Source organism: Gordonia sp. NB41Y (assembly GCF_030718915.1).
GTDB classification, from domain to species: domain Bacteria; phylum Actinomycetota; class Actinomycetes; order Mycobacteriales; family Mycobacteriaceae; genus Gordonia; species Gordonia desulfuricans.
In genome coordinates this window covers 5,411,556-5,525,862 of sequence record NZ_CP132196.1, presented here as the reverse complement: position 1 = coordinate 5,525,862, position 114,307 = coordinate 5,411,556, and the positions used below count along the sequence as shown (strand labels likewise).

Here is a 114,307-nt window from a genome sequence, read left to right as displayed (position 1 = left end):
GCTTCAGCGGCGAGAACCAGAGACCGTCGTAGATCAGCTCGGCCCACTTCTGGTCGGTGTGGCGCTTGTAGCGGCCCAGCTCACGCTCGAGGGTGACGTGCTCGAGCTCGGAGTGGGCGGTGATCAGCACCATCGCGCCCGGGGCCTCGTAGACCTCGCGGCTCTTGATGCCCACCAGTCGGTCCTCGACGACGTCGAGACGGCCGACACCCTGGGCGCCGGCGCGACGGTTGAGCTCCTCGATGGCCTGCAGCATGCTGACCGGACGGCCGTCGATCGCCACCGGGCGTCCCTTGTCGAAGGAGATGATCACCTCGTCGGGCGCCTGCCAGTTGATCGTCGGGTCCTCGGTGTAGGAGTAGACGTCCTTGGTGGGGGCGTTCCACAGATCCTCGAGGAAACCGGTCTCCACCGCGCGGCCCCACACGTTCTGGTCGATCGAGAACGGGGACTTCTTGGTGACGTTGATCGGGATGTCGTTCTGCTCGGCGAAGGAGATCGCCTTCTCGCGGGTCCATGCGTAGTCGCGGACCGGCGCGATGACCTCGAGATCGGGGGCGAGGGAGGCGAAGCCGACCTCGAAGCGAACCTGGTCGTTGCCCTTGCCGGTGCAGCCGTGGGCGACGACGGTGCCGCCGTGGTCGCGGGCGGCGGTGACCAGGTGCTTGGCGATCAGCGGTCGCGACAGTGCCGACACCAGCGGGTAACGGTCCATGTAGAGGGCGTTGGCGGTGATGGCGGGCAGGCAGTAGTCGTCGGCGAACTCGTCGCGGGCGTCGACCAGCACGGCCTCGACCGCGCCGCAGTCGAGAGCACGCTGACGCACGACCTCCATGTCCTCGCCGCCCTGACCCAGGTCGAGGGCCACGGCGACGACCTCCTTGCCGGTCTCCTTGCCGATCCAGCTGATGGCGACCGAGGTGTCCAGTCCGCCGGAGTATGCGAGTACGACGCGCTCGGCCATGGTGATGATCTCCTTGTTTCTCTTCGGTGAGTTCTGTGGTGACGTCCGGATGGTGGACGTCGCGCCCGGGTGCGCGGGCGGTGGGCTGATGATGTTCTTCGTCGGGTGTTGATTATCGGCCGCGGGGGCGGGCGCCCTCGCCACCGGGGTGCGCGTCGGGTCTCGGTGTCGGCGGTGTCACACGAGACCCTCGATTCGTCGGGCCAGTTCGGCGCCGTCGACGGGTTCGCGGGCGCACACGAAGATCGTGTCGTCGCCGGCGATCGTGCCGACCACATCCGGCAGGCTGGCGCGGTCGATCGCGCTGGCCAGATAGTGCGCGGCCCCCGGCGGGGTACGCAGCACGGCGAGGTTGCCGCTGGCGTCGGTCGACACCAGCAGCTCGCCCAGCAGCCGGGACAGCCGGTCGGTCCCGCCGGACACGCCACGGACCGGGGAGCCGTCCTCGGGCACGACGTAGACGCCGGCCCCGCCGTCGGCGGCGCGCAGCTTGACCGCGCCGAGTTCGTCGAGATCGCGCGAGATGGTCGCCTGGGTGGCGTCCACGCCGTGCGAGGCGAGCAGGACCTGCAGCTCGGACTGGCTACGGACCTGGTGGTTGGCCAGGATGTCGACGATCAGCGCGTGCCGTCCGGCGCGGGTGGTCGCCAGCCGGGACACCGGGTGTCCGGCCGCGCCCACCTGCTTGTCCGGGAGACTCACTGGTGCTCCAGCAGCCAGATCAGCAGCGCCTTCTGCGCGTGCAGACGGTTCTCGGCCTCGTCGAACACCGCACTCGCCGGACCGTCGATCACCTCGTCGGTGATCTCGTCCCCGCGGTGCGCGGGAAGGCAGTGCAGCACGAGCGCGTCGTCGGCGGCGATCGCGTACAGCTCGGCGTTGATCTGGTACGGCCGGAACGGCGCCTTGCGGTCCTTGCCGTCGTCCTCCTGCCCCATCGACACCCAGGTGTCGGTGACCAGGACGTCGGCCCCGGTGGATGCCGCGACCGGGTCGCCGACCACGGCCACCGAGCCGCCGGTCAGTGCCGCACGTGCCTCGACGTCGGCGATGACCCGCGGGTCGGGTCGGAAACCCTCGGGGGCGCTGATCGTCACGTGCATCCCGGCGGTGACGCCGCCGAGTGCCAGCGAATGCGCCATGTTGTTGCCGCCGTCACCGAGGTAGGTCATCCGCAGTCCGGCGGTCGACCCCTTCCGCTCGATGATGGTCTGCAGGTCGGCGAGCACCTGGCACGGGTGGAAGGTGTCCGACAACGCATTGACCACCGGGATGGTCGCGGTGGACGCGATCGTCTCGAGCCGGTCCTGGCCGAAGGTGCGCCACACCAGCGCGTCGACGAACCTCGACAGCACGCGCCCGGTGTCCTCGAGGGTCTCGTCGCGGCCGAGCTGCGTGCTGCGGCCGTCGACGACCACAGCGTGCCCGCCGAGCTGGGCGATACCCATCTCGAAGGAGAACCGGGTGCGGGTGGAGTTCTTGTCGAAGATCACGCCCACCCCGCGCGGGCCCTCCAGCGGACGGTGCGCGAACGGGTTGCGCTTGACCTCGGCGGCGAGGGCGAGCACCTCGGCCTGTTCGGCCGGGGTGAGGTCGTCGTCGCGCAGGAAGTGCCGGGTCATGACTGCTCCTCGGTCTGCGCTGCCGCGTCCAGGAACCCGGGCAGTGCCGCGACGAAGTCGCCGGCCTGTTCCTCGGTGAGGATCAGCGGCGGGGCCAGCCGGATCACGTCGGGTGCCGGTGCGTTGATGAGGAAGCCGCCGGCCCGGGCGGCACCCTCCACCGCGGCTGAGCGCGGTGCGGAGAGCACGATGCCGAGCAGCAGGCCCGAGCCCCGCACGGTGGAGACCAGCGGGTGTCCGAGGTCTTCGATCCCGGCGGCGAGGGTCTTGCCCACCGACGCCACGTGTTCGACGAGGTTGTGCTGGTCGATCTCGGCGAGCACGGCGAGGGCCGCGGCGGCACTGACCGGATTGCCGCCGAAGGTGGTGCCGTGCTGTCCGGGGGTGAACAGTTCGGCGGCCGGGCCGGTGGCCAGACATGCACCGATCGGCAGCCCACCGCCGAGACCCTTGGCCAGGGTCATCACGTCGGGCACCACGCCTGCGGCCTGGTGGGCGAAGAACGACCCGGTCCGGGCGACGCCGGTCTGCACCTCGTCGAGGATCAGCAGGGCACCGCGCTCGGCGGTGATCCGCCGAGCCTGCGCCAGGTAGTCGACGGGGGGCACGATCACGCCGGCCTCACCCTGGATCGGTTCGAGGATGACCGCGGCGGTCTGCTCGCCGACGGCGGCGTCGAGTGCCGCGACATCGCCGTAGGGCACGAAGTCGACACCGGCGGGCATCGGTTCGAACGGCGCCCGCTTGGCCGGCTGGCCGGTCATGGCCAGCGCGCCCATGGTCCGGCCGTGGAAGGCCTTCTCGGCGGCGATGATCTGCGGCCGGCCGGTGCGCCGCGCGAGCTTGAACGCGGCCTCGTTGGCCTCGGTGCCGGAGTTGCAGAAGAACGCGCGGCCGGGGTGACCGAACTTGTCGAGCAACCGCTCGGCGAGTTCGACGACCGGCGGGCTGATGTAGAGGTTCGAGACGTGTCCGAGTGTCTGCAGCTGCGCGGTCACGGCCTCGACGATCGCCGGGTGGGCGTGGCCGAGCGCGTTCACCGCGATCCCGCCGAGCAGGTCGAGATAGCGGTTGCCCTCGGCATCCCACACGTAGGCGCCCTCGCCCTTCGCCAGGGCGACGGCCGGGGTGCCGTAGTTGTTCATCAGCGCGGACGACCACCGCTGCTGCCAGGGTGCGGTCATGAGGTTGCCTTCGGATCTGATTCCGTGGAATCGGTTGTGGACGTGATGTTCTCGGGGCTGACGACGGTGGTGCCGACGCGCGAGGAGGTGAGCAGTTGGCCGAGCACCGCGTGTGGGACACGCCCGTCGATCACGTGGGCACGTGACACTCCCCCGGTGACCGCACGCAGGCAGGCCTCCATCTTGGGGACCATGCCCGAATCCAGCTTCGGCAGAAGAGCTTCCAGCGCGTCGGTACTGATCTGGGAGGCCAGCGAGGAGCGGTCGGGCCAGTCGGTGTACAGCCCCTCGACGTCGGTCAGCATCACCAGCCGGGACGCGCCGAGCGCCTCGGCGAGGGCACCTGCAGCGGTGTCGGCGTTGATGTTGTGCACCACACCGTCGCGGTCGGGGGCGATCGTGGAGATCACCGGAATCCGGCCTGCGGCAAGCAGATCGGCGACGACGGTGGTGTTCACCGAGGTGATGTCGCCGACCAGTCCGATGTCGGTGGCCACGCCGTCGACCAGCACGGTGCGCCGGGTGGCGGTGAACAGGTGGGCGTCCTCGCCGGTGAGTCCGACGGCATAGGGACCGTAGGCGTTGATCAGCCCCACGAGTTCGCGGCCGACCTGGCCGAAGAGCACCATGCGGGCCACGTCCATCACCTCGGGGGTGGTGACCCGGAAGCCGCCGCGGAACTCACCGGACAGGCCCAGCCGGCCGAGCATCGCCGAGATCTGCGGTCCGCCGCCGTGCACCACGACCGGGTGCATGCCGCAGGCGCGCAGATAGACGATGTCGGCGGCGAAGGCCCGCTTCAGCTCGTCGTCGACCATCGCATTGCCGCCGTACTTGACCACGACCGTCGCACCGTGCAGGGCCTGCAGCGCGGGCAGGGTCGACGCGAGCACCGCCGCGGCATCGACAGCGGTGGCGTCAGGGGCCGTGGTGTCGGGAGCCGTGGTGTCAGAGGCCGTGGCGTCGGGGTTGCTCATGACGAGTACGCCGAGTTCTCTTCGACATAGGCATGCGAGAGGTCGGTGGTGCGGACCATGCCGGACGCATCGCCGAGCCCGAGGTCGACGACGACTGCGATGTCGGTGCCGGACAGGTCGACGTCACGGGCACCGGACACCCCGGTGCCGTCGACGCAGACCGCACTCCCGTTGAACGACACCGCGATCCGGTCGGCCTCGATGGTGACCGGGGAGATCCCGACCGCGGCCAGCACGCGACCCCAGTTGGGGTCCGAACCGAACAGCGCGGTCTTGACGAGTGAGTCGCGGGCGACGGTGCGGGCCACCGCGATCGCGTCGTCCTCGGTGCGGGCGCCGTTGACGGTGATGGTCACGCGCTTGGTGACGCCCTCGGCGTCGGCCATCATCTGGGCGGCGAGGTCGTCGCACACCGCGAGTACCGCGGCGTCGAGGTCGGCCTGCTCCACCGGGATCTGACTGGCGCCCGAACTCAGCAGCAGCACGGTGTCGTTGGTGGAGGTGGAGCCGTCGATGTCGAGCCGGTCGAAAGTCCTCACCGTGGCCCGCCGCAGTGCGGTGTCGAGCTGTTCGGGGGTGGCGCGCGCATCGGTGGTGAGCACCACCAGCATGGTGGCCAGCGACGGCGCCATCATGCCGGCGCCCTTGCCCATGCCGCCGACGTTCCAGCCCTGCGGATGATGCAGCGCAGCCTGTTTCGGCACGGTGTCGGTGGTCATGATGGCGTGTGCCGCGTCGAGCCCACCGGACAGTCCGCCGGCCATCTCGTGGACGATCTCGGTGACGCCGGCGAGAACCTTGTCCATCGGCAGCCGGTCACCGATCAGGCCCGTCGAGCACACGGCGACCTCGACGGCACCGGTCTCGGTGCCCCAGTTGCTCAGCGCCTCGGCGACGGCCTCGGCGGTGGCGTGTGCGTCCTGGAATCCGCCCGGTCCGGTGCAGGCGTTGGCACCGCCGGAGTTCAGGATCACCGCACGCAGCCGACCGGTGGTGAGCACCTGCTGCGACCACAGCACGGGTGCGGCCTTGACCTGGTTGCGGGTGAAGACACCGGCGGCGGCATAGTCGGGCCCCTCGTTGAAGACGAGGGCGAGGTCGGGCTTGCCGGAGACCTTGATCCCGGCGGTGATGCCGGCTCCACGGAAGCCGAGCGGGCCGGTCACGCCCTGGTTGCGGACCAGTCGCGGCGCGTCCAGCGGGGCGCCGCCGACGATGCGGTCGTCCCCGGAATCGGTGCTCTGGTTGCCGGTCATCTGTCCGTCCTGTGCAGTCACGGAGCCACTCCCACGGTACTCAGTCCTTCTGCCTCGTCCCAGCCCAACGCCAGGTTCATCGATTGCACTGCCGCCCCACCGGTGCCCTTGGTGAGGTTGTCGATCGCGCCGACGGCCACCAGCGTCCCGGCCCGCTCGTCGACTGTCACCGCGATCTGCACCGCATTGGAGCCGATCACCGAGCCGGTCGCCGGCAGGGATCCGGCCGGGAGCAGGTGGACGAATTGCTCGTCGCCGTAAGCCTTTTCATACACGGCATGCACCTCGTCGGCCGACGCCGACGTGCGGGCGGTGCAGGTGGCGAGGATGCCGCGCGACATCGGGACCAGGACCGGTGTGAACGACACCGACACCGGAAGATCGGCCGCCGCCGAGAGTGCCTGCGCGATCTCGGGGGTGTGCCGGTGTACGCCGCCGACGCCGTAGGCGCGGGCCGAGCCGATCACCTCGGAGGCCAGCAGATCGACCTTGGGGGCGCGGCCGGCCCCGGAGGTGCCGCTGACCGCGACCACGGTCACCGTCGGCTCCACCAGGCCCGCGGCCACGGCCGGGAGCAGCGACAGGATCGAGACCGTCGGATAGCAACCCGGTACCGCGATGCGGCTCGCATCCTTGAGCACCTCCCGGTTGCCCGGGAGCTCGGGCAGCCCGTAGGGCCAGGTCCCGGCGTGGGCACCGCCGTAGTAGGCGGTCCAGTCGGCGGGATCCTTGAGCCGGAAGTCGGCGCCGCAGTCGATGATCAGCGTGGTCGGCGGGAGGGCGTCGGCGATCACCGCGGAGGTCCCGTGCGGCAGTCCCAGGAACACCACGTCATGACCGGCCAGGATCTCCGGGGTGGTCTCCTCGAGGATCCGATCGGCGAGCGGCAGCAGATGCGGATGCAGCGATCCGAGGGGACTGCCGGCGTTGCCGCCGGCGGTCAGCGCCCCGATCTCGAGCTCCCCCGATCGCAGTCGTGGATGTCCGCACAACAGACGCAGGATCTCTCCACCTGCGTAGCCACTGGCTCCGGCGACTGCAACCTTGATCGTCATAGGAACATTATGCACTCCTATGCAAATACATTCATCCACCGGGTCGATCGGGGTGGATGCCCACCCCGATCGTCATGCCGGGATCAGCCGCGCCGGGAGCGGTGACCCGCGAGATCGGCGGCCGCCGGGATCAGCGCAGGCGCGCACCCACCCGCTCACCCGCGACCTCGACCGCCGCGAGCTTCGCCGCGTTGGCCTCGTCCTCGGTGAGGGTGCGGTCGTCGGCGCGGAACCGCAGCGCGAAGGTCAGCGACTTGCGTCCCTCACCGACCTGGCTGCCGGTGAACACGTCGAACAGCTCGATCGCCTCGAGCAGCTCACCGGCGCCGTCACGCAGTGCGTGCTCGACGTCGGCGGCGGGCACGTCGGCGGCGACGACCACCGCGACGTCCTGCAGCACCGCCGGGAAGACGCTGACGTCGGGTGCGGGCAGCATCGTGGTGAGCGGCAGGGCGTCGATGTCGACCTCGACCGCGCACAGCCGCTTGGGCAGTCCGGCCTTCTCCAGGACCGCCGGATGCAGCTCACCGGCATATCCGACGGTGATCCCGTCGACGCTGATGCGGGCACAACGGCCCGGATGCCACGGCTTCTCCTGGGCCGCCGACAGCTCGACGGACACCCCGGCGGCCCGGCCGATGCTGCGTGCGGCCTCGAAGGCGTCGAGGTGATCGGCCACCCGGCCCGGACCCCACGGGCCCGCCGGGTCGTGCAGGCCGGTCAGCACCACCGCGACGTGCAGCGGCTGGTGCGGCAACGAGGCGTCGAGGGCGGCGATCTCCTCGTCGGTGGGCCGGCGGGTGACGTCGAGGGCACCCACGGAGGTGACATTCGCCCCGGCGATCACCACCTGGCCGATGGTGAACAGGGACAGGTCGCGCTGCCCGCGGGCGATGTTGCGGGCGGCCATCTCCAGCAGCCCGGGCAGCAACGTCGTGTTGAGCTCGGGGCGCTCCGACTCGAGCGGGTTGAGCACCTTGACGGTCTTGCGGCGCTCGTCGTCGGCGGGCAGATCCCACTGGTCGAAGACCCCGGCGGGCATGAACGGATACGGCAGCACCTCGACGTATCCGTCGAGCGCCAGGGTGCGGCCGATGCTGCGGCGCCGCCGCTGTTGCGCGGTCAGGCCGGTGCCGCCGGGGGCGGTGGGCAGCACCGCCGGGATGTCCTCGAGACCCTCCAGGCGCAGCACCTCCTCGACCAGGTCGGCGCGCTGACGCAGGTCCGGGCGCCACGACGGCGGGGTGACCTCGAGCGGATCGGTGCCGGTGACGGTGCAACCGACCTCGACCAGCCGCGCGGCGGTGGTCCCGGCCGGGTAGGTGACACCCGCGGTGCGATCGGGTTCGTCGGCGGCAATCGTGATCGGGGCGACCGACGGCAGTTCGATGCGCGCCTCCGACAGCGGCGAGGCGACGGTACCGCCGGCGATCTCCACGATCAGTCCGGCCGCACGATCGGAAGCCGCGACGGTGATCTCGGGGTCGACGATGCGCTCGAACCGCTTGCTGGCCTCGGAGGTCAGCTTGTGGCGCTTACCGGTGCGGAAGACGCGCACCGGGTCGAAGGTGGCCGACTCCAGCAGCACACGCGTGGTCTCGGGGCCCACCTCGGTCGCGCCGCCGCCCATCACACCCGCGAGGGCGATCGGGCCGCTGTCGTCGGCGATCACGACGTCCTCGGGATCGAGTTCGCGGACAACGTCGTCGAGCGTGGTGAGCTTCTCCCCCGGTGCCGCATTGCGCACGGTGACGGTGCCGGTGATCTTGTCGGCATCGAAGGCGTGCAGCGGCTGACCGAGTTCGATCATCACGTAGTTGGTGACGTCGACGATCGCCGAGATCGGCCGGATACCGGCCACCAGCAGTCGCTTCTGCATCCACCACGGCGAGATCGCGCCGGCGTCGACACCCTCGAGGATGCGGGCGGTGTACCGCGTGGCGGCCGACGCCGGGTCGATCGCGACCGGCCAGGCCTCGCCGCCGTCGACGGTGATCTCCTCGACCGACTGTCCGGGGTCGACGAAGGGCACCGAGAAGCTGCTCGCGAGTTCACGGCCGAGACCGCGCACCGAGAAGGCGTAGCCGCGGTCGGGGGTGACGTTCACGTCGATCGCGACGTCGTCGAGACCGAGGACCTCGCGCGCGTCGGCACCGGGCTCGGCGGTACCGGGGGCCAGCACCAGGATGCCGCTGTGGTCGGTGCCGATACCCAGCTCGGACACCGAGCAGATCATGCCGTTGGAGACATGGCCGTAGGTCTTGCGGGCGGCGATCTCGAAGCCGCCGGGCAGCACCACGCCGGGCAGCGAGGCGACGATCAGATCACCTTCGGCGAAATTCCTTGCACCGCAGACGATCCCGGTTGGCTCATCGGCGCCCACATCCACCATGCAGTAGCGGATGGGCTTTTTGAACTCGGTGAGTTCGGTGATGGTCTCGACCCGGCCGACCACCAGCGGGCCGGTAATCTCGGGGAAGGCGTCGATGTCCTCGATCTCGAAGCCCACGCGGACGAAGCCGGCGTCGACCTCCTCGACCGATGCCGACCAGGTCGGATCTCCCGCTCGAAGCACCTCGGTGTACCAGGACTGTGGGGCACGCACGTCAATCAGCTACTTTCGTCGATCGTCTGACGGTATCCGGGCGGGTCAGACCGCGGGTCCGAACGGCAGGGAGAAGCGGATGTCGCCCTCGACCATGTCGCGCATGTCGGTGATGTCATTGCGGAACTGCAGGGTGCGTTCCAAGCCCATTCCGAAGGCGAACCCGGAGTAGACGTCGGGGTCGATTCCGCAGGCACGCAACACATTCGGATTCACCATGCCGCAGCCGCCCCACTCCACCCAGCCGGGGCCGCCCTTCTTGGCCGGGAACCACACGTCGACCTCGGCGGACGGTTCGGTGAACGGGAAGTAGCTCGCCCGCATGCGGGTGGTGGTCTCCGGCCCGAACAGGGCGCGCGCAAAGGTCTCCAGCGTTCCGCGCAGGTTGGCCAGGGTCAGCCCCTTGTCCACGGCCAGGCCCTCGATCTGGTGGAACACCGGGGTGTGGGTGGCGTCGAGCTCGTCGGTACGGAAGGTGCGTCCGGGGCAGGCGACGTAGATCGGGACGTCACGCTTGAGCATCGACCGCACCTGCACCGGCGAGGTGTGCGTCCGCAGCACCTGCCGCGACCCCTCGGGGGCGATGTAGAAGGTGTCCTGCATGGAGCGGGCCGGATGGTCGGGCAGGAAGTTGAGCGCGTCGAAGTTGTGATGCTCGGTCTCCACCTCGGGACCCTCGGCGATCTCCCAGCCCATCCCGACGAAGACGTCGGCGACCTGTTCGGCGATCACCGTGATCGGGTGGCGGGCACCGGCCGGACGGCGTCGCGACGGGAGGGTGACGTCCACTGATTCGGCGACGAGCACCGCGGCGTCACGCTGCGCCTCGAGCACCTCGGTGCGGGCGGCGAGCGCTGCCGACACCCGGCCACGGACCTCGTTGACCAGCTTTCCGGCCGAGGACCGCTGGTCCTTGGGCAGGGCGCCGAGGGCGCGGCGCGCCAGCGCGATCGGCGAGCGGTCGCCGAGGTGCTCGGTCTTCACCGTGGCCAGCGCGTCGAGGTCACCCGCCGACTCGAAGGCCTCCACCGCGGCCTGTGCTGCGGCGTCGAGTTCCTGTGGTTCGGGGAACCGGAGATCCTGCGATCCCCGGTCGTCGGCGGAAGGGGCCACGGTCGGCGAACTCCTCTTATCACGTGTCTGATGCGGAACGTCGAAGGTCATGGGCGACCGGAACGGAGCACCGATCCGACCGACGATCGACCCATTCGAGGGTAGTCGACGGCGCAAACGCGTTGACCTGCAGGGAGGCGAGTGCCGACGTCCCCGCATGTTTACCCTCGCCGCGTGTTCTGCGCGTGTGGGTGTTCTGCGCGTGTGGGTGTTCGGTGTCTGTCGGTGTTCGTTGCCTGTGGGTGTTCAGCGCCGCCGGGCGATCAGGGTCGCCTCGGGAAAGCGGCGATGGGCGTCCGGACGGACGACCGTTCGTGAGTGCTCGTCGAATCCGGCGCGGCCCAGCGCCTCCGACATCGCGTCCGGATGCCATCGCCAGGCGCGCGCGACCCGATGGTCGAACTCCACCACCTCGCCGACGACGTCACTCGACTGGCCGGCGACGCAGACCATCGCACCGGACGGCATACGCGCGGCCCAGCCGGTGAGGATCTCGGGGATGTCGGACGGCGATACGTGGATCAGGCTGTAGCGGGCCAGGATCGCGGCAATCGGGATCTCGCGTAGTCCCTCGGCGCACAGGTGCGCGTCGTCGGCGAGGTGGCGGACGTGCGGGTGCAGCCGACGGGCGTGCCGGAGCATCTCGGTGCTGGGGTCGACGCCGATCGCGTCGAGCCCTGACGCCACGAGGTGGGCGGTGACCTGGCCGGGTCCGCATCCGACGTCGACCACCGTGCCCGCGAGCCCGCTCTCGACGACGAGACCGGCGAAGGCCTCGATGATCTCGCGGTCGGCGGGTGTCGGGTACGGCGACCCGAAGGTCTGCACGTACAGGTCGGCGAGTGCGTCGTACCCGGGTCGGCTCATCGGCCGCGAGCGTGGATGCGGGCGCTCTCGTACAGGCAGATCGACGCCGCCGCAGCCAGATTCAGGCTCTCGGCGCGACCACGGATCGGGATCGAGACGCGATGGTCGGCGGCCGTGGCGATCGTCGCAGGCAATCCGTGCGCCTCGTTGCCGAACAGCCAGGCGGTGGGCCGGGCGAGCACGTCGTCGGCGTGGTCCAGATCGAGTTCTCCGTCGGCTGCGGTCGCGAGGACGACGATCCCGTTCTCCTGCAACCGGGCCAGTGTGGCGTCGACGTCGCGATGACGGACGATCGGCAGGTGGAACACGCTGCCCGCGCTGGCCCGCACACACTTTCCGTTGTGCGGGTCGACGGCGTCGCCGAGGATCAGCACCGCATCGGCACCCATCGCGTCGGCGGTGCGGATCAGCGTCCCGGCGTTGCCCGGTTCGCGTGGTTCCACGGCCACCGCGAGCAGACGCGGACCGTCGGCCAGCACCGTCGCCAGGTCGGCGTCGAGCAGCCGGCAGACCGCGAAGATCCCCGGCGCGGTGGTGGCCTCCGACAACTTCTCGGTGGCACGCGCCGACAACCCGAACACCGGCAGTCCGACAGCCGCCGCAGCCGCCAGGATCTCGGCGTGGCGTTCGGTCTCGTCCTCACGCACGAGCACCGTCTCGGCGCGGCGGGTGTCGAGCGCCGCGGTCACCGAGTTGGCCCCCTCGACCAGGAACCGGCCCTCGGCGCGGCGGACGGACGCGCGGTGCAGCTTGGCCAACGACACGACCCGCGAGGATCGTTCGGACAGGATCTCCATCAGATCGTTCCGTCGATCACTCGCGGGTCGTGGTGTGCTCGATGAGCGCTCAGGCGGCCGGCGCATTCACATCGGCGGGCAGCGCCTTGCGGGCGACCTCGACCAGACCGGTGAAGGCCTCCGGGTCGGTCACGGCGATGTCGGCGAGCACCTTGCGGTCCACCTCGAGGCCGGCGGCCTTCAGGCCCTGGATGAAGCGGTTGTAGGTGATGTCGTTGGCGCGGGCCGCAGCGTTGATACGCGCGATCCACAGCTTGCGGAACTCACCCTTGCGGGCGCGACGGTCCCGGTAGGCGTAGGTCAGCGAGTGGAGCTGCTGCTCCTTGGCCTTGCGGTACAGGCGCGACCGCTGGCCGCGGTAGCCCTTCGACGCCTCGAGGGTCGTCCGACGCTTCTTCTGGGCGTTGACCGCCCTTTTCACGCGTGCCATGTGTCAAATCCTCTTTCAGTACAGGTGATGCTCGAGAAAACCGGACCGGGTCAGCGGTTCAGCAGGCGCTTGATGCGCGGTGCGTCGTTCTCGCTGACGACGGCGGTGCCGTCGAGACGACGGGTCCGGCGGGACGACTTGTGCTCCAGCAGGTGGCGACGGTTGGCCTTCTGGCGCACGATCTTGCCGCTACCGGTCACCTTGAAGCGCTTCGCGGTGCCCTTGTGGGTCTTGCTCTTCGGCATGTTCTTCCTTCATTCGAGCGAACGAGAGCCACGCCCGCGGGTGACGGGCGTGGTTCGTCCGCAGTGCTCTGTGGTGTCGCGGCGATCCCCCGATCGTCGACGACCCCGTGGTGACTAGCCCTGGGCGTCGCCCTGCGCCGGCTTGGTGGCCGGGCTCTGCGACTGCTCCTGCGCCTTCTGGCGGGTCTTCGCACCCTTGTGCGGGGCCAGGACCATCGTCATGTTCCGTCCGTCCTGCTTGGCGGAGGTCTCGATGAACCCGAACTCGGCGACGTCGTTGCCGAGTCGCTGCAGGAGCCGGAAACCCAGCTCGGGTCGAGACTGCTCACGTCCGCGGAACATGATGGTGACCTTCACCTTGGACCCGTCCTTCAAGAACCGGACGACGTGACCCTTCTTGGTCTCGTAGTCGTGGTCGTCGATCTTCGGGCGGAGCTTCTGCTCCTTGATGACGGTCATCTGCTGATTGCGACGCGCTTCACGCTGCTTCTGGGCGGCTTCGTACTTGAACTTGCCGTAATCCATGATCTTGCACACCGGCGGACGGGCGTCCGGCGCAACCTCGACCAGGTCCAGATCGGCCTCGTATGCCAAGCGCAGCGCATCTTCAACACGCACGATGCCCACCTGCTCCGAGTTGGGTCCGACAAGTCGGACCTCGGGGACGCGGATGCGCTCGTTGATGCGGGTCTCAGTGCTGATGGGGCCTCCTTGATAATTCCGAACAGGTCGGCCGCCGCGATGAGAGTCGGGTACAGGCGGATATCCGGGGCCCAGCAAAAGAGCCCCGCGATGAGAATCGCAGGGCTCCGTCACCGACCGATCCTGACGATGTCACCATCGTCTCGACCCGGGACCGCGCGCAGCGGTCGACAACGAGTCGAACGGACCGGGACCGTCCAACTGCGTTCGAGACGCGTCGTGACGGTGGGAGCGGAACTCCACTTGCTACCCCGGCGGTAACCGGGGCGGTCGTGCTATGGAAGTCTAACAGCCATGACCGGAAATGCCTATTCGCCCTCCGACGACGCCGCTGGTAGCGGAGCTGTCGACGATCGAACGGGTGCCGGTGCAGCCGATTCGACGACTTCCGAAGCCGCTGATGACAACGTCCGCGAGCTCGCGACCATTCCCGCGATCGAGGTGATCACCCGGGCCGCGTTGATGCTGATGAGCGCCGCCGCGGAGAAGGTCGGCCCCGAGGCGGGCGGCGACGCGCAGTACCAGGACATGCCGGAGGCACGGGCCCTGATCAACGCACTCGCCGGCCTGGTCAAGGCCGCCGAGGGTGACCTCGGTCTGCACCGCAAACCCCTGACCGACGGCCTGAAGGCGTTGCAGCTCGCCTTCCGCGATGCGAGCGCCTACCCGGATGCGCCCGGCGAGGGTCCGGGCGATAAGTACACCGGACCGGTGCGCGACCGCCGCCCCTGAGCGGCCGGTCTCCGGCGTCGACCGACCCACGGCCGACCCGGGTGCCGACCGACTGTGCCGCGCGGGCAGGACATGGCTCCGCCCGGCCTGACCCGCGAACACCTCGCGGGGCGGCGCACCCGGCCTCGGTCGGCCCCTACGCGGCCTAGCATTGGGTCATGACGACGCCCGATGCCCCCGAACCGACGCCGTACGATCCGAGCGCATCCACCGGCCAGATCATCGACGGCGAGGTCGTGCCGGCCGATCCGGTGATCGGTTCGGTACCCGACCCCGACTACACCGAGGGCGGGGTCCCGACGTTCGACTTCGTCCGCGACAAGATCGAGAACCGGATCGCCACCGCGATCGGCTCGCAGGAGCTCGCCGAGTCCACCCCGGAAGGACAGTCGGTGGACGAGATGATGCGCGCACGCGACGAAGCCGCCAAGAAACGCCTCGAGGAGATCCGCAAGTCCATGGGCCGGTAGCCGGCCCCGGACCTGCGGATCACCCCGATCTCCAAACTCTGCAATCTCCGGGTGTTGCGGTCTCCGGGTGTCGCGGGTCTAGCTGTTGAGGATCTCGGCGAGGAACTTGCCGGTGTGGCTGGCCGGGGTGTCGGCGATCTCCTCCGGAGTCCCCTCGCCGACGACGGTGCCACCGCCGACGCCGCCTTCGGGACCCATGTCGACGACCCAGTCGGCGGTCTTGATCACGTCGAGGTTGTGCTCGATCACGATCACCGTGTTGCCCTTGTCGACCAGTCCGTTGATCACCACGAGGAGCTTCTTGATGTCCTCGAAGTGCAGGCCCGTGGTGGGCTCGTCGAGGATGTACACCGTCCGGCCGGCCGACCGCTTCTGCAGTTCGGCGGCCAGCTTCACACGCTGGGCCTCGCCACCGGACAGCGTCGGTGCGGGCTGCCCGAGCCGCACATAGCCGAGGCCGACGTCGACCAGCGTCTTGAGGTACCGGTGGATCGAGGTGACCGGTTCGAAGAACTCGGCGGCCTCGTCGATCGGCATGTCCAGGACCTCGGAGATGGTCTTGCCCTTGTAGTGCACCTCCAGGGTCTCGCGGTTGTACCGCGCGCCGTGGCACACCTCGCACGGCACGTACACGTCCGGCAGGAAGTTCATCTCGATCTTGATGGTGCCCTCACCGGTGCACGCCTCGCACCGGCCGCCCTTGACGTTGAACGAGAACCGGCCCGGCTGGTAGCCGCGGACCTTGGCCTCGGTGGTGGCGGCGAACAGCGTCCGGATCTTGTCGAAGACGCCGGTGTAGGTGGCCGGATTCGACCGCGGGGTCCGTCCGATCGGCGACTGGTCCACCTGGACGAGCTTGTCGAGGTTGCCCAGCCCGTTCACCCGGGTGTGCCGACCGGGGACCTGCCGTGCGCCGTTGAGCTTGTTCGCCAGCACCGTGGCCAGGATGTCGTTGACCAGGGTGGACTTCCCGGAGCCGGACACCCCGGTGACCGCGGTGAGCACCCCCAGCGGGAACGAGACGTCGATGCCCTTCAGGTTGTGTTCCCGGGCACCGACCACGGTGAGCTGACGGTTCTTGGTGATCGGCCGGCGGATCTCGGGCACCGGCAACGTGTCACGACCGGACAGGTAGGCACCGGTCAGCGACTTGCGGTTCTTCAGCAGGTCCTTGTAGCTGCCGCTGTGCACCACCTCGCCGCCGTGCTCACCGGCGCGGGGACCGATGTCGACGATCCAGTCGGCCGACTTGATGGTGTCCTCGTCGTGTTCGACGACGATCAGGGTGTTGCCGAGGTCGCGCAGCCGGGTGAGGGTGTCGATCAGGCGACGGTTGTCGCGCTGGTGCAGTCCGATCGACGGCTCGTCGAGCACGTACAGCACGCCGGCCAGTCCCGAACCGATCTGCGTGGCCAGGCGGATGCGCTGGGCCTCACCGCCGGACAGCGATCCCGCCGCCCGTTCGAGTGACAGGTATTCGAGTCCGACGTCGAGCAGGAACCGGATGCGTGCCTGGACCTCTTTCAGCACCCGACCGGCGATCGCGGCCTGACGGGCGTCGAGCGTCAGGCCGTCGAGGTACTCCGAGCACTCGGCGATCGACAGGGCACAGACCTGTGCGATCGACATGTCGCCGTGGGTCGGGTGGTCGAGGGTGACCGACAGGATCTCCGGACGCAGCCGCGCACCGTTGCACGCCGGGCACGGCACGTCCCGCATGTAGCCCTCGTAGCGTTCCTTCATCTGCTCGGACTCGGTCTGGTCCATCCGCCGGTTGAGGAAGGCCATCACGCCCTCGAACTCGGTGTAGTACGAGCGGGTGCGGCCGTAGCGGTTGCGGAACTTCACGTGCACCTGGTGCTCGCTGCCGTTGAGCAACGCATTGCGCGCCTTGGCGGGCAGCTTCTTCCACGGCGTGTCGACGTCGAAGTCCATCTGGTCGGCCAGGCCCGACACCAGGCGCAGGAAGTAGTCGGCATTGTGGCCGCTCGACCACGGCGCGATGGCACCCTCGGTCAGCGACAGGTCCGGGTCGGGGACGACGAGATCCTCGTCGATCTCCTTGCGGACACCGAGTCCGTCGCACTCGGGGCAGGCGCCGTAGGGCGAGTTGAACGAGAACGACCGCGGCTCGAGCTCGTCGATCGCGATCGGATGGCCGTTGGGGCAGGCCATCCGCTCGGAGAAACGACGCTCGCGCTTGGGGTCGTTCTCCTCCAGGTCGACGAAGTCGAGCACGATGATGCCGTCGGCGAGGCGCAGGGCGGTCTCCACCGAATCGGTGAGACGCTGCTTGGCACTCGACTTGACGGCAAGACGGTCGACGACCACCTCGATGTCGTGCTTCTCCTGCTTCTTGAGCTTGGGCGGATCGCTCAGCTGGTGCACCACGCCGTCGATCCGGGCGCGCGAGAAGCCCTGGGTCTGCAGTTCGGCGAACAGGTCGACGAACTCGCCCTTCCGGGTGCGGACCACCGGGGCCAGCACCTGGAACCGGGTGCCCGCCTCCATCTCGAGCACCTGGTCGACGATCTGCTGCGGGGTCTGCTTGGCGATCGCCGCACCACAGGTCGGGCAGTGCGGCTTGCCCGCGCGCGCGTAGAGCAGGCGGAGGTAGTCGTAGACCTCGGTGATGGTGCCGACCGTCGACCGCGGGTTGCGGTTGGTGGACTTCTGGTCGATCGACACCGCCGGCGACAGCCCCTCGATGAAGTCGACGTCGGGCTTGTCCATCTGGCCGAGGAACTGCCGGGCGTACGCCGACAGCGATTCGACATAGCGCCGCTGGCCCTCGGCGAAGATCGTGTCGAAGGCCAACGACGACTTGCCCGACCCGGACAGACCGGTGAAGACGATCAGACTGTCGCGTGGGAGGTCCACGTCGACGCCCCGCAGGTTGTGCTCACGGGCTCCGCGGACGATCAGGCGATCAACCACTGCTTTCCTATCTACGACTTGGTCTCGGGCGAGACACGTGCCAGGGCACGGGCGTCCCGCACGTCGACCGTAACGACGGCCACCGACACAATGGTGTCGAGCATGCTCGTGCGACGGGTCCAGGCCGTCGCATCACGCATCCACGATACGCGTCTGGACTGCGCGGATGCCTCGGCTGTGACGTCGGTGACGACTAGGCTCGATGACCATGACCGCAGCCGACCTGACCATCTCCGACGACTACACCGGCAATCTGTCCGACGACGGCCCCACGGGCTCACGCCCCCAGCGCCGAACCCTCTCCAACGCCACCATCGTCAAACTGTCCGTCGGTCCGATGGACAACGACGTCTACGTGGTGACCTCGCGCGCCACCGGCGATCAGCTGATCATCGACGCCGCCAACGACGCGGACTCCATCCTCGCGGTGCTCGAACAGCTCGGCGGCACCCCGAAACTCCTCTTCACCACCCATCAGCATCCCGACCACTGGCAGGCGCTCGAGCAGGTCACCGCCGCACTCGGCGTCCCCACGGCGGCCGGCCGCTTCGACGCCGAACCGCTCCCGGTCACCCCCGACACCCTCGTCGACGACGGCGACACGGTGACCGTCGGCGACCTGACCTTCGATGCGATCCACCTGGTCGGGCACACCCCCGGCTCGATCGCCCTGGCGCTGACCGATCCCGCCGACGGCGTCGTACACCTGTTCACCGGTGATTCACTGTTCCCCGGCGGCGTGGGCAAGACGTGGCAGCCGGGTGACTTCGACACCCTGATCGACGACGTCTCGACCAAGATCTTCGACCGCTACGCCGATTCCACCGTCGTCTACCCGGGGCATGGCCTCGACACGACCGTGGGTGCCGAGCGGCCGTCACTGCCCGAGTGGCGCGCGCGGGGGTGGTGAGGCACGTCGACACCGGACCTCTTCCGGCCGCGGCGGGTAGCCTCGATTGGGCGCCGATTGCCAGCCGATCAACGAAGGGCAGTGTCACCGATGATTCTTCGCCGTATCGCCCGTCCGATGCTCTCCTCGATCTTCATCATCTCCGGATTCGACGCGGTCCGTCAGCCGACCGGCCGCGCCGACATGGCGGGTGACTTCATCGAGAGTTCGCTCAACGCCCTGCCGCCGACCGTGTCGGGGGTGCTGCCGAGCGATCCCGCCACCCTGGTCCGGATCAACGGTGCCGCCCAGGTCCTGGGTGGCCTGATGCTCGCCACCGGCCGCTACCCGCGTCTGGCCGCGACCGGCCTCGCCGGCTCGCTGGTGGTGACGACCTTCGCCGGACATCCGTTCTGGCAGGAGACCGACCCGGCCAAGCGGGCCGCACAGAAGGCCAACTTCCTCAAGAACGTGAGCCTCACCGGCGGCCTGCTGATCGCGGCCGCCGACACCGAGGGCAAGCCGTCGCTGGCATGGCGCGGACGCCGTCGGGCCGAGGCCGCGCAGGCGGCGCTGGCGGCTGCGCTGCCGGTGGCCGCGAAGACCGCGCCGACGGCCTGGGACAGCCTCGTCGAACGCACCCAGGAGGGTGCTGCGGCGCTGGCCGAGCGGTCGGAGGATGCGGCGGGCATCCTGCGCGAGCGGGCTCCCGAACTCGCCGAGGCCGCCCGCGAACGTTCGGCCGAGATCGCCGAGAAGGTGCGTGACCGCGCTCCGGAGATCGCCGAGAAGGTACGCGACCGCGCTCCCGAGATCGCCGAGGCCGCCCGGGAGCGGTCGGCCGAGATCGCCGAGCTGATCGGTGAACGCGCACCCGAGATCGCCGAAGCGGGTCGCCGACGCTGGCGCAAGGTGGCGTCCTGACCCTGCTCCCCCCTGATCGTTACCCCTGGTGGGAGGCGTCGGCCCAATCGGCCGTGCGCGGACAGGTCACGCCCCCACCGGGGTCGACGTTGGTGGTAGCCGTCGGCTCCAATGCCTCGATCTCGGTGCTGCGCCGCAAGTTCGGTGACGCCGGACTCGACGTCGCCGACCTCGACGACCGGCTGGTGTCGGTCGAGATGCACGCGGTGGCAGTAGGATATTCCGGGCATGTCGCACGACGCGGGTACATCCCGGCCGCCCCGTACCGGGCTCCGGGAGCCGTGTTGTCGACCGTCGCGGCGTGGTTCGACCCGCGCCACCTCGACGTTCTCGACGCCACCGAACCGAACTATCATCGAATGACCGTGAGCCACACCAGCCATCCCCTTCACCTGCCCGGGCACCGCCTGCCCGTCGACCACCCGTACTGCGTCTACGTGTCGCGGCACGGGGTACTCGGCGACTCCCCGACCACTCGACTCGACTTCGGCTCACAGCAGCACGTGCTCGACTGGCTCGGGCGACGTGTCGACACCGGGCTGCCCGGTGCGGCCGCCGACGCCTGCGCACTGTTGACCGACCCGACCGCCGCCTCGACGCTCGGCGCCGCGATACGCGGCGCCGGCCTCGTACATGACGCCGGATTCACCGTGGAGTACCTCCGATGAGCACGCCCGACACCCACCCGGTCGACACCGCCGACCCCCGCGTCACCGAGGAACAGGATCACCTCGCCGAGGTCTACGCACGGCTGGACCGGATGCGCGCCACCACACGCCGCCGGCTGTCGGCGACCCTGCGGGAGTCCGCGGGTACCCCGCAGGCGCAGTCCGAGCGTGAGTCCTATGAGCGGATGTACGTCGAGGATCTCGCGAAGTTCGATGCGGCAGAACACAATCTGTACTTCGGTCGGCTCGATCTGGAGGACGGCGAGACCCGCCGGATCGGTCGTATCGGCATCCTGAACGACGATGCCGCCGACACCACCCTGCTACTGGACTGGCGGGCGCCGCTGTCCCGGGCGTTCTATCTCGCGACCCCGGCCGCACCCGAGGACGTGGTGCGCCGCAGACACATCCGCACCCGCAACCGTCAGGTCCGGACGGTCAACGACGAGTTGCTGACCGGCGACGGGGCATCGCTCGACGATCTCGGCCACGGTGACGTCGTCAACGAGTCGGCATTGGTCGCCGCGATGAACACCGCCCGCACCGGCGAGATGACCGACATCGTCGAGACCATCCAGCGCGAGCAGGACCTGATCATCCGCTCACCCCATCGTGGCGTGACGGTCATCCAGGGCGGTCCCGGTACCGGTAAGACCGCGGTGGCGCTGCACCGCGCCGCCTATCTGCTCTACACCCATCGTGAGATCCTCTCGCGGAGCGGGATTCTGATCATCGGGCCGAACAGTGACTTCCTGGACTACATCGGACAGGTGTTGCCGTCGCTGGGTGAGTCCGGGGTGCTGCTGGCCACCATCGGCGAGATGTTCCCCGGTGTCCACGCCACCGCCGAGGAGGCGCGCGAGACCCGTGAGGTCAAGGGACGCCTGGCCATGGTCGACGTGCTCAAGCGTGCCGTCCGGGCACAGGAGTCGTTGCCCCGCAAGCCCATCCCGGTGTCCTTCGAGGGGTATACGGTCGAGGTCGACAGCGAGCTGATCAAGGTCGCGCGCGGCAAGGCCCGATCCTCACGCAAGGCGCACAACCAGGCGCAGACAGTGTTCCTGCGGTCCGCGCTCGACGGGTTGGCGGCCCGCCACGCGAAGGCGATCGGATCGAGCCTGCTCGACGGCTCGCAGTTGCTCAGTTCGGCCGACATCGCCGACATCCGCTCGGACATGAGCCGCGACCCCGACATCCGGGAAGTGTTACTGGAGTTCTGGCCGACCCTCACACCGCAGGACCTGTTGCGAGACCTGTTCGCCGACAAGGCCGGTCTGCGCAAGTGCACGCCGGGCTGGTCGGATGCCGAGCGGGTCACGCTGCATCGGGACGGTTCCGACGACGACCACGATCTGGCCCCGGCCGACGTTCCGCTGCTCGACGAGCTCGCCGAGCTCATCGGGTTCGGGACCGCCGAGGCCGAGGCCGCCGAGCGGGAGCAGTGGCGCCGGCAGCTCGCCGAGGCACAGGACGCACTGGACATCCTGACCGGTTCGGCACCACAGGATCTCGAGGACGAGCTCGACCCGGAGATCCTGATGGCCTATGACCTGATCGATGCCGAGCAGCTCGCATCGCGACAGACGCAGACCACGCGCGCCACCACCGCCGAACGCGCCTACGGTGACCGTACCTGGACCTTCGGGCACGTCATCGTCGACGAGGCGCAGGAGTTGTCGGCGATGGCGTGGCGAATGGTGATGCGCCGCATCCCGAATCGGTGGATGACGATCATCGGCGACACCGCCCAGACCGGCGACCTGGCCGGCACCACATCGTGGGGTCAGGTACTCGAACCGTACGTCGCCAAACGCTGGCAGCTGCGGGAGCTGACCGTCAACTACCGCACGCCCAGCGAGATCATGACCTACGCAGCGCGGGTGCTGAAGACGGTGAGTCCGTCGATGTCGGCGCCGACGTCACTACGGTCCAACGGGATCGAACCGGTCGCCGTGCAGGTGCGGGTCGAGAACATGGTGGCGACCGCCGTCCGGGAGGCCACCAGCACGGAACTGACAGGTCTGACCGGCATCGTCGTCCCGGACACTCTGTTGCGCGAGACGTCGGCGGCCGTCGCCGCACTCGATGTCGACGACGACGCCCGGCCGCGGGTACACACCGTGACGACGTGCAAGGGCCTCGAGTTCGACACCACGGTGGTCGTCGAACCGTCGGCGCTGGTCGGGCAGTCCCCACGTGGCCACAGCGACCTGTACGTGGCGCTCACCCGCAGTACCCAACGGCTCGTCGTCGTTCATGCCACCGCCCTGCCACCCGAACTCGCCGACATGCCCGCGCGCGACTGACGCACGTCAACCGGCTGATCAGGATCCGGTGCGTCGGGGGCGGTGGCCCAGCTCAGAGGCAGTCACCACCCGACGTCGGCCCACCGAGGTTCCCCGTTTAATGGTCGAGCCGGGACCGAGCCCGAAGGGCGAGGACCCGTGTCGAGACCCCGTGAGCCGACAACGTCGGCAACCACCTCTGAGGTGGTCACCACCCGACGCCACCTCACCGAGGTTTCGACACGCCTCGTCGCTCCGCTCCTCATCGGCTCAACCACCGTAAAACGCACGCAACCACTTTGGATGGTCGAGCCGGGACCGAGCCCGAAGGGCGAGGACCCGTGTCGAGACCCCGTGAGCCGACAACGTCGGCAACCACCTCTGAGGTGGTCACCACCCGACGCCACCTCACCGAGGTTTCGACACGCCTCGTCGCTCCGCTCCTCATCGGCTCAACCACCGTAAAACGCACGCAACCACTTTGGATGGTCGAGCCGGGACCGAGCCCCCAAGGCGAGGACCCGAGTCGAGACCCCGTGAGCCGACAACGTCCGCTACCACCTCTGAGGTGGTCACCACCCGACGCCACCTCACCGAGGTTTCGACACGCCTCGTCGCTCCGCTCCTCATCGGCTCAACCACCGTAAAACGCACGCAACCACTTTGGATGGTCGAGCCGGGACCGAGCCCGAAGGGCGAGGACCCGTGTCGAGACCCCGTGAGCCGACAACGTCCGCTACCAACCTCAGAGGTGCCCACCATGGATGGTCGAGCCGGGACCGAGCCCCAAGGGCGATAAGCCGTGTCGAGACCCCCGCACGCCGACAAAGTCGGCAACCAACCTCAGAGCTGGTCACCACCCGACGTCGGCCCACCAAGGTTTCGACACGCCTCGTCGCTCGGCGGATTCAAGGGGTCAACCACCGTAAAACGCACGCAACCACTTTGGATGGTCGAGCCGGGACCGAGCCCCCAAGGCGAGGACCCGAGTCGAGACCCCGCACGCCGACAATGTCGGCAACCACCTCAGAAGTGGTCACCACCCGAACTCGGCTCACCGAGGTTTCGACACGCCTCGTCGCTCCGCTCCTCATCGGCTCAACCACCGTAAACCGCACGCAACCACCATGGATGGTCGAGCCGGGACCGAGCCCCCAAGGCGAGGACCCGAGTCGAGACCCCGCACGCCGACAAAGTCCGCAACCACCTCAGAAGTGGTCACCACCCGAACTCGGCTCACCGAGGTTTCGACACGCCTCGTCGCTCCGCTCCTCATCGGCTCAACCACCGTTACCCACTAGCCGATTGAACAGGACCCGTGTCGAAATCCGGTACGACGAGAGCGTCGGTGACCCACCTCCGAGGTGGTCGAGAACCTATGTCGTGTGGACGATCAGCACGTCCGAAGTGGACTTACGAGCGGCGTCGGCGGGCACGGACCCGAGGAGACGACCGGCGATGGAGTTGAGGCCCCGGTTACCGATGACGAGGAGGTCGGCCTGCGTGTCGGTGACCAGCTGCAGCAGGGCGTCGACGGGTGCGCCCTTGATGGCCCGCTGGACGACGAGCTTGGCCCCCGCGGACAGTGCGCGCTCCTTGGCGGTGCGCAGGATCTCTTCGGTCGGTGACGAGCCGGTCACCTGGTAGGCCTCGTCCTTGAGGACGTCGGCGACCTCACCGGGGGCCCGGTCGTTGGGAAAGTATGCGCATGCGATGACGAGTGTGGTCGACTCCCCCGCCAACGCGCCGGCACGATCCACCGCCTTCATCGACGACTCCGAGCCGTCGGTTCCGACGACGATCGTGGTGTATGCGCTCATTCCTGACCTCCATAGTTGATCCGGGCCCGCCGGGCGACGGGCACACAACCATCCCCCACACTCCAGGGTGCCGTGAATCCGCAGGTTAGTGTGCCAGGCGCGATTTGTCCCCCGATCGCCGGGATCGGCGATCTGCTGGACGATCGTCCCAGTTCACTTCACTTGATCCCGGCGGCGTCCATACCGCGGAGCTCCTTCTTCAGGTCGGCGATCTCGTCGCGGAGCCGGCCGGCGAGCTCGAACTGGAGGTCGCGGGCCGCCGACATCATCTGGTCGGTGAGCTTGGCGACCAGGTCGGCCAGTTCGGCGCGCGGCATGGTCGACACGTCACGGTTCTCGATCACCCCGGCACTGACCGCCTTGCCCTGCACCTCCCCCTGCGCGCGCCGGCCACGGCTGGCACTGCGACCCGATCCGACGACATTGGCGGGCGTGTCCTCGGCCTCCCGATACACCTGGTCGAGGATGTCGGCGATCTTCTTGCGCAGCGGCTGCGGGTCGATACCGTGCTCTTTGTTGTAGGCGATCTGCTTCTCGCGACGCCGTTCGGTCTCCTCGATCGCATTGCGCATCGAGTCGGTGACGGTGTCGGCGTACATGTGCACCTGCCCCGACACGTTGCGCGCGGCACGGCCGATGGTCTGGATCAGTGAGGTGGTGGAACGGAGGAACCCCTCCTTGTCGGCGTCGAGGATCGCGACCAGCGACACCTCGGGCAGGTCGAGGCCCTCACGCAGCAGGTTGATGCCGACGAGGACGTCGTAGTCGCCGGATCGGAGCTGTCGGAGCAGTTCGACGCGCCGCAGGGTGTCGACCTCGGAGTGCAGGTAGCGGACCCGGATGCCGAGCTCGAGGAGATAGTCGGTGAGATCCTCGGACATCTTCTTGGTCAGCGTGGTGACCAGGACACGCTCGTCGCGTTCGGTGCGCTCGCGGATCTCGTGTACGAGGTCGTCGATCTGCCCCTTGGTGGGTTTGACGACGATCTCGGGGTCGAGCAGTCCGGTCGGCCGGATCACCTGTTCGACGAACTCGCCGTTGGACTGGCCGAGCTCGTAGGAGCCCGGGGTCGCCGACAGATACACGGTCTGCCCGATCCGGTCGACGAACTCGTCCCAGGTGAGCGGACGGTTGTCGACCGCCGACGGCAACCGGAAGCCGTACTCGACGAGGTTGCGCTTGCGGGACATGTCGCCCTCGTACATACCGCCGATCTGCGGCACGGTGACATGCGACTCGTCGATCACCAGCAGGAAGTCTTCCGGGAAGTAGTCGATCAGGGTGGCCGGGGCGGTGCCGGCCGCACGCCCGTCGATGTGGCGTGAGTAGTTCTCGATGCCGGAGCAGAACCCGACCTGCCGCATCATCTCCAGGTCGTAGGTGGTGCGCATCCGCAACCGCTGCGCCTCGAGCAGTTTGCCCTTGCGTTCGAGGTCGGCGAGGCGCTCCTCGAGTTCGTCCTCGATGGACTTCATCGCCTTCTCCATCCGGTCCGGCCCGGCGACGTAGTGGGTGGCCGGGAAGATCCGGAGCGAATCGACCTGCCGCACCACGTCTCCGGTGAGCGGATGCAGGTAGTAGAGCGCCTCGACCTCGTCGCCGAAGAACTCGATCCGTACGGCGAGTTCCTCATAGGACGGGATGATCTCGACGGTGTCCCCGCGCACCCGGAAGGTGCCACGGGTGAAGGCGGTGTCGTTGCGGGCGTACTGGACATCGACGAGCAGGCGCAGCAGCGCGTCGCGGTCGATCTCCTCGCCCACCGCCACCTCCACCGACCGGTCGAGGTAGGACTGCGGAGTACCCAGGCCGTAGATGCAGGAGACCGAGGCCACCACCACGACGTCGCGCCGCGACAACAGACTCGACGTGGCCGAGTGCCGCAGCCGCTCGACGTCGTCGTTGATCGACGAGTCCTTCTCGATGTAGGTGTCGGTCTGGGCGATGTATGCCTCGGGTTGGTAGTAGTCGTAGTACGAGACGAAGTACTCGACGGCATTGTTGGGCAGCATCTCGCGCAGTTCGTTGGCCAGCTGCGCGGCGAGGGTCTTGTTGGGGGCCATCACCAGCGTGGGCCGCTGCACCTTCTCGATCAGCCAGGCCGTCGTGGCCGACTTGCCGGTACCGGTGGCACCGAGCAGGACGATGTCCTTCTCCCCGGCGCCGATCCTCCGTTCCAGGTCGGCGATCGCCGTGGGCTGGTCACCCGACGGCTCGTACTCGCTGACCACCTCGAAGTGGCCCTCGACGCGCTCGATCTCGCCGATCGGGCGGTACTCGGAATGCGCGATCACCGGTCGCTCTGCTGCAAAGGCCATGATTCGAGGGTAAACGCGGGGACCGACACGAGTGTTCCCGTGCAGGTGACCGCACCGACACCGGTACCGCGCCGGGCGTCAGCCCTGCACGGGTGCGGGGTCGCGCCACGACACCGACCCGCCGGCTGCGGCCTCCAGCCAGGCCTGCACGTCGTGGCCGTGCTCGGCGGCACCGACCAGCGTGCGGGTCGCGATCGCGACGGCCTCGGTGCACTCGGCGGTGTCGAGCAGACCGGCGGTATGGGCCTCGAACAGCTCGTCGACGTCGACCAGCTCCAGCGGGGTCCCCGGTACGTCGACGAGGTCGAGGTACCAGTCCTCGGCATGCCATCGTCCGTCGGCGTCGGGTCCGCCGAACCGCCCGACATCGAGGTAGAGCCGCTGACCGGAACGGTGCCCATCGACGAAGTGGAAGATGTTGGCACGCAGTCCCAGTGCCGGCAGCAACCATGTCTCGAGGTGATGGAACCGCGGGTGGTCGGCGGTCCGGGACATGTACAGGCCGAAGTCGGTGACCTCGTACCGCTCCACCGGCCGCACGAAACCCTTGTTGTCGGTGTTGGTCATCGCCGGCACATCGAACACCTCGCGCTTGGGTGGATGGATGTGGTTGTGCTCGGACATCGTTCGACCCTATCGGTTGTCGCCGCGGCCGGCCTTCCATGCCGCGATCCGACGGTAGGCCTGGTCGAACCACGGTTCCTTGCCCGCGACATAGCGGTCGGCGTCGCCGTCGGCGGTGTCGAGGGCCTGCCGTTTGAGCGCGGCGTACTCGTCGCGGGCGGCGGCGTCGTCGCGCAACCAGTCGCGGAAGTCGACGGCGAACCGGCCGCCCGGCGATCCGGCGGCCCGCAGGTGGACGTTGACCGCGCGGCCCGGGTCGGCGGAGGCGTGCAGGCGTTTGCCCCACAGTCCGGCGCCGACCGAGCCGGTCGCGGGATCCGGTTTGGGATTGTCGCCCTCGACCCCGGGAACCCTCGGGAACCCGCCGTCGGCAAGGGTGTCGGTGAGCGCATCGGCCACCGACAGGTCGGCGACGCTCACCTGGATGTCGATGGTCGGCTCGGCGATCAGTCCGGGGACCGCGGTGGATCCGATGTGGTCGATCGCCGATGCCTTGTCCCCCACCACCGCCCAGAGCCGGTTCACCAGCCGGGTACCGGCCGCCGCCCACTCCGGATCGGCGTCGGCGAGGGTCAGGGGCCCGCGGACCGGGGTACGCGACCGGATGTTGGCCTCGAACGGCACCAGTCGTTCGGCCCACACGGCCGCGGCCGCGACGGCGAGCTGCTCGGGGGTGCCGGAGTTGTCCAGCCAGACGTCGGCGACGGCGCGACGCTGTTCATCGGTGGCCTGGGCCGCGATCCGCGCGCGGGCGTCGGCCTCGGGCATCCCGCGGAACTCGGTGAGCCGGCGGACCCGTTCCTCGGCATCGACGTGCACGATCACGACGAGGTGGAAGAACGGCGCGGTGTGGTTCTCCACCAGCAGCGGGATGTCCTGGATGATGATCGCGTCCTCGGGCGCGGCGTCGAGGAGTTCCTGGGTGCGCGCCCCGATCAGCGGGTGGGTGATGGCGTTGAGTTTCTGCCTGCTCTCGTCGTCGACGAAGGCCTTGGCCGCCAGTGCGGGGCGGTCGAGTGTGCCGTCGTCGGCGAGGATCTCCGCACCGAAGGCCTCGGCGAGGGCGGCCAGTCCCGGTGTCCCCGGTTCGACCACCTCGCGGGCGATCTTGTCGGCGTCGACGTGGTAGCCGCCGCGATCGATGAAAGTCTTGGCGACGGTCGATTTCCCGGCACCGATGCCGCCGGTCAGGCCCACTCTGATCACGGCTCCCAGTGTGGCAAACGGGTGTGACGGTCGCGACACCACCCGTCTGCCACACTGTCGATCGGTCTTGGCCGATCCGGATCAGCCGGTGACGCCGGTCAGTTCGATGGTCTCCTTGGGCAGGGTCGCCTTCTGCGACACCTCACCGCTGTCGAGGTCCACCCGGACCAGGCTGCGGGTGGCCGGATCGGTCACGTACGCCTCGTCGTCGAGCACGAACAGGTTCGGCATCGCCTCCTGCCATTCGGCGGGCTCGGTCCAGGCACCGATCACCGGGATGGTGCGGGTCTGCGTCCCGGTCTCGGGATCGAAGATGTGCAGGGCCCCGTCGGTGCCGAGGATCAGCGCCTGACCGCCGGGGCCGCGCTTGATACCGCGGAAGCTGTAGCTGGCGTCGAAGGGCACGATCTTCAGCTGAGCGGTGCGAGTGTCGGTGAGGGTGAAGCGATTCGGGTGTTCGGTCTCGGCGTCGGCGTCGGTCTTGTAGTCGCCCAACACGATCGGCGAATCCGCGCTGCCGGCCTGGTTTCCGATGCGGCCGTACGGATCCGGGGAGTCGACCTTGCGGATCTCGTTGCCGCGCACGATCAGGATGCCGTCCTGGCAGCCGAAGGTCAGCACACCGTCGGCGGCCGCGGCCTCACCGTGGATCCCGGGACACTGGTCGAAGCGGGTGATCTCGTGACGTTCCTTGTCCAGGATGGCGATCCCCGAGCGACTCTCCTCGTTGCCGATCGTGACCACCAGCGAGCCGTCACCGCGGGCCACCGCCACGCCGTGGTGCGCCTCGGGAACGGTGTACGAGGTGGACTTGGCGTTCCCCTGGGCCAGTTCGACGGGTTCGACGACGGTGACCTCGCCGGTGCCGTCGCTGAACAGGGTCAGCCGGTCGTCGAAGGACACGACATGGCCGGGTTTGGTTCCGCCGAAACGCATCTCGGTCATCTGCGGCTGGGTGGTGTAGTGGTGACCGTGGTCGCCGTGCCGCCGGGTCCAGGTGCCCATGTCGAGGACGTGGAATCCGTCCGGCTCGCTGACGAAGACGTCACGGCCGTTGTCGGCGGAGTTGAGGCGCAGGAAGCCCTCGACGGGGATGTCGGCGACCTGCTCGAGGGTGTCGGCGTCGTAGACCAGCACGCCGCCGTCGTAGCTCAGCGCCAGACGCGGTGTGGCGCTCTGCTGTTCGGCCTCGTGGCCGCCGGCGGCCGAGGAGCTCGACGCGGCCGGGTCCGAGCCGTCGGACCCGCACGCGGCGAGGGCGAAGGCGCCCACCACGGCCAGTGCGAGTGAATGTGTCAGTTTTGTCCGGTGTTTCAGCACGCCAGACAGTCAAGCCCTTGTTGAAAATTATTGTCAAAGAGCTATCTGTGCATACATCCGGAGACCACTGTGGCCCCTCCCCGGAAAACCGGGAAGGGGCCACAGGTGAGAACTCAGCTCAGGCGATCAGCCTCGGATCAGGCGTTGCCCGACAGCTTCTCGCGCAGGGCGGCGAGCTGCTCGTCGCTGGCGAGCGAGCCGCCACCGGTCGACGAGGAGCTGCGGGTCTCCGACGATGCAGACGAGTAGTCCGTCGGGGCCTTCTCGGCCTCGGCCGCGGCAGCGGCGAACTTCTCGATCTGAGCGGTGTGCATCTTGTGACGACGCTCCGCCTCGGCGTAGCGGGCCTCCCACTCCTTCTGCTGCTTCTCGAAGCCCTCGAGCCATTCGTTGGTCTCGGGATCGAAGCCCTCGGGGAAGATGTAGTTGCCCTGCTCGTCGTAGCTGTCGGCCATGCCGTACTTCGACGGGTCGAACTCCTCGGTGTAGTCCTCGTTGGCCTGCTTGAGGCTCAGCGAGATCCGGCGACGCTCCAGGTCGATGTCGATGACCTTGACCATCGCGTCGTCGCCGACGGAGACGACCTGGTCCGGGACCTCGACGTGGCGCTCGGCCAGCTCGGAGATGTGGACCAGACCCTCGATGCCCTCGTCGACGCGGACGAATGCACCGAACGGCACCAGCTTGGTGACCTTGCCCGGCACGATCTGACCGATCGCGTGGGTGCGGGCGAACTGACGCCACGGGTCTTCCTGGGTGGCCTTCAGCGACAGCGACACGCGCTCGCGGTCCAGATCGACGTCGAGGACCTCGACGGTGACCTCGTCACCCACGGTGACGACCTCGGACGGGTGATCGATGTGCTTCCAGGACAGCTCGGAGACGTGGACCAGACCGTCGACGCCGCCGAGATCGACGAACGCACCGAAGTTGACGATCGAGGACACGACGCCCTTGCGGACCTGGCCCTTCTGCAGCTGGTGCAGGAACTCGCTGCGGACCTCGGACTGGGTCTGCTCCAGCCAGGCGCGACGCGAGAGCACGACGTTGTTGCGGTTCTTGTCGAGCTCGATGATCTTGGCCTCGATCTCCTTGCCGATGTACGGCTGCAGATCGCGGACACGGCGCATCTCCACCAGCGAAGCGGGGAGGAAGCCGCGCAGACCGATGTCGAGGATCAGGCCGCCCTTGACGACCTCGATGACGGTGCCCTTGACGGCCTCGTCCTTCTCCTTGAGCTCCTCGATCGTGCCCCAGGCGCGCTCGTACTGAGCACGCTTCTTGGACAGGATCAGCCGGCCTTCCTTGTCCTCCTTGGTGAGGACCAGGGCCTCGACCTCGTCGCCGACGTTGACGACCTCGTTCGGGTCGACGTCGTGCTTGATCGAGAGTTCGCGCGAAGGGATCACGCCTTCGGTCTTGTAACCGATGTCGAGCAGAACCTCGTCACGATCTACCTTGACGATGGTTCCCTCGACGATGTCGCCGTCGTTGAAGTACTTGATCGTGGAGTCGATGGCGGCGAGAAAGTCCTCAGCCGAGCCGATGTCGTTGACGGCTACTTGCGGCGAGGTGATGGTGGAGGACGGCATGTGGTGAGTTGCTCCGGACAGGTGTGTAGTAGGTACAGTTCGTGGTGTCGGCACGGCCCCTCGAACTGCTGAGGATCGCCCACTGACGTGGGCGTTCGACCAGCGTGCCACGCGTCGTCGATCTCTCGATGACGCCCGGGTGAGGCAATGGCGAACCGCGCGCGAACAGTGCATACGCGCGACGATCAGCCTACTCCAGTGGCATTGTGCTGGGCAAATACCACTTTCGTCCGCCGTCGGTGCCACCCGGCGCGGTCACCGCGACAGGAGCTGCAACGTTGACGCATTCGGTGGAATTCCTCCTCGACGATTCCTCTGACCAGCAGATTCGTTCACAGTGGGCGGCATTGACCGCCGCCGGGCTCCCCAGCGGGGAGCGCATCCGCTCGGCCACCAACCGACCGCACATCACCGCGATGGCCGCCACCGGCATCTCCCCGGAGGTCGACGGCGAGCTGGCGGTGGTCGCGATGCACGTGCCGTTCCCGATCACCCTCGGTGCCGTCGTCGTCTTCGGCCACGGCTCCCATCGCGTGCTCGCACGCCTGGTCGTGCCGTCGTCGGAGTTGCTGTCGGTGCACGCGACCATCGTGCGGATGGGCGCCGAGCACGCCGTCGACGACACCGGCGTACCCGCCCTGTTCGCCCACTCCCGGCCCGGGGCGTGGACACCTCATGTCACCCTGGCCCGCCGGGTGCGGATCGATCAGATCCCCGCGGCGCTCGAGGTCCTCGGCACCGACCCGATCGAGGGATCGGTGCAGGCCCTGCGCCGCTGGGACGGTGACGCGCACACCGAACACGTCATCGGCGGCATCTGAACGGCCGCCCCTCCGCTCGGCGTCCCGACGGTCACGCGGCCACGCCTAGACTCGTCGCGTGCCCTCCGACGAGACCCCCGCCCCGCGGCCGCCCCGCGTCCTCGACGCCGTCGACTCGACCACCAGCGTCCGGGCCAACCGGTCCTGGTGGGACGGCGAATCGCAGGAATATCACCGCGAACACGGCGACTTCCTCGGTTCCGACGCCGCCGGCGGCGATTTCGTGTGGTGCCCGGAGCGTCTGCGCGAGGAGGATGCCCGGCTGCTCGGTGATGTGGCCGGCAAGACCGTCCTCGAGATCGGCTGCGGCTCGGCGCCGTGTTCGCGGTGGCTGGCCGGCCAGGGAGCACATGTCGCGGCCCTCGACCTCTCCCACGGGATGCTCGAGCACGGCCTCGAGGCGATGGACCGGCTCGATCACCGCCGGATCCCGCTGATCCAGGCGTCCGCCGAGGACCTGCCGTTCGCCGACGGGTCGTTCGACCTGGTGTTCTCGTCGTTCGGTGCGGTGCCCTTCGTCGCCGACTCCGCACGGGTGATGGCCGAGGCCGCCCGCGTCCTGAAGCCCGGTGGCCGGTGGGTGTTCTCGATCAACCACCCGATGCGCTGGATGTTCCCCGACGACCCGGGGCCGGCCGGACTCACGGTGGCCATCCCCTACTTCAACCGCACCCCGTACTCCGAGGCCGACGAGGACGGGATGATCACCTATGTCGAACACCACCGGACCATCGGTGACCGTGTCCGGGAGATCCGCGCGGCCGGGCTGGTCCTCGACGACATCGTCGAACCCGAGTGGCCTGACGATCTCGATCGCGAGTGGGGCCAGTGGAGTCCGTTGCGCGGCTACTACTTCCCCGGGACTGCGATCTTCTGCAGCCGCAAGCCGTGATCAGTTGATCGCGCCGTTGATGATCGCGCCGGGCACCACGCCCGCGGCCAGGTCCCACTTCTGCGCGATCTCGCCATAGCGCCCCGTGTCGATCAGGTGCTGCACGGCCTGCTGGATCGCGACGACCAGCGTCGACCCCTTGGCCACCGGGAATCCGTATGGCGCCGAGGCGAACACCCCCGCGATGGTCTGCAGCCGTCCGCCGGAGGCGGCGACCGACGTGGCGGTCACCGGGGCATCGGCCGACATGGCCGCGGCCTTCCCGGTGAGCACCGCGTCGACCACCTGGTCCTGGGTGTCGAGGCGCACCTTTCTGATCGGCTGTTTCCCGGCGGCGACGCAGGCCTTGCTGCGCGCGGCCACCTCGACGGTGTCCTGGTAGGTGTCCTTCTTGACGGCCACGGTGCGCCCGCAGGCGTCGGCGGGTTCGATGTCGGTGCCGGGCATACGTGCCCATTGGTTTCCCGCCGAGTAGTACGTCACGAAGTCGACGGTCCTCTCGCGTGCGGCGGTGTCGGTGAGCGCCGGGATCGCCGTGTCGTAGCGGCCGTCGGCGACCGCGGTGAACAACCCCGCGAACGGTGCCTCACGGATCTCGGCCGTCAGCCCGAGGACCCGCGCGACGTCACCGATCAGGTCGACGTCGAAGCCGGTGATCTCACCGTTCTCGACAAACGCGTACGGCTCGTACGGGACGTCGGCCCCGACGATCAGCGTGCCGCGCCCGACGATCTCGGTGGGAACACCCGCGGCGATCGAGGCCACCTCCGTCACCGTGTCCGGCCCGGCCGACGACGATCCGCCCGTCGCTGTCGGTGCTGTGGAATCGGCGCATCCGGCCAGCACGATCAGGGCGCCCACGGTCACCAGGACGTGGCCGACACCCACACGGGGCAGTCCCCGTCGACTCGACTTCATCGGTTCCCGGCTGTCCCCTACAGCAGCTTCGACAGGAAGCTCTTGGTCCGCTCGTGTTGCGGGTTGGCCAGCATCTCGCGAGGGTCGCCCTGCTCCATGACCACACCGCTGTCCATGAAGACCAGCTGGTCGGCGACCTCGCGGGCGAAGCCCATCTCGTGGGTCACCACGAGCATGGTCATTCCCGAGGCGGCGAGTTCACGCATCACCCCGAGCACCTCGCCCACCAGCTCCGGGTCCAGCGCCGAGGTCGGCTCGTCGAACAACATCAGCTTGGGGTCCATCGCCAGCGCCCGGGCGATGGCGACGCGTTGTTGCTGACCGCCGGACAGTTGCGCGGGGTAGGTGTCGGCCTTGTCGGCCAGCCCGACACGGTCGAGCAGGTCCTTCGCCCGGGCGACGGCCTTGTCCTTCGACTGTTTCTTGACCTGGGTCGGCGCCTCGATCACGTTCTCCAGCGCGGTGCGGTGCGGGAACAGGTTGAAGTGCTGGAACACCATCCCGATGTCGCGGCGCTGCAGTGCGGCCTCCCGAGGACTCATCTCGTGCAGCTTGCCTCCACGCTCCCGGTAGCCGATGAGATCACCGTCGACGTAGAGCCGGCCGGCGTTGACGATCTCGAGGTGGTTCACACATCGCAGGAAGGTCGACTTGCCGGACCCGGATGGACCGATCAGGCACAGCACCTCGCCCCGGCGCACCTCCAGTGAGATCCCCTTGAGCACCTGCAGGGTGCCGAAGTTCTTGCAGACCCGATCGGCCAGCACCATCGGCTGGTCGGCGGACTGTTCAGCGACGCTCATCGCTCTCCTCGTCGACGACCTTGTTCTGGGCGGCCTGCGCTGCGGCCATCGCCTTGAGCTGACGCCCGGTCAGCTGGCGTGACGCCCCGCGGGCGTAGTACCGCTCCAGATAGAACTGCCCGACCATCAGGATGCTGGTGACCACCAGATACCAGGTGGATGCCACCAACAGCAGTGGGATCGGCTGGAAGATCACACCGGAGATGTCGGCCTGCACGCCGAAGACCTCGCCGGTGAACGGGACGGCCACCACGAGGCTGGTGGTCTTGAGCATGCTGATCACCTCGTTGCCCGTGGGCGGGATGATCACCCGCATCGCCTGCGGGAGCACGGTGCGTCGCATGGTCTGCGACCACGACATACCGAGCGCCACCGACGCCTCGGTCTGGCCCTCGCCCACCGAGCTCACGCCGGCACGCACGATCTCGGCCATGTAGGCCGCCTCGTTGAGGGCGAGGCCCACCATCGCGAAGATGAACGCCGAGTACAGGTCTTGCATGTTGAAGTGCGCGAACTGGTGGACAAACGGAATGCCCAGATCGATCGACTTGTAGATCGACGGGAAGAGACCCCAGAAGACCAGCTGCACGTACACGGGGGTGCCGCGGAAAATCCACAGGTACATCCACGACACCGACCGCAGCACCACGTTCGGCGACAACCGCATGATCGCCAACAGGATACCCAGGGCCACTGCGATGAGCATCGACAACACGGTCAGGGCGAGGGTGTTGCCGACACCCTTGAGGATCCGCGAGTCGAACAGGTACTTGCCGTACGTACTCCACCCGTACGCAGAGTTGGTGGCTGCACCGTAGACGAACAGCGCCACCAGGACCAGGACGATCGCAGCCGCGATCCACTGACCGGGATGACGGAGCGGAACGGCCCTGATGGCCGCGGGTGCCGACTCGTCGTCGGCGTCCACGGCCACCCGGCCGGTATCGGAAGTGCTCACGTCAGCTGGTGGCGCCGTTGATCACGGACTTCTGGATCGTGCCCTCCTGGACATTCCAGTGCTTGGCGATCGCCTCGTACTGACCGTTGTCGATCAGGTACTGAACGGCCTGCTGCAACGCCTGAGCAAGCGAGGAACCCTTCTGCACGGCGTATCCGTAGGGTGCGGAGTCGAAGACCTGACCGGCGGCCTCGATCTTGCCGCCGGAGCGACCGATCGCGTAGGCGGTGACCGGGGAGTCGGCCGACATGGCGTCGACCTTGCCGAGGATCAGCGCGTTGGTGGCGGCGTCCTGGCTGTCGAACTTCTGGATGTCGATCGCGGCCTTGCCGGCGTCGGTGCACGCCTTCGACTTGGCCGGCACCTCCTCGTCGGCCTCCACGGTGTGCGACTGGACGGCAACCTTCTTGCCGCACGCGTTGTTCGGATCGATGCTCTCGCCGGTCCGCTGCGCCCACTGCACGCCCGCGTTGAAGTAGGTGACGAAGTCGACCTGCTGTTCACGTTCCTTGGTGTCGGTGAACGACGACATCCCGACGTTGTACGTGCCCGCGACCACCGAGGGGATGATCTTGTCGAACTGGGCTTCGCGGAAGTCGGGGGTGATACCGAGGACCTTGCCGATGGCGTTCATGAGGTCGACGTCGAACCCGACGATCTGGCCGTCGGCGTTCTTGAACTCGTTCGGCGAATAGGGGACGTTGACCCCGACGATCAGCTTGCCGGACTGCTTGATGTCGGCGGGCAGCAGACTCGCGATCGCCTCGACCTTGGCGACGTCGACGGTGGTGGGGCTGATATCGGCACCCAGGGCGGCAGAGTCGTTCTCGTCGTTCGAGCAACCGGCCACCACCAGTGCGATCACTGCCAACAGCAGTGTCAGGACCCCGGGCAGTCGCCACCCTCGAGGTCGTACCGATCGATGATCACGCATCTCAGAATTTCCCTTCGCGCCCCAGTGCATCCGAGGCAGGTCTACCAAATCCGGTGACGGCAGTATTGCCGCCACGAGTAGTGAACCTACTTCCTTTGGCGCGACTACACCGGCCGGTTACGAGAGTTTTACCCCCCACCGTGTCCTGCCACACGTTGTGTCACCGCGTCTCCGACCTCTGTGGTGGTGGCTGAACCACCCAGGTCAGGTGTGGTGATACCGTCGGCCAGTGCGGTCCCCAGGGCGCGCTCGATACGGTCGGCGCACCCGACGAGTGCGGCGTCGGTCACGCGGGTTCCCCACCAGCGCAGCGCCATTGCGGTGGACGCGATGATCGCGACCGGGTTGGCCCGCTGGGCGCCCGCGATGTCGGGGGCGGCACCGTGAGCGGCCTGGGCCATCACCTTGGTGTCCGAGGAGTTGATCGATCCCGCGAGCCCGATGGACCCGGCCAGTTCACCGGCGAGATCGGACAGGATGTCGCCGAAGAGATTCTCGGTGACGAGCACGTCGAAGTCGGCCGGACGGCGGACCAGCAGCGCGGCCATCGCATCGACATGCTGATCGTCGACGGTGACGCCGGGATACCCTGCGGCCACCGCGCGACAGGCGTCACGGAACAGGCCCGTCGTCATGCGCAGCACATTCGCCTTGTGCACGATGGTCATCCGGCCCGACCGGGTCTCGGCCAGCCGACATGCCTGATGCGCGATGCGTTCACTCGCGGCCCGGGTGACGACACCCACCGCGAGCGCGATGTCGGGCGTGGGCATGAACTCGCCGGAGCCGACCGCCATGTTGCGATCGGCATAGAGTCCCTCGGAATTCTCTCGTGCCACAACCACATCGATGCCCGGCGCGGTCGCCGGCACACCCGGCCACGCCCGGCAGGGCCGGATGTTGGCGTAGAGGCCGTAGCGTTTGCGGATGACCGCACCCGGGGTGAGCTGTTCGGCGAAACGTGCAGGATATCCGGCGGAGTCGTGCGGTCCCAGGATCCAGCAGTCGAGACCATCGAGTGCGGCGAGGGTGTGTTCTGGTACCGGGGTACCGAAATCGTCGATCGCAGATCGACCCAAAGGCAAAGGAACCCACTCGAACTCGATCCCCTCGGCGGCGGCCGCCGCAGCGGCCACCGCCGTCGCGCACGGCACGATCTCGGGCCCGATCCCGTCTCCGTCGAGTACTCCGATCCGCCGGGTCATCGTCACCATCGCTCCTTCACCAGGCAGTGTCCGGTCGAGAAGTGGTCGCACACCTGCTGTGCCACCGTCTGCGACGTGGCAGGTCGCGCCACCACGTAGCGGGCCGGCGAGCCGAGCATCTCCCCCGGCAGGATCAGCGACCCGTAGTGCTCGTCGCGTACGGCGACGGCGTTGTCGTAGTCGTCGAAGGCCCCGAACTGGGCGTACCAGTGCGCCGACGCCACCGGCGGGACCGGTGCGGGCCGCGTGGTGCGCTCGGCACCGGTGGTCTCCCGTTCGGGGGTGGTCCGGGACTCGGTGGTTCGCGGCTCGGTGGTCCGGGACCCGGGGGTACGGGTGGTCGACCGCGACACCGTCGTCGTCTGGGTCACCACCGAGGTGACCGTGGTGGGCGAGGTGGTACCGGTGGCCACCGAATCGCCCCACGTACTGCGCGACCAGCGCACCCCGAAGATCACCGCGACGATCACGATCACACCGATCACACTGCCGATGACGACCGGCAGCACCCATTGCGAGCGCGGCGTCACGTGCTACTCATCGGGGTCGGGCGGACAGCGGTGTCGGGACCGGCCGGGTCGGGGGCCGGCGGGCTCGGGGTACTCAGTGCGCCGCGTCGTCCCACGACCGGCCGAATCCCACCGAGACCTCCAGCGGCACCGACAGTTCGATCGCCGACCCCATCTCCTCACGCACCAGCTTCTCGACCTGCTCGCGCTCACCGGCGGCCACCTCGACGACGAGTTCGTCGTGCACCTGAAGCAGCATGCGGGAGGTGAGCTGCTCGGCGGCCAACCGCTTGTACACGTTGATCATCGCGACCTTGATGATGTCGGCGGCCGTGCCCTGGATGGGTGCGTTGAGTGCCATCCGCTCCGCGGCCTGCCGCCGCTGCCAGTTGTCGCTGTTGAGGTCGGGCAGATACCGGCGACGACCGTAGAGGGTGGCGGTGTACTCGTTGCGGCGAGCCTCGGCGACGACGTTGTGCAGGTAGTCGCGCACACCACCGAAGCGGGCGAAGTAGGCCTCCATCTGCTCCTTGGCCTCGTCACGACTGATCCGCAGCTGCGCGGCGAGCCCGAAAGCACTGAGGCCGTAGGCCAGTCCGTACGACATCGCCTTGACCCGGTGCCGCATCTCGGTGGTCACCTCGTCGATCGGCACCCCGAACGCGCGGGACCCGACGAAGTTGTGGAGGTCCTCACCGGTGTTGAACGCCTCGATCAGGCCCTCGTCCTCCGACAGATGCGCCATGATCCGCATCTCGATCTGGCTGTAGTCGGCGGTCATCAGGCAGTCGAAGTCGGTGCCGTTGGCGCTGCCGACCACGAAGCCGCGGCGGATCTGACGGCCCGCGTCGGTCCGCACCGGGATGTTCTGCAGGTTCGGTTCGGTCGACGAGAGCCGTCCGGTGGCGGCCACCGTCTGGTTGAAGGTGGTGTGGATACGGCCGTCGTCTGCGACCGACTTGAGCAGACCGTCGACGGTGACCTTGAGCCGGGTGGCGTCGCGATGTTCGAGCAGATGGGCCAGGAAGGGATGCTCGGTCTTCTCGTACAGGGTCTGCAGGGCGTCGGCGTCGGTGGTGTAGCCGGTCTTGGTCTTCTTGGTCTTCGGCATCTCGAGCTTGTCGAAGAGCACCGTCTGCAGCTGCTTGGGCGAACCGAGGTTGATCTGCTCACCGATCACCTCGTAGGCGGCGTCGGCGGCGTTGCGGATGCGCTCGGCGAACTCCTTCTCCAGCTCGTCGAAATGATCGACGTCCACGGCGATCCCGGCCGCCTCGAGCTCGGCCAGGACGAACAGCAGGGGCAGCTCGAGATCGGTCAGCAGAGACCGCGAGTCGATGCGTTCGAGTTCGGTGTCGAGTGTGTCGGCGAGTTCCTGGACCGCACGGGCCTCGAGCATGTGCTGCTCGGCCTGCTGCGCCAGTCCCCCGTCGTCGTCGAGCAACGAGAGCTGACCGTCGCCGGCACCGCCGTCGGCGACGAGTTCCCGGCGCAGGTACCGCAACGCGAGATCGTCGAGGTTGAAGGTGCGCTGCCCCGGGCGCACCAGATAGGCCGCGAGTGCGGTGTCACTGGTCACCCCGGTCAGGCGCCATCCGCGTGACCGCAGGGCATGGAACGCCCACTTGCTCTCGTGGAGTGCCTTGGGCGCATCGGCGTCGGCGAGCCACTGCCCGAGTGCCTGCTCGTCGGCCGGGTCGAGGGTGGTGACGTCGACGTAGGCGGAGACGCCATCGGCGGCGGCGATCGCGATCCCGGTGACATCGGCGCCCACCACCGTGTGCGGCGCGGTCACGGTGAGTCCGGCGCGGCCGGTGCGGGCGTGCTCGGCGAGCCAGCCGGCCACCTCACCGGCGGCGAGAACCGAACCGTCGAGGTCGAATCCGGCCTCCGCCTCCGGTTCCACCGAGCTCAGTGTGGTGAACAGTCGCTCGCGCAGCACCTTGAACTCGAGGTCGTCGAAGAGCTGGTGGATACGGTCGCGGTCCCAGCCGACCAGCGCCAGATCGTCCGGGCCGGCCGGTAGCTGCATGTCCCGGATCAGTTCGGTGAGTTGACGATTGGTCTGCACGGACGCGAGATTGGCCCGCAGCGAGTCACCGACCTTGCCCTTCACCTCGTCGACGTGGTCGACCAGGGAGGCCAGCGATCCGTACTGGCGAATCCACTTGGACGCGGTCTTCTCGCCCACACCCGGGATGCCGGGCAGGTTGTCGCTGGGATCGCCGCGCAGGGCTGCGTAGTCGGGGTACTGGGTCGGGGTGAGGCCGTACTTCTTCTCCACCTCGTCCGGGGTGAACCGGGTCAGTTCGGACACGCCCTTCTTCGGGTAGAGCACGGTGATCGAATCGTTCACCAGCTGCAGGGAGTCGCGGTCGCCGGTGACGACGAGCACCTTGTATCCCTGGGCGTCGGCCTGGGTGGCGAGCGTGGCGATGATGTCGTCGGCCTCGAATCCCTCGACCGCCATCACGTTGATCCCGAGCGCGTCGAGCACCTCCTTGGTGAGGTCGACCTGGCCGCGGAACTCGTCGGGTGACGCCGACCGCTGCGCCTTGTAGTCGGGGAACATCTCCGACCGGAAGGTCTGACGGGACACGTCGAAGGCCGCGGCGATGTGCGTGGGCGACTCGTCACGCAGCAGGTTGATCAGCATCGACGTGAAGCCGTACACCGCATTGGTCGCCTGGCCGGTGTTCGTCTTGAAGTTGTCGGCAGGCAGCGCGAAGAACGCTCGGTAGGCCAGGGAATGGCCATCGAGCAGCATCAGAACCGGTTGGTCGGTGGACGGGGCCACACTCTTCGCAGGACTCACGCGGACGAGTCTAGTGACCGCCTCCGACAGCCCGGCAGCCTTGTCCGTGCCGTCGCCCGGGCCGCGATCAGTGCCCCTGTCCGCGCCGCAGCATCGTCCACAGCGTCGGACCTCCGAACGGCAGATGGATCTCGCCGGTCACCTCGAAGCCGAACCGTTCGTAGAGCGGCACGTTGACCTCGTTGGAGCTCTCCAGATAGGCCGGGGCGTCGCCGGCGCGATCGATGCCGGCGCGCAGCAGCGCCGTACCGACTCCCCGTCCCTGCACGGCGGCGCCGAGGTCGGCCAGATACCAGTGCGGTTCGTCGGGTCGACGCCCCTCGCACATCGCGTCGACGATCGTTCCCTGTACCACCCGCGGCCCGAGTATCCGGATGAACGCGATCAGGGCACGCAGGTCGTCCGTCCGGGAGGAGCGCCGACCCGGCGGCATCCAGATCGCCGCCCCCATCGGCTCCCCGTCGCACCCGGCGACGTCGAGTCGGGCGTCGGCGTACGACGTCGACAGCAGGGTCGCGAAGATGCTGTGGTGCTTGCGCTTGTCCGGCTGTGTCCAGGTCATCACCGGGTCGTCGGCGAAGGCCGTGGCCAGCAACGATGCCACGACATCACGGTCGGTGGCCGCGGTCACGACGGTCCGCGGCCGGGACTTCGCCGGCTCTGATCTCGCCGGTCCGGGTTTCTCTGACTGGGGGCGCTCTGGGCTCTCGGCCATGGGGTTCAGGCTACGCCGTGAGCGTTTCAGGCCACCCCCAGATAGGCCTCGCGGACCGCGTCGTCGCCGAGCAGATCCTTGCCGGGTCCTTCGCGGGTGATGGACCCGGTCTCCAGGATGTAGCCGCGATCGGAGCGGCTCAATGCCTGCTGGGCGTTCTGTTCCACCATCAGGATGGTGGTGCCCTCGGCGTTGATCCGCGCGATGATCGAGAAGATCTGCTGGATCACCATGGGGGCCAGACCCATCGAGGGCTCGTCGAGCAACAGCAGTTCCGGGCGCGCCATCAGGGCCCGACCGATCGCCAGCATCTGCTGCTCACCGCCGGACATGGTGCCGCCGAACTGCTTTCGCCGTTCCGCCAGCCGCGGGAACAGCTCGAAGACCTGGTCGACGGCCTCCTGGTACTCCGCCTTGGTCCCGAATCTGCGTCCGTAGCAACCCATGTCGAGGTTCTCCAGGACGGTCATGCCGGGAAAGATCCGCCGCCCCTCGGGGACCTGGATGATCCCGCGTTTGACCCGTTCGTGCGGGGCGAGCCGGGTGATCGACTCCCCCTTGAACCGGATGTCGCCGGTGGTGGTCTTGGCCAGCCCGGAGATACCGCGCATGGTGGTGGACTTGCCGGCACCGTTGGCGCCGAGCAGGGTGACCAGTTCCCCGGTCTGTACCTGCAGCGAGATCCCGTGCAGTGCCTGGATTCTGCCGTAGTGGATCACCACGTCCTCGAGTTCGAGGACCGGGCCCGTGGGCGGCGGTGACCCGGGTTGCGGTTCAGGCGATGTCGCCGATTTGGTCATCGGGCACTCCCAGGTAGGCGGCGATAACGGCCGGATTGTCACGGACTTCCTTCGGCGTGCCCTCGGCGATCTTGCGGCCGAACTCGAGCACGACGATCCGGTCGGTCACCCCCATGACCAGCCGCATGTCGTGTTCGATCAGCAGCACCGTGTAGCCGTCGTCGCGGATCTTGCGGATCAGCTCCATCAGCGCATCCTTCTCGCGCGGGTTGAAGCCGGCCGCGGGCTCGTCGAGGCACAGCAGTTTGGGTTCGGTGGCCAGGGCGCGGGCGATCTCCAGGCGCCGCTGGTCGCCGTAGGGCAGGTTGGAGGCCTTCTCGGCGGCGCGGGGGCCGATACCGACGAACTCCAGCAGTGCCATTCCACGGTCGACGGCGTCACGTTCCTCACGGTAGTGCCGCGGGGTGCGGAAGATGCCGCCGAACACCGACGTCTTGTGCCGGGCGTCGGTGCCCACGCACACGTTCTCCAGCGCCGTCATCTCTCCCCACAACCGCACGTTCTGGAAGGTGCGGGCGATACCGAGGCGGGTGATCTCGTGGCGTTTGGTCTTGCGCAGCACCGTCCCGTCGAAGGTGACGACACCACGGCTCGGTTTGTAGACGCCGGTGATCGCGTTGAAACAGGTGGTCTTGCCTGCGCCGTTGGGGCCGATCAGGCCGAGGATCTCGCCGCGTCGGATCTCGAAGCCCACCGAGTCGAGGGCGGCCAGACCACCGAACTCGACGGTGAGGTCGTCCACCGCCAGCAGCGTCTCCCCCTCGGCGACGGCGATCTCGCGGTCGGGCGCAACGGCTTCGGCGACCGCTTCGGGGTCGGCGAGGTCGGGGTCGATCGCCGCCGGGTCGACGATGGCGGTGGCCGCCGGGTCGGCCTCGGCACGTTCGAGTTGGGCGTCGGGATCCACCGGTAGGGGGTTGTCGGAGCGGGCTTTGTCGGGCAGGGCTTTGTCGGACAGGGCTTCGTCGGGCAGGGGTTCGTCGGACAGGGGTTCGTCGGGCCCGGGGGCGTCGGGTTGTCGGTGGGTCATGCGCTCGCCTCCTCCGTGGATGCGGCCGGTTTCGGGTTCCGCTGCACCGATGCGTAGATCTGTCGACCGAAGGTGACCAATCGGGCGCGGGCCGGGAACAGTCCCTGCGGGCGGAAGATCATCATCACGACCAGGGCGATGCCGAAGAACAGATACTTGAACTCGCCGAGCGAGACATCGCCGACGTACACGCCCTGTACGCGGGCGGGTAGGTAGACGATGATGAACGCCCCCACGACGACGCCGAGTTTGTTGCCCTGGCCACCGAGGACCACTGCACACAAGAACAGCATCGAGTTGATGACGGTGAACGCCTTGGGGTCGACGTACTGCACCTGGCCGGCGTACACCGCCCCGGACAGACCGCCGATACCGGCGCCGATCACGAAGGCCCACAACTTGTACTTGAAGGTGGGCACACCCATGATCTCGGCGGCGTCCTCGTCCTCGCGGATGGCCACCCAGGACCGACCGACGCGGCTGCGTTCGAGGTTGCCGATCACCAGCAGCACGATGACCACCAGGATCAGCGCCAGCCAGAACCACCACACGCCGTAACTGGTGTTGGTGCCGATGTTGGATTTCGAGAACACGCCTTGCGGGTTCTCGTCGCTGCGGAAGATCTCCGGGAACAGCACACCCTGCAGTCCGGCCGGGCCGTTGGTGACCTCGGTGAGGTTGTCGGCGAACAGTCGCACGATCTCACCGAAACCCAGGGTCACGATGGCCAGGTAGTCGCCGCGGACACGCAGGGTCGGGGTGCCCAGGATGACGCCGGTGATGCCGGTGATGACGATCGCGATGGGGACACAGGCCAGCCAGGCCCAGCCACTGGAGAAGAAGCCGTGGTCGGCGCTGTCCCAGATGGGGCTGGCGGGGCTGGTCAGCAGGGCGACGACATAGGCGCCGACCGCATAGAAACCGACGTAGCCGAGGTCGAGGAGTCCGGTCTGGCCGACGACGACGTTGAGGCCGATCGCGATCAGCGCGACCATGGCGAAGGTCGCCATGACGATGCCGAAATTGGTTGCCGGGGTGGTGATGAACGGCGGGTCGATCACCGGCAGTGCGGCGATCAGCAGGAAGACCGGGATACCGACCAGCCACTGGGTGGCGCGGGGCAGGCCGTCCCACCAGGTGCGGATGGCGTCGCCGACGCCCCGCCGCCGCGGTTGTGTGTTGTCCGAGGTTGTTGCGGTCATACTCGCGCCTTCCCCAACTTCTCACCGAGGATACCGGTCGGACGGAACATCAGGACCAGGATCAGCAGCACGAACGACACCACGTCCTTCCATTGGTTTCCGAGGAGTGCCGCACCGTAGTTCTCGACCACGCCCAGGATGAGTCCACCGAGCAGGGCGCCTCGGACGTTGCCGATACCGCCGAGCACGGCGGCGCTGAAGGCCTTGATTCCCAACAGGAATCCACCGGAGTAGATGATCGCCGTCGGGAATCGCAGGGTGTAGAGCAGGGCGGCCGCACCGGCGAGCAGACCACCGATCAGAAAGGTGACCATGATGACCCGGTCACGCGACACACCCATGAGCAGAGCGGCATCGGAATCCTGTGCGACCGAACGGATGCCGCGGCCGAGTCGGGTGTTGTTGACGAAGGTGTCGGTACCGATACCGAGTACGAGGGCCGCGATGATCACCACCAGGGTGACGTTGGTGACCGGACTGCCGAAGATGGAGAACTGTTCGACGGGGTTGACCAGGGTGATCGCCGGCTGGGCGCTCGCCCCGCCGAGTTGGGGGTCGACCGGCACGCGCGGGAGCAGGTAGTGCACGACCTCCTGCAGGATGAACGACATGCCGATCGCACTGATCAGGAAGGCCAGCGGTTTGGCATTGCGACGACGTAGTGGCCGGTAGGCGACGAACTCCAATCCGACTGCTGCGGAACCGGATACGGCCATACCGAACAATCCGGCCACCAGGAGGTAGAGCACGGTCATCACCATGCCCTCGCTGTAGGCGTCGCCGGCGGGGGTGAAGCCCAGTACGAGCAGGCCGATGTACTGCCCGAACATGCCGAGCATGAAGACCTCGGAATGCGCGAAGTTGATCAGGCGCAGGACGCCGTAGACCAGGGTGTAGCCGACCGCGACGAGGGCATAGATCGATCCGTAGGCGAGACCCTCGATCGTCAGTCCCCAGAACCCGTCGATCAGCGCCTGGACGTTGAAGTGGATGTCAGCGGCGGAGTACGTCACTGCGAGCTCGACCATTGATGCCTTTCAGCAGATTCCCCAGACGACTCACCGGATGCGCCCCGTCGGGTGGGACGCATCCGGTGGCCGCATCTGTCGAATTACTTGACCTCGTACGCCCAGATCAGCGACGACGTCAGTTCGCCGGTCGGGGTCCACTGGTAGTTACGGGCCAGGCCGGTCCCGTTGTAGTTGCGAACGAAGTCGAGCAGCTTGGGTCGGGTGGTGTTGCCCTCGGCGATACCCTTCATCAGGATCGTCGTCAGGTCGTAGGCCTCCACCGAGTACACGCCGGGTGCGGCGTTGTTGAAACTCTGGAATTCGGAGGCGAATTCACCCTGGGCCGGACCACACGGGCACGAGAGGACCGCACCCTTGACCGACGAGCCGGCCAGGTCGATGAGCTTCTGGTCGTTGGCGCCGTCACCTGAGACGAACAGGATGTCGGAGTTCTTCTCGTTGAGCTGCTTGGCGAATGCCGCGGCCTCGGCGTAGTAGCCGGAGTAGAACACGGCGTCGGGGTTGGCGTTGGTCACCGAACTGACCACCGCCGAGAAGTCGGTCTGCCCCTTCTTGACGTCGCCGGCACACGCGGAATCGGCTGCGGTGCCGAGTCCTTCGGTGACGGTCTTGGCCAGTCCGATGCCGTAGTCGGTGTCGTCCTTGACCACGCACACCTTCTTCTTGCCCATCTTGCCGGTGAGGTACTTGGCGATGGCCGGGCCCTGGACGGCGTCGTTGGCGAGGCCGCGGAAGAAGGTCTTCCAACCCTGTTCGGTCAGAGTGGGATTGGTGGCCGATGCGGTGACCGACACCAGACCCGCCTGGTTGAAGGTTCCGCCGGTGGCCTTGGTCTCGCCGGAGAACGCGGGACCCAGCAGACCGATGATGCTCGAGTCGTTGACGATCTGTGTGGCCACACCGGTGGCCTTCTGCGGATCACCCTCGGTGTCGAAGTCCTTGAGAACGATCTTGCAGTTCGGATTGACCTTGTTGAACTTGTCGACTGCGAGCTTGGCACCACGAAGGATGTTGAGACCGAGGTTGGAATCGGCGCCGGTCTCGGCGCCGGCAAAGGCGATGGTCGACTCGGGGCAGGTCGCGTTCAGCGCGGCACCCGGATCGAGCGGGGCCTGCTGATTCTGGGCGGCAACCTCGTTGCCCTGCACGTCGATCTGCGAGAGCGGAGTGATGGACAGTGTGGATTCGGACTCCGTCGTTTTGGAACTACACGCCGACAGCGCCAAGGCGCCCGCCAGAGTCACCGCAATCGCGGCCGTCGTCATGCGACGTCGCATAGTGTCTGCCTTCCGTCCGGCTACCCGACCGCACCTGGCCGGGAGGTCTACCCGGTAGACCTTGGGTGGAAACATAGACCGAACGACGCTGCCGCGCGCGGGATCCGAAGCAAACAACCGAGTTCGCGTGGGAGCCTTTTCAGAGATTTAACGCGACCGGTACAACCTCACTCGTTCGGGCCGAGAGTTTCCACGACGACCTGCGCAACGGCCTTCATCGTGGTACGGCGATCCATCGCGGCGCGCTGAATCCACTTGAACGCCTCGGGTTCCGACAGCTGCTGCTTCTCCATCAGCAGGCCCTTCGCCCGCTCGACGAGCTTGCGGGTCTCCAGGCGATCCTGCATGGAGACGACCTCGTTCTCGAGGGTCCGCAGTTCCTGATAGCGACTGACCGCCACCTCGATGGCCGGCACCAGGTCGGCCTTGGTGAACGGTTTGACCAGGTAGGCCATCGCACCGGCCTCGCGGGCCTTCTCGATGAACTCCCGCTGGCTGAACGCGGTCAGCATGACCACCGGGGCGAGCCGCTTGCGTGCGATCTCACTCGCCGCATCGATACCGTCACGGACGGGCATCTTCACGTCCATGATCACCAGGTCCGGGCCGAGCTTCTCGGTGAGCTCGACGGCGATCTGTCCGTTGGGGGCCTCACCGACGACGTCGTAACCCTCCTCCCGGAGCATCTCGATGAGGTCCAGCCGGATCAGTGAGTCGTCCTCGGCGACCAGGACCTTGTGAGTTGTCTCCTGAACGTTCGGCGAAGCCGCAGCACCGTCCACCACCGTCACCATCCCCTCCTCCACATCGAGTGTTGACCTGCACGGACGCGCAGAGCCGCACCCGTTGCCACCAACGGGTGCTGTGGGAAGGGTACCGGGTGGATCACCGATTGGCCGATCATCTAGACTGGCTAGTTGCAGCCCTCCGCAGGGCCGCGTGCCCTCGTAGCCCAATTGGCAGAGGCAACGGATTCAAAACCCGTCCAGTGTGAGTTCGAGTCTCACCGAGGGCACCACGTGACCAGCGAATATCGTTGCTGGTCAGGCGATTATCTCGCCCGACTACCGCGCCTCGCGCACCGCGATTGGCTGCACTTTGGCTACATTCGGCGCGAACACCAGCCCGCCGAGCCGATGGTCGTGAGCGTCGGCGACCGCCTCTGCATCTTTGTCGAACAGGTCGGCGTAGGTATCGAGGGTCATCGCCGCCGACGTGTGGCCGAGCATCTTCTGAACCGCCTTGACGTTCGCACCCGCCGACACCGCGAGCGACGCGGCGGTGTGGCGCAGATCGTGCGGCGTGACCCGAGGGAACACCGCCGTGACCGGCTCACCGTCGGCGCTGCGCTGCCGTTCCTCGGCGCGTGCCTTGTCGGCGGCGGCGATGCACCGATCCACCGCGCCCGAGAACCACGTGTTCGCGCCGGGCGACTTCGCGTATCCGCCACCCATCGCCGGGAACACAATCGAGTCGCGCCCTTTGCCTCGGCACGCGGCGGCGAGCGGTTCAACCAGGAACCGAGGCAGCGGCACCGAGCGGCGTTCGTGCGTCTTCGGTGTGCCGACCTCGACCACGCTGCCGACGTTGACCGCGTTGCGCCGAACATGCAGACGGCGGCGCAGCGTGTCGACGTCCGCGACGTGCAGACCGGCCAACTCACCCCACCGCAGACCGCAATAGGCGAGCACGAGCACAATCACGCCCTTGTCGGGTCCGGCCTCATTCGCGAGCGCCATCACCTGCGCGTCGGTCAGGTAGCTGTGCTCGCGCTTCACCTTGCGCGGCAACTTGACCCCGCGCGCCGGGTTGGTCAGCAGGCGGCGATCTCGCACTGCCTCATCGAGGATGCCCGCGAGCACACCGAACGCTCGAATGACCGTCACCGGCCCGCTTGCCTTCTTGGTCACCGCGCCCTCGGCGTCGCGCACCTCGCGGCCCATGTCCGACACCCACGACTGAACGGTGGAGTGCTTGAGATCGGCGAGCTTGGTTCGGCCCCAACGCGGCTCGACGTGAACCCGCCACGCGACCTCAGCAGTGCGGCGGCTCGACGGCTTGAGGTGCGTCTGACGTGCGAGCCAATCCGGCCCGAGGTCGCCGACGGTCACGCGAGCATCGGCCGGGTCGACGTACTCGCCGCGCATTTTGCTGACGTGCGTGGTCGCGGCGAAGTCCTCAGCCTCGCGCTTGGTCTTGAACCCGCGCCGCTGTGTGACGCGGTGGTCGGGCGTGCGGTACTGAACGCGCCAGCGGTCACCCTTGGCGGTCGGATACTTCTTGATCGAGGCCATTGGTCTATCCCCTGTCGTCGTGGTTGTGGTTGGTCGACCGGCGAGGTTTGCGCAGCTCATCGGCGGCGAGTAGCGGCGGCTCAGCGGCTTTGCATCGCCGAATCCAGCCTTTGACCGTTTCGTCGCTGACGTCGTGCCCGAGTTCGGCGGCGGCGCGATCGGCCACCCACGCATAGACGCTGCGGCCGTCGGCTGCGGCGTCACGCGCCCATTGGGCAACCCGCGCCAGAAACTCGCGCGACAACCGAGGCCGACCACCTCGGCGGGTGGCGGGCTGTGTGACGCCCGACGGTGCGTGTTTCGCGAGTGCCGCGACCGTGCCCTCGGTGAATCGGTAGCCGTCGATCCAGTTGTGGCCCTCGGTTGTCCCACTGGCCGCATCCACAGCCTCGCGCAGCTCGCGCGCCAACGCCGAACCCTCAGCGGTGTCATGGGCCGCCGCTGCTCGCGCCAGCCGATCGGGATTGATCCGGCGCAGCGTCGCCGAGGTTATCGGTTCACCGCCGTGCGAGGTCACCCGCAAGTCGGTGACGACCGGACCGGACTCAGTCTCAGCCCACGCGATCTCGTATGTGTGGGCGTGATCGTGGCAAGTCACCGCCACTGGTCGCGGGTCGCCGGGCGTCACCTCGACGCCGACGACCTCGCCCGCCCGGCGCGGTGAGTAATTCGGATTGGTCCCGTTCATAGTTTTACACCATAGACCCGTCATTACTACGGTGCAATTGTCGTTACATGACCACAACCGAGATCACACTCGACGCGCTGCTCACGCCTCGCGAAGTTGCCGAGTACCGGGGCACCACCGAGGCCGTGCTCGCGCAGGAACGTTATCGAGGCGTCGGCCCGCGATTCATCCGCGATGGGCGGCGAATCCGCTATCGCGCCAGCGATATTGCCGACTACCTCGACGCACGAGTCGAGACGCCCCGAGCGGCGGGCTGACCTGTGTCGATCGAGAGGGCTACGCCGGTCCAGTGGCACCGGCTCATCGCCGAGATGGATCGGTTTACCGAGGCGACCGGATGGGGTCTCGCGGCGACGTGGGGACTTGTCCGCGCCGAGAACTACCGCGAGGCCGTCGAGTCGTTCGCAGCGACCAGGCGCGCCGTCGCCCACACACAGACCAACTAGCGCCACGGCAGGCGATCGACGGGGCCGGGGTCTGGCTTCGGGCCGCTCGGCCCCGTCGATCCCAACTATTAAGCGAGGCAAGGGAATTGACCAAGAATGAGAGTGCCCGCCCGGTGGCCTCACCGGACGGGCATCGAGAACCCGAGGGCGGTGGATTCACCCCCGAGTCTACAGCCCGCGTGAGTACCGGCGAGAACATGTTTCCGTCGTGGCCCGAGGGCGAGGACCAGCGCGAACACGAGATCACCGCGTTGTTCGATGGCGACCCGTTGCCCCTCACCGCTGAGAATCTGCCGTCGTTTCCGGTCGACGCACTGCCTGGGTCGTACGCGGCGATGGTCGAGGCCACCGCCGCCGCTCTCCAAGTCGACACAGCGATGGTCGGGCCGATGGTCCTCGGCGCGCTCTCGGCGGCGTGCGGCGGCCACGTCGAGGCGCAGGTGCAGCCCGACTGGACCGAGACGGCCGTGCTGTTCCTGACGGTCTCGGCCGGTCCGAGCGAACGTAAGAGCCCAACGATGGCCCGTGCCACCGCTCCCGTCTACGCCGCTGAGCGAGTCATGGTCGAGGCGGCGACCGAGCAGCGCACCGAGGCGCGCACCCGGCGCGAGATCGCCGAGCAGCGAGCCAAGAACGCCAAGGCCGAGGCGTCGAAACTGAGCCACCAGGCCACCGACGTCGGCGTCGACATGGTCGACCCAGTCGAGTACGCGGTGACGCTGGCAGAGCGGGCGGCGGCGATCGTGGTGCCGCCGCTGCCTCGGGTGATCGCCGACGACGTGACGCCCGAGGCGATGGTCTCGCGCCTCGCCGAGAACGACGGACGGCTCGCACTCATGTCGGCCGAGGGCGGCACGTTCGCGACCTTTGCCGGGCGCTACGCCAACGGCGTCGCCAACCTCGACGCACTGCTCAAGGGCTACTCGGGCGATCCGATCCGCGTCGAACGCAAAGGTCGAGAAGCCGAGATTGTGGACCGGCCCGCGCTCACGGTGTGCCTGGCTACCCAGCCCGACGTACTCGCCGCCGTGTGCGCTGACGAGAGGTTCAGGGGTCAGGGCTTGCTCGCGCGTATCGCGTTCGCGCAGCCGCGCCCGATGGTCGGCCACCGCGACCCCGACGCTGCTGTGCCCACACCCGAACACGTCGCCGCCGCTTACGCCGCTGCGCTCTCCGATCTCACCCGAGGTCTCTACGACCGCGAGCACGGCCCGACCTCGGTCAAGTTCTCGCCCGCTGCGCGTGAGGAGATCGCCGAGCTACAGCGCCGCGTCGAGCGTCGACTGACCACCGGCGGCGACCTGTCCGGCGACCTTGAGGCATGGGGAGGCAAGCACGTCGGCCGAGTTGTGCGCGTCGCGCTGCTGTTGCACATGGCCGAACACGGCTGCGCGGGCGTCGACCTGACCGTCGACCGCGACACCGTCGCCGCTGCCGAGCGGATCGGCGAGTTCTTCGCCGCTCACACACGTGCCGCATTCGGCACCGTCGACACCGGCGAGGTGCGGCTCTCCGACCTCACGACCACGCTCGACTACCTACGTGTGCGCCACCAGCGCCGCCCGCTGGCACCGTTCACCATGCGCGAGCTGAGCAAGAGCGGACCAACACTGCTGCGCCGCAAGAGCATTCGCGACCAGATACTCGCCACGCTCGCCGATCTGAACATCGTTGTGACCGTGCGGCGGCGCACCGAAAGCGGCCGACTCGGCGCTCACGTCGTCTACCTGCACCCCAAGGCGGCGTGATGGCAACCGCAAAGTGCCGCACGGTGCCGCATGGGTGCCGCATAAGGTGCCGCACGGCCTTTATGTGCCCTGAACTGCGGAAACGGCAAAGTGCCGCAAGTGCCGCACGGATTCCAGCACAAACTGCCTCGCGCCTCAGGAGAGGGCTAGGAAAACACACCTATCTATCTATCGCTGGGTCTGGAGCGGTGTTTGCCCGAAACCATGCGGCACTTGCGGCACTTCGGCGTTATCGCAGGTCAAGCGGTGTAAACGCTATGCGGCACCTAGTGCGGCACGTATGCGGCACCTTGCGGCACTTGAGCTGCGAAGCGGCGGCGTCACCGACATACGTGCAGGTCAGCGGCGAGATAGGTATCTCAACCAAGGTGCCGCACAACGCGAGGCGGTGCGGCATGACGTGAGCCGACGCCGACACCGACACACAGCTCGCCGAATCCGGGAGCTGTGACCAACACCCGAGGGAGCAACCATGAACGACCTACACGAACAGGGCAGGGAGCGGCGGCGGCGAGAAGCTGCGGCCGAACTCGGTCTCGCACCCGACGGCACGCCGTTACCGGCACGCGCGTCGCTCGATCGAGCACGCGAGGCGGCCGACGTTGTCGACGGCTACCGCGACCCGACCGAGATCGCCTCGACCCTTGCAGCGGTGTCGACCGCCGAGAGCTGCGAGCGAACAGCCGACGCACTGGAGTCGATCGCTCGCTCGCTCGCACTCATCGCCGAGGCGCAGCGGTGAGCGCGCCCACCGCCGACGAGGTGTTCGACCTGGGCCGTGAGTTCGGAGCGGCGGTGCTCGCTCGACCGGGCGACCTCGACCGCGACGCACTCACTGCACGCCTGGCGACCATCGTCGGCCACGTCGCCGACGGTCGACTCGACCTCGCCCGACACGTCACCCACACAATCGCCGTCCCCAATGAGAATGGAGAACCCACATGACCAGCAACAACACCCGACAGCCCGACGAGCGCGAGCGCGCCGTCGAGGCGCTACGCCGACGTATCGCCGGTGAGACCTACCAGGAGATCGCCGACGCGCTCGGCTACTCCGATCGGTCGGGCAGCCGCCGAGCTGTGCAACGGCTACTCGACCGCCGCGAGGCCGAGAGCGTCGATGAGCTGCGCGCCGTCCACGGTGCGCGCCTTGAGGCGCTTGTCGCGACGTACTTCGGTCCCGCGACCAAGGGCGACACAGACGCGGCGATGATCGTGCTGCGCGCACACGACCGGCTCGCGAGGCTGTTCGGGACGAACGCACCGACGGCCGTGTCGGTCGGCGTCGAGCCGGTGACCGACGCCGAGTTCGCCGAGGCTGCGGTCGGCCTCATTGCGGCGTTGCGCCCCGATATGGCGGCGGCACTGACCGGCACGCTGCCCGGTGCCGCCCGATCGGCGGTGCCCGAGGGCAGAGACACCGGCGAGCAGGTTTCGCCCGCGAGCGTCGAGCTGAGCGCCGGGAACGACGACGAGCCGGAACCGTGGGCCGACGTCGATGGCCCCGAACCCGTTGCGCGACAGGAGAACACCGAGACCGACGGCGTTGTCGAGGTGAAGCCCGAGCCCGTGCCGATCATCCCGCCCGCCGATCGTCCCGAACTCGCCCGGCGCGCTCCCGAACCGTATGGGCCGCGCGTCGACCTCGGTGGCTTTGGTCAGCGCCTCGGCGGCTCGCGGCCGACAGTCGTCGTCCACAACGCGCCGTAAAGCACTGCACAACAACGACATAGGAGGAATCATGCTCACCCTGCGACGAGGCGGCGCGACCCCGCCGACGACCCCGCGACCCGACCGACTCACCCCGTCGAGCCCTGCGCGGCCGGGTCGACTCACGCCGCCGAAACCGCCCACACCGAACCGACCGAAGGGACTACGCACGATGGACCAGACCGAGCAGCGCGAGCGGAGGCGGCGACACGTGCCGGTTGAGTACGGCGATGCGTTCTCGCTCGCCGCCGAGGTGCGCGAGATCACCGGCCCGCTGGCCGAGCAGATCGTCGCCGCACCGGCCCCGGCTACGTTCCGTCTCAGCGTCGACCGGCTCGCCGCCGAGGTCGAGGCGACCGTTTGGGTTGCGACGCAGATGTTGGCCGAATCCGACGCCGCGCGCCGCACACGGCATATCGAGCGAGTCGAGGATCGACAGCGAGCAACGACCATCCTCGGTGCGCAGGTCCAGCGCCCGGCCGCACCCGTGATCTCGACCGCTGACGTCGTCGGCGGGACGTGGTCCGCGCTGCTCACCGGCTACGCCGAACAGGTCGACGCCGATCTCGCGGCGCTGCTCGGCCGGGCGGTTCGCCCTGGTCAGACCCGGGGCCGGTTGTCGGCGTCCGAGCGCCTGGTCGAGGCGCTGCGGGGCGTCGACCGTGAGGGTTGCGCGATTGAGCGCAAGCTCGCCCGACCGATCGAGACGACCCGACCGGCGACGCCCTCGGGCTTGTCGGCGGCCGACGAGCTGCGCGCGTTGGGGGTTGAACTGTGAGCGCGGCGAGTCTGCACGCCTGCTGGTCGTGCGGTGCCACAACGATCTGGTGGCGGGGCTCGGTCCACGGCTACCGCTGCACTAGCTGCGTGAACGCCGCGATCGGCCTGGACCGACCACCGACGCGCCAGCAACGCAAGGCCACTCACTACCTCGAAGGACACCGACGATGACGAAACACACTGTTGACCGCGCACAGCTCGCGGTCGCGGTCCATGAAGCGGCTCACGCGGTCGTCGGCCGGGTGATGGGCCTGAGCGTCGCACGGGCGGTGATCCATCCGGCGGACGAACACGGCCACGCGGGCCGGTGCGAGTTCAGCCGCGCACCGCTCGGGACACCCGACGTTGTCGATCTCGCGGGTACGGTCGCTGAGCTGCGGTTTCAGCGCGGCCCGAGGTTCAGCTCGTTCGAGGTGATCGACCGTCTCAGCGTTCACCGCGACGACCGCCGCGCACTCACTGCGAGCGGCGACCCTGGAACGCTCGACCGCACGCGCCGCCTCATCGAAACGACCTGGTCGCCGATCCGCGAGCTTGCGGCTCGGTTGTACGGGTATCGCGAGATCAGCGGCGAGCAGGTCGACGCCGCGCTCAAGCTGTCCGAATACAACGACGAGAGCACCATGCAGCTCGCGGCGATCCGCTCGGGCCGCTGGCCCGCCGCTCGGCCGATCGTGCCCGGCGGCGGCGAGCTGTGGCGGCTACACCAGGGATGAACCCGAACGCGAACCGACCCCGTCGAGGTGATCTCGACGGGGTCGGTTCGTTTGTCGGTCAGCCGGTAGGGGTGGGCTGTGGAGCGGGTGTTGGTGGTGGCTGAATGACTGTAGTTGTTACCGCCGGTGGGACCGGCGGGTTAGGCGGCTTCGGCGCATCGTTCCCGCGAATCAGCGCGAACGGCGTCTTGCTCCAAGTCGACTGTGGCGTACCCAGCATCTGGCGACGAGTGATCGACTGCGTCGGTATCAAATGCACTTTGTGGTCCGCGTCCATGAATTTTGTCCACCGAACATCTGACGACAGCAAATAAACCGGCGCGAGCTGTGTCTCGCCGACAGTTAGGTGCTCTTGTGGGAGCCAGACACCGAGAAATCCGAGCCACACTATTAGCGGTGCGACCAAAAAGGCGATACCTAATGCCTTCGCAGCCTTTTCCGCCAGCGCCTTTATGCGCTCACCCCACGGCGCCTTTAGTTGAGTCGCCCAATACACCACGACCACGAGAAACATCACCAAAACCGCAAAGATGATCGCGTTGACCAGCATGTACCGGAGCGACATCGCGAAGAAGTCGATCACGCCAACGATCACGAGCCAGACGAGGAGCGTCGTCGTCTTCGGGCGCTTCTGTGCCTTCGGTGCCATAAACAATAGCAAGATCAACAAGAATACCCAGGTCAGAGCCGTACTTAGTAGCGGTAACGTCGTCGCGAGCACGAGCGCCGTCACATTCAGATTCTCTGTCAGCGACCTCAATGTCTCCGCATCGCCGCGTGACACAATCACCAAGTGCAAACAGGCCATCGCGACTGGAAGCAGACCGAGCAGCCAAAGCGACATCGTGCTGTTATCGCGCTTGGGCTTCCGTGGGGCCTGCAAGGCGGCCACAATGCCCGTTCCGATCTGCGTCAAGCTCGCTTGCAGATCTTCCCGCTGACGTCGAATCTGAGCATCGTCCGGCGGCCCCGAGGCGGTAGTCATACGCCGTACAGTAGGCGACCGGCGGTTGCAGCACACGTGGTCCACGACAAACCCTGTGGGCACAAACGATCGAGTGGCTACACTTTGGCTACACGTTCGGTTGATCGGCGTTGATCCAAGTTGATTCAACGTAACCCGAATATCGCTGCCTGCCAATCTATTACGTCAATCGACCGAGGTCGGAGCGAGGCGCGTTTAGAGTTCGAGTCTCACCGAGGGCACCATCACACCCCTGCCGGCCTCCGGCCGGAGTGCGCCCACTGAGTTCGAGTGGCATCCCGGAGGGCGCACCATGAAACCCCTGTTCAGCAGGGGTTTTCTGCTATCGGAGTGGCATCCAGACCGACGGTGCGGGACCGGATACGCCGGTCGAGGTCATCGACTCCCTATCGTGAACGGCCACCACGCGAGAGCCGATCAGTCGAAGACGCGATCGTCCTGAAGGAACTCCACGAGTATCCCGTCCGGGTCGGCGATGAAGAAGTACCGCACGCCGGTACGCCCCTCTGTGATGGCGGTCGAGGCAGGACACAGACCGCGCCGGGTGAAGTCACGCAACGTTTGTTCGACGGAATCTACTTGCAGACCAAAGTGTTTCACGCCGATCTCGGGCAGATCGGTGACCAGATCGCGAGCCGCATCCGGCAGCGGTTCCGATGCGGCGAAGGTGAACAACTCCAGGATCATCCCGTCGAGGCGCAGGTGGGACACCGACATGGACGCATCGGGAGCGTCGTAACGCATCACTTCCCGAAAGCCGAACTGTGCGTAGAACCGGGCCGACCTCTCGATCGATGCCACGCTGATCGCCACATGGTGCACGGAGAATCTCATCCGGCAACTATCCCCGCCCGGAAACGCAACCGACAAACTCCCATTGCAGGGCGTAGAGGAGTAAGGAAGCCGCGGCCCCGCGGACGGCGGCGCCGACGGCTCCGCCTGGAAGTCACGACGGTGAAGAACCACGCACCACCCCCATCCGGCCCACACGCATAGATGTGTCGTCGGTCACTATCCAGCAACCTCTCAGGACCAATTCAGGAACCTGTGGGTAATCTCGCCGTGTCCTTGCCGATACCGAACTGTTACGAAACGAACGGACCCAGCCGTGCCTCGACACCGACTGACTGCCCAGACGCCGACACCCTTCTCGATCGACACGGAGCAACGCCCAGGATCGCGCGGCCAACACCGGGCCGTCACATCCACGCCTATTCGCGCCCAGGCCGGCGCCCTCGCGGTCTTCGCCGGCGCGATCGGACTCGCGGCTGGTGGCGCCGCCAACGCGAACGCGCATCCGACGTCGACCCCGCCCGTCCCGGCCCTGCCGTCGAACATCACGCTCCCCGAGAACGTCGCGCTGCCCTCGAACCTGAAGCTGCCCCCACAGCTCGACGAGCTGACACGCGACCTGCTGCGCCCGAACCTCTCGGTGCCGGGCAGGAAGCAGGCTGTGAAGCCGACCAACGGCACCGTGACCTCGGGTTACGGCTCGCGCTGGGGCACCCACCACTACGGCGTCGACATCGCCGCCAAGATCGGCACGCCGGTGTATGCCGTCACCGACGGAGTGGTCCTCGAATCCGGTCCGGCGTCGGGTTTCGGCCAGTGGATCCGGGTCAGCCAGGACGATGGCACCACCGGCGTCTTCGGCCATGTCGACCAGAGCTTCGTCCACGCCGGCCAGCACGTGCAAGCGGGTCAGCAGATCGGCACCGTCGGCAATCGCGGCGAGTCGACCGGCCCGCACCTCCACTACGAGGTCTGGGACAAAAGCGGCAGCAAGATCAATCCGCAGGTGTGGCTGAACAAGCGCGGCGTCCATCCGTGACGATGGGCCCAGCGGGCTACCTGTCATCCACGAATCCGAGCTCGCCGATTCGCCAGAGTCACTCCTTGCACGACATGAGCGTCAGCGGCGATCCGAAGTCACATACCGACAGAACAACCCGGTAGCCCCAGGTCACGCGCTGAGCACCCCGGCCTGCTGTCACTGCCTACTGGTCGCGGTGGGGCGCACCACATAGGTGACCCGGTCGGCGACGTCGCCGGGTGGTCCATCCATGGTCAGGCCGTACCGTTCGGCCAGTGCGGCGAAGATCGCCCCCGACGAATCGTCGTCGATGCGTTCGACGACTCCACGCACCTCCAGATAGCGGTAGGGCTGATCGGGGTCGTTCACCGAGATCGCCACCGCGGGATGGGCGGTCACATTCACATACTTCTGGCGTGTCCTGGTGTTGGTGAAGTACAGGTACTCACCGTCCCAGGTGAACCACATCGGATTGACCTGCGGTGTGCCGTCGGGTCGGATGGTGGCCAGATGGGCATACAGTGGCCGTTCCAGCAGATCGCGATGACTGGCCGGTATGGTGGTCATGTTCTTCTTTCTGTTGTGGTGCACTGCTATTCGCGTCCCGAGGAGATCCAGGTGGGGTCAGAGACGATGTTGCGATCCCCGGCGACCAGACCCGCGACGGTGTCGAGCTCGGCAACCGCGGCGTCGTCGAGGATCAGGTCCACCGCAGCCGCGTTCTCCCGGAGCCGTGTGATCGAACGGGTTCCGGGAATGGGCACGGTGCCCACCCCCAGCCGACGTCCCGCGGCGTACAGCCACGCGAGTGCCACCTGGGCGTTGGTCGCCCCCACCCGCCGCGCCACATCGGTGACGACGGCCACTGCGCGCTGGTTGGCATCCCAGTTGTCACCGATCCGGGCGGTCTGACCGCGAAGGTCGGAATCGATCTGTTCACGGGTCAGGGTTCCGGTGAGGAAGCCCCGACCGAGGGGCGAGTAGGGCACGAAGCCGACACCCAGTTCGGCAGCGGCCGATACAACGCTGGTCTCGACATCGCGTGACCACAGACTCCACTCGCTCTGCACCGCAGCGATGGGGTGAACCTGCTGTGCGGCAGCGAGTTCCGATGCCGTCACCTCTGATAGCCCCAGGTGGCGTACCTTGCCCGCGCTCACCAGTTCGGCCATCGCGCCGACGGTGTCGGTGATCGGCACCTCGAGATCGCGGCGGTGCATGTAGTACAGGTCGATCACGTCGGTCCCGAGGCGTCGCAGGGATGCCTCACAGGCGCTGCGCACATACTCCGCATCACCGCGTGTGCGTCGGTTCCCGAAGCCGCCGCCGGCACCGATCCGGCCGGTGATGCCGAACTTCGTCGCGACGGTGACCTCGGCGCGGCGGGTCGCGAGGAGCCGACCGACCAGCTCCTCGTTGGTCCCGGCGGGACCGTCTACCCCCGGCGGCGGTGTGCCGTAGACGTCGGCGGTGTCGATGAAGCCGATCCCGGCATCGACGGCGGCGTGCAGAACCGCCAACGCGGTGTCGTCGTCGGTGCCGCCGTACACGTGTGTCAGCGACATCCCGCCGAAGCCGAGGGCAGAGGTCGTCAGACCGTCACCCAACTCGATTGTCCGCATGTATCACTTTCTCTCTGTTGATTGTTCGCCGGTCCACCGCTGCTCGGCCAGCTCGTCGGGATCCTCGATCACCTGCTCTGTGCAGTCGAGCCCGGCGTCGATGAGTCGCCGGTAGTGGGCGATCTTCTCGTCGACGGCGGCGAGACCGTCGACGAGTTCCCGGATGCGGGACTCGATCTCCTCCCGGTGGTCCTCCAGAAGCCGCATCCGCCGCCCATGCGTCCGGGCTCCCTGCCCCACCATGGTCACGAAGTCGCGCATGTGGGCCACCGACATCCCGGTCTGCCGCAACCGGACCAGGAGTTCGATCATGCGGATGGTCGCGTCGTCATAGCGGCGCACCCCGGCCGCGGTCCGTGGCACCGTCGGGATCACGCCCTCGGATTCGTACCAGCGCAGGGTGTCACGCGAGAGACCCGTTCGCGCGGACACCTCCGCGATGGACTGGTCGTCGGAACTGGTCATGGAGCCACGGTAGGCCTTCGAGCGCACTCGAACGCAACGCCGCCGACTCGACGAATCCGAGATCATCGTCGGCGCATTCCCCTCCACACGCACCGTGCCCCACACGCACCCGGTATCCGGGGAACTCCGCCACAGTTCGGATCACGGCGCACCGTCGGGCTCGCTGCGTCAGGCGTTGCGTTCGCGGAATCGGTGTGTAGCGCGTTGCTGCTTGGTGATCGTCTTCCACTCGTCACGCCGACGACGTTCCGCGCGCGCGTCACCCCGATCGGCAGCCCAACGGCTCTCGCGCAGCATCCGCCCATAGCGGTCGAGGCGGGTGGCATCGAGTTCCCCGGCCTCGATTGCGTCCTGCACGGCACAGCCCGGCTCGGACCGGTGACCACAGTCGGTGAAGCGACAACCGGCCGCGAGTTCCTCGATGTCGGCAAAGACCTGGTCGATGCCGACGCCGGCATCCTGGAGCCCGATCCCCCGCAGGCCCGGGGTGTCGATGAGCACCCCACCGCCGGCAATCGGGATCAGTTCACGGGTGACGGTGGTGTGGCGGCCCTTGTCGTCGGCCGCGCGCACCGTACCGGTCTTCATCCGGTCCGACCGCAGGATCGCATTCACCAGCGTCGACTTCCCAACACCGGACGGTCCGAGCACGACAGTGGTGCCGCGCAACCGATCCCGGATCTCATCGAGTCCGGTCCCGGAGACCGAGCTGGTGGTGATCACCTCCACGCCGGGAACCGCGGCGGCGAGATCGACGGCGGTCTCCTGTGGATCGGCGACGAACAGGTCGGCCTTGGTGAGGACGACGAGCGGTGTCGCGCCCGCATCCCAGGCGAGGGCCATGAGCCGCTCGATCCGCGACGGCCGTAGCCTGCCGGTCAGCGCCGCCACGACGAGGACGGTGTCGACGTTGGCGGCGAGGATCTGCGGAAGGGAGGTGCGCCCGGCCGAGGCACGACAGATCGCGCCCCGACGCGCGAGCAGGTCGACCACCTCGGTGGTGCCGCCCAGTCGCAGCGCCACCCAGTCACCGACGACGACACCGCCGTCGGTCTCGGTGACCCCGACCGCGGCGGTGGATGCCCGCAGCGTGCCGACCGGGGTGAGGGCGACACATCGGCCGCGGTCGACACGCGCGACGCGACCGGGGACCAATCCCTGTGCGGCATGGTCGGAGAACTCTGTCGTGCGGAGGGTATCCCAGCCGATGGAGGTCAGGTCGACGGATTCTTGGTGGCGAGAAGACATATGAGGTCCTTGGGAATGATGGGGCGGGAACCACTGGGGGTGCTGCGGGCAGCACGGACGACGACGGTCATCGATCCCGCTCCTCTCTCGGACTCACATGTTCAGAGGACGCGACGCTATCGGAGTTCCTGTCCACCGCGCAATCGGTTTTCCGATCACCTCCCCGACTCCGATTCGGTCGACAGCTGCTGCACATGTCCACCTCCCGGTGCCGCCGACCGACCACCTGTCGTGACGGTCCCTCGCGAGGCCGGTGCAGGGGCACCACCAGCGTCGGCACTAGGCTCGATGGGTGGCGATTGCCCGTCGACGGACACGAACAGTGCTGAGGAGGTGCGTCATCGACACTCTCCGACTGACCGTGAACTGTTCGATCCTGTTCACCGACCTTCCACTGTTGCGCCGACCGCAGGCGGCACGCGATGCCGGATTCGGCGCAGTCGAGTTCTGGTGGCCCTTCGACTCCGCCGTTCCCTCCGATCGGGACGTGAACGGCTTCGTCACCGCGATCGACGACGCCGGGGTCCGCCTCACGCATCTGAATCTGGCCGCAGGCGACCTCGCCGCCGGGGACCGCGGGCTGCTGTCGCACCCGACGGCCTCCCGCGAGTTCACCGACAGCGTCGACGTCGCCATCGGGATCGGCGGACAACTGGGCACGGCGGGTTTCAACGCGCTGTACGGCAATCGCCTCGACGGCCTCGACGTCGACGTCCAGAACGAGCTCGCCACAACCAATCTCGCCGTCGCCGCCCGCGCCGCCGCGACCATCGGCGCCGACATCCTCCTCGAACCGATCAGCGGGATACCCACCTACCCGCTGACCCATGCCGCCGACGCGATCGCCGCCGGTGAACGCGTCCGCCGCGAGCACCACGTCGACAACGTGAAACTGCTCGCCGACCTGTATCACCTGACGGTCAACGGTGACGACGTCGAGCGTGTACTCGTCGGGTTCGCCGACCGGATCGGTCACGTCCAGATCGCCGACGTACCGGGCCGTGGTGAGCCGGGCACCGGGACACTGGATCTCGCCGCCCATCTCGCCACCCTCGACGCGCAGCGATACCCGGGGTGGATCAGCCTCGAACACCACGCCACCCGGCCCGACCCGTTCGACTGGATTCCGGGATTCCCGGCACCGTCCTCGACCGACCACTGATCGTTCCCACCGCAAAGGATCGCCATGGCCACAATCGCATTCATCGGACTCGGCGTTATGGGCAGCCCGATGTCGATCAACCTGGTACGCGCCGGACACACCGTGACCGGGTACAACCGGACCGCCTCGCGCGCAGCCGATCTGGTGCACGCCGGCGGAACGGCGGCGGGCTCTGTCGCCGAGGCCGCCACGGGTGCCGACATCGTCATGCTGAACGTCCCCGATTCCGGCGATGTGGAACTGGTCCTCACCGCCGACGACGGCGTGTTCGCCCACGCCGCACCCGGCACGGTGATCGTCGACTTCTCCACCATCCGGCCCGATGTCGCGATCCGGATGGCAGACCTGGCCCGCGCCCGCGACCTCGAGTTCCTCGACGCCCCGGTCTCCGGCGGCGAGGAGGGTGCGGTGGCCGGCTCCTTGTCGATCATGGTCGGCGGCTCCCCGGACGCCTTCGCGACCGTCGCACCGGTCCTCGACGCGGTCGGCGGGACCGTCGCGCACGTGGGCCCGAGTGGCAGCGGGCAGACGGTGAAGGCCGCCAACCAGCTGATCGTCGCAGCCAACATCCAAGCCCTGGCCGAGGCGATCGTCTTCCTCGAGGCCCACGACGTCGACACCTCGACGGCGGTCCGGGTCCTGGCCGGCGGACTGGCCGGGTCGGCGGTCCTCGACCACAAGGCGGCCCGGATGATCGCCCGCGACTTCGAGCCCGGAGGCCGGATCGATCTGCACCACAAGGACCTCGGGATCGTCACGGCCGCAGCACGCGAGGCCGGGGTGGTCGTCCCGGTCGGATCGCTGATGGCCACCCTGATGGCGTCGGCACGCGCCAACGGCGACGGCGGCCTCGACCACGGGGCCCTGTTCCGCGGCGTCGAGCGCCTGTCCGGCCGATTCGACGGCTGACGTGCCCGCGTCATCAGGGGCCCGACCCGAACACCGCTCACCACCGTTGCCGTCGCGCGCGCTGCCCGCGCCGATGCCGATCCGGCTGCGGTATGCCCTCCCCGTCGTCCTGCTGGTCCTGTTCGTGACCGGATGGGGTGCCAATCATTTCGCGTCGATGATCCCCGTCCTCAAGGCCGACGAGGGACTGTCGGCGACGGTCCTCACCGGGGCGTTCGGGATCTATGCGCTCGGACTGCTGCCCGGCCTGTTCGGTGGCGGCACGCTCTCGGACCGGACCGGTCGACGTCCGGTGGTGCTCTCCGGCGCCGCCGTCGCCGGACTGGGCAACCTGGCGATGGTCGTCTGGCATGACTCCACCGGTGTCCTGGCGGGCCGGCTGGTCGTGGGTCTGGGCGCCGGACTGACGATCGGCGCCGGCACCGCTTGGGCCGGTGACCTGCGTGGACGGTCGGGAGTGACATCGGCCGGCGTCGTCCTCACCACCGGATTCGCGCTGGGCCCGGTGATCACCGGTCTACTGGCCGAACTCGTCGCCCATCCGTTGCAGATCCCGTTCCTCGCCACCGGGATCGTCTCACTGGCGGCGGCTGCGGTCGGTACGGTGCTGACCCCCGGCGGCCGCCCCCACCATGCGCATCCGAACGGGATGATCGACGACAACGAGCGGTCGGTGGGGGCCGCCTTGTCATGGTCGGTCCCGATGGCGCTGTGGGTGTTCTCGTCGGTGACGGTCGTGGTGGTGGTGATGTCGGCACGGATCGGCGACGACGCCTGGGGGCCCGGACTCGCCGCCGCCGTGGCCCTGGGCACGGGGGTGATCATCCAGTTCGTCGTCCGGCAGACGCATGCCGGCCCGATGGCCGGCGTCGTCGGCGCCGCATTGGCCGCGGTGGGTTTCCTCCTGTGCGCCGCTGGTGGCGCCCACCCCTCGATGGCGTTGTTCGTCGTCACCGCTGTGGTCCTCGGCCTCGCCTACGGGTTGTGTCTGCGCGATGGGCTGGTCGACGTCGAGACCAGGACACCACCTGCCCGCCGAGGCGCGGTGACCGGTGCGTTCTACGTCGCCTGCTACCTGGGTTTCGGGCTCCCGGTGCTCGTCACGACCCTCGCGCCGACCGTCGGCCTGACCACCCCGATGGTGGTGCTCGCCGCGGCGGCGATCGTCGCGTCGACGTCCCGGGCCGTGCGCCTTCGGCGACGATGATGCCCGCTCGATCCAGGCGCGTCCGCCCGTCTGTGGCAGACCACCGGCAGCCGACCTCGGTCGGCACGGCTGACGGACAGCACCGCTGGTCGATGCCACAGCAGTTGGGGCTCACAGGAATCGGACGGGGTCGGCCAGAGATCACACTCCGCACACGCACCGGCGGGGCCTGTGGCATGCGGCCGCACCCCATACGCTCTTCGGCGCCTTCCTCCCGTTCGGGCAGTTCGCGCTCGGCGGTCTCGCCGTCCTGGTGCTGCCGGCGCCGGTCTTCGGCACCTCGAAGGAGGCCGGGTCGCTGCTGGCAGCTGTTCGAGGACGCGGGCGTCCCCGAACTGGTCGACATCGGACTGGGGCTGGCCACGATCAGCATGGTCACCGGCGTCGTGGGTGGTTCTGCCCACGTCCGCTGGGCGGTGCGCAATCCGCGAATCCCGCTCAAACGCAACGAACTCCTGCAGCCCGACGAGCAGTACGACGTCGACGACATCCACCTCACCCCGGCAGACAAGCGGCCCGGGCCGACTCCGGGCTCCATCCCACGACCATCGCCTTCGCACTGATCGGTGTGACGATCCTGTTGTCGGTGGGCATCCTGTGGGCCGCGCGCGCCGTCGTGTCCGCGCTCGGCTCCGACATCCTCGACAAGATGCCGCTGTTCCCGGTCGCCGTCATCGGTGGCTTCATCGTCCAGTGGCTGGTCACCAAGACCGGGCAGGCCCATCACGTGGACAAGCGTGCCGTGGAGGGGATCTCGTCGATCGCCCTCGACGTCTTGCTGGTGTGCGCCATCGGCACGATGTCGCTGGCGACGATCGGCTCCAACGTACCCGCGATCGTCGTGTTCACGGTGATCGGCGTCGGGTGGAGCGGTCGCATTGATCGTGCTGGGCAGGCAGTTCCACCGCGACGACTGGTTCGAGCACGCCATCGCCGATTTCGGCCAGTCGCAGGGCAACGTGGCGACCGGTTTCGTCCTGGCCGACATGGCCGATCCGCAACGCCGCACGTCCACGGCGAACGCGTACGGCTACAAGCAGTTACCCTACGAACCGTTCCTCGGTGGCGGATTGATCACCGCTCTGTCGGTGCCGCTGATCGTCTCGATGGGGCTCGGGTTGTTCACCGCACTGAGTGCGGTGGCAGCGGTGCTCATCGGCGTATGGGGGATTCGGCGCAAGCCCACCCCGGAGGGCTGAGGACGACGCCTGCATCCCGGACATGCCAGGACCTTGCGGGCCTGGGACTTCCGATGTGACCCTGGGACTCCCGACGATCGGGGCCGGCGATCACTCCTGACTGAATTCTCGTAGGCGGGCCGCGTAGTCGGCGTTGAACGCGGCGAAGCGCGCTCGCAGCTGCTCCCCCGGCCAGTCCGTGGGCAGGAGCTCCGGAGGCAGGAGGGGATCGAGCTGAAGGTGCCGGAACACCTCCGCATTGGCGACGAATCCCGCGACCAGGGTGTCGGCATCGGCCATCACCGCGATCAGGCGCCACGCCTCGGCCGACCACGACGACAGGTCCCACAGGTCGGCGACAGGTGGGGTGTCGTCGCGAAACCGCCCGACGACGAACCTGCATGAGCCGGTGATGATCTCGTCGAGATCCTGGTCCAGATTGGCCGGCCTGGTCCACACCCCCTCACGCAACTCCGCGAACCGGGCCCGCAGCATCGCACGGCGAAACGCGAGCCGTTCCGATTGCGTCCGCGCGGTGGACACTAGTATCGCCACGTCCCAATCGCCGTCCCACGTCCCCGGGGGCGGTGACGCGTTGACCTCTTGTTCGCGCTGCCGTCGAACCTGTTTTTCGGTGAGCCGATAGACGCTGTTCGCGACAGTGGCGTCGTCGTCGGTCACCATCCTGGTCAATGCGACCCGCATCGTCTGTTCGGCGATCCCGAAAAGCCCACCGATCCGCACCAGGGCACTCACCGCGAGTTCTGGTGGGTGGTAGCCGAGTAGGGCGCTGATGGCGACCGATCGCGCCGTCATCGGTGTCACGGCAGGTAGAAGGCGTTCCGACACGCGACAACAGTACACCCGGAATTTTTGGCCATACCATTCACTCCGTCAATCAAATCGTATTACCGTTCTCAATCACGTGATACTTGTGTGTTACATCCGGACGGGCAATCGCCTTTCGGATTGCATTGAGGAGGTATGTCCCATGCCCTATCGATCGATTTACGCCCCCGATCTGCTGAGTGGGCAGGTCGTGATCGTCACCGGAGGCGGCAGCGGCATCGGCAGATGCACCGCCCATGAGCTCGCCGGCCTCGGCGCCCATGTGGCCATCGTCGGACGCAATCCCGACAAGCTCGAGCAGGTCCGCCACGAGATCACCGAGGACGGCGGATCGGTGTCGATCCATCCCGCCGACATCCGCGACGAGTCGGCCGTGGGCGATCTGGTCGACGCCACCCTCCAGCGTCATGGCCGCATCGACGGTCTGGTGAACAACGCCGGCGGGCAGTACCGGTCCGCCCTCAAGGACATCAGCACCAAGGGGTTCGAGGCGGTCGTGCGCAACAATCTGACCGGCGGATTCATCGTGATGCGCGAGGTCTACAACCGCGCGATGGCACAGACCGGCGGGTCGATCGTGAACATGATCGCCGACATCTGGAACGGCTGGCCGAACTTCTCGCACTCCGCCGCCGCGCGGGGCGGGATGTTCACGCTCACCGAAACCGCCGCAACGGAGTTCGCCGAGTCCGGCGTCCGGGTGAATGCCGTCGCCCCCGGTTCCATCGCATCCAGCGGCCTCGACACCTACGACACCAAGGACACCGAGTTCATCCAGTCCGGCGTGTCCTCCCAGATCCCCTTGCAACGTTTCGGAACCGAAGCCGAGGTGTCCGCCGCGATCGTCTTCCTCCTGTCCCCCGCCGCGTCGTTCATCACAGGATCCTGCATCCGGATCGACGGCGGCGCACCCAACGCGCGACGCGGCTGGTGGGACCTGCAACCCGCCCAGAACAATTCCCCGTTCGACGGCTTCCACCGGGCCGTCGAGCCCGCCATTCTCGCCGCAACCCATGCGTCGACAACCGAGTGACCCTCGCACGCAGCCACACTTCGGATCAAAAGGTGTTGCCATGTGGCGACATAGATCAATACGAGTACTCCCCGACATCGGACGGCACTGGTCGGCGACCCGCCCCGACAAGGTGGCACTGGTCGACGCAGCAGCCTCGATCACCTATCGCGAACTCGACGACAGAACCAACCAGATCGCCCATGCCGCCATCGATTCCGGCATTCGACGGGGTGATCGGATAGGTTACGTCGGCCCCAACTCCGTCAGCTTCTGGGAATGCTGGCTGGGCACGAACAAGGCCGGCGGGATCTTCGTTCCGCTCAACTGGCGATTCGCGGTTCCCGAGTTCGTGGCACTCATCGACGATGCCGGCCTGTCGATCGTCATGGTCGATTCCCAGCTCGTCCCCACGCTTGCGGAAGTCCGGGACCTGTGCGCTCGACCGTTCCAGATCGTGGTCTTCGGAACAGAACTCGAGGGCGAGACGGGCCTCGACCAGTGGATCGCCGATCAGCCCACCACGGACCCGGCGGTACCGATCCGGGTGGAGGACGTCTCGCTGCTGGCGTACACCTCGGGGACCACCGGGCGCCCCAAGGGTGCCCAGATCACCCATCGGGCATTCGACAACTGGTTCATGATGGCGTCGGTGGAGCCCACCGAGAGCTTCCACGACAACGACGTGGTCCTCATGATCATGCCGAACTTCCACCTGGCGGGATCGTGGCTCACGCTCTCCGGGATCTATCACGGCGCCACGATCGCCGTTGTCGGACAGTTCGATCCGGGCACCTTCTTCACCGCGGTGACGGCGTTCCGACCCACGGTGGTGTGCCTGGTACCCACCGCGATCCAGATGATCGTCCACCACCCCGACGCCGTTCACACCGACTTCGGTTCGATCCGCCGAATCCTCTACGCCGGATCGGCGATCTCGGCCGACACGATCCGTGCGGCCACCGACCTGATCGGCTGCGAGCTCGAACAGTTCTACGGGACCACCGAGACCTACATCATCACCATCCTCCGGCCTGATCAGCACGACCCGGACAACGCCGAACTGTTGTCCTCGTGCGGCAGCCCGTTCCCCTTCGTCGAGGTGCGGGTCACCGACGCCGACGGCCATGACGCCGCCGACGACGTCGTCGGCGAAGTGCTCGTGCGATCGCCGATCATGGTCGACGGCTACTGGAACAACCCCGATGCGACCGCGTCGGCCTTCGCGGGTGAGTGGTACAAGACCGGTGACCTCGGGCGGCTGGACGCCGACGGCAACCTGTACCTGGTCGACCGGGCGAAGGACATGATCGTCACCGGTGGTGAGAACGTCTATTCGGTCGAGGTCGAACGCGCCTTGAACACCCACCCCGCAGTTCGGTCGGCGGCGGTGCTCGGGCTTCCCAGCGACCGATGGGGTGAGCAGGTCACGGCCTTCGTCGTCACCGATTCGGCGGTCACCGAGGCGCAACTGATCGCCCACTGCCGAGATCACATCGCCGGATACAAGGTTCCCAAGGCGATCACCTTTCTCGATCAGCTGCCGACGACGCCGAGCGGCAAGGTCCGCAAGAACGTCCTGCGCGCGTCGGCGTCTCCGTCACTCGACCCCCTCCGCCCGATAGTTCGTCCGAACACAGGAAGTGATCATGAGCAAAGTCGTCTACGAGAAGCGTGATTCGGTCGCCTGGATCACCATGAATCGTCCCGAGGTCAAGAACGCAGTCGATGTCGAGATGCACGAACAGCTCTCCGCGGCGTTCGAGGACTTCCGCGACGACCCCCAGCTGCGTGTCGCCGTCCTGACCGGCGCCGGGGACACCTTCACCGCGGGCGCCGACCTGCGTACCCACGCTCCCGAATGGCAGACGGTGGGACCGATGGTGGGCAGGGAACGACTCGAGGACGGCCTCTCGGGCATCACGCGTGGTCCGCTCGCCCGGATCACCAAACCGATCGTGGCATCCATCGACGGCTGGTGCCTGGGTCACGGAATCGAACTGGCGATGGCCTGCGATCTCCGGATCGCCTCCGACAGAGCACAGTTCGGTACCTTCGAGGTCCGCCGTGGGATGCACTCGGCGGACGGCGGAATCGTCCGGCTGGTCAACACCTGCGGAGTCGGTTTCACGATGGAACTCGTCCTCACCGGCGAACCCGTCACCGCCGACCGCGCCTTCGCGGCGAACATGGTGAACCGGGTGGTGTCCCACGAGCAGCTCGCCGATGCCACCGAACTCCTGGTGCAACAGATCCTGCGTTGCGATCAGGCCGCGATCGAGTCGGCGAAGGAGACCGTCCACGAGATCATCGGACGTCCGCTCCACGACCAGCTCCGCGTCGAGGCGATGTGGGGTTACGCGCTGTGCGGGGGGAACATCACCGTCGAGTCGCGATCGCAGCAGTTCTTCGACAAGACCGACGCCGGGCGGGCCGGCGAGACGGCCACGCCGCTGACCGGCGGGAGGTGAGAGCGGCCCGGTGAGAACGGCCCGTCCACGAACCGGCCTCGCCGACGCTGCGAGTCGGGTCACCGCGGCGCCGCGGCACCGACCCCGCACCGTGCCGCATCCGTGAATCGACCACATCCGCGCCCCGACGGTGGGATCCTGCAGGCTGACCACCAGAAGCAGGATCCCACCTCGGGACGGGGCGGACATGACCAGCGAGAACAGCCCGGCCGACGGCCGCCCACGCGCCGAACGGCGGTGGACGGCATCGGCGTTCGTCCTGGTCTCGATGGCCGTGCCGTTTCTCCTGCCCGCCCGCTATTCACCGGGCACCGACTGGCTCCTGCCCACGATCGAGGGACTCGTGCTGGTGGCCCTGGTCATCGTCGATCCCGGGCGCATCGACCGGCCCGGACGTCGGGCACGTGCCCTCTCACTCGCCCTCGTCGCGGCGATCGCCGTCGGCGCGGCCTGGGGTGCGGGACGTCTGGTCTGGGACCTGTTGCACGGCAACCCCCAGACCACCGTGGCGACCGAACTGCTCATCTCGGGCGCCCTGGTGTGGATACAGACCATCATCGCGTTCGCATTCCTCTACTGGGAACTCGACAACGGCGGACCCGTCACCCGGCATCTACACCCGCGCACCCACCCCGACCTGGCGTTTCCGCAACAACTCGACCCGTCACTCGCCGCGCCGGGCTGGCGGCCGGTGTTCTTCGACTACCTCTACCTCGCGCTGACCAATGCCACCGCCTTCAGCCCCACCGACGTGATGCCCTTGGCCCGATGGGCGAAGCTCGCGATGGCGATCCAGTCGTTGCTGTCGATCGTGATCCTCAGCCTCGTCGTGGCCAATGCGGTCAATCTGCTCGGCTGAACGGCCTTTGGTCCAGAGTTGTTGCGGACGTGGTGAACTCACGGTGTTCCGAGAGCCGGACGACCTCGCCGGTGGCAGAGGAGTTCGATCACTCCGCAGAGGCGATGCGCACGACCATCTTTCCGATGTTCTCTCCGCGCATCATGCCCAGGAAGGCGTCGACCGCGTGGTCGATGCCGTCGACGACGGTCTCGTCGTACACGATCTCGCCGGCGGAGAACCACTGCGCCATCTTCTCGTTGAACTCCTTGGCGTAGCCGAGGTAGTTGCCCAGCGTGAAGCCCTGCAACGTGAGACCCCGCGTGATGATGTTGCTCATGTTGCGCGGACCGGGCTGCGCCTTGGTCTCGTTGTACGCCGAGATCGCGCCGCACAAGGCCGCACGCCCGCCGTCGTTGAAGACGTCGAGTGCGGCCTCGAGGTGATCGCCGCCGACATTGTCGAAGTAGACGTCGATTCCCTTGGGGGCACTGGCGCGCAACTGATCTCGGACCGAACCGGCCCGGTAGTCGATGGCCGCGTCGTAGCCGTACCGCGACGTCAGCAGCTCGACCTTCTGCGGGCCACCGGCCGAACCGATCACCGCGGAGGCACCGAGCAGGCGAGCGATCTGTCCGGCGGCGGTACCGACCGCACCCGCGGCACCCGAGATGAACACGACGTCACCGGGTTTCACACCGGCGATCACCGTCAGACCCACGTAGGCGGTCAGCCCGGTCATCCCGAGGATGCCCAGGTACACCGACGATTCCGAACCGGCCGGCGGCTCGGGCAGGCGACTGAACGCGGCGGCGGGCCCGGTGGACACATCACGCCAGCCGAGCTGGTGCAGCACGAGGGTTCCCACCGGCAGGTCCGCCGACCGTGATTCGACGACGCGACCGACGGCTCCGCCGCCCATCGTCTCCCCGAGCGCGAAGGGCGGGATGTAGGAGCGGGTGTCGATCATGCGACCGCGCATGTACGGATCGACCGAGATGAACTCGTTGGCGACACGCACCTCACCGTCGGCGAGATCGGCGAGCTCCACTTGCACGGCCCGGAAGTCGGCGGGTTCGGGCCAGCCGACCGGGCGGGAGACGAGTTGGATCTGGGTACTGGTGGACATGAGACCTCCTGATCTCGGTGGGTGATGCCGGGCGGGGTGTTCCCCGGCGTCAGACGAGTAGTGCGATGGTGACCGTGACGACGGCCAGCAGCGGGAAGAAGAGTTGGGTGATGGCCGCCTTGGCCTTGCCCGGCGACGAGATCAGCAGCACCAGGCCGGCGGCGAGCATCGACCCGGCCCCGGCGTAGACGAGTGCCGCCCCGACCGCGTCGGAGACCGTCCAGAGCCCGACGCCGACCAGTGTGATGACGGCCAGGAACAGGTTGTAGAAGCCCTGGTTGAAGGCCATCTCCCGGGTGGCCTCGGCCTCCTCGGCAGTGGTGCCGAAGGTACGGCGGGTGCGCTCGTCGGTCCAGCGCACGGATTCGAGCACGAAGATGTAGATGTGCAGTACTGCTGCCATAACGGCGCAGACGAGTGCGACGACCGCCATCGGGATTCCTTTTGTAGACCGAACGTTGCAGAACTATACTAGAACGGTCATTGCAGAATCTGTCAACCAAGGAGTCCTCATGGGACGCATCGCCGGCTACGACCGGAGTGAACTCATCCGGTCCGCACGCGACCTCTTCTGGCGTCGCGGCTTCGATGCCGTGTCGGTGGCCGAGGTCGAGGAGGCGACCGGGGTCGGCCGATCGAGCATCTATCACGCCTTCGGCAACATGCGCGGCCTGTTCGACGCCACCGTCGCCGACTATCTCGACGAGATCGTGCGTCCCCGACTCCGGCCGCTCACCGCAGACGTCGTCTCGCCCACCGCCATCCTCGACCACCTCGACGGACTCCGGATCGCCATCACCGCCCTCGCCGGCGACACCTCACCCCACGGATGTCTGCTGCTGACCTCGGCGGCCACGCCGATCGGCGACGACGCCGCGGTCCATCAGGTGATCAGCGACTACCACCGCGAACTGTCGCAGGCGGTGGCCAACGGAATACGCGCCCTGCTGCCCGACACCGACGACGCGGTGCGCCGACGGTTGACCATCCTCACCACCGGTTCGACCATCGCGGCGCTGACCCTGGCCCGCGTCGACGCCGACGCCGCCTGCGACACCCTCACCGCGGCCATCGCCACCCTCGAGGACGCGCGGGACGGCCGTCCGGCGTCCGCCGGCGGCGCACCTCACCGCGTCCACCCCATGTGAACGCCGTGTGCCAAACCGCTCACAACCCACCTCCCCCTTCCTGTCAGGTTTTCGGTCCAGGCATGATCTGCTGATCACCGATCACCCCTGGAGGTTCGATGTCTCCCGTGTCCGACCGTGAGTTCACGCTTCGTTTTCTCGCCGCACCGACCGACGCCACCACCCTCGGAGGTGACGTACGCGGCGGCAGGCTGCTGTCGTGGATCGACAAGGCGGCCTATGCCTGTGCGGCCACGTGGTCGGGCGGCTACGCGGTCACCGCCTACTTCGGCAACATCACCTTCACGCGCGGTATCGAACCCGGCGACATCGTCGAGGTGACCGCCACGCTGATCCACACCGGGACCTCGAGCATGCACATCCAGTGCACGGTGCGGTCGGCGGCACCGCACACCGGTGTCTTCACCGTGGCCAGCGAATGCCTGGTCATCTTCGTCGCGATGGGTGAGGACCGCAGGCCCCGTCCGGTCCCGCAGTGGGTGCCGGCGACCGACGCCGACCGCGCCGCACAGGAGTACGCGACCACCCGCATCCCCGTCCGCCGGGCGATCGAGGACGCGATGGCCGGGATGACCTATTCCGAGGCGGGCACCGCGCCCCGCTCCCAGACCCGGTTCCTGGCCGCGCCGACCGACGTGAACTGGGGCGGCAACGCCCACGGCGGGCGTGTGATGGAGTGGATGGACGAATCGGCCTACCTCAACGCCGCGCGCTGGTGTGGCGGGCGGTGCGTGTCCGCCTATGTCGGCGGCATCCGGTTCTACGCGCCGATCCACATCGGCGACGTCGTCGAACTCGATGCGCGGCTGATCCACACCGGCAAGCAGACGATGCACGTCTCGGTACATGTCCGGGCGGGCGCCCCGCACACCGGCGAGATGCGTGACTGCGCCCACAGCCTGACCATCGTGGCCGCCGTCGACGAGCAGGGCGATGCCACCGCGGTGCGGCGGTGGGTGCCGGTCTCCGACGAGGACCGGGCACTCGATGCCCACGCCCGCGAACTCATGGCGATCCGGGCGGCCCTGCCGCGGCGTCTGCAATGGCTGACCGCAACCCCGTGACCAACGGCGATCAGGTGACGTCCACGGTGTTCATGATGGCGAACCTCACCTGATCAGGGCGGTACCGATCGTCGGAGTACCCGAACGGCCGGCCCCTCGGCGTCGAATCCGGTCCGGTTCCCGCAGCAGCGCTGCCCCCTCGGCGATCGCGAGGGCCCGGGCATCGGCGGCCACGGCGTCGAACTAGCGACGCACGGACGCGAACTGCACAGCGCCTGCCGGATCGGTCCCCGACTCACCTGACACTGCTCCATGCGCGCGACCTCGGCAGGCAGTTCGTCGCCGGCCTGGTACTCGCCGGAGTCGATCTGGGTGCGGATGGCGTCGTAGATCTCCTGTTACCGCGGAGACACCCGGAACCTCCACCTGGAACCGTGTACCCACGAGATCTGTACACCTGGACGACTTGTCTACCCAACTCCGGGCGACGACGGCGAAATCCCACCGGGCCTGCGGCCTCGCCGTCAGGTCGTCGACGGCGAGGGCGAGGGCCATGCAGCACAGGCAGATCCGCACGCACTCGGCGACCGCTCGGTGGCGGGCACCCGATTCCAGTGCAGGACAGGGATGATCGCGGCGAGCGCAGCGGCACCGGCGAACCCGTAGAACAGCGTCGTGGTGCTGGCGTGGCCGAAGTTGCGGACCGACGCCCCGGCGACCTGATCGACATGGTCGACGACCGCAACCGAGAGTCCCTGACGGTGTGCGTGATAGGCGTGAGCGAAGCCGACGATGCCCGCGCCCACGACGACGTCGTAACGACGGAAAGACATCTCGGGCCTTGACGCTGTCATGTTTACACCTTTGCTGTCGCGTCAGACGCCGGACGCTCACCGCACCCCGGGGACCAGCCGCCCGTCCGTATATTCGACGACCACGGTCAGCACATACAGCGGAGCCTCCACCACCGGCTGCGGCAGTTCGGCGTACCGCCCGTCGACGGTGCACAGTTGCACGGGCAACACCGACAGCTCGTCCAAGAGCGCCCCGAAGATCGTGCTCACCTCCGACAGCCGACCAGGGAGCACGGCGCCGGCGATCCGTCGGCCGTCCCGGCCGATCACCCCCAGATGGTCGGGCACCGGACGGGTGGCGGCCGTCCGGAAGTCCGTGCCGGCCAGCGACCGCAACACGGCAGAGTTCTGCTCGTCGGTGCCGTCGAGGATGTAGGCCTTTCCACTGATCCGGCGGATCAGTCCAGTGGACGCCTCGGCGAATGCCCACAGGTTGAAGCACACCTCGTGCCGGTCGGTGGCGGCGCGGCACGGGATGCGACCGGTGTCGATGCTCATCGCAGGTCCTCTCGTCGTCGGATGCAGAGCCGATCAACGTAACAACCCGGCACCGACATCGGCAGACACCCTCGGTCGGATGACCGACATCGGTCCGTTGATGATGAGCCGGGACCCCTCCGCCGATCGAGCCGAGCACGCTTCGACTATCGAGCCGGGACCGAACATCGCGAGGACCCGTGTCGAAATCTCCGCAGCCCACGCTGGGCAGTGACCACCTCAGAGGTGGCCGCGTTGGCGACATCGGCCGTCTGAGGTTTCGACACGCCTCGTCGCTACGCTCCTCATCGGCTCAACCACCAACTAGCCGTTGATGATTGAGCCGGGACCGAGCCGGAAAGGCGAGGACCCGAGTCGAAATCCCCGCAGCCCACCTCGGGAGGTGACCACCTCAGAAGTGGCCGGGTCAGCGACGTCGGCCGACAGAGGTTTCGACACGCCTCGTCGACGACCCGTTGATGATTGAGCCGGGACCGAGCATCGCGAGGACCCGAGTCGAAATCCCCGCAACCCACCCTGGGCAGTGACCACCTCCAAGGTGGTCACGCTGGCGAGCCCGGCCGTCTGAGGTTTCGACACGCCTCGTCGCTACGCTCCTCATCGGCTCAACCACCAACTAGTCGTTGATGATTGAGCCGGGACCGAGCATCGCGAGGACCCGAGTCGAAATCCCCGCAACCCACGCTGGGCAGTGACCACCTCAGAGGTGGCCGGGTTGGCGACATCGGCCGTCTGAGGTTTCGACACGCCTCGTCGCTACGCTCCTCATCGGCTCAACCACCAACTAGCCGTTGATGATTGAGCCGGGACCGAGCATCGCGAGGACCCGAGTCGAAATCCCCGCAACCCACGCTGGGCAGTGACCACCTCAGAGGTGGCCGGGTTGGCGACATCGGCCGTCTGAGGTTTCGACACGCCTCGTCGCTACGCTCCTCATCGGCTCAACCACCAACTAGCCGTTGATGATTGAGCCGGGACCGAGCATCGCGAGGACCCGAGTCGAAATCCCCGCAACCCACGCTGGGCAGTGACCACCTCCAAGGTGGCCGGGTTGGCGACATCGGCCGTCTGAGGTTTCGACACGACTCGTCGCTACGCTCCTCATCGGCTCAACCACCAACTAGCCGTTGATGATTGAGCATCACACCCTCCGATGATCGAGCCGGGACCGAGCATCGCGAGGACCCGAGTCGAAATCCCCGCAGCCCACGCTGGACAGTGACCACCCCAGAGGTGGTCACGCTGGCGACATCGGCCGTCTGAGGTTTCGACACGCCTCGTCGCTACGCTCCTCATCGGCTCAACCACCAACGCTCAGTTGATGATCGAGCCGATCCGATCAGCGTACGGCGAGCGCGCGGACGAGGCCGCCGTCCTGCGGGATCATCGTGACGTTGCGGTGTCGCGGGCGTTCGGCTGGCCGGTCGTGGGTCTCCAGGTCCACGCGGCGCAGGATCTCGGTGACGACGGTGGTCAGCTCGGCCATCGCCAGCGCGGCGCCGAGGCACCGCCGATTCCCACCGCCGAACGGCAGGAGGGTGTGCGGTGCGGGCCGCACACCGAGGAAACGTCCCGGATCGAAAGCGAACGGCTGCGGATACAGATCGTCGCGATGATGCAGGAGCAGGATGCTGACCAGAACCGTCATCCCCGACGGCACCAGGGTGGTACCGAACCTCCAGGGCCGCAGCATCTCCCGGGCAACCATCGGCACCACCGGACGATTACGCATGGATTCGTTGAGCAGTGCGGCGACGTAGCCGTCGTCACCGGCAGCGACCGCCTCACGCGCATCGTCGTAGACACCGGGGTTGCGTGTCAGTCGCTCGAAGGTCCATGCCACGGTGTTCGCCGTGGTCTCGTGACCGGCGAGCACCAGGGTCAGCAACTCGTCACGGATCTCGCCGTCCGACAGCGGTTGCCCGTCCTCGGTGCGGGCGTCGAGCAGCAGTGCGGTGATGTCGGTGCGTTCGCGCCGGCCGGACTCCGCACGACGCTCGGCCAGGATCCCTGAGATCGCTCGATCCACCGGCCGGAGAACGAGTTTGGTGACACCCACCGGGTTCTCGCTGAAACCGTTCATCAGCTGCGCGGCGGTCGCCACCGGTTGTGTGGACATGTGCAGCGCGCGGATCAGCGCAGTGCGCAATGCCCGCTCGGCCTCGGTGGTGGGCCGACCGTCGGGGAGCCCGAACACCGCCGACATGATCACGTCGAGGGTCAGGTGCTGCGCCAGATCGGCCAGCCGCACCGGCTCACCCACCGGCCACGCGTCGATCCGTGCCGCGGTCGCCCGCTCGATGCTCTCCCGGTAGGCCGCCACCGACCGGCCGTGGAAGCGCGGCATCAACAGGGCCCGCTGCCCGCGATGACGCTCACCGATCGACGTCAGCACCGAGTTGGGGCCGACGATCGGCCGCAGTGGCGACTGCCGGGTGGCCGAGGGCGCGATCGCCGGGTCGGCGGTCATGATCGAGGTGATGTGCGCGGGATTGCACACCACCGTCACCGGACCCGGACCACCGGCGAGGTCGTAGCAGAGCACATCGCTGCCCCCGGCCGCGTCACCGAACAGCACGTCACCCTGCCGCCGCACGAATTTCACCGAGTTCCACAGGGATTCGATACGGACACGCTTCGACATCGGCGCCGGCGCCAACGCGTCGTCGTCGAGTTGCTCGGCACGCTCGTCACCGCCCGCGATCCCCGACGACGCGTCGGCCGATCGCAGATGCCACCCCGTGGTCGCCGATCCCGTCCGCGGGATCGCCCGGACCACCGTCCCCATCCGGGAGACCCCGTGTGTCAGTGCGTCTGTCATCGTCGTTCCGGTCATCTTTCTCTCCCCTCCCCTAGTGTGCGTATCCGGCTGCCGGCGGAAGGTCCCCGCCCGCCCGACGTTCCTGGGCCCGTCGCTGCCGGGCATCTTGTTCGGCTGCGCGGCGGGCCTGTGCCGCCGCACGCCGGCGGCGTCGGGCCTGCACCGTCGCACGGAACTCACGCTCGGCCATCGCCGCATCGACCTCACGTGACCGATAGTCGAGGCCGCGCGAATCGCGCAACAGCGCCCACATCACCAGTAGTACTCCCACACTAATCAGGGCGAACCACATCTCGGTCTCCTTTTCGTAGAACCGGCTCTCCGCGATGTGTGCCGGCGTTGACCATCACGCTATTGAGCGGATCACCGCAGGTCACCGGGCCGGAGACGGAACTCTGCGACCTTCTGCGGGTGGATACGGAATCCACCCCTGGGTGGAGGACCGGGACGCCTGTGCGGCGTTAGAATCGGCGGATGCGGTGGCTGATGGATCGATACCGCACCTGGTTCACACACGCCGGGTACGAGTATCCACCGGTGTACATGCTGATCTCCGACTGCGGCCTGCTCTTCTTCGTCGTATTCGCCGCGGTCCAGCGTGTGATCAGCGGTGTCACCGGCATCGACTGGCTGTTCGTGGCGCTGGCCGTCGGGTCGTCACTGGTGGCCGTGACCGGCGCGGTGGTGGCCTGCACCAAACCCCACGTCTGGATGTTGCCGCTCCTGCTGATCGGCACCGTGGCGTTCTTCTGGCTGGTGCCGACTCATGGTGATGTCGCCCCACTGGTCCTGGTCCTCGGGGCGGCGATGTCGGCCGGGGTCTCGTCATTGCGCTCCGGCGCGGTCTACACGCTCCTCTACACCGCTGCGGCGGTGATCGGCACCGTCCTCGGCGTCGTCGAGCAGGGCTGGGTGTTCATCCTGATGGTCGGATTCGGTGGCGCCGTCGGTCACCTGTTGCAGAAGCAGTTGCACCTGCTGGAGGTGGAACGACGCGAGCGTGGCCGCCAGGTGGCCCTCGACCGCGCGGCGATCGCCGGTGAGGTCCACGACGTGGTGGCGCATTCACTGGCGATCGTGCTGCTCAACGTCACCGCTGCGCGGCGTGCCCTGCAGGATGCGGGCCCGGCCGACCCCGCCGACATCGCCGACGCACTCGACGCCCTGCGCGATGCCGAACAACAGGGCCGGGCGGCGATGACCGACGTGCGGACCACCATCGACCTGCTCCGCAACGAATCGGCACCCACCACCGCCCAACCCGGTCTCGGTGACCTCGACGAACTCGTCGACGGATTCCGCCGGGCCGGCTCCACCGTGTCGTTCTGCCACCGCCCACCGCTGACAGCACTGAGCAGCGCCACCGAACTCGCGGTGTTCCGGGTGGTGCAGGAGTCACTCTCGAACGCGGCCAAACATGCACCCGGACACCCGGTACACGTCGTCGTCGAGCCCGACGCTGAACGCGGGTACGTCGTGGCGGTCCGCAACCCGGTCAGCCCGGGGACCCGCCGATCGGCCGGCGGCTACGGCCTGGCCGGGATGGCCGCACGGGTGGAGAACCTCAACGGCCGGGTCCGCACCGACATCAGCGGCGGGATGTGGCATGTGGTGGCCGAGTTCGACACCGACGGCACGCACGGATGCCCGCGGATCGCCGCACTGCGGGACGCGGTCACCGGTGAATCCGACGACGACGCGCCGACATCGACCGACGCCCCCGAACGCGGCGCGGGTGTCGTCGACGACCCGGCCGCCGACGCCCACCCCACCCGCCGCGATCCCGCCCATCTGACCTCGAGGAGTGGTACGTGAGCGACGAACCGATCCGGGTGATGCTCGTCGACGATCAGGAACTGGTCCGATCGGGACTGCGCCGAATCCTGCGTCGCAAAGACGGATTCGAGATCGTCGCCGAGTGTGCCGACGGTGACGAGGTGCCCGACACGCTGCGGTCGGCAGGGGCCGACGTGGTGGTGATGGACCTGCGGATGAAACGGATCAGCGGCATGGAGGCCACGCGGCGGTTGCGCGCCGGCGACTCCACCGACCATCCCGCCCCGCCGGTCCTGGTGCTCACCACCTTTCACGACGAGGAGTTGCTGTCGGAGGCGTTGCGGGCCGGTGCGGCCGGCTTCGTGCTCAAGGACTCCCCGGCCGAGGAACTGATCCGTGCGGTGCGGGTGGTGGCCGCCGGTGACGCCGTCCTCGATCCGGCGGTGACCGCCCGGGTCCTCGACACCTATCGCAGCGCCCCTGCGCCCGGCCGTGCGCGCGGTGCCGCGGCGCTGGAGATGCTCACCGCCCGGGAACGCACCGTGCTCGAGCTGATCGGGCGCGGGATGACCAACGACGAGATCGCCGCCGAACTGGTGATCTCGGTGGTGACGGTGAAAAGCCATGTGGGCAAGATCTTCCGGGCGCTCGGCGTCCGCGACCGTGCCGCCGCGGTGGTGTTCGCCTTCGATCATGGCGTGGTCGCACCGCGCGCGTGACGCCGACTAGGCTGGGCGGTATGAGTTTCGCGGGGTTTCCCGAGGCCGCCCTCGATTTCTACGACGACCTCGAGATCGAGAACACCAAGGCGTTCTGGGAAGAACACAAACAGACCTATCGCACCGCGGTGGCCGAACCCATGACCGCGCTGACCGACGATCTCGCCGACGAGTTCGGATCGGCCAAACTGTTCCGTCCCTACCGCGACGTACGGTTCTCGAACGACAAGACACCGTACAAGACCCATCAGGGCGCCTATGTCGCGGTGGCCCCCGCAACCGGCTACTACGTGCAGATCGGGGCACCCGGGGTCCGGGTCGGCGGCGGGATCTACGACGTCTCCACCGACCGGCTCGCCGCCATCCGATCGGCCATCGTGCACGAGCGCCACGGAGCCGAGCTGATCGAGATCGCCGAGACACTCACCTCGGCCGGGTGGGAGTTCGGTGGGGATCGGCTCAAGACCGCACCGCGCGGCTTCCCGAAAGACCATCCCCGGATCGCGCTGCTGCGGCACAAGACGTTCACCGCGATGCGCGACTACGGCTTCGACGAGATGATCCACACCCCCGAACTCGTCGAGCGCATCCGCGTCGACTGGCGCGAGACCACACCGCTGATCGAGTGGATCCTGCGGCACGGCAACGACGCCCCCTGACCGGGAACCGACGTCGACGAGCGCGTCGGTCAGGACTCGAGGGTGCCGTCGAGGTACACCCACGCACCGTCGACGCGGGTGAACCGGCTGTGCTCGTGCAGGCTGCCCCGCAGCGATCCGTTGCGGTGGTACGCGGTGAACGTCACCTCGCCGGTGGTGTCGAAAGGACCACCGGCCGTGGATGATTCGATGTCGAGCCGATACCAGTCGAGCTCGTCGTCGAGGGTCAGGCGCCGGGGTCGGGTGTCGGGGTGCCAGCTGCCGACGACGTAGTCGCGGTCGCCGGTCGCGAAGGCGCTGAACCGTGACCGCATCAATGCCTCGGCCGTCGGCGCCTTCCGGTCGCCGGCCAGGATCGGCCCGCAGCACTGTCCGTACACCTCGCCGGTGCCGCACGGGCACCGGTCGTCGGCCTCCACCTCTCGCATGTCGGTCAGGGTATCGGGCGCGTGCCGCTTGACTTCCCCGGCCCGGATGAGCAAATTGCATTCCATGGTGACGGAGCGGTCGTTCGGGTCGGTGTCGGTACTGTTCGCCGACAACGGCGGAGTGGTGCCGTACGGGAACTCGGTGGTGGTGCCCGGCTCCGAGGCGACGATGCTGATCGACCCGTCCCTGGCACTCGACCGGGATCCGGTGGATGCCGACATCGTGATGATCTCGCATGCGCACGAAGACCACATGGCCGGTCTGCGGCATTGTTCGGGCGAGACCTATGCCCATCGCCTCGACGCCCCCATCGTCGGCTCCCTGGAGCTGCTGCTCGACGAGTACGACTTCACCCCCGAGGAGCGTGCGGTCGCCGCCACCGCTCTGACCACCGAGTATCACCTCGCCGCCACCCGCGACGGGGTGCACGGGGTCGACGGCGACCACGTCTTCGATCTCGGCGGCCGCCGCGCGCAGGTCATCCATCTGCCCGGCCACACCGCCGGTCACTGCGGGGTGCTGGTGGAACCCGACGGTTTCTTCTACGTCGCCGACATCGACCTCTCGTCGTTCGGACCGTTCTACGGCGACCGCGGATCGGATCTCGACGACTTCCTCGCCTCGCTCGACCACGCCGCGTCGGTCGAGGCCCGCTGGTATGCGACCTTCCATCACAAGGGCGTGGTCGAGGGGCGCGAGGAGTTCGCGACGAGGATCGCGGCCTACCGCCACCGCATCGTCGAGCGGGAGGAACGCCTGGTGGCATTCCTCACCGAACCGCGAACCCTCGACGACATCGTGGACCACCGCCTGGTCTACCGTCCCCATGTGACCTCCCCGTGGGTCCGGGCCACCGAACGTCGGACGGCCGAACTCCATCTCGAACGCCTGGTCAAAGCCGGTGCGGTGCATGTCGACCACGAGACGGGACTGATCCGGACGGTGGCCTGAACCGGCCTCCAGCCAACTGCCAGGACCGTCACGGCGCCGTCCCAGCGGCCGGGGGTGTGATGGTCACATGCACATCGCTCCTACCCCCACCGATACCGTCCTCGTCGTCACCGACGGCACCGTCCGCTCCACCGCGATCATCGATCAGCTGCTACACAACGGCCGGTCGGTCGCGGTCACCGGACGTTGCACCCGTGACCTGGTCGCCTACGTCGATGCCCGCATCCACGACCATGTGTGGGCCGTCGTCTCCGACCCGTCCGACCCCGACCAGATCGCGACCGTCATCGAACGTGCCACCGAGTCGATGGGACCGGTCATCATGGTCATCGACCCGGGCGGCCTGCTCGACGACGTCCACGATGCCGACCGGCGGGTGGCCTGAGACGTCCGGGTCGTTCGACGCCCCCGACATCACCTGTCCCCGAAATCGCCCTTTCCCCGAATTCCCCTGTCCCAGTAGTCCACTCAATTCCGTGCGATGGAACGCGGCGTATCGAGTCCGCCGAGCTTGTCCGGATTGCGCATCGCGTAGATGTGCTGGATCCGGCCGTCGACGACGTCGAGCCAGAACACCCCGCCCGGGTCGCCGGTCAGTTCGACGGAGAATCCGGGCATCCCGTTGATGCTGAGCAGCTCGATCCGCATGTCACGCCGGACACCGGTCGTGACGAATCCGCGGAGCACCCTGGCCACCCGCTGCGCCCCCTGGATCGGGCGCCGGGCCGCGCTCGCCTTGCCGTCGCTGTCGGCGATGAACGTGACATCCGGGGCCAGCGCCCCGATCAGCGCGTCGATCTCACCCGACGACGCGGCATCCAGGAACGCCCTGGTCACCTCGGCGGCGGCCTCGTCGTCGGCGGGTGTGTACCGCGGCCGCCGCGACTGCACGTGACCGCGTGCCCGGTGCGCCGTCTGCCGCACCGCCGCCGCGCGCTTCCCGAGCATCGCCGCGATCTCGTCGTGCGCGAAGCCGAACACCTCGCGCAGCACGAACACCGCCCGCTCGTCCGGACTCAGTGACTGCAGGACCACCAGCATCGCCGTCGACACCGACTCGGCGAGGACCACGTCGTCGACCGGGTCGTTCTCGTCGAGCAGGATCGGTTCGGGCAGCCACGGGCCGATGTAGTCCTCGCGCCGGCGCATCGCCGTGCGTGCCGCGTTGAGCGCCTGACGGGTGACGATCTTCGCGAGGTAGGCGCGCCGATCGTCGACGCCGGACAGGTCCACCGCAGCCCACCGCAGATAGCTCTCCTGCAGTACGTCATCGGATTCTGTTGCTGCGCCGAGGATCTCGTAGGCGATGGTGAACAGCAACGGCCGATGCTCGATGAACACCCGCAGGTGCTCGTCGGGCTCTGCGTCTCCCGTGGTCATACCCCTGCGACCTCCACCGGTTCGGCGACGGCCGCCGGATTCGGTCGACCCGCCATGCGCGCGAGACCCTTGAGTCCCCACACCGTGCCGCGGCAGACGTACTCCTTGACCAGCACCGCGGCGCGGCCGGTGACCACCGTACGCGCCGGGGCGTCGTCGAGGTGGGTGACCTGCAGGGTCGCCGCCTCGCGACCGAGGCTGATGCACTGCGAGACGAAGACCGGATGTGCCGGCGTCGGGGGCCGTCCGGCGAGTTGCGCACGCGCGGTCTTCGCGGCGTGCAGCCCGAGCTGACTGGCGGCCTGGCAACTCATCCGCGTGTGCACACCGTCGGGGACCGCCGCGTCCCCGGTGCCGACGATGGCGGTGTCGTCGACGCTGACGAGGCTCGCGTGGGTCCGCAGCCGTCCGGCGTCGTCGCAGCTCAGTCCGCTGTTTCGGGCCAGGTCCGGGCCGGTGAACCCGGCGGCGAGGACGGTGAGGTCACCGGTGATCTCGGCGTCGCCGTCGGGACCGCCCACCATGACGCCCGTCTCCTCGATCCGGTGCACCACGGTGTGCTCGCGGACGATGACGCCGAGGCGGCGCAGGGTGGCGCGGGTGCTCGCCCGGGCCCGCGGCGAGATGCCGGGGGTGATCTCGCCGCCGGCGACCAGGGTGATGCGGTGGCCGAGTCCGGCGAGCTCGGCTGCGGTCTCCACCCCGGTGAGCCCGCCGCCGACCACGCTGATCGCCGAGCGTTCGGGCAGGGTCGCGATGCGTTCGCGGATGCGTCCGGCCGATTCCCATTCACAGATCGCCAGGGCATGCTCGGCGGCGCCGGGAATGGTGGTGGCACCGGCGCTGCCCACCGCATAGATCAGCAGGTCATAGCCCAGGACCGTGCCCGAGGCCAGCCGTACCCGGCGGTGGGCGGCGTCGATGTGCTCGGCGGCGTCGACGATCAGCCGGACTCCGGCGGCGAGGACCGAGGCGTAGGGGTGTCGGGGGTCGCCGGTGTCGGCGGTCCACTGGTGCAACCGGATTCGCTCGACGAAGTGATCGCGGGGGTTGATCAGGACGACGTCGAGGCCCCGGTCGGCGGCGAGTCGGTTGGCGGCGGTGACGCCGGCGTAGCCACCGCCGAGGACGACGACGGTCTGTCGGGGCGTTGTGTCGCGGGACGTGTGTGTGGTGAACATGGAGGGCTCCTTGTGCGGTTGTCGCCCGCCCCCCGTGGGGTGGGTCGAGAACAAGACACCGCCCGCGCCCGGAATGTGACAGCGGTCAGGACACAGCGTCGAGATCCTCGACGCCGGCATCGGCGGGGACACCCGGCCGCGCATCGAGATCGATTCCGAGACGGTTGGCCACCAGGCGCAGTTCCCGTTGTGCCACAGTACGTTCCGATCCGAGGAGGCCGAGTGCCCGAATGAGTTCACGGGATCGGACCACCGGTCGGGCGAGGTCGACGACGTGGTGCAGCGGGGTCGACCGCAGGCCCATCTCACGGGCGATCTCACCATCGACCCAGCGGGTGGAGACCGCGGCCAGCAGCGGGCGCAGGAACGGCCGGGCGAGCGTGTGCACCGCATCGTTGAGCGGCCCGGGCAACCCGAGGTCGGTACGGTAGCCGTCGTCGAGCAGCGCCCGGACCAGCACCTTGGACTCCGATTCGGGGCGGAGCCGGAACCGTTGGGAGATGCGGTGGATGCGCTGGGCGTCGGCGAATCCGTGCGGGAGCAGGTCCTCGTCGACGCCCATCACCCAGCCGATCCAGCGCCACAGGTGGGTGATCGCCTCCAGATCGGCACGCGAGTACCGGATACCGAGGTCACCGGCGACCTCGATCGGCAGCACCAGGAACCCGGCGACGATGGTGAGCTGGGCGTATGTCTGGTTGATCGGCACACCCCACGCGGCATCGTCCCAGTCGCATTCGGCGTGCAGGTGATGGCGGACCATGGCGTGGACCAGCCGGATTCGCAGGGTTTCCAGCCAGCCCTGGCCGCCCGGTTCCATCAGGCCGGGGGCGGTGGCGAGGGTGACCCAGCGCGCGGTGGACTGCACGCGATCCCAGGTGCGGTCGGCGAGTCGGCCGGTGGCGACGAGGGGCCGGATGAAACCGGGGGCCTGATAGCCGTAGATCAGCGATTGATAGAGGGTGCTCGACTGCAGGGAGCCGAAGCGCCACCAGGCCTCGGCGCCGGCACGGGCGAGGTCGGGCTCGAACCATGACGGTGGTGTGGCGGCGGCGCGCACGAGGCGCGCTGCCGCCGGGGAGATCTCGTCGAGTTCCGCGGGGCGGTCGAGGGCTGCCATGAGCGAACTCCACGACGCCCCGGGCGTCGAGGTCAGGTCGGCGACCACGGCGTCGGCGGGCGGATCGCCCACGTGGAGTCCCCGGGCCATCGCGTCGACCTGCACCGGGAACTCGGCTCGGACCGCCGCCCAGTTGCGTGCCCCGGTGATTCTCGCCGCATCCTGCGACTCCACCCTGATCCCCATAAAGAACAGTGTGTCTTTTGTGTCGGGGAGCGTCAAGGAAGGGGTCGGCCGACTCCCGAGAAACCCGCCCAGACCAGCAGGAACAGGTGGTCGACGATCTGCTCGCGGCTCATCGTTCGGGTTTGCGCCCACCAGCCGACCGTCGTGGCGACCGCCCCGACGAGAGCATGCGCCCACGGCTCCGCCGAGGCCGGGTCACCGCCCCGCCGGATGAAGCCGTCCCGCAGGATGTCGGCGACGGTGCCGACGATCAGGCCGTCATCGGTGGCCGCCGGACGGTCGAGCCGGCCGGTCAGTGCGCGTGCGAGGGCCGGCTCGTCGTCGAACCACCGGGCCAGGATCTCGATGGCCGCCCGCGTCTGCTCGGCGGGATCGGTGACACCGTCGACGATGGCCGCAAGCCGGCGCAGGATGATATCGGCGTGCCGGCGGGCGAGGGCCTCCATCACCGCGCTGCGATCGGAGAACACGGCGTAGACCGCCGACCGGGTGAGGCCCGCTGCCGAGGCGATGTCGGCGAGTCCGACGTCGGGCCTCCCGGACACCCGGATCGCCCGCTCGGCGGCATCGAGCAGTTCTTCCCGGCGACGTGCCGGATCGACCGGCGGGCCGGGTGGACGGCCGCGGCCGCGGCGCAGCGACATCTCCTCGGGCATGGTCACCTCCAGCGAGGATTCACCCTACTAGTCTGACCGGGTGCCACCCGCCGATCGCCGACAGTTCACCGTGCGTCTCCTCTGCGCCGGAGTCCTGGTGGCGCTGGCCGGGATCTGCTACTCGTCCTGGGTGCTGGAGTTCCTGTGGGCCTCACCGCTGGATCCGCTGCGCAGCTTCCTCAGCGAGCTCGACGCCGCGCATCGCCCGCACCGCGGGTGGTACATCGCCGGCGACGTCACCACCAGCATCTGCGCGATCGGTGCGGCCGCACTCATGCTGGTACCCCGGCCGGCGGTCGGCGGGGTTGCGGCGCGCGGTGCGATCGTGGCACTCGCGCTGTTCGGGGTCGCGACCATCACCGATGCGCTCTCCCCGATCGAATGCATCCCGCACATCGACGCCGATTGTCCCGAGGAGCCGAGCGGCCTGCTCCCCCAACTGCACCACATCCATGCGCTGACCAGCACGGTCGCGGTGTTCGCGATCTTCGGTGCGATGATCCTCGGTGTACTCGCCGCATGGCGCACCCCGGTCTGGCCGCTGCTGCGGCACTGGGGTCTGGCGGTTCTCGTGGTGATCGCCGTCGCGACGGTGTGGATGCTGGCCGCCGACGATCTGCACGGGGACTACCGACTCGGTCTGGCACAACGCATCCAGGTCGGCGGGATGTCGGTGTGGCTGATGCTGTGGGGTGTGGCGGTGGCGACTCAGCGCAGATCGACCACCCCGGCATCCGGCTCGGCACGATAGAGCCGGTCGATCTGCTCGGCGTACTTGTCGGCGATCGGCTTGCGTCGCAGCTTCATCGTCGGGGTCAGTTCCACTCCCCCGGGATCCCAGGCCTCGGGCACGATGGTGAGCCGTTTGACCTGTTCGACCCGCGAGAGTTTCGCATTGCCCGATCGCACCGCGGTGACCACTTCCTCGATGACCGCCGGATGCCGGGTGAGCGCGGCGACGTCGGCGTCGGGCATGTTCAGCGCCTTGGCCCGTGCGGCGGCGGCATCGGGATCGAGTACGACGAGCGCCGAGACATAGGGTTTGCCGTCGCCGATCGCGGCGACCTGACCGATCAGCGAGGACGCCGCCTTCATCGCGTTCTCGATGTTGGTGGGCGACATGTTCTTTCCGGACTCGTTGATGATCAGTTCCTTCTTGCGGTCGACGATGGTGACGTTGCCCTCCTCGTCGATCGCGGCGATGTCACCGGTGGCCAGCCACCCGTCGGGATCGATGTCCTCGGCGGTCTTGTCCGGCATGTTCCGGTAGCCGCGCATCACGACCGGGCCCCGCACGAGCAGTTCGCCGTCATCGGCGATCTTGACCTCCATCCCCGAGATGGGCTTGCCCACGGTGCCGATCTTCATGTTCGCCGGGGTGGTCATGGTGGAGACGCCGGTGGTCTCCGACATCCCCCACACCTCGAGGACGGGGATGCCCAGGCCGAGGAAGAATTCGAGGACCTCCGACGGGATGCTGGCCGCCCCCGATCCGGCGAAGGTGAGCTGGTCCATGCCGATCGCCGCCCGCACCTTCTGCAGGACGAGTTTGTCGGCGAGGCCGTGCTGGATGCCGGAGATCGGCCCCTGTCCGGTCCCGGTCAGCTGGGCGTGGGCGGCGGCAGCCCCTGCGGCCATCGCCCACGCACCGAGGTTCTTCTTGACCGGGCTGGTCTCCTCGGCGAGTTTGGCCTCGATCCCGGCGCGGATCTTCTGCCATACCCGGGGCACGCCGAAGAAGAACGTGGGCCGCACCTCTGGTAGTGCCGCGGCGATCTCCCGCGGGTCGGGCACCGTGGTGATCTGGATTCCGCGGGCCATGTTCGCCGCGTGCGACGAGACGCGGTCGGCGATGTGGGCGGCCGGCAGATATGAGATCACGCGGTCGTCGAAGCCGACGTCGACGATCTCGGCGAGTGCGGTCAGCTCGGCGATGATGTTGCGGTGCGTGATCTCCACACCCTTCGGCGGCCCGGTGGTGCCGGAGGTGTAGATCAGCGTGGCGAGGTCTTCGGGCACGACGGCCTGCCAGCTCGCGGCGTAGTCGAAATCCGGTGAGCCCGACTTCTCGACGTCGTCGAGGGTGATCGTCCCGGTCGCGGGACCGTCGACGACGATCGTCGTGGTCACCCCCGTCGACGCGGCACCCAGCACCGGGAGGAAGACCTGCTCGGTGACCACGACCGTGTTGTCGGCGTTGCCGAAGAGGTACTCGATCTGGTCGGGCGAACTGGTGTTGTAGATCGAGAACGGGACCGCGCCGAGATGCAGTGCGGCGGTGTCGACGAGGTGGAATTCGGGGCGGTTGGTGAGCATGATGCCGATCCGGTCGCCACGGGCGACCCCGAGTGCGGCCAGACCGCGTGCGATCGACTCGACGCGTCGGCCGTACTCGGCCCAGGTGATCTGCTGGATGCCGCCGACCGTCCGGAGGGCGACCTTGTCCGGGTGCATGCGTACCGAGGCCTGGAACGCCTCGGGCAGCGTGGCGACCTTCGCCCCGCTCGCATGCGGGAAGGTGATCCGTTCGTGCTGTGCCATGTCTGAGGTCCCTCGCGTCGCAGAAACAGGTGTGATGCGAATCACCGTACTGCGATTCGAGGGCGGCACGCCCGGAACGCCGGAATTGGTAATCAGATGGTAAAACTCGCTCGTCAGAACGCCCTCTGCCACCGGTGTCCGGTCGGCGGCCGCGGGCCGATCAGCCCTGCACCGGACGCAGCTCCCAGTTGCCCCCGCCGGTCAGCTCCAGCAACGACGTGTGGTGGCGGTCGGTGGTGCTGCGGTGGCTCACCGACACCAGGATCGTCTCGGGGAGTTCGGTGCGGATCAACGAGTACAGCGAGTACTCGAGTCCCTCGTCGATCGCCGAGGTCGCCTCGTCCATGAAGACCACGTCGGGCCGCGTCAACAGGACGCGGGCGAATGCCACGCGCTGTTGCTCGCCCGGTGAGAGCACCTTGGACCAGTCCTCCTCCTCGTCGAGCCGGTCGACGAGGTGCGGCAGGAACACCTGCTGCAGGGCCGCCCGGATGGCGTCGTCGCCGACGGCGTCGGGCAGCGCAGGGTAGGCGACGGCGGTGCGGAGGTCTCCGAGTGGGATGTAAGGGATCTGCGACAGGAACAGGGTGCGATCGCCTGCCGGACGGGCGAACTCGCCGTCGACATAGGGCCACAATCCGGCCAGCCCGCGCAGCAGGGTGGTCTTGCCCGCCCCGGACCGCCCCTTGATCACCAGCGCGTCGCCGGGCCCGAGGGTGAGGTTCAGGTCGCGGATGAGGTCGTCACCGGCGGGTGTGCTGATCCCGACGTCGGTCAGCTGCACCGCCCGGTCGCGGTCGACCGTGTCGATCTCGGGTAGCGCACGGGACTTGGTGTCGGCGTCCTCGAGTCCGTCGAGACGCAGGATCGACGCCCGCAGATTGGCGAAGTCGTCGTAGGAGTTGCGGAAGAACGAGAGCGCATCGTGGACATTGCCGAATGCCCCTGCCGTCTGGGACATGTCGCCGAGTTTGATCGAACCCTCGAAGAACCGTGGGGCCTGCACGATGTAGGGGAACACCACCGACACCTGGGTGACGCTGAAGTTCCAGCCCACGAACTTCATCGTCCGGTAGATGATCTGCCAGTAGTTGTCGATCACCGCGCCGAATCGCGCCATCAGTCCGCGGTGTTCGACGTCTTCGCCGCGGTAGAAGGCGACGTTCTCGGCGCCGTCGCGCACCCGGACGAGCGAGTAGCGGAAGTTGGCGGTCAGACGCTCACGCCAGAAGTTCAGCCGGATCAGCGGTCGGCCGATCCAGAATGCGACGGCGGTCGCGATCAGCACGTACATGAAGACCAGCCACACCATCATGCGCGGGATCTCGATCCCGCCCAACGTCATCGGACCCGAGAGGTCCCAGAGGATCTTGGTGAACGAGACGATCGTGACGATCGCCGGGATCACGCCGCCGGTGGACGAGCCGCCCGAGCTGAACACCAGCACCCGACTCGAACTCGCGAGATTGGTGATATCGGATTCGATCCGCTGATCCGGGTTGTCGATACCGGGCTGGATATCCGAATCCTTGTGGTGGTCACCGATGTTGACGAATCGGTTGCGGTAGAACGCCCGCCCGCCCATCCAGTCGGCGGTCGCATTCTCGGTGAGCCACCACCGCCATCTGATCTCGAATGCGCTGCCGACGTAGATCTCGAGAAGGGTGCGCCCCACGTGGATCGCGGCGAGGATGCCGAAGACGGCCATCGAGTGCCAGAACCCGGACTTGCCGGCGTCGAGCATCGCCTGGCCTTCGGGCCCCTGGCCGGTCAACCCCTGACCCACCATCTGCAACGACGTGTAGAGATCGTTGCTGAAGTAGGTGAGCAGCACCGACAACCGCACCCCGAACAGCGACAGCAACATGAGGCCGATCAGGTAGGCCCAGGCGACCGTCCGGGTCTGCGGTCCCAGGAAGAACCGGCCACTCACGCGCCAGAACTGCTTGCCCCACACGGTGAACCGGGCAAGGACAAAGCCCACCACGATGAATCCGACGATGGTGATCGCGAAGACCACACCCATCCATCGCAGGGTCGCCCAGATCTCGGTGCCCCAATCGACGCTGTACTCCATCAACCCCCCTCGACGTCGGCCGGCTGCCGTCGGTCAGATCGCCGAAGTGTATCCCGCAGTGGCGGTTTCCACCGCACGATGGGATCGGATGGGTGCCGGTGTCGCCCGGCGACGCCGCGTCAGTTCTTGGGCGGGAAGTACTTGATCAGCGCTTCCTGCACAACCGAGGTGGCCAAAGTGCCGTCGCGCATCCAGAATCGGCCCGATCCCATCCCGCGGGAACCGGTGGCGACCGGCGATCGGGTGGCGTAGAGCATCCACTCGTCGAACCGGAAGTCCCGGTGGAACCACATCGAGTGGTTGACGGTGGCGGCGAAGAGCCGGTCGATGCCCCAGGACAATCCGTGGGTGGTGATGATCGAGTCCAGCACGGTGGTGTCGGAGGCGTAACACATCGCGGCGACGTGCATGATCGGGTCGTCGGGCATCACACCGTCGGTCTTCATCCAGACACGGTTGTCGCGCAACGTCTCCCCCGCCTCGCGCATCTTCCACGACGGATCGTTGGCGAACCGGATGTCGATGGGGTGCAGCGCATTCACGAAGGTCGCTATCGTGTCCTCGAAGCCCTTGAAGTGCTCACCCAAGGGCGGCAACTCCTCCGGGTAGGGCACCTGCGGGATCTCCACGGCATGCTCGAGTCCGGCCGAATTGTCCTGGAACGCAACGAGCATCGTGAAGATCTCTTCGCCGTCCTGCATCGCGGTGACCTGACGGTTGGCAAACGACTTGCCGTCCCGGAACCGCGCGACGTGGTACTCCATCGGCTTGTTGACGTCGCCGCCGCGGATGAAGTGGGCGTGCAGGGCGTGGACCGGCGGTTGTCCGCGGGTCAGGCTGCGCGATGCGGCGACCACACCCTGACCCAGCATCTGGCCGCCGAAAGTACGTGCGGTCTTCTGCTCCGGGTGCAGGCCGATGAAGAGATCGTCGTCACGCTGCTCGACGTCGAGCAGGGCGAGGAGTTTGCCGAGGTCGCCGGAGCGTTCCGCTGTCATGCGACCACCCTAGGCGCTGGCCGGAGAGGTCAGAAGGCCGGGGCGATCCCGATTCCGGAACCCGATCTTCACATCGACGATCTCTACACTCGTCGGGGTGAGCAGCGATCACGTCGACGCGCCGACATCGACGACCACCGAGATCGCCCGATCCACGCGTCGCCGACGTCAGGTGTGGGCTGTGGTGGCCGTCGCGCTGATCGTCGCTGTCGGCGTGGGGGTTCTCGCCGTTCGCGCCGCCCCGGACCGATGGTTGCCGTGGGACACCGCCGAGATCCCGGTCGATACCGTAGGCCTCACTCCGACGCAGGTGCGCATCGTAGAACTCCTGCGCAGCGAGCATGCCGCGCAGCGCCCGGGCACGTTCTACTCCGAGGGTGTCGACGAGCCGTGGTGCGCCGACTTCGTCAGCTGGGTTCTGCGCGAGGCCGGTCAGCCGTTGTCGAATCCGAACTCCGGACACTGGCGCATCCCGGGTGTCTACACATTGCAGGAGTACTACGAGGACAGCGGCCGATTCGAGCCGGTCGGCCGATACACACCCCGCGTGGGTGACGTCGTCCTGTACGACCGGAGCTCCGGATTCGGTCAGCACACCAATGTCGTGGTCGCCGTCGACGGCGGTACGGCCACCACCGTCGGTGGCAACGAGATGGGCCGGATTCGGGTCCACCGTCTGGACTGGGCTTCCGACGCCGGCGTCGTCGGGTTCGGCCGGAGCGTCATCGGGGACGACGGCACGCATCCGTGAGAGACGCGGCGCGGTCACGGTTTGTCGATTCGAGGTCGACACCAGCGCGAAGCGGGGTAGACAAGTGAGAGGTCGGCACGAGTCGGCCCGATCGCCCCATCGCGATCGGAGTTCTCGAGACCGAAAGGAATACCCTTGTCTGGCAATGTGTATCGAGTAATCGAGGTCGTCGGTTCATCGACGTCGGGCACCGATGACGCCATCCGCAATGCGATCGCCCGGGCATCGGAGACGGTGAACCATCTGGACTGGTTCGAGGTCACCGAGACCCGCGGTCACATCGAAGACGGCCAGATCGCACACTTCCAGGTGCGTCTGAAGATCGGATTCAAGATCGAGGAGTGAGGCGGCCTCCTCCCGCCCGACGGTTGTCGCGTAAGACGACTGCTCGACCGGCGCATGCCCGCGCCGGTCGAGTGGGACGACCTCGGCTCACATCAGGACGTGACCCCCGCAGAGCCGGTCACCTTGCGCACCCGGCCTGCGAAGATTTCGACACGCCTCGTCGCTGCGCTCCTCATCGGCTCAATCACCGTATTCACCGGTCACCGTGCGCACCCGGCGTGGAGATATCGCTACGCACCGCAACGTCTTCGCTGGTCGAGCCGGGACCGAGCCCCTGGGCGAGGACCCGTGTCGAGACCCGGTTCGCCGACGTCAGGAAGCGACCACCGCAGAGCTGGTCACCTCACACACCCGGCCTACGAAGATTTCGACACGCCTCGTCGCTGCGCTCCTCATCGGCTCAATCACCGTATTCGCCGGTCACCCTGCGCACCCGGCCCGCGGACATATCGCTACGCACCGCAACGTCTTCGCTGGTCACCTCGCGGACCCGGCCCGCGGAGATACCGCTGCGGTCCGCAACGTCTTCGCTGGTCGAGCCGGGACCGAGCCCCTGGGCGAGGACCCGTGTCGAGACCCGGTTCGCCGACCTCAGAAAGCGACCACCGCAGAGCCGGTCACCTCACACACCCGGCCTACGAAGATTTCGACACGCCTCGTCGCTGCGCTCCTCATCGGCTCAATCACCGTATTCGCCGGTCACCTCGCGCACCCGGCGTGCGGAGATATCGCTGCGCGCCGCAACTTATTCGCTGGTCACCTTGGGCACCCGGCCTACGGAGATATCGCTACGCACCGGAACGTCTTCGCCGGACACCCTGCGCACCCGGCCCGCGGAGATATCGCTGCGGTCCGCAACGTCTTCGCTGGTCGAGCCGGGACCGAGCCCCTGGGCGAGGACCCGTGTCGAGACCCGGTTCGCCGACCTCAGAAAGCGACCACCCCAGAGCCGGTCACCTCGCGCACCCGGCCCACGAAGATTTCGACACGCCTCGTCGCTGCGCTCCTCAACGGCTCAATCACCGAACTCGCCGACCTAGCATCCGAACCGCTGCGATGACAAGGAAGCCGCGGTGCACCTGGGCGCACTGCGGCTTCCGACGTGACCGGACTCAGTGGTCCTGTTCGCCGATCCGGTGGACGTGGATCATGTTGGTGGAGCCGACGGTGCCGGGCGGGGCACCGGCGACGATGACGACGACGTCGCCGACCTTGAGACGTCCGATCTTGAGGAGCTGGTGGTCGACCTGGTCGATCATGTGATCGGTGGTGTCGACCTTGCTGACGATGAACGTCTCGGTACCCCAGCTGAGTGCGAGCTGACTGCGGACGGCCTGGGTGGGTGTGAAGGCCAGCAGCGGCAGCCGCGAGTGCAGTCGGGCGAGTCGTCGGACGGTGTCGCCGGACTGGGTGAAGGCGACCATGGCCTTCACTTCGAGGCGCTCGCCGATGTCGCGGGCGGCGTAGGAGATGACGCCGCGCTTGGTGCGGGGCACGTGCGAGAGCGGCGGGACGTCGCGGGAACCGGATTCGACGGCCTGACAGATGCGGTTCATGGTGCTGACGGTCTCGAGCGGCCATTTGCCGACCGAGGTCTCACCGGAGAGCATGACGGCGTCGGCGCCGTCGAGGACGGCGTTGGCGACGTCGGAGGCCTCGGCGCGGGTGGGGCGCGAGTTCTCGATCATGGAGTCGAGCATCTGGGTGGCGACGATCACCGGTTTGGCGTTCTCGCGTGCCATCTGGATGGCGCGCTTCTGGACCAGCGGCACCTGCTCGAGGGGCAGTTCGACGCCCAGGTCGCCGCGGGCGACCATGACGCCGTCGAAGGCGAGCACGATGGCCTCGAGGTTGTCGATGGCCTCGGGCTTCTCGAGCTTGGCGATGACCGGGACGCGGCGGCCGACGCGGTCCATGACCTCGTGGACGAGTTCGATGTCGGACGGGCTGCGCACGAACGACAGGGCGATCAGGTCGACGCCGAGTTCGAGGGCGAACTCGAGGTCGTCGATGTCCTTGTCGCTCAGTGCGGGGATGGAGGTCTTGACGCCGGGCAGGCTCAGGCCCTTGTTGTTGCTGACCGGACCGCCTTCGGTGACGGTGCAGACCACGTCGTTGCCGTCGATGGCGGTGACCTCGAGGCCCACCTTGCCGTCGTCGACGAGGAGCCGGTCACCGGCCTGGGCGTCTTCGGCGAGTTGGGCGTAGGTGGTGGAGACCCGATCCTTGGTGCCGACGATGTCGTCGACGGTGATCCGGACCTCGTCGCCGGTGTTCCACATGACCTGACCGTTGAGGGCACCGTCGTCGACGAACTTGCCGAGACGGATCTTGGGGCCCTGCAGGTCCGCGAGGATGCCGACGGCCTTCTCGGTGGCGTCACCTGCTCGCCGCACTCGCTCGTAGACGGTGCGGTGGTCATCGTGGGTACCGTGACTGAAGTTCAGTCGTGCCACGTCCATACCGGCTTCGACGAGTTCTTTGAGTCGTTCCTCGGTATTGGTGGCAGGGCCCAGGGTGCAAACGATTTTCGTACGGCGCGTCACGGTGTCCACCTTAGTCCGCTCGTTTCGGCTTTCCTATCGGCCGTCACGACTTGTCATCGTGCGGCCATTCGATGTTCGGACGACATGCCTGTTACGCACCGGTTTTCACCGCACCGACAGTGGTAGCGCCGCGGGCCGGACCGGTGACGGCAGATCGGATGAACCCATCAGGAACTCGTCGACGGCACGTGCCGCCGACCGCCCTTCGGCGATCGCCCACACGACGAGCGATGCACCCCGGTGGGCGTCGCCGCAGACGAACACGCCGGGAGCGTCGGTCTGCCAGTCGCTGCCGCACGAGAGCGCTCCACGCCGATTGGGTTCGAGGGCCAGGTCGGTCAGCAGGGGGCCGCGCTGGACTCCCTCGAAACCGATTGCGAACAGGGCGAGTTCGCACGGGATCTCGAACTCGTCGCCGACCGGGGTGATGACGCGACGGCCATCGGGTTCGCGGACCACCTGGACCTCGGCGAGTACCAGGGTGGTGACGTTGCCGTCGGCGTCGCCGACGAACCGCTGCACGGCGACCTGGTATTTGCGTTGTCCGCCTTCATCGTGCGCCGAGGACGAGCGCATGACCAGTGGCCAGGTCGGCCACGGCGAACGGTCGTCGTCGCGGTCGATGGGCAGTTCGGGGTTGTAGTCGAGCTGCACCACCGATGCCGCGCCCTGCCGGTGGGCGGTGCCCAGGCAGTCGGCGCCGGTGTCGCCGCCACCGATGATCACGACATGCTTGCCCTTGGCGGTGATCGGCGACGGTCCGTCGCCTTCGCATTCACGGTTGGCGGGGACCAGATGCTCCATCGCGAGGTGCACACCGTTGAGGTCGCGTCCGGGAACGGGATTGTCGCGGGCGGCCATCGCACCGATGGCCAGGACCACGGCGTCGTGGCGGGCCCGCAGATCGGCGACCGTGAGCGTGGTGCCGACATCACATCCGGTGACGAACTCGGTTCCCTCAGCACGCATCTGGGCGATCCGACGGTCGATATCGGACTTCTGCAGCTTGTACTCGGGGATGCCGTATCGCAGCAGGCCGCCGAGCCGGTCGTCCTTCTCGTAGACGGTGACGTCGTGGCCGGCGCGGGTGAGTTGCTGCGCCGCGGCGAGGCCGCCGGGCCCGGAGCCGACGACGGCGACGGACTTGCCGGTCTTGGCCGCGGGCGGCTCCGGACCGATGATTCCCTCGGCCCACGACTCATGGGCGATGGTCTTCTCGATGCGTTTGATGGTGACGCTGCCGCCGGTGGTGCGATCGGAGATCGACAGCACGCATGCGGCCTCACAGGGTGCGGGACAGACCATCCCGGTGAACTCGGGGAAGTTGTTGGTGGCGTGCAGTCGGCTGCTCGCCGCATCCCAGCGACCCCGCCGGACGAGGTCGTTCCATTCCGGGATCAAGTTGCCCAGAGGGCATCCCGCGGATCCGGAGTGGCAGAACGGGATACCGCAGTCCATGCACCGGCGGGCCTGTTCGGCGACCTCGTCGAGCACCTTGACCGGGTTGGCGGCGTGCTCGTAGACGTCCTCCCAGTCGTGGACGCGTTCGGTCGCAGGCCGGTAGCCGGCCTCTTTCTTCGAGACTTCGAGGAATCCTCGTGGATCAGCCACGTGCCGCCTCCATGATCGCTGAATCGACGTCGCGTCCTTCGGCTTCGGCCATTCTGGCCGCGTCGAGGACCCGCTTGTAATCGGTGGGCATGACCTTGGTGAAGCCGAGGCATCGGCGAGGCCAGTCGGCCAGCATCGATGCGCCGATGGCCGACCCGGTCTGCTCGGTGTGTTTGGCGATGGTCTGCTGCAGCCACAACAGGTCGTCGGGGTCGGGCCGTAGGAGCTCGACCATCGCCATGTTGACCTTCGACGAGTCGAGGTCGTAGACGTAGGCCATGCCGCCGGACATACCCGCGGCCATGTTGCGGCCGGTCGGTCCGAGGATGACGACGCGGCCGCCGGTCATGTACTCGCAGGCGTGGTCGCCGACGCCCTCGACCACGGCGGTGGCACCGGAGTTGCGCACGGAGAACCGTTCGCCCACCTTCCCCCGCAGGTACAGCTCACCGGACGTGGCGCCGTAGAGGATGGTGTTGCCTGCGATCACCTGGTCTTCGGCGATGAACCATGCGTCGGGGTGGGGTGCGACGACGATCTTGCCGCCGCACAGGCCCTTTCCGACGTAGTCGTTGGTGTCGCCGGTCAGGTTGATGGTGACGCCCGGCGGCAGGAAAGCGCCGAGGGACTGTCCGGCGGAGCCGTCGAGGTTGACGACGATGGTGTCCTCGGAGAGCCCCTCGGCACCGTAGCGGCGGGTGACCTCCGAGCCGAGCAGCGTCCCGACGGTGCGGTTGACGTTGCGGACCGGCAGCTCCAGGGTCACCGGATGGGCGTCCTCGAGCGCGCCCTCGGCGAGCTGGATCAGGGTCTGGTCGAGGGCCTTGTCGAGGCCGTGGTCCTGACCGCGCACACGGCGGGTGGGCCCCTTGCCCTCGATGCGCCGGAAGATCGGGGTCAGGTCGAGTCCCTTGCTCTTCCAATGTGCCATGGCGGTGTCGGTGTGCAGCCGCTGGGACTGCCCGATCGCCTCGTCGAGGGTGCGGTATCCCAACTGCGCCAGGTACTTCCGCACATCCTCGGCGATGAATCGGAAGAAGTTGACGATATGCTCGGCCTGGCCGGTGAACCGCGACCGCAGCTGCGGGTTCTGGGTGGCCACACCCACCGGGCAGGTGTCGAGGTGACACACCCGCATCATGATGCAGCCGGACACGATCAGCGGCGCGGTGGAGAAGCCGTACTCCTCGGCACCGAGCAGTGCCGCCATGATCACGTCCCGCGCGGTCCGCAGGGCGCCGTCGCACTGGACGGTGATGCGGTCACGTAACCCGTTGAGCATCAACGTCTGCTGGGCATCGGCCAGACCGATCTCCCAGGGGGTGCCGGCATGTTTGAGCGAGGTCAGCGGGGATGCGCCGGTACCACCGTCATGGCCGGAGATCAGCACGACGTCGGCATGCGCCTTGGACACCCCGGTCGCCACCGTGCCGACACCCACCGCACTGACCAGCTTCACGTGGATGCGGGCCTGCGAGTTGGCGTTCTTCAGATCGTGGATCAGCTGTGCGAGATCCTCGATCGAGTAGATGTCGTGGTGTGGCGGCGGCGAGATCAGCGCGACGCCCGGCGTCGAGTGTCGGGTCTTGGCGATCCACGGGTACACCTTGTACGCCGGGAGTTGTCCGCCCTCACCGGGTTTCGCGCCCTGCGCCATCTTGATCTGGATGTCGGTGGCGTTGATCAGGTAGTCGCTGGTCACGCCGAACCGACCGGAGGCGACCTGTTTGACGGCACTGCGGCGTTCGGGATCGTAGAGGCGGTCGACGTCCTCGCCGCCCTCCCCCGAGTTCGACCGGGCACCGATGCGGTTCATCGCGATCGCGATGGTCTCGTGGGCCTCGGCTGAGATCGATCCGTAGCTCATGGCACCGGTGTTGAACCGGGTCATGATCGACTCGATCGGCTCGACCTCCTCGAGCGGGATCGGGTCGCGGGAGGTGAGGTCGAGTTCGAACAGCCCACGCAGGGTGCCGCCCTCGGCCGACAGACGGTCGACCTCGGCGGAGTACTTCGCGAACACGTCGTCGCGGCCGGTCTTGGTGGCGTGCTGCAGCAGGAACACCGTCTCCGGGGTGAACACGTGCAGTTCGCCCTCGCGGCGGTACTGGTACTCGCCACCCACCTCGAGCCGGCGGTACACCTGCTCGGTGGCGTTCTCCGGGAACGCCCGGTGGTGGCGGATACGTACCTCCTCGGCGAGTTCGTCGAGGCCGACGCCCTCGATCCGGGAGACCGTGCGGGTGAAGTATTCCTTGACCACCGCCGACGACAGCCCGACCGCCTCGAAGGCCTGCGAGGCGGTGTAGGAGGAGATGGTGGAGATCCCCATCTTGCTCATCACCTTGAGCACACCCTTGCCGAGCGCCTCGATGTAGTTGCGGATCGCCTTGGACGAGGCGACACCGGTCAGCTCGCCCTCGCCGATCAGGTCGACGATGGACTCGAGCGCCAGGTACGGGTTGACCGCGGCGGCACCGAAGCCGATCAGCAGCGCGATGTGGTGGACCTCGCGGGCGTCCCCGGACTCGACGACGAGGGCGACCTTGGTGCGTTCCTTGGTCCGCACCAGGTGATGGTGCACCGCGGAGGTGGCCAGCAGCGACGGGATCGGTGCGTGCTCACGATCGGTGTGGCGGTCGGAGATCACCAGGGTGTGGTGGCCCTCGGCGATCGCCTGACTCGCCCGCAGCCGCAGGTCCTCGAGTGCCCGTGCCAGGCCCTCGCCGCCGTCGGCGACCTCGTAGAGACCGTGCAGCACCTTGGCCGACAGTCCCGGATGCTCGCCGTCGTCGTTGATGTGGACGAGTTTGGCGAGGTCGTCGTTGTCGATCACCGGCCAGTGCAGCATGATCTGCCGGCACGACGCCGCCGTCGGCGTCAGCAGATTCTGCTCGGGCCCCATGACACGGCCCATGGAGGTGACGATCTCCTCGCGGATGGCATCCAGCGGCGGGTTGGTGACCTGCGCGAACAATTCCACGAAGTAGTCGTAGAGCAGCCGGGAGCGCTGGGAGAGCACCGCGACCGGGGTGTCGGTGCCCATCGAGCCGAGCGGCTCGTAACCCGACGCCGCCATCGGGGTGAGCAGGACGCGCAGGTCCTCCTCGGTGTAGCCGAACGACACCTGCCGGCGGACGACGGTGTCGTGGTTGGGCTTGTAGACCGGACGGTCCGGCAGGGTGGCGATGTCGAGCAGACCGGCGTGCAGCCATTCGTCGTACGGCTCGTCGTGGATCAGGGAACCCTTGATCTCCTCGTCCGGGATGATCCGGCCCTCGACGGTGTCGACGAGGAACATCTTGCCGGGCTCGAGACGGCCCTTGGAGACGACGTCGTCGACGGGGACGTCGAGCACCCCGGCCTCCGAGGCCAGGATGACGCGACCGTCCCGGGTCTGCCACCAGCGGCCCGGACGCAGACCGTTGCGGTCGAGGACCGCCCCGACCACCTTGCCGTCGGTGAAGGTGACACATGCGGGGCCATCCCATGCCTCCATCAGCGAGGCGTTGAACTGCAGGAAGGCCCGACGCTTGGGATCCATCGACGGCACGTTCTCCCATGCCTCGGGGACCATCAGCATCACCGCGTGCGCAACGCTGCGCCCGCCGAGATGCAGGAGTTCGAGGACCTCGTCCAGTGACGCGGAGTCCGATGCCTCCGGTGTGCAGATGGGGAAACAGCGTTTGAGGTCGCCGGGGATGAGGTCGGTGGCCAGCATCGCCTCACGGGCCCGCATGCGGTTGCGGTTGCCGCGCACGGTGTTGATCTCGCCGTTGTGGGCGACGAAGCGGAACGGGTGGGCCAGCGGCCACGACGGGAACGTGTTGGTGGAGAACCGGGAATGCACGATCGCGATGGCACTCAGACACCGCTCGTCACGCAGGTCCGGGTAGTACAGCGGCAGCTGGATGGTGGTGAGCATGCCCTTGTAGACCATCGTCCGGCTCGACAGCGACGGGAAGTACAGGCCGGTGCCGGCCTCCTCGATCTCCGCGGTGACGCGCTCGGCCTGCTTGCGGAACGGGTAGATGGCGCGGTCGAGGTCGACGCCGGAGAGCCGATGGGTGCCGGTGGACGGGTCGACGGTGACGAACAGCTGCGCCATGAACGGCATGCAGTCGACGGCGGTGGCCCCGATGTCGGCGCCGGTGGGATCGACCGGCAGATCACGCCAGCCGAGGACGGTGATGCCCTCGGCGTCGGCCAGCTCGGCGACGCGTGCCTGGGCGGCCGCACGGAGTTCGGGATCGGCGGGCAGGAAACAGGTACCCGCGGCATAGGTGTTGTCGCCCGACGGCGACGGTGCGGGCAGGGCGAAGTCGACGGTGGCCCGCAGGAGCTCGTCGGGCAGCTGGATCAGGATGCCGGCGCCGTCGCCACTGTTGGCCTCGGCACCGGCCGCACCGCGATGCTCGAGATTCTCGAGCGCGAGCAGACCGTCGGCGACGATCGAATGTGATCGACGGCCGTAGATGTCGGTGACCATGGCCACACCGCACGAGTCGACCTCGGCCTCGGGGTCATAGAGGCCCTGCTTTGCCGGGAGCGCCGAAAACAACATCACTAACCTCCACCGGATTCTGACGAATCGTATGGTCGATGTCCGCAGGGACAGCGCTGGCCCGTGGAGCTTGCACCGGGCTGCGGACGTGGGGCTGCCGCAGACCGTGAAACCTGAGTTTATCCGACCACAGGCCCCGGTGTCGGTGGAGAAGGCCGGATTTCAGGTGTGGGATTCGTCGTATGACGCACGGAACACGTCACGAGGTGCGCGACTGATCCTCACCCGTGGTGTCGGCCGAGTCGCCTGCCGGATCGACCGACGACGAGTCGGCTTCCGGTTCACCGGAGATGCCGGAATCGGCCGGGGTGTCCTGTCCGGATCCACCGCCGGTGTCAGGAGCCTCGTCGGTGTCGGGAGCCTCGCCGGTGTCGGGAGCCTCGTCGGTGTCGCGAGCCTCGTCGGGGACGTCCTCGGATGCTTCGTTGGCCCGTTCGTCCGACGTTTCGTCGGTGGTGTCCGGAGTGGTGTCGCTATCGGTGGTGTCGGTATCGGTGGCGTCCGCGGCGGTGGCATCCGTGGCGGTGTCAGCGGCGGCATCGCCCGAGTCGCCCTCCGACTCCTCGGTATCGGCGATCTCGGCGGCGGACGTGGCCGTCGCCGACTCCCCTGTGCCTGTCTCCTCTGTGCCTGTCTCCTCTGCGCCCGACTCCTCTGCGCCTGTCTCCTCTGCGCCCGACTTCTCTGCGCCCGACTCCTCTGCGCCGGTCTCCTCGTCTGCCGCGCCCGCCTCGGCGGTGTCGTCCGCCGTGCTCTGCTCCACGGGGGTCTGGCCGTCACGGGACTCATCGACCGTGGTGATCACGGTGGTCTCGTCCCCTGTCGTGTCGGCCTCTGTCGTGTCGGCCTCTGTCGTGTCGGGCTCTGCGGTGTCGGGCTCTGCGGTGTCGTCACCGGCCGATGCGGCGACCTCGTCGACAGCGTCATCGGTCGCCACGTCCTCGGCGAGCGGCGGCACCACATCGTCGGGCTCGCCATCGGCATTCTCGTCGTCGACCGGCTCGTCATCGACGTCTTCGAAGGTCTGGTCGTCGACGTACCCGACCGCACCCTCGGCCCTGAGCTCCGCGGCGCGGCGCGGGTGGTACATCTCGAGCCCCTGCTCGCGACCCTTGGTGGCCACCACGAAGTAGATGGCGGCGGCGGCGAACAGGACGGCGGCGGTGAACACGTTGATCCGGACACCGGCGATCATCGTGTACGCGGTGTCGGAGCGCAGCAGCTCCACCACGAAGCGGCCGACGCAGTAGCCGGCGACGTACAACGCGAACAGGCGGCCGTGACCGATCCGCAGATAACGGTCGAGCAGCACCAGCACGACCACCACGAGCACGTTCCAGAGCAGCTCGTAGAGGAACGTCGGCTGCACCACCGAGTAGACGACGCCGGTGGAGTGACCGTTGATCAGACCCGGACCGGTCTGGTAGCCGTCGGTGCGTTCGTAGATCTCCAGGCCCCACGGCAGCGTGGTCTCACGGCCGTAGAGCTCCTGGTTGAAGTAGTTGCCGAGCCGACCGATGGCCTGCGCCAACAGGATCGGCGGTGCGATCGCGTCACCGAAGGCAGGTAGCCGAATCCCGGCCAGGCGGGCACCGATCCAGGCGCCGAGCGCGCCGAAGATCACCGCACCCCAGATTCCGAGACCACCGTCCCAGATCCGGAAGACGTCCATCGGCGACTTCGGACCGTCGCCGAAGTAGATCTGCCAGTCGGTCAGGACGTGATAGATGCGGCCGCCGATCAGACCGAACGGCACCGCCCAGATCGCGATGTCGAGGACTTCGCCGGGCTGACCACCACGCGCCTGCCAGCGACGATCGCCCCACCAGACGGCGATGATGATGCCGGCGATGATGCACAGTGCATAAGCGCGAAGCGGGATCGGTCCCAGATGCCAGACACCTTGCGGTGGACTCGGAATGTAGGCGAGCAGCGTGGTAGTCGGCGCGATCACGGTCACACACTAGCCGAACCCGGACACCGCTCCTGCGATGCCCGGGTCCGGTCGGTGTGTGGGTCTATCGGGGTGTGGTCGGGTGGGCCACGCCCTCGGCCAGTTCGGCGACGAGCGCACGCAGGTGGTCGTCGCCGGCCTTGGCCGCGGTCACCAGCGCCGACCCGACGATCACACCGTCGGCATAGGACGCGATGTCGGCGGCCTGCTGCCGGTTACGCACGCCCAGGCCGACGCCGATCGGGATGTCGGAGTGGGCACGGACACGGGCGCACAGCTCCGGTGCGGCATCGGACACGGCGTCGCGGGCACCGGTGACACCCATCGTCGACGCCGCGTAGACGAACCCTCGGCACGAGTCGACGGTGAGCGCGATCCGTTCCGGTGTGGACGACGGCGCCACCAGGTAGATGCGATCGATCCCGTACTTGTCGGAGGCGGCATGCCAGGCGGCACCCTCCTCCGGGATCAGGTTGGGCGTGATCAGGCCGGCACCACCGGCCGCGGCGAGATCGCGGGCGAACTCGTCGACGCCGTACTGCAGGATCAGGTTCCAGTAGCTCATCACCACGGCGGTTCCGCCCGCCTCGGTGATCGCCTTGACCGCGGTGAACACGTCACGCACCCGCACACCGTTGGTCAGCGCGAGGTCGGCGGCCTCCTGGATCGTGGGGCCGTCCATCACCGGGTCGGAGTACGGGATGCCGACCTCGATGATGTCGCAGCCGGCCTCGACCATCGTGCGGAACGACTGCACCGACGCGGGCACCGTCGGGAACCCGACCGGCAGGTAGCCGATCAGCGCGGCCCGCCCCTGCTCGCGGCACTTCTCGAACACCGGACCCAGCTTGGAGTCGGCGGCGCGGTGCGTCGACGCGGCGGCGGTCATCGGCTGGTCTCCTCGGTGCTCGCGGCGGTCGGTGCGGTGACCCCGGCCTCGGCTTCGGACGGCGGCGGATCGAACAGGTGGAACCAGTGCGCGGCGGTGTCGACGTCCTTGTCGCCACGACCCGACAGCGACACCACGATGATGGCGCCCTCACCCAGCTCCTTGCCGAGCTTGAGCGCACCGGCGACGGCGTGGGCCGACTCGATGGCCGGGATGATGCCCTCACGGCGGCTGAGCAGACCCAGCGCGTCCATCGCCTCGGTGTCGGTGATCGGGCGGTACTCGGCGCGGCCGATGTCCTTGAGGTAGGCGTGCTCGGGGCCGACGCCCGGGTAGTCCAGACCGGCCGAGATCGAATGCGACTCGATGGTCTGGCCGTCCTCGTCCTGCAACAGATACGAGTAGGCGCCCTGGAAGGCACCCGGGGTTCCACCGGTGAAGGTGGCCGCATGCCGGCCGGTCTCCACGCCGTCACCGGCCGCCTCGAAGCCCACCAGGCGGACGTCGGCGTCGTCGATGAACGGATGGAAGATGCCGATCGCGTTGGAGCCGCCACCGACGCAGGCGGTCACGGCGTCGGGCAGACGCCCCTCGGCGGCGAGGATCTGCGCCCGCGCCTCCATGCCGATGATGCGCTGCAGGTCGCGGACCAGCAGCGGGAACGGGTGCGGTCCCGCCGCAGTACCGAAGCAGTAATAAGTGTTGTGCGCGTTGGTGACCCAGTCGCGCATCGCCTCGTTGATCGCATCCTTGAGGGTGGCCGAGCCGGTGTCGACGGCGATCACCTCGGCACCGAGCAGGCGCATCCGGGCGACGTTGAGGGCCTGCCGGTCGGTGTCCACGCGGCCCATGTAGACCACGCACTCCATACCGAGCAGCGCGCAGGCGGTGGCGGTGGCCACGCCGTGCTGGCCGGCACCGGTCTCGGCGATCACGCGGGTCTTGCCCATGCGCTGGGCCAGCAGCGCCTGCCCGAGCACATTGTTGATCTTGTGCGAACCGGTGTGGTTGAGATCCTCACGCTTGAGGAAGATCCTTGCGCCACCGGCATATTCGCTCAGCCGCTTGGCCTCGTACAACGGCGAGGGCCGACCGGTGTAGTCGCGCTGCAGCCGGTCGAGCTCACCAAGGTACTCGGGGTCGGTACGCATCTTCTCGTAGGTGACGGTCACCTCGTCGATGACCGCCATCAGCGCCTCGGGCAGATGACGCCCGCCGTAGACCCCGAAATGCCCGCCCTCGTCGGGTTCGACCGACGTACGGGTGGACACACCCTGGCTGGCGGTCGGCAGACCGGCAGCAGGGGCGGATGAGGCGACCGACTGGTCGCCGTGCTCGATCGTCACAGAGAACTCACTGACTGCACAGTGTTCGTCGGCGACTCCGGCTCACGCCGGAAGCCGCACTCAGCGAACAGGTTTCGGACAGGACGGATGGGTGCCGGCAGTGACCAGCTCGGACACCGCCACACGCGGGTCGCCACTGGTCACCAAACCCTCACCCACCAGAACCGCATCGGCGCCGGCACCGGCGAATGCCAGCAGGTCGGCGGTACCGCGGACGCCCGACTCGGCCACACGGATGACCTTGGTCGGCAGCCCCGGAGCGATGCGGGAGAAGTTGTCGCGGTCGACCTCGAGGGTCTTCAGATTGCGATTGTTGACACCGACGACCGACGCACCGGCCTCCAGTGCGCGGTTGGCCTCTTCCTCGGTGTGGACCTCGACGAGCGCGGTCATCCCGAGGCTCTCGGTGCGGTCGAGCAGCGACGACAACACGTTCTGCTCCAGTGCCGCCACGATCAGCAGGATCATGTCGGCACCGTGCGCCCGGGCCTCGTGGATCTGGTACGGCCCGACGATGAAATCCTTGCGCAGCACCGGGATGCTCACCGCCGCCCGGACTGCGTCGAGGTCGGCCAGCGAACCGTGGAAGCGACGCTCCTCGGTCAGCACGCTGATGATCCGTGCCCCGCCGGCCTCGTAGGCCGATGCCAGTTCGGCCGGGTCGGCGATGGTCGCCAACGCACCCTTGGACGGGCTGGCCCGCTTCACCTCGGCGATGACGCCGATGCCCGGTTCCCGCAGGGCCGCCATGACGTCCTTGGGCTCAGGGGCCTTGAGCGAGGCCGCCTTGACGGCCTCGAAATCGATGACCGCCTCGCGCGCGGCGACGTCGGCCTTGACTCCCTCGATGATCGAATCGAGGACGCTGGGAGTGCTCACGACAGATGTTCCCTTTCCCACGATCCTTGCCCGCCCCAGGGTAGTCCGCGACTCCGGACGGCCCGTGCGCGGGTTACCTCACAGTCCCTTGCGCACCGGCGGTTCGTCAGTGCGGGTCGGTCGGGTCGATCCCCGTGTCGAGCGCATCCCACATCATCCGCTCGTTGGCCTGCGGCTTCCGGTCGGCCTTCGACGTGTCCGCCGACCCCGCCGCGGTGCCCTCGTCGCCGGCCGGTGCGGCGTCGTCGGACCCACCGGACTTGCGCCTTTCGTAGTCGGCGAAGACCTGGCGTTCGAGCTCCTCCCGGCGAGCCGCCGGGGTGCGGTACTTGCTCGACATCCCCGCACCGGACGCCGCGCGCATCAACAGCACGGCCGCGCCGACGCAGCCGAGCGTCCCGGCCAGCACCACGATCGCCACCCATGCATTGGCGGTGGTCAGCCGCACGACGTAGCGGTCGGCCAGATCGATGGCGCGGGCGGCATACAGCGAATCCGAACCGCTCGTGGCCATCGACAACGCCGGGAACGCCGCCAGCACGCCGCCGGCGGCGACGAGCACCGCCAGGACCCGCAGCGCCCATCCCCGCAGCGAGAACGCCGCCAGGATCCCGGCCAGCAGCACCAACGCCAGCGGCGTCAGCCACGGACTCCAGTCGGCGCCCTTCACCGTCAGGTACCGGTCCGGCGACATCCCGTCCCCGGCGAACACCGTCGCCCAGGTCAGCCGCGACGCCCCCCAGAAGGCTGCCGCCGCCGCGGCCATCAGGACCGCGGCGATGATCTTGGTGCGACGGATCGTCGCCGCACTCCCGGTGCTCCCGCCACCGGCGGCATCATCGGGGCCGCCGGGAGCCGTGCTGCCGGTCTCGGGGCTGCCGGTCTCGGGGCTGCCGGTCTCGGGGCTGTCGGCATCGGGGCCGGGCGCCGGGGTATCCGACGGGGTCGGGTCCTGCTGGTCACTCATCTGGGTGGGTCGCCTCCTCGGGCTCCGGTGCGGCGCCGACCCGTCGCATCGTGGACGCGGCGGCCACGGCGTTGAGCACCGCCGTCGCCTTGTTGCGCGCCTCGTTGTATTCGTAATCGGGATCGCTGTCGGCGACCACGCCGCCGCCGGCCTGCACGTAGGCACGTCCCTGCTTGATCAGTGCGGTACGGATGGCGATGGCGGTGTCGGCATTGCCCGCGAAGTCGAGGTAGCCGACGATGCCGCCGTAGAGTCCGCGACGGGTGATCTCGTGCTCGTCGATGATCTCCATCGCACGCACCTTGGGTGCGCCGGTCAGGGTGCCCGCCGGGAAGCAGGCGGTGACCGCGTCGAGGGCGTCCTTGTCCTCACGCAGGGTCCCCGACACCGTCGACACCAGGTGCATGACGTGGCTGTAGCGCTCGATGTGCCGGTAGTCGCTCACCTTGACCGTGCCCGGACGGCACACCCGGCCCAGGTCGTTGCGGCCGAGATCGACGAGCATCAGGTGCTCGGCGTTCTCCTTCTCGTCCTCGAGGAGCCCCTTGCCGAGCAGCTGGTCCTCCTCTTCGGTGGCGCCACGCCAGCGGGTTCCGGCGATCGGGTGCGTCGTGGCGACCCGGTCGGACACGGTGACCAGGGCCTCCGGACTGGAACCGACGATGGTGATCGGCTCGGAATCGCTGCCCTCCGGACCGGTCGGCATGCGCAGCAGGTACATGTACGGGCTCGGGTTGGAGGCGCGCAGCACCCTGTACACGTCGACCGGATCGGCGGCAGAATCCATCTCGAACCGCATCGACGGCACCACCTGGAAGGCCTCACCGGCCTCGATCTCGCCGATCACCGACCGGACGATCCCGTGATACTCCTCGCGGCTGCGCTGCACCGTGAAATCCGGTGCGGGACGGCTGAAGTGGGACACCGTCGACGGTGCCGGCGAGGCCAGCGCCGCGGTCATCCGGTCGAGCCGGGCGACGGAGTCGGCGTATGCCTCAGCGGCCCGCTCGGCACTCCCGTCCCAGTTGACCGCGTTGGCGATCAGGGTGATGGTGCCCTCGTGGTGATCGACCGCGGCCAGGTCGGTGGCCAGCAGCATCATCAGATCCGGCAGACCCAGATCGTCGACGGTGGTCTCCGGCAGCCGCTCCAGACGCCGCACCATGTCGTAGGCCATGAACCCGACGAAACCACCGGTCAGCGGCGGCAGATCGGGCAGCGGGTCGGTGGCGAGCAGCTTCAGCGACTCGGCGAGCACGGTCAACGGGTCACCGTCGACCGGGGCGCCGGACGGCACGGTGCCCCACCAGTGCGCCTTGCCGTCGACGACGGTCAGCGCCGACGGTGCGCCCGCTCCGATGAACGACCAGCGCGACCACGACCGGCCGTTCTCCGCCGACTCCAGCAGGAAGGTGCCCGGACGGTCGCCGGCGAGTTTGCGGTACGCCGACAACGGGGTCTCCGAGTCGGCGAGCACCTTGCGGGTGACCGGCACGACGCGATGATCGGCCGCCAGGTCGAGGAAGTCGGCCAGGGTCGTGGTGGTGTCGGACGCACCCGGTCCGGTGGTGGCGCTCATCCGAGCGGCTCGCCGCCGACGCCCCACTGCGAGCGCGGGATCTCGTTGATCGTCACCCACACCGAATCGGGATTCTTGCCGGTGGCCCGGGCGTAGGCCTCGGTGACCGCGGCAATGGTCTCCCGTTTGACCCGGTCGGAGAGTCCGGGGGTCTGCGAGATCTGGATCAGGGGCATACCTGCTCGCCTTTCGTCGTCAAATCTGGGGCGGACTCACGTGGGCCCGATTGTGCTCCTGGTCGCAAGCCTGTCGGCCCCGATTGTCCCAGGTGTCGTGCGTTCGCCGATCAGCCGGCCGACGCGGAGTCGGCGAACGGCAGCGATGGCGTGTCGAAGCAGCTGTGGTTGCCGGTGTGGCAGGCCGCACCCACCTGGTCGACCACGAGCAGCAGGGTGTCACCGTCACAGTCGACGCGCACATCGTGGACGTACTGGGTGTGCCCGCTGGTCTCCCCCTTGACCCAGTACTGCTGCCGTGACCGGGAGTAGTAGGTGGCCTTGCGGGTGGCCAGGGTGCGTTCGAGTGCGGTGTCGTCCATCCACGCCATCATCAGCACGATGCCGGTCTCGCGCTCCTGCGCGATCGCGGCGAACAGACCGTCGTCGTTGCGCTTGAGCTTCGCCGACAACTCGGGGTCGAGGGCCATCGGATCAGACCTCCAGTCCGGTGTCGCGGGCGGTGCGGACGGTGATGCCCGCGGCGGCCATCGAGTCCTTGACCTGCCCGATGGTGAGCTCGCCGAAGTGGAAGACCGACGCGGCGAGTACGGCGTCGGCACCGGCGGAGACCGCCGGCGGGAAATGCTCGACCGCACCGGCGCCACCGCTGGCGATCACCGGGACGGCCACGGCCGCACGCACCGCCGCGAGCATCTTCAGGTCGAAGCCCTGTTTGGTGCCGTCGGCGTCCATCGAGTTGAGCAGGATCTCCCCCACTCCGAGTTCCTCACCGCGCCTTGCCCATTCGACAGCGTCGATGCCGGTGCCCTTCCGTCCGCCGTGGGTGGTGACCTCCCAGCCGGACGGGGTGGGTGCGTCGCCGTCCGGGACGGTGCGCGCATCCACCGACAGCACGATGCACTGTGATCCGAAGCGACGGCTCATCTCGTCGAGCACCTCGGGACGGGCGATGGCCGCGGTGTTGACACTGACCTTGTCGGCGCCGGCCCGCAGCATGGTGTCGACGTCGTCGACGGTACGGATACCGCCGCCCACGGTGAGCGGGATGAAGATCTGCTCGGCGGTGCGGCGCACCACGTCGAGCATCGTCGAGCGACCCGAACTCGACGCGGTGACGTCGAGGAAGGTGAGCTCGTCGGCCCCCTCGGCGTCGTAGCGTGCGGCGAGTTCCACCGGATCACCGGCGTCGCGCAGGTTCTGGAAGTTGACGCCCTTGACCACCCGGCCGTCGTCGACGTCCAGGCAGGGAATGACACGTACCGCCAAAGTCATCGGGTCTGTTCCTCCTCATCGAGATCGTCCCGACCTGACCAGTCCCCGTCGATCACCTCGTCGATGACGGCCATCACCTCACGGTGGATGCCGGGTGCACCGGCCACCAGCGACGGTGACGTGACCGTCCACGGGTTGCCGGCCAGGTCGGTGGCCACGCCACCGGCGGCGGCCACGAGTGCGGCTCCCGCCGCGTTGTCCCAGGGGTGACGGCCGAAGGCGATCGCGGCACCGAAGGCACCGCACGCCGCATACGCCATGTCGGCACCGGTGCTGCCGGTCATCCGTACCCGGGCGACACGTCCGGACAGGGCGCGCAGCAGGTCGGCGCGACGGGCACCGGCGTACCGCCCGCCGTGTGCGGCGTTGAACGCACCGAAGGCGATCGCCGCCTCCGACAGCCGGGCCGGTGGTTGCACCAGTGCCGGTTCACCGTTGCACAGCAGCGGGCCGTCGACGTGTCCGGCGAACCGTTGTCCCGACAACGGCATCCAGGTCAGGCCCAGCACGCTGCGACCCTCCACCAGCAGCGCGAGCAGGATGCCCGTGAACGGGATGCCTGCGGAGTAGTTGAAGGTGCCGTCGACCGGGTCGAGCACCCACACCACCCCCTCGTCGACCGGTGGTCCGCCGAACTCCTCGCCGTGTACCGCGATACCGGTGCGGTCGGCGAGCTCGGCGGAGATACGTCGTTCCAGGTCGAGATCGACCTGGGTGGCGAAGTCGGTGCGGCCCTTGCTGACCGCGCTCGGTGCGCCGAGCCCGGCGACGAACTCGGCACTGACGCCGTCGAGGATGCCACCGGCGATGTGCAGCAGCCGGGGCAGATCCAGGTCGGTGCCGATGGTCACCGTCCGCCGACCGCCTGCAGCGCCTCCGGGAGGGTGAACCGGCCGGCGTAGAGCGCCTTGCCGACGATCGCTCCCTCGACGCCCTGGTCGACCAGGCCGGAGATGGCGACGAGGTCGTCGATCGCCGAGACACCGCCGGACGCCACGATCGGGGCGTCGGTGGCCGCGGCGACCTCGCCGAGCAGTTCCAGGTTGGGCCCGGCGAGGGTGCCGTCCTTGGAGACGTCGGTGACGACGTAGCGGGCGCAGCCGTCGCGGTTGAGTCGTTCGAGGACCTCCCACAGGTCACCGCCGTCGGTGACCCAGCCGCGGCCGCGCAGCCGGTAGGAGGAGCCGTCGCGGATCACGTCGAGGCCGACGGCGATCCGGTCGCCGTGGCGGGCGATCGCGCGGGCACACCATTCGGGGTTCTCGAGTGCGGCGGTACCCAGGTTGACGCGGGTGCAGCCGGTGGCGAGGGCGGCCTCGAGCGAGTCGTCGTCGCGGATGCCGCCGGACAGCTCCACCTTGACGTCGAGCTCGCCGACCACCTCGGCCAGCAGGGCCCGGTTGTCGCCGCGACCGAAGGCGGCATCGAGATCCACGAGGTGAATCCACTCGGCGCCGTCACGCTGCCAGGCCAGTGCCGCCTCGCGCGGCGAACCGTAGGAGGTCTCGGTGCCCGCGGCACCTTGCACCAGACGGACGGCCTGACCGTCGGCGACGTCGACGGCGGGCAGGAGTTCGAGGGTGTTACCCATGAATCGGTAGGTCCTTTGCTGATTTCCGTTGGGTGGTAACGGGTCTGATGGATGT

At 67.9% G+C, this 114,307-nt stretch carries 109 protein-coding genes, 1 tRNA gene and 2 pseudogenes (2 of these 112 only partly in view); 37 read left to right on the top strand and 75 right to left on the bottom strand.

Features of this window, described 5'->3' with window-relative positions; genetic code table 11:
• The 14 genes from Q9K23_RS24190 to infC form a co-directional block, all read right to left on the bottom strand.
• Positions 1–964 carry the 5' portion of an argininosuccinate synthase gene (locus tag Q9K23_RS24190; protein ID WP_053777853.1) on the bottom strand. 239 nt of this gene lie to the left of the window's left edge, so the window shows 964 of its 1,203 coding nt (coding positions 1–964); the start codon lies at positions 962–964; the stop codon falls past the left edge of the window.
• A 177-nt stretch (positions 965–1,141) separates the two neighbouring features.
• Positions 1,142–1,666 carry an arginine repressor gene (locus Q9K23_RS24185; protein WP_261978002.1) on the bottom strand — a complete coding sequence of 175 codons (525 nt, stop codon included), beginning with the start codon at positions 1,664–1,666 and terminating at the stop codon, positions 1,142–1,144.
• On the bottom strand, positions 1,663–2,586 hold the full coding sequence (argF, locus tag Q9K23_RS24180; protein WP_020794601.1) for an ornithine carbamoyltransferase: 924 nt from the start codon (positions 2,584–2,586) through the stop codon (positions 1,663–1,665). Before argF ends, Q9K23_RS24185 begins: the two co-directional genes overlap by 4 nt.
• The gene (locus Q9K23_RS24175) at positions 2,583–3,770 is read right to left on the bottom strand and encodes an acetylornithine transaminase (protein WP_053777852.1); all 1,188 of its coding nucleotides are present in this window, start codon (positions 3,768–3,770) and stop codon (positions 2,583–2,585) included. The genes argF and Q9K23_RS24175 overlap by 4 nt, the downstream gene beginning before the upstream one ends.
• Positions 3,767–4,747: an acetylglutamate kinase gene (gene argB, locus Q9K23_RS24170; protein WP_053777851.1), complete on the bottom strand. Its 981-nt coding sequence runs from the start codon at positions 4,745–4,747 to the stop codon at positions 3,767–3,769. Before argB ends, Q9K23_RS24175 begins: the two co-directional genes overlap by 4 nt.
• Positions 4,744–6,003 carry a bifunctional glutamate N-acetyltransferase/amino-acid acetyltransferase ArgJ gene (argJ, locus tag Q9K23_RS24165; RefSeq protein WP_053777877.1) on the bottom strand — a complete coding sequence of 420 codons (1,260 nt, stop codon included), beginning with the start codon at positions 6,001–6,003 and terminating at the stop codon, positions 4,744–4,746. Before argJ ends, argB begins: the two co-directional genes overlap by 4 nt.
• 17 nt (positions 6,004–6,020) lie before the next feature.
• On the bottom strand, positions 6,021–7,058 hold the full coding sequence (argC, locus tag Q9K23_RS24160) for an N-acetyl-gamma-glutamyl-phosphate reductase (protein ID WP_053777850.1): 1,038 nt from the start codon (positions 7,056–7,058) through the stop codon (positions 6,021–6,023).
• 130 nt (positions 7,059–7,188) lie between these two features.
• Positions 7,189–9,663: a phenylalanine--tRNA ligase subunit beta gene (gene pheT / locus Q9K23_RS24155; RefSeq protein WP_305950311.1), complete on the bottom strand. Its 2,475-nt coding sequence runs from the start codon at positions 9,661–9,663 to the stop codon at positions 7,189–7,191.
• Between the two features lie 45 nt (positions 9,664–9,708).
• A complete protein-coding gene (pheS, locus tag Q9K23_RS24150; protein ID WP_053777876.1) occupies positions 9,709–10,776 on the bottom strand; it encodes a phenylalanine--tRNA ligase subunit alpha in 1,068 nt (355 codons plus the stop codon).
• Positions 10,777–11,022: 246 nt separating this feature from the next.
• On the bottom strand, positions 11,023–11,643 hold the full coding sequence (locus tag Q9K23_RS24145; RefSeq protein WP_020791722.1) for a class I SAM-dependent methyltransferase: 621 nt from the start codon (positions 11,641–11,643) through the stop codon (positions 11,023–11,025).
• Positions 11,640–12,440, bottom strand: a complete 801-nt coding sequence (locus tag Q9K23_RS24140) for an RNA methyltransferase (protein ID WP_305950310.1) — start codon at positions 12,438–12,440, stop codon at positions 11,640–11,642. The genes Q9K23_RS24145 and Q9K23_RS24140 overlap by 4 nt, the downstream gene beginning before the upstream one ends.
• A 49-nt stretch (positions 12,441–12,489) precedes the next feature.
• Positions 12,490–12,870 carry a 50S ribosomal protein L20 gene (rplT, locus tag Q9K23_RS24135; protein WP_053777849.1) on the bottom strand — a complete coding sequence of 127 codons (381 nt, stop codon included), beginning with the start codon at positions 12,868–12,870 and terminating at the stop codon, positions 12,490–12,492.
• Positions 12,871–12,920: 50 nt separating this feature from the next.
• Positions 12,921–13,115: a 50S ribosomal protein L35 gene (gene rpmI / locus Q9K23_RS24130; RefSeq protein ID WP_020791720.1), complete on the bottom strand. Its 195-nt coding sequence runs from the start codon at positions 13,113–13,115 to the stop codon at positions 12,921–12,923.
• Between the two features lie 114 nt (positions 13,116–13,229).
• A complete protein-coding gene (gene infC / locus Q9K23_RS24125; protein ID WP_152972816.1) occupies positions 13,230–13,817 on the bottom strand; it encodes a translation initiation factor IF-3 in 588 nt (195 codons plus the stop codon).
• A gap of 294 nt (positions 13,818–14,111) precedes the next feature.
• Between infC and Q9K23_RS24120 the strand changes: the two genes are divergently transcribed.
• The gene (locus Q9K23_RS24120; RefSeq protein WP_053777847.1) at positions 14,112–14,549 is read left to right on the top strand and encodes a DUF1844 domain-containing protein; all 438 of its coding nucleotides are present in this window, start codon (positions 14,112–14,114) and stop codon (positions 14,547–14,549) included.
• Between the two features lie 158 nt (positions 14,550–14,707).
• A complete protein-coding gene (locus tag Q9K23_RS24115) occupies positions 14,708–15,019 on the top strand; it encodes a hypothetical protein (protein WP_020789893.1) in 312 nt (103 codons plus the stop codon).
• 78 nt (positions 15,020–15,097) lie between these two features.
• On the opposite strand, the gene uvrA is transcribed toward Q9K23_RS24115, so the two are convergent.
• Positions 15,098–17,956 (bottom strand): excinuclease ABC subunit UvrA, encoded by a 2,859-nt coding sequence (uvrA, locus tag Q9K23_RS24110; protein WP_020789897.1) that lies wholly within the window; start codon positions 17,954–17,956, stop codon positions 15,098–15,100.
• A 208-nt stretch (positions 17,957–18,164) separates the two neighbouring features.
• On the opposite strand from uvrA, the gene Q9K23_RS24105 reads away from it, so the two are divergent.
• The 4 genes from Q9K23_RS24105 to Q9K23_RS24090 all read left to right on the top strand — a co-directional run bounded on the left by Q9K23_RS24105 (position 18,165) and on the right by Q9K23_RS24090 (position 22,743).
• Complete coding sequence (locus Q9K23_RS24105; RefSeq protein ID WP_053777875.1) at positions 18,165–18,866, top strand: MBL fold metallo-hydrolase; 702 nt, start codon at positions 18,165–18,167, stop codon at positions 18,864–18,866.
• A gap of 90 nt (positions 18,867–18,956) precedes the next feature.
• Positions 18,957–19,769, top strand: coding sequence for a DoxX family protein (locus tag Q9K23_RS24100; RefSeq protein WP_059036761.1), 813 nt, complete (start codon positions 18,957–18,959; stop codon positions 19,767–19,769).
• A gap of 92 nt (positions 19,770–19,861) precedes the next feature.
• On the top strand, positions 19,862–20,437 hold the full coding sequence (locus Q9K23_RS24095) for a hypothetical protein (protein WP_261978006.1): 576 nt from the start codon (positions 19,862–19,864) through the stop codon (positions 20,435–20,437).
• Positions 20,434–22,743 (top strand): AAA family ATPase, encoded by a 2,310-nt coding sequence (locus tag Q9K23_RS24090; protein ID WP_020792033.1) that lies wholly within the window; start codon positions 20,434–20,436, stop codon positions 22,741–22,743. Before Q9K23_RS24095 ends, Q9K23_RS24090 begins: the two co-directional genes overlap by 4 nt.
• Before the next feature lie 1,355 nt (positions 22,744–24,098).
• Here Q9K23_RS24090 and Q9K23_RS24085 read toward each other — a convergent pair.
• The 6 genes from Q9K23_RS24085 to rpsA all read right to left on the bottom strand — a co-directional run bounded on the left by Q9K23_RS24085 (position 24,099) and on the right by rpsA (position 31,602).
• A complete protein-coding gene (locus Q9K23_RS24085) occupies positions 24,099–24,542 on the bottom strand; it encodes a universal stress protein (protein WP_020792630.1) in 444 nt (147 codons plus the stop codon).
• Between the two features lie 158 nt (positions 24,543–24,700).
• Complete coding sequence (gene uvrB / locus Q9K23_RS24080; protein ID WP_053777845.1) at positions 24,701–26,860, bottom strand: excinuclease ABC subunit UvrB; 2,160 nt, start codon at positions 26,858–26,860, stop codon at positions 24,701–24,703.
• A 78-nt stretch (positions 26,861–26,938) separates the two neighbouring features.
• Entirely contained in the window at positions 26,939–27,484 is a 546-nt protein-coding gene (locus Q9K23_RS24075) for a DUF402 domain-containing protein (protein WP_053777844.1), read from the bottom strand.
• A 9-nt stretch (positions 27,485–27,493) separates the two neighbouring features.
• Positions 27,494–28,690 carry a dephospho-CoA kinase gene (coaE, locus tag Q9K23_RS24070; protein WP_305950309.1) on the bottom strand — a complete coding sequence of 399 codons (1,197 nt, stop codon included), beginning with the start codon at positions 28,688–28,690 and terminating at the stop codon, positions 27,494–27,496.
• Positions 28,691–28,771: 81 nt separating this feature from the next.
• Positions 28,772–30,010 carry a zinc metallochaperone AztD gene (aztD, locus tag Q9K23_RS24065; protein ID WP_305950308.1) on the bottom strand — a complete coding sequence of 413 codons (1,239 nt, stop codon included), beginning with the start codon at positions 30,008–30,010 and terminating at the stop codon, positions 28,772–28,774.
• Between the two features lie 137 nt (positions 30,011–30,147).
• Positions 30,148–31,602, bottom strand: a complete 1,455-nt coding sequence (rpsA, locus tag Q9K23_RS24060) for a 30S ribosomal protein S1 (RefSeq protein ID WP_053777842.1) — start codon at positions 31,600–31,602, stop codon at positions 30,148–30,150.
• 278 nt (positions 31,603–31,880) lie between these two features.
• On the opposite strand from rpsA, the gene Q9K23_RS24055 reads away from it, so the two are divergent.
• On the top strand, positions 31,881–32,423 hold the full coding sequence (locus Q9K23_RS24055; protein ID WP_053777841.1) for a 2'-5' RNA ligase family protein: 543 nt from the start codon (positions 31,881–31,883) through the stop codon (positions 32,421–32,423).
• A gap of 58 nt (positions 32,424–32,481) precedes the next feature.
• Complete coding sequence (locus Q9K23_RS24050; protein WP_305950307.1) at positions 32,482–33,315, top strand: class I SAM-dependent methyltransferase; 834 nt, start codon at positions 32,482–32,484, stop codon at positions 33,313–33,315.
• Here the strand turns inward: Q9K23_RS24050 and Q9K23_RS24045 are convergent, their stop codons facing one another.
• From Q9K23_RS24045 to Q9K23_RS23980, 14 genes are all read right to left on the bottom strand, one after another.
• Complete coding sequence (locus tag Q9K23_RS24045; protein ID WP_020791589.1) at positions 33,316–34,233, bottom strand: transporter substrate-binding domain-containing protein; 918 nt, start codon at positions 34,231–34,233, stop codon at positions 33,316–33,318.
• A 17-nt stretch (positions 34,234–34,250) separates the two neighbouring features.
• Positions 34,251–35,036 carry an amino acid ABC transporter ATP-binding protein gene (locus tag Q9K23_RS24040; RefSeq protein WP_020791591.1) on the bottom strand — a complete coding sequence of 262 codons (786 nt, stop codon included), beginning with the start codon at positions 35,034–35,036 and terminating at the stop codon, positions 34,251–34,253.
• Entirely contained in the window at positions 35,023–35,970 is a 948-nt protein-coding gene (locus Q9K23_RS24035) for an amino acid ABC transporter permease (protein WP_152972815.1), read from the bottom strand. Before Q9K23_RS24035 ends, Q9K23_RS24040 begins: the two co-directional genes overlap by 14 nt.
• Before the next feature lie 25 nt (positions 35,971–35,995).
• Complete coding sequence (locus Q9K23_RS24030; protein ID WP_020791588.1) at positions 35,996–36,928, bottom strand: ABC transporter substrate-binding protein; 933 nt, start codon at positions 36,926–36,928, stop codon at positions 35,996–35,998.
• 128 nt (positions 36,929–37,056) lie between these two features.
• On the bottom strand, positions 37,057–38,142 hold the full coding sequence (locus Q9K23_RS24025) for an isocitrate/isopropylmalate family dehydrogenase (RefSeq protein ID WP_082365970.1): 1,086 nt from the start codon (positions 38,140–38,142) through the stop codon (positions 37,057–37,059).
• A complete protein-coding gene (locus Q9K23_RS24020; protein ID WP_053777838.1) occupies positions 38,136–38,663 on the bottom strand; it encodes a hypothetical protein in 528 nt (175 codons plus the stop codon). The genes Q9K23_RS24025 and Q9K23_RS24020 overlap by 7 nt, the downstream gene beginning before the upstream one ends.
• A gap of 73 nt (positions 38,664–38,736) precedes the next feature.
• Entirely contained in the window at positions 38,737–41,409 is a 2,673-nt protein-coding gene (gene polA, locus Q9K23_RS24015; protein WP_082365974.1) for a DNA polymerase I, read from the bottom strand.
• 115 nt (positions 41,410–41,524) lie between these two features.
• Complete coding sequence (locus Q9K23_RS24010; RefSeq protein WP_082365969.1) at positions 41,525–42,172, bottom strand: GNAT family N-acetyltransferase; 648 nt, start codon at positions 42,170–42,172, stop codon at positions 41,525–41,527.
• 26 nt (positions 42,173–42,198) lie between these two features.
• Positions 42,199–42,972, bottom strand: coding sequence for an ABC transporter ATP-binding protein (locus Q9K23_RS24005; RefSeq protein WP_020790883.1), 774 nt, complete (start codon positions 42,970–42,972; stop codon positions 42,199–42,201).
• The gene (locus tag Q9K23_RS24000; protein WP_020790879.1) at positions 42,947–44,002 is read right to left on the bottom strand and encodes an ABC transporter ATP-binding protein; all 1,056 of its coding nucleotides are present in this window, start codon (positions 44,000–44,002) and stop codon (positions 42,947–42,949) included. The genes Q9K23_RS24005 and Q9K23_RS24000 overlap by 26 nt, the downstream gene beginning before the upstream one ends.
• The gene (locus Q9K23_RS23995; protein ID WP_059036732.1) at positions 43,999–45,204 is read right to left on the bottom strand and encodes a branched-chain amino acid ABC transporter permease; all 1,206 of its coding nucleotides are present in this window, start codon (positions 45,202–45,204) and stop codon (positions 43,999–44,001) included. The genes Q9K23_RS24000 and Q9K23_RS23995 overlap by 4 nt, the downstream gene beginning before the upstream one ends.
• Entirely contained in the window at positions 45,201–46,232 is a 1,032-nt protein-coding gene (locus Q9K23_RS23990; protein ID WP_020790877.1) for a branched-chain amino acid ABC transporter permease, read from the bottom strand. The genes Q9K23_RS23995 and Q9K23_RS23990 overlap by 4 nt, the downstream gene beginning before the upstream one ends.
• A gap of 83 nt (positions 46,233–46,315) precedes the next feature.
• Positions 46,316–47,512, bottom strand: coding sequence for a branched-chain amino acid ABC transporter substrate-binding protein (locus tag Q9K23_RS23985; protein WP_020790880.1), 1,197 nt, complete (start codon positions 47,510–47,512; stop codon positions 46,316–46,318).
• Between the two features lie 167 nt (positions 47,513–47,679).
• Positions 47,680–48,306, bottom strand: coding sequence for a response regulator (locus tag Q9K23_RS23980; protein WP_053777836.1), 627 nt, complete (start codon positions 48,304–48,306; stop codon positions 47,680–47,682).
• Positions 48,307–48,453: 147 nt separating this feature from the next.
• Between Q9K23_RS23980 and Q9K23_RS23975 the strand changes: the two genes are divergently transcribed.
• Positions 48,454–48,530 (top strand) — tRNA-Leu (locus tag Q9K23_RS23975).
• A 46-nt stretch (positions 48,531–48,576) separates the two neighbouring features.
• On the opposite strand, the gene Q9K23_RS23970 is transcribed toward Q9K23_RS23975, so the two are convergent.
• On the bottom strand, positions 48,577–49,806 hold the full coding sequence (locus Q9K23_RS23970; RefSeq protein ID WP_053777835.1) for a site-specific integrase: 1,230 nt from the start codon (positions 49,804–49,806) through the stop codon (positions 48,577–48,579).
• A gap of 4 nt (positions 49,807–49,810) precedes the next feature.
• On the bottom strand, positions 49,811–50,518 hold the full coding sequence (locus Q9K23_RS23965) for a hypothetical protein (RefSeq protein ID WP_305950306.1): 708 nt from the start codon (positions 50,516–50,518) through the stop codon (positions 49,811–49,813).
• Between the two features lie 23 nt (positions 50,519–50,541).
• Here Q9K23_RS23965 and Q9K23_RS23960 point away from each other — a divergent pair, with 23 nt between their 5' ends.
• From Q9K23_RS23960 to Q9K23_RS23925, 8 genes are all read left to right on the top strand, one after another.
• The gene (locus tag Q9K23_RS23960) at positions 50,542–50,751 is read left to right on the top strand and encodes a helix-turn-helix domain-containing protein (RefSeq protein ID WP_020791870.1); all 210 of its coding nucleotides are present in this window, start codon (positions 50,542–50,544) and stop codon (positions 50,749–50,751) included.
• A gap of 54 nt (positions 50,752–50,805) precedes the next feature.
• On the top strand, positions 50,806–50,940 hold the full coding sequence (locus tag Q9K23_RS23955) for a hypothetical protein (protein WP_261977999.1): 135 nt from the start codon (positions 50,806–50,808) through the stop codon (positions 50,938–50,940).
• A gap of 335 nt (positions 50,941–51,275) precedes the next feature.
• Positions 51,276–52,688: a YfjI family protein gene (locus Q9K23_RS23950; protein ID WP_305950305.1), complete on the top strand. Its 1,413-nt coding sequence runs from the start codon at positions 51,276–51,278 to the stop codon at positions 52,686–52,688.
• Between the two features lie 472 nt (positions 52,689–53,160).
• Positions 53,161–53,430, top strand: a complete 270-nt coding sequence (locus tag Q9K23_RS23945; protein WP_020791866.1) for a hypothetical protein — start codon at positions 53,161–53,163, stop codon at positions 53,428–53,430.
• Positions 53,427–53,633: a hypothetical protein gene (locus Q9K23_RS23940; RefSeq protein WP_020791868.1), complete on the top strand. Its 207-nt coding sequence runs from the start codon at positions 53,427–53,429 to the stop codon at positions 53,631–53,633. The genes Q9K23_RS23945 and Q9K23_RS23940 overlap by 4 nt, the downstream gene beginning before the upstream one ends.
• Positions 53,630–54,397, top strand: coding sequence for a helix-turn-helix domain-containing protein (locus tag Q9K23_RS23935; RefSeq protein ID WP_053777831.1), 768 nt, complete (start codon positions 53,630–53,632; stop codon positions 54,395–54,397). Before Q9K23_RS23940 ends, Q9K23_RS23935 begins: the two co-directional genes overlap by 4 nt.
• Positions 54,398–54,569: 172 nt before the next feature.
• Entirely contained in the window at positions 54,570–55,175 is a 606-nt protein-coding gene (locus tag Q9K23_RS23930; RefSeq protein WP_053777830.1) for a hypothetical protein, read from the top strand.
• 169 nt (positions 55,176–55,344) lie between these two features.
• Entirely contained in the window at positions 55,345–55,893 is a 549-nt protein-coding gene (locus tag Q9K23_RS23925) for a hypothetical protein (RefSeq protein ID WP_053777829.1), read from the top strand.
• A gap of 58 nt (positions 55,894–55,951) precedes the next feature.
• Here Q9K23_RS23925 and Q9K23_RS23920 read toward each other — a convergent pair whose 3' ends face one another.
• Both Q9K23_RS23920 and Q9K23_RS23915 read right to left on the bottom strand, forming a co-directional pair.
• Positions 55,952–56,878, bottom strand: a complete 927-nt coding sequence (locus Q9K23_RS23920; RefSeq protein ID WP_053777828.1) for a hypothetical protein — start codon at positions 56,876–56,878, stop codon at positions 55,952–55,954.
• Positions 56,879–57,295: 417 nt separating this feature from the next.
• On the bottom strand, positions 57,296–57,712 hold the full coding sequence (locus tag Q9K23_RS23915) for a VOC family protein (protein ID WP_053777827.1): 417 nt from the start codon (positions 57,710–57,712) through the stop codon (positions 57,296–57,298).
• Positions 57,713–58,091: 379 nt separating this feature from the next.
• Here Q9K23_RS23915 and Q9K23_RS23910 point away from each other — a divergent pair, with 379 nt between their 5' ends.
• On the top strand, positions 58,092–58,709 hold the full coding sequence (locus Q9K23_RS23910; protein ID WP_261978005.1) for a M23 family metallopeptidase: 618 nt from the start codon (positions 58,092–58,094) through the stop codon (positions 58,707–58,709).
• Positions 58,710–58,868: 159 nt separating this feature from the next.
• Here the strand turns inward: Q9K23_RS23910 and Q9K23_RS23905 are convergent, their stop codons facing one another.
• The 4 genes from Q9K23_RS23905 to rsgA form a co-directional block, all read right to left on the bottom strand.
• Entirely contained in the window at positions 58,869–59,258 is a 390-nt protein-coding gene (locus Q9K23_RS23905; protein WP_053777873.1) for a PPOX class F420-dependent oxidoreductase, read from the bottom strand.
• Between the two features lie 26 nt (positions 59,259–59,284).
• On the bottom strand, positions 59,285–60,313 hold the full coding sequence (locus Q9K23_RS23900) for an aldo/keto reductase (protein WP_020791670.1): 1,029 nt from the start codon (positions 60,311–60,313) through the stop codon (positions 59,285–59,287).
• Positions 60,314–60,316: 3 nt separating this feature from the next.
• Positions 60,317–60,778 carry a MerR family transcriptional regulator gene (locus Q9K23_RS23895; RefSeq protein WP_053777872.1) on the bottom strand — a complete coding sequence of 154 codons (462 nt, stop codon included), beginning with the start codon at positions 60,776–60,778 and terminating at the stop codon, positions 60,317–60,319.
• Positions 60,779–60,946: 168 nt separating this feature from the next.
• On the bottom strand, positions 60,947–62,026 hold the full coding sequence (gene rsgA / locus Q9K23_RS23890; RefSeq protein ID WP_053777825.1) for a ribosome small subunit-dependent GTPase A: 1,080 nt from the start codon (positions 62,024–62,026) through the stop codon (positions 60,947–60,949).
• Positions 62,027–62,366: 340 nt separating this feature from the next.
• On the opposite strand from rsgA, the gene Q9K23_RS23885 reads away from it, so the two are divergent.
• From Q9K23_RS23885 to Q9K23_RS23870, 4 genes are all read left to right on the top strand, one after another.
• Positions 62,367–63,188, top strand: a complete 822-nt coding sequence (locus Q9K23_RS23885) for a TIM barrel protein (protein ID WP_053777871.1) — start codon at positions 62,367–62,369, stop codon at positions 63,186–63,188.
• A gap of 18 nt (positions 63,189–63,206) precedes the next feature.
• Positions 63,207–64,097: an NAD(P)-binding domain-containing protein gene (locus Q9K23_RS23880; RefSeq protein WP_261978004.1), complete on the top strand. Its 891-nt coding sequence runs from the start codon at positions 63,207–63,209 to the stop codon at positions 64,095–64,097.
• 1 nt (position 64,098) lies between these two features.
• The gene (locus Q9K23_RS23875; RefSeq protein ID WP_020789413.1) at positions 64,099–65,304 is read left to right on the top strand and encodes an MFS transporter; all 1,206 of its coding nucleotides are present in this window, start codon (positions 64,099–64,101) and stop codon (positions 65,302–65,304) included.
• Positions 65,305–65,675: 371 nt separating this feature from the next.
• Complete coding sequence (locus Q9K23_RS23870) at positions 65,676–65,867, top strand: hypothetical protein (RefSeq protein ID WP_261977997.1); 192 nt, start codon at positions 65,676–65,678, stop codon at positions 65,865–65,867.
• 160 nt (positions 65,868–66,027) lie between these two features.
• Here Q9K23_RS23870 and Q9K23_RS23865 read toward each other — a convergent pair whose 3' ends face one another.
• A complete protein-coding gene (locus Q9K23_RS23865; RefSeq protein WP_261977996.1) occupies positions 66,028–66,153 on the bottom strand; it encodes a hypothetical protein in 126 nt (41 codons plus the stop codon).
• A 35-nt stretch (positions 66,154–66,188) separates the two neighbouring features.
• On the opposite strand from Q9K23_RS23865, the gene Q9K23_RS23860 reads away from it, so the two are divergent.
• Positions 66,189–66,503, top strand: coding sequence for a hypothetical protein (locus Q9K23_RS23860; protein WP_261977995.1), 315 nt, complete (start codon positions 66,189–66,191; stop codon positions 66,501–66,503).
• A gap of 90 nt (positions 66,504–66,593) precedes the next feature.
• Here Q9K23_RS23860 and Q9K23_RS23855 read toward each other — a convergent pair whose 3' ends face one another.
• Positions 66,594–67,298 carry a PaaX family transcriptional regulator C-terminal domain-containing protein gene (locus Q9K23_RS23855; RefSeq protein WP_053777822.1) on the bottom strand — a complete coding sequence of 235 codons (705 nt, stop codon included), beginning with the start codon at positions 67,296–67,298 and terminating at the stop codon, positions 66,594–66,596.
• Positions 67,299–67,473: 175 nt separating this feature from the next.
• On the opposite strand from Q9K23_RS23855, the gene Q9K23_RS23850 reads away from it, so the two are divergent.
• The 4 genes from Q9K23_RS23850 (at position 67,474) to Q9K23_RS23835 (ending at position 71,673) form a co-directional block, all read left to right on the top strand.
• Positions 67,474–68,364 carry an SDR family oxidoreductase gene (locus Q9K23_RS23850; protein WP_020789421.1) on the top strand — a complete coding sequence of 297 codons (891 nt, stop codon included), beginning with the start codon at positions 67,474–67,476 and terminating at the stop codon, positions 68,362–68,364.
• A gap of 40 nt (positions 68,365–68,404) precedes the next feature.
• Positions 68,405–70,021, top strand: a complete 1,617-nt coding sequence (locus Q9K23_RS23845; RefSeq protein WP_020789420.1) for a long-chain-fatty-acid--CoA ligase — start codon at positions 68,405–68,407, stop codon at positions 70,019–70,021.
• Positions 69,993–70,814, top strand: a complete 822-nt coding sequence (locus Q9K23_RS23840) for an enoyl-CoA hydratase/isomerase family protein (RefSeq protein WP_152972810.1) — start codon at positions 69,993–69,995, stop codon at positions 70,812–70,814. Before Q9K23_RS23845 ends, Q9K23_RS23840 begins: the two co-directional genes overlap by 29 nt.
• A 187-nt stretch (positions 70,815–71,001) precedes the next feature.
• The gene (locus tag Q9K23_RS23835) at positions 71,002–71,673 is read left to right on the top strand and encodes a hypothetical protein (protein ID WP_305950304.1); all 672 of its coding nucleotides are present in this window, start codon (positions 71,002–71,004) and stop codon (positions 71,671–71,673) included.
• An 88-nt stretch (positions 71,674–71,761) separates the two neighbouring features.
• Here Q9K23_RS23835 and Q9K23_RS23830 read toward each other — a convergent pair whose 3' ends face one another.
• Both Q9K23_RS23830 and Q9K23_RS23825 read right to left on the bottom strand, forming a co-directional pair.
• Positions 71,762–72,781, bottom strand: coding sequence for an NADP-dependent oxidoreductase (locus Q9K23_RS23830; RefSeq protein WP_053777820.1), 1,020 nt, complete (start codon positions 72,779–72,781; stop codon positions 71,762–71,764).
• 49 nt (positions 72,782–72,830) lie between these two features.
• Positions 72,831–73,214, bottom strand: a complete 384-nt coding sequence (locus tag Q9K23_RS23825) for a DUF1304 domain-containing protein (protein WP_020789415.1) — start codon at positions 73,212–73,214, stop codon at positions 72,831–72,833.
• A 79-nt stretch (positions 73,215–73,293) separates the two neighbouring features.
• Here Q9K23_RS23825 and Q9K23_RS23820 point away from each other — a divergent pair, with 79 nt between their 5' ends.
• Entirely contained in the window at positions 73,294–73,929 is a 636-nt protein-coding gene (locus Q9K23_RS23820; protein ID WP_053777819.1) for a TetR/AcrR family transcriptional regulator, read from the top strand.
• 98 nt (positions 73,930–74,027) lie between these two features.
• Entirely contained in the window at positions 74,028–74,993 is a 966-nt protein-coding gene (locus Q9K23_RS23815) for a hotdog domain-containing protein (protein WP_053777818.1), read from the top strand.
• Positions 74,994–75,046: 53 nt separating this feature from the next.
• Here Q9K23_RS23815 and Q9K23_RS23810 read toward each other — a convergent pair whose 3' ends face one another.
• From Q9K23_RS23810 to Q9K23_RS23790, 5 genes and pseudogenes are all read right to left on the bottom strand, one after another.
• The gene (locus Q9K23_RS23810; protein ID WP_305950569.1) at positions 75,047–75,301 is read right to left on the bottom strand and encodes a GntR family transcriptional regulator; all 255 of its coding nucleotides are present in this window, start codon (positions 75,299–75,301) and stop codon (positions 75,047–75,049) included.
• Positions 75,302–75,616: 315 nt separating this feature from the next.
• Positions 75,617–75,766 (bottom strand): annotated as a pseudogene (locus tag Q9K23_RS23805) (FAD-dependent oxidoreductase); the annotation flags it as partial.
• 57 nt (positions 75,767–75,823) lie between these two features.
• Entirely contained in the window at positions 75,824–76,285 is a 462-nt protein-coding gene (locus tag Q9K23_RS23800; protein ID WP_020792808.1) for a hypothetical protein, read from the bottom strand.
• 1,339 nt (positions 76,286–77,624) lie between these two features.
• The gene (locus Q9K23_RS23795; protein WP_261977993.1) at positions 77,625–79,106 is read right to left on the bottom strand and encodes a cytochrome P450; all 1,482 of its coding nucleotides are present in this window, start codon (positions 79,104–79,106) and stop codon (positions 77,625–77,627) included.
• A 31-nt stretch (positions 79,107–79,137) separates the two neighbouring features.
• A complete protein-coding gene (locus Q9K23_RS23790; protein WP_152972809.1) occupies positions 79,138–79,398 on the bottom strand; it encodes a hypothetical protein in 261 nt (86 codons plus the stop codon).
• Between the two features lie 182 nt (positions 79,399–79,580).
• On the opposite strand from Q9K23_RS23790, the gene Q9K23_RS23785 reads away from it, so the two are divergent.
• Genes Q9K23_RS23785 through Q9K23_RS23775 form a run of 3 tightly spaced genes read left to right on the top strand, consistent with a single transcriptional unit; the run spans position 79,581 to position 82,260 of the window.
• A complete protein-coding gene (locus tag Q9K23_RS23785; protein WP_305950303.1) occupies positions 79,581–80,921 on the top strand; it encodes a histidine kinase in 1,341 nt (446 codons plus the stop codon).
• Positions 80,918–81,601: a response regulator transcription factor gene (locus Q9K23_RS23780; RefSeq protein ID WP_261977992.1), complete on the top strand. Its 684-nt coding sequence runs from the start codon at positions 80,918–80,920 to the stop codon at positions 81,599–81,601. Before Q9K23_RS23785 ends, Q9K23_RS23780 begins: the two co-directional genes overlap by 4 nt.
• A gap of 20 nt (positions 81,602–81,621) precedes the next feature.
• Entirely contained in the window at positions 81,622–82,260 is a 639-nt protein-coding gene (locus Q9K23_RS23775) for a DUF2461 domain-containing protein (protein WP_020789985.1), read from the top strand.
• A gap of 29 nt (positions 82,261–82,289) precedes the next feature.
• On the opposite strand, the gene Q9K23_RS23770 is transcribed toward Q9K23_RS23775, so the two are convergent.
• The gene (locus tag Q9K23_RS23770; protein ID WP_053777868.1) at positions 82,290–82,688 is read right to left on the bottom strand and encodes a YchJ family protein; all 399 of its coding nucleotides are present in this window, start codon (positions 82,686–82,688) and stop codon (positions 82,290–82,292) included.
• A gap of 64 nt (positions 82,689–82,752) precedes the next feature.
• Here Q9K23_RS23770 and Q9K23_RS23765 point away from each other — a divergent pair, with 64 nt between their 5' ends.
• Both Q9K23_RS23765 and Q9K23_RS23760 read left to right on the top strand, forming a co-directional pair.
• Entirely contained in the window at positions 82,753–83,640 is an 888-nt protein-coding gene (locus tag Q9K23_RS23765) for an MBL fold metallo-hydrolase (RefSeq protein ID WP_020789983.1), read from the top strand.
• 67 nt (positions 83,641–83,707) lie between these two features.
• The gene (locus tag Q9K23_RS23760; RefSeq protein WP_020789980.1) at positions 83,708–84,025 is read left to right on the top strand and encodes a hypothetical protein; all 318 of its coding nucleotides are present in this window, start codon (positions 83,708–83,710) and stop codon (positions 84,023–84,025) included.
• Positions 84,026–84,108: 83 nt separating this feature from the next.
• Here the strand turns inward: Q9K23_RS23760 and sigJ are convergent, their stop codons facing one another.
• The 4 genes from sigJ to Q9K23_RS23740 form a co-directional block, all read right to left on the bottom strand.
• On the bottom strand, positions 84,109–85,020 hold the full coding sequence (gene sigJ / locus Q9K23_RS23755) for an RNA polymerase sigma factor SigJ (RefSeq protein ID WP_053777814.1): 912 nt from the start codon (positions 85,018–85,020) through the stop codon (positions 84,109–84,111).
• Positions 85,017–86,201 carry an FAD-dependent oxidoreductase gene (locus tag Q9K23_RS23750; protein WP_305950302.1) on the bottom strand — a complete coding sequence of 395 codons (1,185 nt, stop codon included), beginning with the start codon at positions 86,199–86,201 and terminating at the stop codon, positions 85,017–85,019. Before Q9K23_RS23750 ends, sigJ begins: the two co-directional genes overlap by 4 nt.
• Before the next feature lie 85 nt (positions 86,202–86,286).
• Positions 86,287–87,507, bottom strand: a complete 1,221-nt coding sequence (locus tag Q9K23_RS23745) for an oxygenase MpaB family protein (RefSeq protein ID WP_053777811.1) — start codon at positions 87,505–87,507, stop codon at positions 86,287–86,289.
• A gap of 32 nt (positions 87,508–87,539) precedes the next feature.
• Entirely contained in the window at positions 87,540–88,163 is a 624-nt protein-coding gene (locus tag Q9K23_RS23740) for a TetR/AcrR family transcriptional regulator (RefSeq protein ID WP_053777867.1), read from the bottom strand.
• A gap of 40 nt (positions 88,164–88,203) precedes the next feature.
• On the opposite strand from Q9K23_RS23740, the gene Q9K23_RS23735 reads away from it, so the two are divergent.
• Positions 88,204–88,914, top strand: coding sequence for a DUF998 domain-containing protein (locus Q9K23_RS23735; RefSeq protein WP_020791105.1), 711 nt, complete (start codon positions 88,204–88,206; stop codon positions 88,912–88,914).
• Here the strand turns inward: Q9K23_RS23735 and Q9K23_RS23730 are convergent.
• From Q9K23_RS23730 to Q9K23_RS23720, 3 genes are all read right to left on the bottom strand, one after another.
• Positions 88,872–90,704, bottom strand: a complete 1,833-nt coding sequence (locus Q9K23_RS23730) for a long-chain fatty acid--CoA ligase (protein WP_053777810.1) — start codon at positions 90,702–90,704, stop codon at positions 88,872–88,874. The two genes, Q9K23_RS23735 and Q9K23_RS23730, sit on opposite strands and share 43 nt — an antisense overlap.
• 160 nt (positions 90,705–90,864) lie before the next feature.
• Positions 90,865–92,781 (bottom strand): ABC transporter ATP-binding protein/permease, encoded by a 1,917-nt coding sequence (locus Q9K23_RS23725; protein ID WP_053777809.1) that lies wholly within the window; start codon positions 92,779–92,781, stop codon positions 90,865–90,867.
• Between the two features lie 119 nt (positions 92,782–92,900).
• On the bottom strand, positions 92,901–93,779 hold the full coding sequence (locus Q9K23_RS23720) for an acyl-CoA thioesterase II (protein ID WP_020791107.1): 879 nt from the start codon (positions 93,777–93,779) through the stop codon (positions 92,901–92,903).
• 142 nt (positions 93,780–93,921) lie between these two features.
• Here Q9K23_RS23720 and Q9K23_RS23715 point away from each other — a divergent pair, with 142 nt between their 5' ends.
• Positions 93,922–94,530 carry a CHAP domain-containing protein gene (locus tag Q9K23_RS23715; protein WP_053777866.1) on the top strand — a complete coding sequence of 203 codons (609 nt, stop codon included), beginning with the start codon at positions 93,922–93,924 and terminating at the stop codon, positions 94,528–94,530.
• Between the two features lie 135 nt (positions 94,531–94,665).
• The gene (locus tag Q9K23_RS23710; protein ID WP_053777808.1) at positions 94,666–94,875 is read left to right on the top strand and encodes a dodecin; all 210 of its coding nucleotides are present in this window, start codon (positions 94,666–94,668) and stop codon (positions 94,873–94,875) included.
• A gap of 1,112 nt (positions 94,876–95,987) precedes the next feature.
• Here the strand turns inward: Q9K23_RS23710 and pyk are convergent.
• From pyk to Q9K23_RS23635, 15 genes and pseudogenes are all read right to left on the bottom strand, one after another.
• Entirely contained in the window at positions 95,988–97,421 is a 1,434-nt protein-coding gene (gene pyk / locus Q9K23_RS23705; RefSeq protein ID WP_053777865.1) for a pyruvate kinase, read from the bottom strand.
• A 105-nt stretch (positions 97,422–97,526) separates the two neighbouring features.
• Positions 97,527–99,032, bottom strand: coding sequence for a glutamate synthase subunit beta (locus tag Q9K23_RS23700; protein WP_053777807.1), 1,506 nt, complete (start codon positions 99,030–99,032; stop codon positions 97,527–97,529).
• Positions 99,025–103,596 (bottom strand): glutamate synthase large subunit, encoded by a 4,572-nt coding sequence (gene gltB / locus Q9K23_RS23695; protein ID WP_053777806.1) that lies wholly within the window; start codon positions 103,594–103,596, stop codon positions 99,025–99,027. The genes Q9K23_RS23700 and gltB overlap by 8 nt, the downstream gene beginning before the upstream one ends.
• A 199-nt stretch (positions 103,597–103,795) precedes the next feature.
• A complete protein-coding gene (gene lgt, locus Q9K23_RS23690; RefSeq protein ID WP_315972018.1) occupies positions 103,796–105,550 on the bottom strand; it encodes a prolipoprotein diacylglyceryl transferase in 1,755 nt (584 codons plus the stop codon).
• Positions 105,551–105,614: 64 nt separating this feature from the next.
• On the bottom strand, positions 105,615–106,439 hold the full coding sequence (trpA, locus tag Q9K23_RS23685; protein ID WP_053777805.1) for a tryptophan synthase subunit alpha: 825 nt from the start codon (positions 106,437–106,439) through the stop codon (positions 105,615–105,617).
• Positions 106,436–107,779, bottom strand: a complete 1,344-nt coding sequence (gene trpB / locus Q9K23_RS23680) for a tryptophan synthase subunit beta (protein WP_053777864.1) — start codon at positions 107,777–107,779, stop codon at positions 106,436–106,438. The genes trpA and trpB overlap by 4 nt, the downstream gene beginning before the upstream one ends.
• A gap of 66 nt (positions 107,780–107,845) precedes the next feature.
• The gene (gene trpC / locus Q9K23_RS23675) at positions 107,846–108,664 is read right to left on the bottom strand and encodes an indole-3-glycerol phosphate synthase TrpC (RefSeq protein ID WP_020794146.1); all 819 of its coding nucleotides are present in this window, start codon (positions 108,662–108,664) and stop codon (positions 107,846–107,848) included.
• Positions 108,665–108,770: 106 nt separating this feature from the next.
• A complete protein-coding gene (locus tag Q9K23_RS23670; RefSeq protein ID WP_082365964.1) occupies positions 108,771–109,631 on the bottom strand; it encodes a TIGR02234 family membrane protein in 861 nt (286 codons plus the stop codon).
• Positions 109,624–111,210: an anthranilate synthase component I gene (locus tag Q9K23_RS23665; RefSeq protein WP_053777804.1), complete on the bottom strand. Its 1,587-nt coding sequence runs from the start codon at positions 111,208–111,210 to the stop codon at positions 109,624–109,626. Before Q9K23_RS23665 ends, Q9K23_RS23670 begins: the two co-directional genes overlap by 8 nt.
• Positions 111,207–111,389, bottom strand: a pseudogene (locus tag Q9K23_RS23660) (4-oxalocrotonate tautomerase family protein); the annotation flags it as partial. The gene Q9K23_RS23665 and the pseudogene Q9K23_RS23660, both read right to left, overlap by 4 nt.
• 107 nt (positions 111,390–111,496) lie before the next feature.
• The gene (gene hisI, locus Q9K23_RS23655) at positions 111,497–111,856 is read right to left on the bottom strand and encodes a phosphoribosyl-AMP cyclohydrolase (protein WP_053777802.1); all 360 of its coding nucleotides are present in this window, start codon (positions 111,854–111,856) and stop codon (positions 111,497–111,499) included.
• Positions 111,857–111,860: 4 nt separating this feature from the next.
• Entirely contained in the window at positions 111,861–112,661 is an 801-nt protein-coding gene (hisF, locus tag Q9K23_RS23650; protein ID WP_053777801.1) for an imidazole glycerol phosphate synthase subunit HisF, read from the bottom strand.
• A complete protein-coding gene (locus Q9K23_RS23645; RefSeq protein ID WP_053777800.1) occupies positions 112,658–113,512 on the bottom strand; it encodes an inositol monophosphatase in 855 nt (284 codons plus the stop codon). The genes hisF and Q9K23_RS23645 overlap by 4 nt, the downstream gene beginning before the upstream one ends.
• Positions 113,509–114,252 carry a bifunctional 1-(5-phosphoribosyl)-5-((5-phosphoribosylamino)methylideneamino)imidazole-4-carboxamide isomerase/phosphoribosylanthranilate isomerase PriA gene (gene priA / locus Q9K23_RS23640; RefSeq protein ID WP_053777799.1) on the bottom strand — a complete coding sequence of 248 codons (744 nt, stop codon included), beginning with the start codon at positions 114,250–114,252 and terminating at the stop codon, positions 113,509–113,511. The genes Q9K23_RS23645 and priA overlap by 4 nt, the downstream gene beginning before the upstream one ends.
• Before the next feature lie 54 nt (positions 114,253–114,306).
• On the bottom strand, position 114,307 holds a 1-nt sliver of the coding sequence (locus Q9K23_RS23635) for a hypothetical protein (RefSeq protein ID WP_020794280.1). 263 nt of this gene lie beyond the right edge of the window; a 1-nt sliver of its 264-nt coding sequence is all that appears in the window; its start codon lies beyond the right edge, outside the window; only part of the stop codon is in view: it crosses the right edge, with 1 base visible at position 114,307.

Excerpts from the sequence above, each read along its gene's own strand:
- rsgA (WP_053777825.1), bottom strand. The coding sequence starts at position 62,026 with ATGTCTTCTCGCCACCAAGAATCCGTCGACCTGACCTCCATCGGCTGG.
- Q9K23_RS23900 (WP_020791670.1), bottom strand. The coding sequence starts at position 60,313 with ATGCGGACAATCGAGTTGGGTGACGGTCTGACGACCTCTGCCCTCGGC.
- Q9K23_RS23850 (WP_020789421.1), top strand. The coding sequence starts at position 67,474 with ATGCCCTATCGATCGATTTACGCCCCCGATCTGCTGAGTGGGCAGGTC.
- Q9K23_RS24085 (WP_020792630.1), bottom strand. The coding sequence starts at position 24,542 with ATGAGCGCATACACCACGATCGTCGTCGGAACCGACGGCTCGGAGTCG.
- Q9K23_RS24105 (WP_053777875.1), top strand. The coding sequence starts at position 18,165 with ATGACCGCAGCCGACCTGACCATCTCCGACGACTACACCGGCAATCTG.
- Q9K23_RS24075 (WP_053777844.1), bottom strand. The coding sequence starts at position 27,484 with ATGTCCGAGCACAACCACATCCATCCACCCAAGCGCGAGGTGTTCGAT.
- gltB (WP_053777806.1), bottom strand. The coding sequence starts at position 103,596 with ATGTTGTTTTCGGCGCTCCCGGCAAAGCAGGGCCTCTATGACCCCGAG.
- Q9K23_RS24120 (WP_053777847.1), top strand. The coding sequence starts at position 14,112 with ATGACCGGAAATGCCTATTCGCCCTCCGACGACGCCGCTGGTAGCGGA.
- Q9K23_RS23725 (WP_053777809.1), bottom strand. The coding sequence starts at position 92,781 with ATGGAGTACAGCGTCGATTGGGGCACCGAGATCTGGGCGACCCTGCGA.
- Q9K23_RS24115 (WP_020789893.1), top strand. The coding sequence starts at position 14,708 with ATGACGACGCCCGATGCCCCCGAACCGACGCCGTACGATCCGAGCGCA.
- Q9K23_RS23740 (WP_053777867.1), bottom strand. The coding sequence starts at position 88,163 with ATGCCCGAGGAGATGTCGCTGCGCCGCGGCCGCGGCCGTCCACCCGGC.
- argC (WP_053777850.1), bottom strand. The coding sequence starts at position 7,058 with ATGACGATCAAGGTTGCAGTCGCCGGAGCCAGTGGCTACGCAGGTGGA.
- Q9K23_RS23895 (WP_053777872.1), bottom strand. The coding sequence starts at position 60,778 with ATGACCAGTTCCGACGACCAGTCCATCGCGGAGGTGTCCGCGCGAACG.
- Q9K23_RS24145 (WP_020791722.1), bottom strand. The coding sequence starts at position 11,643 with ATGAGCCGACCCGGGTACGACGCACTCGCCGACCTGTACGTGCAGACC.
- Q9K23_RS23835 (WP_305950304.1), top strand. The coding sequence starts at position 71,002 with ATGACCAGCGAGAACAGCCCGGCCGACGGCCGCCCACGCGCCGAACGG.
- Q9K23_RS24005 (WP_020790883.1), bottom strand. The coding sequence starts at position 42,972 with ATGACCAAATCGGCGACATCGCCTGAACCGCAACCCGGGTCACCGCCG.
- Q9K23_RS24030 (WP_020791588.1), bottom strand. The coding sequence starts at position 36,928 with ATGCGTGATCATCGATCGGTACGACCTCGAGGGTGGCGACTGCCCGGG.
- argF (WP_020794601.1), bottom strand. The coding sequence starts at position 2,586 with ATGACCCGGCACTTCCTGCGCGACGACGACCTCACCCCGGCCGAACAG.
- Q9K23_RS23765 (WP_020789983.1), top strand. The coding sequence starts at position 82,753 with ATGGTGACGGAGCGGTCGTTCGGGTCGGTGTCGGTACTGTTCGCCGAC.
- Q9K23_RS23955 (WP_261977999.1), top strand. The coding sequence starts at position 50,806 with ATGGATCGGTTTACCGAGGCGACCGGATGGGGTCTCGCGGCGACGTGG.
- Q9K23_RS23790 (WP_152972809.1), bottom strand. The coding sequence starts at position 79,398 with ATGTGGTTCGCCCTGATTAGTGTGGGAGTACTACTGGTGATGTGGGCG.
- Q9K23_RS24045 (WP_020791589.1), bottom strand. The coding sequence starts at position 34,233 with ATGAAGTCGAGTCGACGGGGACTGCCCCGTGTGGGTGTCGGCCACGTC.
- Q9K23_RS23905 (WP_053777873.1), bottom strand. The coding sequence starts at position 59,258 with ATGACCACCATACCGGCCAGTCATCGCGATCTGCTGGAACGGCCACTG.
- Q9K23_RS23970 (WP_053777835.1), bottom strand. The coding sequence starts at position 49,806 with ATGGCCTCGATCAAGAAGTATCCGACCGCCAAGGGTGACCGCTGGCGC.
- Q9K23_RS23980 (WP_053777836.1), bottom strand. The coding sequence starts at position 48,306 with ATGGTGACGGTGGTGGACGGTGCTGCGGCTTCGCCGAACGTTCAGGAG.
- Q9K23_RS23785 (WP_305950303.1), top strand. The coding sequence starts at position 79,581 with ATGCGGTGGCTGATGGATCGATACCGCACCTGGTTCACACACGCCGGG.
- priA (WP_053777799.1), bottom strand. The coding sequence starts at position 114,252 with ATGGGTAACACCCTCGAACTCCTGCCCGCCGTCGACGTCGCCGACGGT.
- Q9K23_RS24100 (WP_059036761.1), top strand. The coding sequence starts at position 18,957 with ATGATTCTTCGCCGTATCGCCCGTCCGATGCTCTCCTCGATCTTCATC.
- Q9K23_RS24090 (WP_020792033.1), top strand. The coding sequence starts at position 20,434 with ATGAGCACGCCCGACACCCACCCGGTCGACACCGCCGACCCCCGCGTC.
- Q9K23_RS23670 (WP_082365964.1), bottom strand. The coding sequence starts at position 109,631 with ATGAGTGACCAGCAGGACCCGACCCCGTCGGATACCCCGGCGCCCGGC.
- Q9K23_RS23795 (WP_261977993.1), bottom strand. The coding sequence starts at position 79,106 with ATGACAGACGCACTGACACACGGGGTCTCCCGGATGGGGACGGTGGTC.
- Q9K23_RS23925 (WP_053777829.1), top strand. The coding sequence starts at position 55,345 with ATGACGAAACACACTGTTGACCGCGCACAGCTCGCGGTCGCGGTCCAT.
- argB (WP_053777851.1), bottom strand. The coding sequence starts at position 4,747 with ATGAGCAACCCCGACGCCACGGCCTCTGACACCACGGCTCCCGACACC.
- Q9K23_RS23855 (WP_053777822.1), bottom strand. The coding sequence starts at position 67,298 with ATGACGGCGCGATCGGTCGCCATCAGCGCCCTACTCGGCTACCACCCA.
- Q9K23_RS23820 (WP_053777819.1), top strand. The coding sequence starts at position 73,294 with ATGGGACGCATCGCCGGCTACGACCGGAGTGAACTCATCCGGTCCGCA.
- hisI (WP_053777802.1), bottom strand. The coding sequence starts at position 111,856 with ATGGCCCTCGACCCCGAGTTGTCGGCGAAGCTCAAGCGCAACGACGAC.
- Q9K23_RS23750 (WP_305950302.1), bottom strand. The coding sequence starts at position 86,201 with ATGTTCACCACACACACGTCCCGCGACACAACGCCCCGACAGACCGTC.
- rpmI (WP_020791720.1), bottom strand. The coding sequence starts at position 13,115 with ATGCCGAAGAGCAAGACCCACAAGGGCACCGCGAAGCGCTTCAAGGTG.
- Q9K23_RS23870 (WP_261977997.1), top strand. The coding sequence starts at position 65,676 with ATGGTCACCGGCGTCGTGGGTGGTTCTGCCCACGTCCGCTGGGCGGTG.
- Q9K23_RS23760 (WP_020789980.1), top strand. The coding sequence starts at position 83,708 with ATGCACATCGCTCCTACCCCCACCGATACCGTCCTCGTCGTCACCGAC.
- Q9K23_RS23990 (WP_020790877.1), bottom strand. The coding sequence starts at position 46,232 with ATGGTCGAGCTCGCAGTGACGTACTCCGCCGCTGACATCCACTTCAAC.
- Q9K23_RS23935 (WP_053777831.1), top strand. The coding sequence starts at position 53,630 with ATGACCAGCAACAACACCCGACAGCCCGACGAGCGCGAGCGCGCCGTC.
- Q9K23_RS23915 (WP_053777827.1), bottom strand. The coding sequence starts at position 57,712 with ATGAGATTCTCCGTGCACCATGTGGCGATCAGCGTGGCATCGATCGAG.
- hisF (WP_053777801.1), bottom strand. The coding sequence starts at position 112,661 with ATGACTTTGGCGGTACGTGTCATTCCCTGCCTGGACGTCGACGACGGC.
- polA (WP_082365974.1), bottom strand. The coding sequence starts at position 41,409 with ATGCTGCTCGATGGCCATTCCCTGGCCTACCGAGCGTTCTTCGCGCTG.
- sigJ (WP_053777814.1), bottom strand. The coding sequence starts at position 85,020 with ATGACCACGGGAGACGCAGAGCCCGACGAGCACCTGCGGGTGTTCATC.
- Q9K23_RS23730 (WP_053777810.1), bottom strand. The coding sequence starts at position 90,704 with ATGGCACAGCACGAACGGATCACCTTCCCGCATGCGAGCGGGGCGAAG.
- Q9K23_RS23945 (WP_020791866.1), top strand. The coding sequence starts at position 53,161 with ATGAACGACCTACACGAACAGGGCAGGGAGCGGCGGCGGCGAGAAGCT.
- Q9K23_RS23985 (WP_020790880.1), bottom strand. The coding sequence starts at position 47,512 with ATGCGACGTCGCATGACGACGGCCGCGATTGCGGTGACTCTGGCGGGC.
- Q9K23_RS23770 (WP_053777868.1), bottom strand. The coding sequence starts at position 82,688 with ATGCGAGAGGTGGAGGCCGACGACCGGTGCCCGTGCGGCACCGGCGAG.
- Q9K23_RS23960 (WP_020791870.1), top strand. The coding sequence starts at position 50,542 with ATGACCACAACCGAGATCACACTCGACGCGCTGCTCACGCCTCGCGAA.
- Q9K23_RS24025 (WP_082365970.1), bottom strand. The coding sequence starts at position 38,142 with ATGGTGACGATGACCCGGCGGATCGGAGTACTCGACGGAGACGGGATC.
- Q9K23_RS23830 (WP_053777820.1), bottom strand. The coding sequence starts at position 72,781 with ATGTCCACCAGTACCCAGATCCAACTCGTCTCCCGCCCGGTCGGCTGG.
- Q9K23_RS23950 (WP_305950305.1), top strand. The coding sequence starts at position 51,276 with ATGGTCGAGGCCACCGCCGCCGCTCTCCAAGTCGACACAGCGATGGTC.
- Q9K23_RS23800 (WP_020792808.1), bottom strand. The coding sequence starts at position 76,285 with ATGAGCATCGACACCGGTCGCATCCCGTGCCGCGCCGCCACCGACCGG.
- Q9K23_RS24140 (WP_305950310.1), bottom strand. The coding sequence starts at position 12,440 with ATGGAGATCCTGTCCGAACGATCCTCGCGGGTCGTGTCGTTGGCCAAG.
- Q9K23_RS23720 (WP_020791107.1), bottom strand. The coding sequence starts at position 93,779 with ATGACAGCGGAACGCTCCGGCGACCTCGGCAAACTCCTCGCCCTGCTC.
- argJ (WP_053777877.1), bottom strand. The coding sequence starts at position 6,003 with ATGACCGGCAACCAGAGCACCGATTCCGGGGACGACCGCATCGTCGGC.
- Q9K23_RS23845 (WP_020789420.1), top strand. The coding sequence starts at position 68,405 with ATGTGGCGACATAGATCAATACGAGTACTCCCCGACATCGGACGGCAC.
- Q9K23_RS23745 (WP_053777811.1), bottom strand. The coding sequence starts at position 87,507 with ATGGGGATCAGGGTGGAGTCGCAGGATGCGGCGAGAATCACCGGGGCA.
- Q9K23_RS23825 (WP_020789415.1), bottom strand. The coding sequence starts at position 73,214 with ATGGCGGTCGTCGCACTCGTCTGCGCCGTTATGGCAGCAGTACTGCAC.
- Q9K23_RS23930 (WP_053777830.1), top strand. The coding sequence starts at position 54,570 with ATGGACCAGACCGAGCAGCGCGAGCGGAGGCGGCGACACGTGCCGGTT.
- Q9K23_RS23965 (WP_305950306.1), bottom strand. The coding sequence starts at position 50,518 with ATGACGGGTCTATGGTGTAAAACTATGAACGGGACCAATCCGAATTAC.
- Q9K23_RS23815 (WP_053777818.1), top strand. The coding sequence starts at position 74,028 with ATGTCTCCCGTGTCCGACCGTGAGTTCACGCTTCGTTTTCTCGCCGCA.
- Q9K23_RS23665 (WP_053777804.1), bottom strand. The coding sequence starts at position 111,210 with ATGAGCGCCACCACCGGACCGGGTGCGTCCGACACCACCACGACCCTG.
- Q9K23_RS24175 (WP_053777852.1), bottom strand. The coding sequence starts at position 3,770 with ATGACCGCACCCTGGCAGCAGCGGTGGTCGTCCGCGCTGATGAACAAC.
- Q9K23_RS23840 (WP_152972810.1), top strand. The coding sequence starts at position 69,993 with ATGAGCAAAGTCGTCTACGAGAAGCGTGATTCGGTCGCCTGGATCACC.
- Q9K23_RS23775 (WP_020789985.1), top strand. The coding sequence starts at position 81,622 with ATGAGTTTCGCGGGGTTTCCCGAGGCCGCCCTCGATTTCTACGACGAC.
- uvrB (WP_053777845.1), bottom strand. The coding sequence starts at position 26,860 with ATGGCCTTTGCAGCAGAGCGACCGGTGATCGCGCATTCCGAGTACCGC.
- Q9K23_RS23920 (WP_053777828.1), bottom strand. The coding sequence starts at position 56,878 with ATGACTACCGCCTCGGGGCCGCCGGACGATGCTCAGATTCGACGTCAG.
- Q9K23_RS24000 (WP_020790879.1), bottom strand. The coding sequence starts at position 44,002 with ATGACCCACCGACAACCCGACGCCCCCGGGCCCGACGAACCCCTGTCC.
- rpsA (WP_053777842.1), bottom strand. The coding sequence starts at position 31,602 with ATGCCGTCCTCCACCATCACCTCGCCGCAAGTAGCCGTCAACGACATC.
- Q9K23_RS24010 (WP_082365969.1), bottom strand. The coding sequence starts at position 42,172 with ATGGCCGAGAGCCCAGAGCGCCCCCAGTCAGAGAAACCCGGACCGGCG.
- rplT (WP_053777849.1), bottom strand. The coding sequence starts at position 12,870 with ATGGCACGCGTGAAAAGGGCGGTCAACGCCCAGAAGAAGCGTCGGACG.
- trpA (WP_053777805.1), bottom strand. The coding sequence starts at position 106,439 with ATGACCGCCGCCGCGTCGACGCACCGCGCCGCCGACTCCAAGCTGGGT.
- Q9K23_RS24040 (WP_020791591.1), bottom strand. The coding sequence starts at position 35,036 with ATGAGCGTCGCTGAACAGTCCGCCGACCAGCCGATGGTGCTGGCCGAT.
- Q9K23_RS23995 (WP_059036732.1), bottom strand. The coding sequence starts at position 45,204 with ATGACCGCAACAACCTCGGACAACACACAACCGCGGCGGCGGGGCGTC.